102 protein-coding genes and 1 other RNA gene (2 of these 103 running past the window's edge) are annotated in these 114,021 nt (G+C 67.6%); 42 read left to right on the top strand and 61 right to left on the bottom strand.

Going from position 1 to position 114,021, the window contains the following annotated elements:
* From gmd to rfbB, 7 genes are all read right to left on the bottom strand, one after another.
* Positions 1–139, bottom strand: the start of a protein-coding gene (gene gmd / locus AC07UK_RS12100; RefSeq protein ID WP_494686744.1) for a GDP-mannose 4,6-dehydratase. 992 nt of this gene lie to the left of the window's left edge; 139 of the gene's 1,131 nt are visible here — the first part of the coding sequence; its start codon is at positions 137–139; the stop codon falls past the left edge of the window.
* A gap of 14 nt (positions 140–153) precedes the next feature.
* Positions 154–1,569 carry a mannose-1-phosphate guanylyltransferase/mannose-6-phosphate isomerase gene (locus AC07UK_RS12095; protein ID WP_494686780.1) on the bottom strand — a complete coding sequence of 472 codons (1,416 nt, stop codon included), beginning with the start codon at positions 1,567–1,569 and terminating at the stop codon, positions 154–156.
* Between the two features lie 119 nt (positions 1,570–1,688).
* The gene (locus AC07UK_RS12090) at positions 1,689–2,822 is read right to left on the bottom strand and encodes a glycosyltransferase family 4 protein (protein ID WP_211982319.1); all 1,134 of its coding nucleotides are present in this window, start codon (positions 2,820–2,822) and stop codon (positions 1,689–1,691) included.
* 69 nt (positions 2,823–2,891) lie between these two features.
* Complete coding sequence (rfbC, locus tag AC07UK_RS12085; RefSeq protein ID WP_494686745.1) at positions 2,892–3,455, bottom strand: dTDP-4-dehydrorhamnose 3,5-epimerase; 564 nt, start codon at positions 3,453–3,455, stop codon at positions 2,892–2,894.
* Entirely contained in the window at positions 3,455–4,333 is an 879-nt protein-coding gene (rfbA, locus tag AC07UK_RS12080) for a glucose-1-phosphate thymidylyltransferase RfbA (protein ID WP_436222448.1), read from the bottom strand. Before rfbA ends, rfbC begins: the two co-directional genes overlap by 1 nt.
* Positions 4,334–4,341: 8 nt before the next feature.
* Positions 4,342–5,259 (bottom strand): dTDP-4-dehydrorhamnose reductase, encoded by a 918-nt coding sequence (gene rfbD, locus AC07UK_RS12075; RefSeq protein ID WP_494686746.1) that lies wholly within the window; start codon positions 5,257–5,259, stop codon positions 4,342–4,344.
* Positions 5,249–6,313, bottom strand: a complete 1,065-nt coding sequence (rfbB, locus tag AC07UK_RS12070; protein WP_494686747.1) for a dTDP-glucose 4,6-dehydratase — start codon at positions 6,311–6,313, stop codon at positions 5,249–5,251. The genes rfbD and rfbB overlap by 11 nt, the downstream gene beginning before the upstream one ends.
* A gap of 256 nt (positions 6,314–6,569) precedes the next feature.
* Between rfbB and AC07UK_RS12065 the strand changes: the two genes are divergently transcribed.
* Positions 6,570–7,418 carry a symmetrical bis(5'-nucleosyl)-tetraphosphatase gene (locus AC07UK_RS12065; protein ID WP_494686748.1) on the top strand — a complete coding sequence of 283 codons (849 nt, stop codon included), beginning with the start codon at positions 6,570–6,572 and terminating at the stop codon, positions 7,416–7,418.
* A 35-nt stretch (positions 7,419–7,453) separates the two neighbouring features.
* On the opposite strand, the gene AC07UK_RS12060 is transcribed toward AC07UK_RS12065, so the two are convergent.
* From AC07UK_RS12060 to hemC, 10 genes are all read right to left on the bottom strand, one after another.
* On the bottom strand, positions 7,454–8,287 hold the full coding sequence (locus tag AC07UK_RS12060; RefSeq protein ID WP_494686749.1) for a lysophospholipid acyltransferase family protein: 834 nt from the start codon (positions 8,285–8,287) through the stop codon (positions 7,454–7,456).
* On the bottom strand, positions 8,284–9,567 hold the full coding sequence (locus tag AC07UK_RS12055) for a dihydroorotase (RefSeq protein ID WP_436222453.1): 1,284 nt from the start codon (positions 9,565–9,567) through the stop codon (positions 8,284–8,286). Before AC07UK_RS12055 ends, AC07UK_RS12060 begins: the two co-directional genes overlap by 4 nt.
* Before the next feature lie 62 nt (positions 9,568–9,629).
* Complete coding sequence (locus AC07UK_RS12050; RefSeq protein ID WP_114133464.1) at positions 9,630–10,604, bottom strand: aspartate carbamoyltransferase catalytic subunit; 975 nt, start codon at positions 10,602–10,604, stop codon at positions 9,630–9,632.
* A 91-nt stretch (positions 10,605–10,695) separates the two neighbouring features.
* Positions 10,696–11,232 (bottom strand): bifunctional pyr operon transcriptional regulator/uracil phosphoribosyltransferase PyrR, encoded by a 537-nt coding sequence (gene pyrR / locus AC07UK_RS12045; protein ID WP_010813826.1) that lies wholly within the window; start codon positions 11,230–11,232, stop codon positions 10,696–10,698.
* Positions 11,229–11,654 (bottom strand): Holliday junction resolvase RuvX, encoded by a 426-nt coding sequence (ruvX, locus tag AC07UK_RS12040; RefSeq protein ID WP_013957752.1) that lies wholly within the window; start codon positions 11,652–11,654, stop codon positions 11,229–11,231. Before ruvX ends, pyrR begins: the two co-directional genes overlap by 4 nt.
* Positions 11,647–12,219 carry a YqgE/AlgH family protein gene (locus AC07UK_RS12035; protein WP_035816620.1) on the bottom strand — a complete coding sequence of 191 codons (573 nt, stop codon included), beginning with the start codon at positions 12,217–12,219 and terminating at the stop codon, positions 11,647–11,649. Before AC07UK_RS12035 ends, ruvX begins: the two co-directional genes overlap by 8 nt.
* A gap of 102 nt (positions 12,220–12,321) precedes the next feature.
* Positions 12,322–13,029 (bottom strand): pseudouridine synthase, encoded by a 708-nt coding sequence (locus tag AC07UK_RS12030; RefSeq protein ID WP_494686750.1) that lies wholly within the window; start codon positions 13,027–13,029, stop codon positions 12,322–12,324.
* 151 nt (positions 13,030–13,180) lie between these two features.
* On the bottom strand, positions 13,181–14,371 hold the full coding sequence (locus AC07UK_RS12025; RefSeq protein ID WP_436222455.1) for a heme biosynthesis protein HemY: 1,191 nt from the start codon (positions 14,369–14,371) through the stop codon (positions 13,181–13,183).
* Positions 14,372–14,375: 4 nt separating this feature from the next.
* Complete coding sequence (hemDX, locus tag AC07UK_RS12020) at positions 14,376–16,496, bottom strand: fused uroporphyrinogen-III synthase HemD/membrane protein HemX (RefSeq protein ID WP_494686751.1); 2,121 nt, start codon at positions 16,494–16,496, stop codon at positions 14,376–14,378.
* A gap of 9 nt (positions 16,497–16,505) precedes the next feature.
* A complete protein-coding gene (hemC, locus tag AC07UK_RS12015; protein ID WP_494686752.1) occupies positions 16,506–17,519 on the bottom strand; it encodes a hydroxymethylbilane synthase in 1,014 nt (337 codons plus the stop codon).
* Between the two features lie 77 nt (positions 17,520–17,596).
* Here hemC and ppc point away from each other — a divergent pair, with 77 nt between their 5' ends.
* A complete protein-coding gene (gene ppc / locus AC07UK_RS12010; RefSeq protein ID WP_494686753.1) occupies positions 17,597–20,644 on the top strand; it encodes a phosphoenolpyruvate carboxylase in 3,048 nt (1,015 codons plus the stop codon).
* Positions 20,645–20,746: 102 nt separating this feature from the next.
* Here ppc and AC07UK_RS12005 read toward each other — a convergent pair whose 3' ends face one another.
* Positions 20,747–21,373 (bottom strand): ferritin-like domain-containing protein, encoded by a 627-nt coding sequence (locus AC07UK_RS12005; protein ID WP_013957759.1) that lies wholly within the window; start codon positions 21,371–21,373, stop codon positions 20,747–20,749.
* A gap of 160 nt (positions 21,374–21,533) precedes the next feature.
* Between AC07UK_RS12005 and AC07UK_RS12000 the strand changes: the two genes are divergently transcribed.
* The 7 genes from AC07UK_RS12000 (at position 21,534) to AC07UK_RS11970 (ending at position 27,816) form a co-directional block, all read left to right on the top strand.
* Positions 21,534–22,130 carry a sigma-70 family RNA polymerase sigma factor gene (locus tag AC07UK_RS12000; protein ID WP_010813835.1) on the top strand — a complete coding sequence of 199 codons (597 nt, stop codon included), beginning with the start codon at positions 21,534–21,536 and terminating at the stop codon, positions 22,128–22,130.
* The gene (locus AC07UK_RS11995; RefSeq protein ID WP_436222459.1) at positions 22,127–22,879 is read left to right on the top strand and encodes an anti-sigma factor; all 753 of its coding nucleotides are present in this window, start codon (positions 22,127–22,129) and stop codon (positions 22,877–22,879) included. Before AC07UK_RS12000 ends, AC07UK_RS11995 begins: the two co-directional genes overlap by 4 nt.
* A gap of 133 nt (positions 22,880–23,012) precedes the next feature.
* Positions 23,013–24,425, top strand: a complete 1,413-nt coding sequence (gene argH, locus AC07UK_RS11990) for an argininosuccinate lyase (protein ID WP_494686754.1) — start codon at positions 23,013–23,015, stop codon at positions 24,423–24,425.
* Between the two features lie 191 nt (positions 24,426–24,616).
* Positions 24,617–25,159, top strand: coding sequence for a TRAP transporter small permease subunit (locus AC07UK_RS11985; RefSeq protein ID WP_035816603.1), 543 nt, complete (start codon positions 24,617–24,619; stop codon positions 25,157–25,159).
* Positions 25,156–26,889, top strand: a complete 1,734-nt coding sequence (locus tag AC07UK_RS11980) for a TRAP transporter large permease (protein ID WP_494686755.1) — start codon at positions 25,156–25,158, stop codon at positions 26,887–26,889. The genes AC07UK_RS11985 and AC07UK_RS11980 overlap by 4 nt, the downstream gene beginning before the upstream one ends.
* A 287-nt stretch (positions 26,890–27,176) precedes the next feature.
* Positions 27,177–27,413, top strand: coding sequence for a FitA-like ribbon-helix-helix domain-containing protein (locus tag AC07UK_RS11975; protein ID WP_494686756.1), 237 nt, complete (start codon positions 27,177–27,179; stop codon positions 27,411–27,413).
* Positions 27,400–27,816, top strand: a complete 417-nt coding sequence (locus AC07UK_RS11970; protein ID WP_026200786.1) for a type II toxin-antitoxin system VapC family toxin — start codon at positions 27,400–27,402, stop codon at positions 27,814–27,816. Before AC07UK_RS11975 ends, AC07UK_RS11970 begins: the two co-directional genes overlap by 14 nt.
* A gap of 64 nt (positions 27,817–27,880) precedes the next feature.
* Here the strand turns inward: AC07UK_RS11970 and AC07UK_RS11965 are convergent, their stop codons facing one another.
* From AC07UK_RS11965 to apbC, 14 genes are all read right to left on the bottom strand, one after another.
* Positions 27,881–30,154 carry an Orn/Lys/Arg family decarboxylase gene (locus AC07UK_RS11965; RefSeq protein WP_436222464.1) on the bottom strand — a complete coding sequence of 758 codons (2,274 nt, stop codon included), beginning with the start codon at positions 30,152–30,154 and terminating at the stop codon, positions 27,881–27,883.
* 150 nt (positions 30,155–30,304) lie between these two features.
* Positions 30,305–30,871 carry a dCTP deaminase gene (gene dcd, locus AC07UK_RS11960; RefSeq protein ID WP_010813843.1) on the bottom strand — a complete coding sequence of 189 codons (567 nt, stop codon included), beginning with the start codon at positions 30,869–30,871 and terminating at the stop codon, positions 30,305–30,307.
* Between the two features lie 97 nt (positions 30,872–30,968).
* Positions 30,969–31,799, bottom strand: a complete 831-nt coding sequence (locus tag AC07UK_RS11955; protein WP_436222465.1) for a formate dehydrogenase accessory sulfurtransferase FdhD — start codon at positions 31,797–31,799, stop codon at positions 30,969–30,971.
* Between the two features lie 63 nt (positions 31,800–31,862).
* Positions 31,863–32,252, bottom strand: coding sequence for a hypothetical protein (locus AC07UK_RS11950; protein WP_436222466.1), 390 nt, complete (start codon positions 32,250–32,252; stop codon positions 31,863–31,865).
* A 33-nt stretch (positions 32,253–32,285) separates the two neighbouring features.
* Entirely contained in the window at positions 32,286–33,494 is a 1,209-nt protein-coding gene (locus AC07UK_RS11945) for a formate dehydrogenase subunit gamma (protein ID WP_436222467.1), read from the bottom strand.
* Positions 33,495–33,559: 65 nt separating this feature from the next.
* The gene (locus AC07UK_RS11940; protein WP_436222468.1) at positions 33,560–33,796 is read right to left on the bottom strand and encodes a hypothetical protein; all 237 of its coding nucleotides are present in this window, start codon (positions 33,794–33,796) and stop codon (positions 33,560–33,562) included.
* On the bottom strand, positions 33,793–34,470 hold the full coding sequence (gene fdh3B / locus AC07UK_RS11935) for a formate dehydrogenase FDH3 subunit beta (RefSeq protein WP_494686757.1): 678 nt from the start codon (positions 34,468–34,470) through the stop codon (positions 33,793–33,795). The genes AC07UK_RS11940 and fdh3B overlap by 4 nt, the downstream gene beginning before the upstream one ends.
* Before the next feature lie 15 nt (positions 34,471–34,485).
* A complete protein-coding gene (locus AC07UK_RS11930) occupies positions 34,486–37,518 on the bottom strand; it encodes a molybdopterin-dependent oxidoreductase (RefSeq protein WP_494686758.1) in 3,033 nt (1,010 codons plus the stop codon).
* A gap of 71 nt (positions 37,519–37,589) precedes the next feature.
* Complete coding sequence (locus tag AC07UK_RS11925; protein ID WP_013957773.1) at positions 37,590–37,805, bottom strand: hypothetical protein; 216 nt, start codon at positions 37,803–37,805, stop codon at positions 37,590–37,592.
* 199 nt (positions 37,806–38,004) lie between these two features.
* Positions 38,005–38,637, bottom strand: a complete 633-nt coding sequence (locus AC07UK_RS11920) for a TorD/DmsD family molecular chaperone (RefSeq protein WP_436222470.1) — start codon at positions 38,635–38,637, stop codon at positions 38,005–38,007.
* Between the two features lie 35 nt (positions 38,638–38,672).
* Positions 38,673–40,826, bottom strand: a complete 2,154-nt coding sequence (locus AC07UK_RS11915) for a 4Fe-4S binding protein (protein WP_494686759.1) — start codon at positions 40,824–40,826, stop codon at positions 38,673–38,675.
* 101 nt (positions 40,827–40,927) lie between these two features.
* Positions 40,928–41,521, bottom strand: a complete 594-nt coding sequence (locus tag AC07UK_RS11910) for a DUF3306 domain-containing protein (protein WP_494686760.1) — start codon at positions 41,519–41,521, stop codon at positions 40,928–40,930.
* Between the two features lie 27 nt (positions 41,522–41,548).
* Positions 41,549–42,082: a DUF3305 domain-containing protein gene (locus AC07UK_RS11905; RefSeq protein ID WP_494686761.1), complete on the bottom strand. Its 534-nt coding sequence runs from the start codon at positions 42,080–42,082 to the stop codon at positions 41,549–41,551.
* A gap of 27 nt (positions 42,083–42,109) precedes the next feature.
* Entirely contained in the window at positions 42,110–43,198 is a 1,089-nt protein-coding gene (gene apbC / locus AC07UK_RS11900) for an iron-sulfur cluster carrier protein ApbC (protein ID WP_013952601.1), read from the bottom strand.
* A 340-nt stretch (positions 43,199–43,538) separates the two neighbouring features.
* Between apbC and AC07UK_RS11895 the strand changes: the two genes are divergently transcribed.
* The 10 genes from AC07UK_RS11895 to AC07UK_RS11850 all read left to right on the top strand — a co-directional run bounded on the left by AC07UK_RS11895 (position 43,539) and on the right by AC07UK_RS11850 (position 58,464).
* Positions 43,539–44,177: a YiaD family glycine zipper/OmpA-like lipoprotein gene (locus AC07UK_RS11895; protein ID WP_494686762.1), complete on the top strand. Its 639-nt coding sequence runs from the start codon at positions 43,539–43,541 to the stop codon at positions 44,175–44,177.
* Between the two features lie 289 nt (positions 44,178–44,466).
* A complete protein-coding gene (gene metG, locus AC07UK_RS11890; protein ID WP_494686763.1) occupies positions 44,467–46,527 on the top strand; it encodes a methionine--tRNA ligase in 2,061 nt (686 codons plus the stop codon).
* 354 nt (positions 46,528–46,881) lie between these two features.
* Positions 46,882–50,217 (top strand): acetyl-CoA carboxylase family protein, encoded by a 3,336-nt coding sequence (locus tag AC07UK_RS11885; protein WP_494686764.1) that lies wholly within the window; start codon positions 46,882–46,884, stop codon positions 50,215–50,217.
* 46 nt (positions 50,218–50,263) lie between these two features.
* Complete coding sequence (locus tag AC07UK_RS11880) at positions 50,264–51,997, top strand: AMP-binding protein (protein ID WP_494686765.1); 1,734 nt, start codon at positions 50,264–50,266, stop codon at positions 51,995–51,997.
* Positions 51,998–52,118: 121 nt separating this feature from the next.
* The gene (locus tag AC07UK_RS11875) at positions 52,119–52,907 is read left to right on the top strand and encodes an IclR family transcriptional regulator (protein WP_494686766.1); all 789 of its coding nucleotides are present in this window, start codon (positions 52,119–52,121) and stop codon (positions 52,905–52,907) included.
* Between the two features lie 59 nt (positions 52,908–52,966).
* Positions 52,967–54,565, top strand: a complete 1,599-nt coding sequence (locus tag AC07UK_RS11870) for an ABC transporter substrate-binding protein (protein WP_494686767.1) — start codon at positions 52,967–52,969, stop codon at positions 54,563–54,565.
* A gap of 69 nt (positions 54,566–54,634) precedes the next feature.
* Entirely contained in the window at positions 54,635–55,546 is a 912-nt protein-coding gene (locus AC07UK_RS11865; RefSeq protein ID WP_494686768.1) for an ABC transporter permease, read from the top strand.
* Positions 55,539–56,432, top strand: coding sequence for an ABC transporter permease (locus tag AC07UK_RS11860; protein ID WP_494686769.1), 894 nt, complete (start codon positions 55,539–55,541; stop codon positions 56,430–56,432). The genes AC07UK_RS11865 and AC07UK_RS11860 overlap by 8 nt, the downstream gene beginning before the upstream one ends.
* Complete coding sequence (locus AC07UK_RS11855) at positions 56,429–57,475, top strand: ABC transporter ATP-binding protein (RefSeq protein ID WP_494686770.1); 1,047 nt, start codon at positions 56,429–56,431, stop codon at positions 57,473–57,475. Before AC07UK_RS11860 ends, AC07UK_RS11855 begins: the two co-directional genes overlap by 4 nt.
* 23 nt (positions 57,476–57,498) lie before the next feature.
* Positions 57,499–58,464 carry an ABC transporter ATP-binding protein gene (locus AC07UK_RS11850; protein ID WP_436222481.1) on the top strand — a complete coding sequence of 322 codons (966 nt, stop codon included), beginning with the start codon at positions 57,499–57,501 and terminating at the stop codon, positions 58,462–58,464.
* Positions 58,465–58,496: 32 nt separating this feature from the next.
* On the opposite strand, the gene bamE is transcribed toward AC07UK_RS11850, so the two are convergent.
* Genes bamE through AC07UK_RS11835 form a run of 3 tightly spaced genes read right to left on the bottom strand, consistent with a single transcriptional unit; the run spans position 58,497 to position 65,080 of the window.
* Positions 58,497–59,045, bottom strand: a complete 549-nt coding sequence (gene bamE / locus AC07UK_RS11845; protein ID WP_436222482.1) for an outer membrane protein assembly factor BamE domain-containing protein — start codon at positions 59,043–59,045, stop codon at positions 58,497–58,499.
* A gap of 43 nt (positions 59,046–59,088) precedes the next feature.
* The gene (locus AC07UK_RS11840) at positions 59,089–63,237 is read right to left on the bottom strand and encodes a translocation/assembly module TamB domain-containing protein (protein ID WP_494686771.1); all 4,149 of its coding nucleotides are present in this window, start codon (positions 63,235–63,237) and stop codon (positions 59,089–59,091) included.
* 40 nt (positions 63,238–63,277) lie between these two features.
* A complete protein-coding gene (locus AC07UK_RS11835) occupies positions 63,278–65,080 on the bottom strand; it encodes an autotransporter assembly complex protein TamA (protein WP_494686772.1) in 1,803 nt (600 codons plus the stop codon).
* Positions 65,081–65,246: 166 nt separating this feature from the next.
* On the opposite strand from AC07UK_RS11835, the gene AC07UK_RS11830 reads away from it, so the two are divergent.
* The 3 genes from AC07UK_RS11830 (at position 65,247) to panC (ending at position 67,414) form a co-directional block, all read left to right on the top strand.
* Entirely contained in the window at positions 65,247–65,438 is a 192-nt protein-coding gene (locus tag AC07UK_RS11830) for a DUF3460 family protein (protein ID WP_013957793.1), read from the top strand.
* A gap of 31 nt (positions 65,439–65,469) precedes the next feature.
* Entirely contained in the window at positions 65,470–66,363 is an 894-nt protein-coding gene (locus AC07UK_RS11825) for a segregation and condensation protein A (protein WP_436222485.1), read from the top strand.
* 202 nt (positions 66,364–66,565) lie between these two features.
* A complete protein-coding gene (panC, locus tag AC07UK_RS11820; protein WP_436222486.1) occupies positions 66,566–67,414 on the top strand; it encodes a pantoate--beta-alanine ligase in 849 nt (282 codons plus the stop codon).
* A 62-nt stretch (positions 67,415–67,476) separates the two neighbouring features.
* Here panC and AC07UK_RS11815 read toward each other — a convergent pair whose 3' ends face one another.
* Both AC07UK_RS11815 and AC07UK_RS11810 read right to left on the bottom strand, forming a co-directional pair.
* Entirely contained in the window at positions 67,477–68,670 is a 1,194-nt protein-coding gene (locus AC07UK_RS11815) for a PepSY-associated TM helix domain-containing protein (protein ID WP_436222487.1), read from the bottom strand.
* A 132-nt stretch (positions 68,671–68,802) separates the two neighbouring features.
* Complete coding sequence (locus AC07UK_RS11810; RefSeq protein WP_494686773.1) at positions 68,803–70,323, bottom strand: cobyric acid synthase; 1,521 nt, start codon at positions 70,321–70,323, stop codon at positions 68,803–68,805.
* Between the two features lie 41 nt (positions 70,324–70,364).
* Here AC07UK_RS11810 and cobU point away from each other — a divergent pair, with 41 nt between their 5' ends.
* The 4 genes from cobU to AC07UK_RS11790 are packed head-to-tail and all read left to right on the top strand — an operon-like array spanning position 70,365 to position 73,968.
* On the top strand, positions 70,365–71,060 hold the full coding sequence (cobU, locus tag AC07UK_RS11805; RefSeq protein ID WP_436223103.1) for a bifunctional adenosylcobinamide kinase/adenosylcobinamide-phosphate guanylyltransferase: 696 nt from the start codon (positions 70,365–70,367) through the stop codon (positions 71,058–71,060).
* Positions 71,054–72,028: an adenosylcobinamide-phosphate synthase CbiB gene (cbiB, locus tag AC07UK_RS11800; RefSeq protein ID WP_494686774.1), complete on the top strand. Its 975-nt coding sequence runs from the start codon at positions 71,054–71,056 to the stop codon at positions 72,026–72,028. The genes cobU and cbiB overlap by 7 nt, the downstream gene beginning before the upstream one ends.
* Positions 72,025–73,044 carry a threonine-phosphate decarboxylase CobD gene (cobD, locus tag AC07UK_RS11795; RefSeq protein WP_494686775.1) on the top strand — a complete coding sequence of 340 codons (1,020 nt, stop codon included), beginning with the start codon at positions 72,025–72,027 and terminating at the stop codon, positions 73,042–73,044. Before cbiB ends, cobD begins: the two co-directional genes overlap by 4 nt.
* An 18-nt stretch (positions 73,045–73,062) precedes the next feature.
* Entirely contained in the window at positions 73,063–73,968 is a 906-nt protein-coding gene (locus AC07UK_RS11790; RefSeq protein WP_494686776.1) for a cobalamin-binding protein, read from the top strand.
* Here AC07UK_RS11790 and AC07UK_RS11785 read toward each other — a convergent pair whose 3' ends face one another.
* From AC07UK_RS11785 to AC07UK_RS11755, 7 genes are read right to left on the bottom strand one after another with little or no spacing between them, the layout of a single operon-like run.
* On the bottom strand, positions 73,969–74,550 hold the full coding sequence (locus AC07UK_RS11785) for a histidine phosphatase family protein (RefSeq protein ID WP_114132891.1): 582 nt from the start codon (positions 74,548–74,550) through the stop codon (positions 73,969–73,971).
* Positions 74,535–75,359 carry an adenosylcobinamide-GDP ribazoletransferase gene (locus AC07UK_RS11780; protein WP_114132890.1) on the bottom strand — a complete coding sequence of 275 codons (825 nt, stop codon included), beginning with the start codon at positions 75,357–75,359 and terminating at the stop codon, positions 74,535–74,537. Before AC07UK_RS11780 ends, AC07UK_RS11785 begins: the two co-directional genes overlap by 16 nt.
* Positions 75,356–76,396, bottom strand: coding sequence for a nicotinate-nucleotide--dimethylbenzimidazole phosphoribosyltransferase (gene cobT, locus AC07UK_RS11775; RefSeq protein WP_114132889.1), 1,041 nt, complete (start codon positions 76,394–76,396; stop codon positions 75,356–75,358). The genes AC07UK_RS11780 and cobT overlap by 4 nt, the downstream gene beginning before the upstream one ends.
* 33 nt (positions 76,397–76,429) lie before the next feature.
* Positions 76,430–77,062, bottom strand: a complete 633-nt coding sequence (gene cobO / locus AC07UK_RS11770; protein ID WP_035823511.1) for a cob(I)yrinic acid a,c-diamide adenosyltransferase — start codon at positions 77,060–77,062, stop codon at positions 76,430–76,432.
* Complete coding sequence (locus AC07UK_RS11765) at positions 77,055–77,897, bottom strand: ABC transporter ATP-binding protein (protein WP_114132888.1); 843 nt, start codon at positions 77,895–77,897, stop codon at positions 77,055–77,057. The genes cobO and AC07UK_RS11765 overlap by 8 nt, the downstream gene beginning before the upstream one ends.
* Positions 77,894–78,901, bottom strand: a complete 1,008-nt coding sequence (locus tag AC07UK_RS11760; protein WP_114132887.1) for a FecCD family ABC transporter permease — start codon at positions 78,899–78,901, stop codon at positions 77,894–77,896. Before AC07UK_RS11760 ends, AC07UK_RS11765 begins: the two co-directional genes overlap by 4 nt.
* A gap of 15 nt (positions 78,902–78,916) precedes the next feature.
* Complete coding sequence (locus tag AC07UK_RS11755) at positions 78,917–80,821, bottom strand: TonB-dependent receptor domain-containing protein (protein ID WP_494686777.1); 1,905 nt, start codon at positions 80,819–80,821, stop codon at positions 78,917–78,919.
* A 582-nt stretch (positions 80,822–81,403) separates the two neighbouring features.
* Here AC07UK_RS11755 and AC07UK_RS11750 point away from each other — a divergent pair.
* The 6 genes from AC07UK_RS11750 to AC07UK_RS11725 all read left to right on the top strand — a co-directional run bounded on the left by AC07UK_RS11750 (position 81,404) and on the right by AC07UK_RS11725 (position 84,820).
* Entirely contained in the window at positions 81,404–81,724 is a 321-nt protein-coding gene (locus AC07UK_RS11750; protein WP_018311317.1) for a hypothetical protein, read from the top strand.
* Positions 81,721–82,053, top strand: coding sequence for a cell division protein ZapA (locus AC07UK_RS11745; protein WP_114132885.1), 333 nt, complete (start codon positions 81,721–81,723; stop codon positions 82,051–82,053). Before AC07UK_RS11750 ends, AC07UK_RS11745 begins: the two co-directional genes overlap by 4 nt.
* Before the next feature lie 266 nt (positions 82,054–82,319).
* A non-coding RNA gene (gene ssrS / locus AC07UK_RS11740) (6S RNA) lies at positions 82,320–82,537 on the top strand.
* Positions 82,538–82,647: 110 nt separating this feature from the next.
* On the top strand, positions 82,648–83,130 hold the full coding sequence (locus AC07UK_RS11735; protein WP_013957809.1) for an EVE domain-containing protein: 483 nt from the start codon (positions 82,648–82,650) through the stop codon (positions 83,128–83,130).
* A gap of 52 nt (positions 83,131–83,182) precedes the next feature.
* Positions 83,183–84,007 carry a sulfite exporter TauE/SafE family protein gene (locus AC07UK_RS11730; RefSeq protein WP_114132884.1) on the top strand — a complete coding sequence of 275 codons (825 nt, stop codon included), beginning with the start codon at positions 83,183–83,185 and terminating at the stop codon, positions 84,005–84,007.
* A 114-nt stretch (positions 84,008–84,121) separates the two neighbouring features.
* Complete coding sequence (locus AC07UK_RS11725) at positions 84,122–84,820, top strand: SIMPL domain-containing protein (RefSeq protein WP_494686778.1); 699 nt, start codon at positions 84,122–84,124, stop codon at positions 84,818–84,820.
* A 48-nt stretch (positions 84,821–84,868) separates the two neighbouring features.
* Here AC07UK_RS11725 and AC07UK_RS11720 read toward each other — a convergent pair whose 3' ends face one another.
* The 5 genes from AC07UK_RS11720 to AC07UK_RS11700 all read right to left on the bottom strand — a co-directional run bounded on the left by AC07UK_RS11720 (position 84,869) and on the right by AC07UK_RS11700 (position 90,750).
* Entirely contained in the window at positions 84,869–86,422 is a 1,554-nt protein-coding gene (locus tag AC07UK_RS11720) for a malonate--CoA ligase (protein WP_494686535.1), read from the bottom strand.
* Positions 86,423–86,495: 73 nt separating this feature from the next.
* On the bottom strand, positions 86,496–87,278 hold the full coding sequence (locus AC07UK_RS11715; RefSeq protein ID WP_494686534.1) for an enoyl-CoA hydratase/isomerase family protein: 783 nt from the start codon (positions 87,276–87,278) through the stop codon (positions 86,496–86,498).
* 44 nt (positions 87,279–87,322) lie between these two features.
* Entirely contained in the window at positions 87,323–88,336 is a 1,014-nt protein-coding gene (locus AC07UK_RS11710; RefSeq protein ID WP_494686533.1) for a Bug family tripartite tricarboxylate transporter substrate binding protein, read from the bottom strand.
* 147 nt (positions 88,337–88,483) lie between these two features.
* Complete coding sequence (locus AC07UK_RS11705; protein WP_494686532.1) at positions 88,484–89,962, bottom strand: malonyl-CoA decarboxylase domain-containing protein; 1,479 nt, start codon at positions 89,960–89,962, stop codon at positions 88,484–88,486.
* Between the two features lie 68 nt (positions 89,963–90,030).
* Positions 90,031–90,750, bottom strand: a complete 720-nt coding sequence (locus tag AC07UK_RS11700) for a GntR family transcriptional regulator (protein WP_494686531.1) — start codon at positions 90,748–90,750, stop codon at positions 90,031–90,033.
* 816 nt (positions 90,751–91,566) lie between these two features.
* On the opposite strand from AC07UK_RS11700, the gene AC07UK_RS11695 reads away from it, so the two are divergent.
* Complete coding sequence (locus AC07UK_RS11695; protein ID WP_494686530.1) at positions 91,567–92,661, top strand: YjgN family protein; 1,095 nt, start codon at positions 91,567–91,569, stop codon at positions 92,659–92,661.
* A gap of 29 nt (positions 92,662–92,690) precedes the next feature.
* Complete coding sequence (locus tag AC07UK_RS11690; protein ID WP_494686529.1) at positions 92,691–93,710, top strand: M48 family metallopeptidase; 1,020 nt, start codon at positions 92,691–92,693, stop codon at positions 93,708–93,710.
* Between the two features lie 16 nt (positions 93,711–93,726).
* Here the strand turns inward: AC07UK_RS11690 and lgt are convergent, their stop codons facing one another.
* The gene (gene lgt, locus AC07UK_RS11685) at positions 93,727–94,545 is read right to left on the bottom strand and encodes a prolipoprotein diacylglyceryl transferase (RefSeq protein WP_494686528.1); all 819 of its coding nucleotides are present in this window, start codon (positions 94,543–94,545) and stop codon (positions 93,727–93,729) included.
* Positions 94,546–94,617: 72 nt separating this feature from the next.
* On the bottom strand, positions 94,618–95,562 hold the full coding sequence (locus AC07UK_RS11680) for a LysR family transcriptional regulator (protein WP_436222507.1): 945 nt from the start codon (positions 95,560–95,562) through the stop codon (positions 94,618–94,620).
* 159 nt (positions 95,563–95,721) lie between these two features.
* On the opposite strand from AC07UK_RS11680, the gene ilvD reads away from it, so the two are divergent.
* Positions 95,722–97,395 (top strand): dihydroxy-acid dehydratase, encoded by a 1,674-nt coding sequence (gene ilvD, locus AC07UK_RS11675; RefSeq protein ID WP_494686527.1) that lies wholly within the window; start codon positions 95,722–95,724, stop codon positions 97,393–97,395.
* A gap of 104 nt (positions 97,396–97,499) precedes the next feature.
* Here ilvD and AC07UK_RS11670 read toward each other — a convergent pair whose 3' ends face one another.
* From AC07UK_RS11670 to AC07UK_RS11660, 3 genes are read right to left on the bottom strand one after another with little or no spacing between them, the layout of a single operon-like run.
* Positions 97,500–97,985 (bottom strand): hypothetical protein, encoded by a 486-nt coding sequence (locus AC07UK_RS11670; RefSeq protein ID WP_494686526.1) that lies wholly within the window; start codon positions 97,983–97,985, stop codon positions 97,500–97,502.
* The gene (locus AC07UK_RS11665) at positions 97,982–98,416 is read right to left on the bottom strand and encodes a DNA polymerase III subunit chi (RefSeq protein ID WP_010814936.1); all 435 of its coding nucleotides are present in this window, start codon (positions 98,414–98,416) and stop codon (positions 97,982–97,984) included. Before AC07UK_RS11665 ends, AC07UK_RS11670 begins: the two co-directional genes overlap by 4 nt.
* A gap of 37 nt (positions 98,417–98,453) precedes the next feature.
* Positions 98,454–99,992, bottom strand: coding sequence for a leucyl aminopeptidase (locus AC07UK_RS11660; RefSeq protein ID WP_494686525.1), 1,539 nt, complete (start codon positions 99,990–99,992; stop codon positions 98,454–98,456).
* A 187-nt stretch (positions 99,993–100,179) separates the two neighbouring features.
* On the opposite strand from AC07UK_RS11660, the gene lptF reads away from it, so the two are divergent.
* The 3 genes from lptF to AC07UK_RS11645 are packed head-to-tail and all read left to right on the top strand — an operon-like array spanning position 100,180 to position 102,876.
* The gene (lptF, locus tag AC07UK_RS11655) at positions 100,180–101,307 is read left to right on the top strand and encodes an LPS export ABC transporter permease LptF (RefSeq protein WP_013957824.1); all 1,128 of its coding nucleotides are present in this window, start codon (positions 100,180–100,182) and stop codon (positions 101,305–101,307) included.
* Complete coding sequence (lptG, locus tag AC07UK_RS11650; protein WP_436222510.1) at positions 101,304–102,470, top strand: LPS export ABC transporter permease LptG; 1,167 nt, start codon at positions 101,304–101,306, stop codon at positions 102,468–102,470. The genes lptF and lptG overlap by 4 nt, the downstream gene beginning before the upstream one ends.
* 13 nt (positions 102,471–102,483) lie before the next feature.
* Positions 102,484–102,876 carry a sirohydrochlorin chelatase gene (locus tag AC07UK_RS11645; RefSeq protein ID WP_494686524.1) on the top strand — a complete coding sequence of 131 codons (393 nt, stop codon included), beginning with the start codon at positions 102,484–102,486 and terminating at the stop codon, positions 102,874–102,876.
* Between the two features lie 81 nt (positions 102,877–102,957).
* Here AC07UK_RS11645 and cobA read toward each other — a convergent pair whose 3' ends face one another.
* From cobA to AC07UK_RS11610, 7 genes are read right to left on the bottom strand one after another with little or no spacing between them, the layout of a single operon-like run.
* On the bottom strand, positions 102,958–103,758 hold the full coding sequence (gene cobA / locus AC07UK_RS11640; RefSeq protein ID WP_494686523.1) for a uroporphyrinogen-III C-methyltransferase: 801 nt from the start codon (positions 103,756–103,758) through the stop codon (positions 102,958–102,960).
* A gap of 27 nt (positions 103,759–103,785) precedes the next feature.
* A complete protein-coding gene (locus AC07UK_RS11635; RefSeq protein ID WP_494686522.1) occupies positions 103,786–105,090 on the bottom strand; it encodes a sulfate adenylyltransferase subunit 1 in 1,305 nt (434 codons plus the stop codon).
* A gap of 26 nt (positions 105,091–105,116) precedes the next feature.
* Positions 105,117–106,082, bottom strand: coding sequence for a sulfate adenylyltransferase subunit CysD (gene cysD / locus AC07UK_RS11630; protein ID WP_010814943.1), 966 nt, complete (start codon positions 106,080–106,082; stop codon positions 105,117–105,119).
* A gap of 11 nt (positions 106,083–106,093) precedes the next feature.
* The gene (locus AC07UK_RS11625) at positions 106,094–106,897 is read right to left on the bottom strand and encodes a phosphoadenylyl-sulfate reductase (protein ID WP_494686521.1); all 804 of its coding nucleotides are present in this window, start codon (positions 106,895–106,897) and stop codon (positions 106,094–106,096) included.
* Positions 106,894–107,478 (bottom strand): DUF934 domain-containing protein, encoded by a 585-nt coding sequence (locus tag AC07UK_RS11620; protein ID WP_494686520.1) that lies wholly within the window; start codon positions 107,476–107,478, stop codon positions 106,894–106,896. Before AC07UK_RS11620 ends, AC07UK_RS11625 begins: the two co-directional genes overlap by 4 nt.
* A 16-nt stretch (positions 107,479–107,494) precedes the next feature.
* Positions 107,495–109,177 carry a nitrite/sulfite reductase gene (locus AC07UK_RS11615; RefSeq protein WP_494686519.1) on the bottom strand — a complete coding sequence of 561 codons (1,683 nt, stop codon included), beginning with the start codon at positions 109,175–109,177 and terminating at the stop codon, positions 107,495–107,497.
* 28 nt (positions 109,178–109,205) lie between these two features.
* Positions 109,206–109,979, bottom strand: coding sequence for a sulfite exporter TauE/SafE family protein (locus AC07UK_RS11610; RefSeq protein WP_013957833.1), 774 nt, complete (start codon positions 109,977–109,979; stop codon positions 109,206–109,208).
* A 165-nt stretch (positions 109,980–110,144) separates the two neighbouring features.
* Between AC07UK_RS11610 and AC07UK_RS11605 the strand changes: the two genes are divergently transcribed.
* The 4 genes from AC07UK_RS11605 to AC07UK_RS11590 all read left to right on the top strand — a co-directional run.
* The gene (locus AC07UK_RS11605; RefSeq protein WP_010814948.1) at positions 110,145–111,086 is read left to right on the top strand and encodes a CysB family HTH-type transcriptional regulator; all 942 of its coding nucleotides are present in this window, start codon (positions 110,145–110,147) and stop codon (positions 111,084–111,086) included.
* A gap of 86 nt (positions 111,087–111,172) precedes the next feature.
* A complete protein-coding gene (locus AC07UK_RS11600; protein WP_494686518.1) occupies positions 111,173–112,336 on the top strand; it encodes a methyltransferase in 1,164 nt (387 codons plus the stop codon).
* Between the two features lie 85 nt (positions 112,337–112,421).
* A complete protein-coding gene (locus AC07UK_RS11595) occupies positions 112,422–113,588 on the top strand; it encodes an ABC transporter substrate-binding protein (RefSeq protein WP_494686517.1) in 1,167 nt (388 codons plus the stop codon).
* A protein-coding gene (locus AC07UK_RS11590; RefSeq protein WP_494686516.1) for an NAD(P)-dependent oxidoreductase crosses the window boundary here: on the top strand, positions 113,572–114,021 show its 5' portion. The gene runs 477 nt beyond the window's last position; the window shows 450 of its 927 coding nt (coding positions 1–450); the start codon lies at positions 113,572–113,574; the stop codon falls past the right edge of the window. The genes AC07UK_RS11595 and AC07UK_RS11590 overlap by 17 nt, the downstream gene beginning before the upstream one ends.

Raw genomic sequence — 114,021 nt, 5'->3', positions numbered from 1 at the left:
GATGGTCAATACGATCCGTATTGAACAGCGATGCGCGGCGCTTGATGCCATGCACCTCATAGCCCTTGTTCAGCAGAAACTCTGCGAGGTAGGCACCATCCTGACCGGTAATCCCTGTAATAAGCGCGACCTTCTTCATTGCGTATCCTGTTCTTAAGTTCTGCCATAGGAGTCTTCGAAGCGGACGATGTCGTCCTCCTCGAGATAATCCCCACACTGGACTTCGATCATGACCAGCGGCAACTTGCCCGGGTTTTCAAGCCGGTGGCGGTTTCCTGCCGGAATGTAGGTGGACTCGTTCGTATGGATGAGCATTTCCTTCTCACCATTGACGACCTTTGCCATGCCACTCACTACGATCCAGTGCTCGCTACGGTGGTAGTGCATCTGGAGCGACAGCGATGCGCCCGGCTTGACTTCAATGCGCTTGATCTTGAATCGCATGCCGCCTTCGAGCACGGTATAGGTGCCCCACGGGCGATGTACCTTGCGGTGAATCTTGCTGGCCGAATGACCCTGGGAATTCAGCTGGCGAACGATCTCCTTCACTTCCTGCGCGCGCGACTTGTCGGCGATCAGCAGGGCATCGGCCGTGTCCACCACGATCAGGTCGTTGGTACCGACCAGGCTGACCAGTCGGTCTTCACTGCGCACATAACAATTCGCGGAATCATGCAGCAGTGCTTCGCCTTCCACCTTGTTGCCGCAGGCGTCTGCGTCGGTCATGTCGCTGATCGCGCTCCATGAGCCGACATCGCTCCAGCCGATTTCGCAGGGAACGACGGCGACATCAGAAGACTTTTCCATCAACGCATAGTCGATGGAAATATTCGGCGCCTGCTCGAAGGTCTGCGCATCCAGCGTACGCTGGGTGAGCTTCTCGCCGCGCAGTTGTTTCGACGCCGCCATGCACGCGCGTACTGCTGCCAGCACGTCAGGCGCATGCGTTTCGAGCTGGCTCAGTACCGTGCCGGCGCGGAAGCAGAATATGCCCGCATTCCAGAAATGCTGGCCGCTGGCGCAATATTCGGTGGCCTTCTCCAGCGACGGCTTTTCAACGAACCGCTGTACCTTCGAACCATCGGCCTCGATATAGCCATAGCCGGTTTCCGGACCTTCCGGACGAATGCCGAGCGTCACGAGCTGTCCCTGCGCCGCCAGGACGCGCGCCTGCGCGATGGCATCCGCAAACGCGGCCTGATCTTTGATGACATGATCGGCGGCAAGGATCAGCAGCGTGGCATCGTCGCCATGGCGTTCGGCCACATCGATGGCCGCTGCAGCGATGGCTCCCGACGTGTTCCGTCCGAACGGCTCCAGCAGATACGAAGTCGCCAGGCCAGCGTCGTTCACTTCGCGATACTCATCCTCGGTCTTGAAGAACAGTTCGCGATTCGTCACCGTCAGGACTTCGGTGACGTCGGGCAGTGCAGCGGCCCGCAGAAACGTCTTCTGCAACAGGCTGTGTGCGCCTGCCAGCCGGATAAACGGCTTTGGATGAAGCTCGCGGGACACCGGCCACAGTCTGGTACCCGCTCCACCCGAGAGAATCACAGGAACAAAAGTCATAGAAATCGCAAGCTCCAGCGTCCGGCTATTCCAAAATCCATTCATGATCCATGCCACCTTGCCGTCCGGCCGGGCATATTTGCGTGGATCGCTGCCAATTCATACGTTATCTGCCCCGATTAGACCAGGGCATGAATCACATTCCGATAATGCTCAATAATAAATTTCTCGTCGAAACTGGACTGCATCTTGGCACGACCGGCAACACCCATACGACGCCATCCTTCACGGTCGCGCTCCATCATCGCTTCCATCTTGGCGGCCAGGTCTCGCGGGTCCCGCTCCCGGCATAGCAGCCCTGTCTCTTCGTGATCCACCACATCCACGCACCCGGGTACCGCAGTGGCTACTATCGGCCGTTCCATGGCGGCGGCTTCGAGTAGCGCGCGGGGAATGCCTTCGCGATAGGAAGGCAACACCACGCAACTGGCCGCACCGATCACGGGGCGAATGTCCCGGACCGTGCCCAGGTATTCGACGACGCCTTCCTTCACCCAGGCATCGACCTGGCTTTGCGGTATCGCACTGGGACTCTCGCCACCCGCCGGGCCCACCATCTGAAAGCGCACGTGCCGGTATTTGGCCTTCAACGCACGCGCGGCGGCCACATATTCGCCAACGCCCTTGTCCCACAGCATCCGCGCAATCAGCAGGAAGCAGAATTGATCGGGTGCCGGCTCATTCACGTCCGCAACAGGGGCGAAGAAATCGAGATCGATGCCCTCACCCGGCAATACCGTGCACTTCTTTCCGTCCACAAGGCGTGCCGATACGAAGGCCAGCCGGTCTTCCTGATTGAGAAACCAGACCTGTCCTGAAAACCGGAGTGCAATGCGATACAGCATTTTGCTAAGGATCGACACCAGCCCCTTGTTGATGAATACGTATCCCAGCCCGGTCGTCACCGCGATCGAACGGATGCCAGCCAACCGCGCCGCAATCGAGCCATAGATGTTTGGCTTGATGGTGTAGTGAAAAATCAGCGCCGGCCTCACACGCAGGTAGAGGGCAAGAAGCGTGGCCACCAGCCGGATGTCCTGAAAAGGATTGCGGCCCTGTGCGGACATCGTCAGCGGATGGACGATACACCCCATTGCCCTCAGCGCGGCGACCTCCGGATCCTCTGGCGCCACCACATGAACTTCGTAGCCATCGCGGATCAGCGAGGCAAGCAACCCCCGACGGAACTGGTACATCGACCACGCAGTGTTTGCACAGAACAGGATGGCCCGGCGCGCCTGTACGTCACGGATTGCTCCGTGTGTGAGCGTACGATGTCCATCACCGGATTGTCGCAAGCAATCTTGTGTCACGACGTCACCCTAGAACGGGCTCGCGACGTCGCGCAGCAGCGGCGCTGCAGCATCGCGGGCATGCAGGATCAGGCCTTCGGTAGCCGGCCAGGCTATGCCGACGTCGGCATCATTCCAAGCGATTGCAAATTCGAACTGCGGATCATAGTAGTCCGTCATCTTGTACAGCACGTCTGCATAGTCGGATGTCACCATGAAGCCGTGCGCGAAACCCTCCGGAATCCAGAGTTGCCGGAAATTCTGCGCCGACAATGTCACACCCACCCACCTTCCAAAAGTCGGCGAAGCCTTGCGAAGGTCCACTGCAACATCAAATATCTCGCCGGCCATCACATGCACCAGCTTGCCTTGCGGTTTGCGCGTCTGGTAGTGGAGCCCCCTGAGCACGTTACGCACGGACCTCGACTCATTGTCCTGGACGAACTTGCGGCGAATGCCGGTTGCGCGCTCGAAGACGCGCTCGTTGAAGCTCTCCAGAAAATGACCGCGTTCATCCTGAAACACTCGAGGCTCAAGAATTAGAACATCGGGGATCGAGGTCGGCGTAGCCGTCAGGCCAGGCTGCTGATCCATTACCTGTATCCCTCCGCAAGCAGGCTGTGCAGATACTGCCCGTACGAGTTCTTTGCCAAGCCATTGGCCATCTGCTCGACTGCCTCCGCACCGATCCACTTGTTTCGAAAGGCGATTTCCTCCGGACACGCAACCATCAGTCCCTGCCGCTTCTGCACGGTGGCAATGAAACTTGCCGCCTCCAGCAGCGAGTCATAGGTGCCCGTATCCAGCCAGGCGTAACCGCGCCCGAGGACCTCGACCTCGAGTTGCGCCATCTCGAGATAGCATTTATTCACGTCAGTGATCTCGAGCTCGCCACGCGCAGATGGACGAATATCGGCCGCGATATCGCAAACTTGATTGTCGTAGAAGTACAGCCCGGTCACCGCGTAGTTGGAGCGGGGCTCCATGGGCTTTTCCTCGAGCGACAGCGCACGGAACTCCTTGTCAAACTCGACCACGCCATAGCGCTCGGGGTCATGCACGTGGTACGCAAACACAGTGGCGCCAGCTTGCCGGGAGGACACTTCCTTCAATTGCCGAATCAGGGCATGGCCATGGAAAATATTGTCGCCCAGGATCAGCGTCGACGGATCATTTCCCACGAAATCACGGCCAATGATGAAGGCCTGCGCCAAGCCGTCCGGTGATGGCTGTACCGCGTACTGCAGGTTAAGACCCCATCTGGAGCCGTCTCCAAGCATCTCGGTAAAGCGCGGCGTGTCTTCCGGTGTCGAGATGATGAGGATGTCGCGAATACCCGCCAGCATCAAGGTCGACAGCGGGTAGTAGATCATTGGCTTATCGTAGACAGGCAGCAGTTGCTTCGAGACCGATCGTGTGATCGGGTAGAGGCGCGTGCCGGAGCCTCCGGCCAGAATAATTCCTTTGCGCATGGGTAGTATCAGGAAAGGATCTGATCGATCAGGTAATGCACGCCCGATCGCCACTCCGGAAGGTGAATGTCAAACGTCTCGCGCAGCTTGCGTGTATTCAGACGCGAATTGGCCGGCCGCGGCGCAGCACGCGGGAAGGCCGTCGCGGGGATCGCCTCGATTCCATCCGGATCAACTTTCAGCACCACGCCCTTGCCGGCCGCGTAGCGCAATACTTCGGTGGCATAGCCATGCCACGATGTCTCGCCTGCGGCTGCTAGGTGGTAAATGCCCGACGGAAACGCAGCACGGTTTCCGTGCAGCCACGCCCGGTCGATGATGCGAGCAGTCACATCGGCGACCAACGACGCCGTCGTGGGGGCACCGAACTGGTCGTTGACCACACGCAGCGTATCGCGCTCGCGGCCCCGCTGAAGCATGGTCCGCGCAAAATTTTCGCCGTGCGCGCCCGCTAGCCAGCTAGTGCGCAGCACGATTGCCGGAGCACCCGCCCCGGCAACCGCCAGCTCACCTGCGAGCTTGCTCTTGCCATAGACAGACAGCGGTCCGACATCATCGGTTTCCTCGTAAGGCTTGTCACCAGTGCCGGAAAAAACGTAGTCCGTGGAATAGTGCACCAACAGACTGCCCAGCGAGCGCGCCTCCTCAGCCAGCACCCCTGGTGCCACGCCGTTTACAGCGAATGTGAGCTCGGCCTCGGATTCGGCCTTGTCCACCGCCGTATAGGCAGCGGCATTGACAATCACGGCAGGACGCATCCGACGCACCAGAGCCCGTACGGCATCTGGTTCCCCGAGATCGCATGCACCATGATCCAGAGCTATAACATGACCAAGTGTGGCCAGACTGCGACGCAGTTCGAAACCGACTTGCCCGTTGCTTCCTGTTACAAGAATAGTAGGCGCCAGAGGTTGCTTATGCAGCATATTGCTTGGCTACCCAGTTTCGGTACCCGCCCGAGATCACGTCTTGCACCCATGCCTGGTTATCCAGATACCACAGCACGGTCTTGCGCAGGCCGGTCTCAAATGTCTCGGCAGGTCGCCAGTTCAGTTCGCGCTCGAGCTTGCTGGCATCGATTGCGTATCGGCGATCATGGCCCGGCCGATCCTTCACGAACGTGATCTGATCGCGATAGGAACCCGCGGCCTTGGGCTTCAGTTCGTCGAGAAGGTCGCACAATATGTGCACCACTTCAAGGTTGGTTTTCTCGTTCCAACCGCCCACGTTGTACGTCTCACCCAGGCGGCCCCGTGCAAGCACTTCCCGGATGGCGCCGCAGTGATCCTCCACATACAGCCAGTCGCGCACATTCTGGCCATCGCCATACACGGGCAGGGCATTACCCGACAGTGCGTTGGTGATCATGAGCGGAATCAGCTTTTCCGGGAAATGATATGGGCCGTAGTTGTTCGAGCAGTTCGTTGTCAGCACCGGCAGACCGTAGGTATGGTGGTAGGCGCGGACCAGGTGGTCGGAGGCGGCCTTCGACGCGGAGTACGGGCTGTTCGGAGCGTAGGGGGTTGCTTCGGAAAATTGAGGATCCTGCGGCCCCAGGGAGCCGAAAACCTCGTCGGTGGAGACGTGCAGAAAGCGGAAACCGGCCTGCGCGGCCCCGTCCAGCCCCCCCCAGTAGGCGCGCACGGCCTCGAGCAGCGTGAAGGTTCCCACGATGTTGGTCTGAATGAATTCAGCCGGACCGTGGATGGACCGGTCGACATGGCTTTCCGCAGCAAAATGCACAACCGCGCGCGGCTTGTACTCTGTCAGCAGGCGATCCAGGGCGGCACGGTCACAGATATCCGTTTGGACAAAGACGTGGCGTGCATCGCCGTCCAGCGATGCCAGCGTCTTGAGATTGCCGGCATACGTCAGCTTATCGGCGTTGACAATGCTGTCCGCCCCTGGCTGTGCCAGCCAGTTGAGGACAAAATTGGCGCCTATAAACCCCGCCCCGCCCGTGACCAAAATGTGCGACAAAATGCTTGCTCCCCTGCCTTCGATATGTTTCGAGTTGCCGACAAAACCCGGCCGTCCGCCCGTTCCTATGATGGCTGGCGGAATCCTTAAGTCCTTGTGGAAGTGGCGGTATTCTATCTGACCCCGACGCTCTCCCCCGACCCATTACCTAACTTTTTGTAGCGTCTTGTAACGATTCGCCAAATCGATTAAGTGATCTCTGGAGAATGCGCGTTCTGGCACTTCCCCGCCCATCCACATATATCTGGCAATACCAATGCCCGTTAATCGCCCCTTGAAAGATGTCCCCTTCGCCATCGGCGACCTTCAGGGCTGCGCCCCCTCCCTTGGCTCTCTTTTTAGGGCACTGCCGCCGGATGTCCCTCTCCGCTTAGTCGGCGACCTGGTGAACCGCGGGCCAGCCTCACTTGCAACGTTGCGCACCGTCCATGCCATGGCCCCCCATGCCGAAACCGTCCTCGGCAACCACGACATCCACCTCCTCGCCGTCGCCGCAGGCGTGCGCAAGAAGGGCAAATCCGACACCCTGGACGACATCCTCACCGCCCCCGATTGTGAGGACCTACTCACCTGGCTCCGCCACCGCCCCCTGGCCCTGCTGGAAAACAACTTCCTCCTCGTCCACGCCGGCGTCCTCCCCCAATGGACCGCCACCCAGGTCATCGACCTCGCCCACGAAGTCGAAGACCAACTCCAAGGCCCCAACTGGCAAGGCTTCCTCGCCGACATCTTCGGCAACGCCGCCAACCGCTGGCACGACGGCCTGCGAGGCGTCGAACGCCACCGCGTGGTGATCAATGCCCTCACCCGGCTGCGCTACTGCACTGTCGATGGCGTGATGGACTTCAAGACCAAGGAGGGCCTGGGCAAGGCGCCGGACGGGTTCATGCCGTGGTTCGACGTGCCGGGGCGGCGTACCGGGGATGTGACAGTGGTATGCGGCCATTGGTCGACGCTGGGCCTGGTCATGCGGCCGAACTTGATGGCGCTGGATACGGGCTGCGTCTGGGGTGGCAAGCTGACGGCGGCCCGGTTGGCACAGGATCCTGCCGAACGGACCGTCGTTCAGGTTGATTGCCCGCAATATTGTGACCCGCTGGCCTGACTGGCAATCCCGCGTTGGCGGGGACGACAGGACGGCTAGCCGATGGCAGCGGGGGTCGGCTGGGGCACGCCGCCGGGCTCGACGGGGTGATTCAACCGTCGGGCCGCAGCGGCTGCGTGTTCCGGCGCGCCCTGGCTGAGGTGGGCGACCACCTCCCTGGCGGAGTTTGCAAGCTCGCGGCGGTCACCCGAGGCCGACACTAGCGCGGGCCCGATTACCAATCTGGCCTTGATCCTGGGTGCGCGCAAGACCGCTTCCAGCGACTGCAGCAGTGTGGTTTCGCCGATGTAGGCGGCGGCAAGCGTCGGTTGACCCGTCGCTGCATCGAGGTAGTTAAGCCCCAGCGGTTGCACTGGCAACCCGCCAGAAATCGGCGCCTGCATCAGGTTGGCGTGGAATGGCAGCACCTCGGTGCCGTCGGTCGTGGTGCCTTCGGGGAACACGCCGACGAGGTCGCCTTGCAGCATCACGTCGGTGATGTCGTGCAGCACGCGGTGGGCATCGCGTTTACGCGCCCGTTCGATGAAGATCGTTCCCGTCTTGTCGCACAGCCAGCCAATCAGCGGCCAGCCGCGTATCTCCGACTTGGCAACGAAGCGCACCGGCTGCCAGCTGTGGATGACGTAGATATCCAGCCACGAAATGTGGTTGGAAACCACCATTGCGCCCTGGCGGCCGGCGCCGTGCGACGCAGCGCCGGTGGCGTCCACCACCTCGACCTCCACCCCGCAAATCCGCAGCAACCGCCGCGACCAGCGGCGGATATGCCACTCGCGCGTGCGCACGCCCAGCCACGGGAACAGCAAGGCACAGGTCACCAGCCCGCGCAGCAGGTGCAGCACCAGCGCGGTCTTGCGCAGCCAGATCATGCGTGGGCGTGGTTTCCGTAGACGACTTGCCCGCCGACCAGGGTCATGCGGACCTTGCCTTCCATCTCGTAGCCGAGCCACGGCGAGTTCTTGCCCTGGCTCTTGATGGAGCGGCGGTCGACCTTCCAGACCTGCTTGGGATCGAACACGCACACGTCGGCGGCGCTGCCGACGGCGAGGGTGCCGGCCTTCAGGCCGATCACGCGGGCGGGTTCGGCGGTGATGCGGGCCAGTGCCTGGGCCAGCGGGACCTTGTGCTCGGCGGCCCAGCGCAGGGTCAGCGGCAGCAGCAGTTCCAGGCCGGTTGCGCCCGGCGATGCCTCGGCGAACGGCAGCAGCTTCTCGTCGTCGTCGACCGGGGTGTGGTCGGAGCACAGGGCGTCGATGGTGCCGTCGGCCAGCGCGGCGACGATGGCGTCGCGGTCGCGCGGGCTGCGCAGCGGCGGCGAGAAGCGCATCTGCGAATTGAAGTAGCCGATATCCATGTCGGTCAGCGAGACGTGGTGGATATTGACGTCGCAGGTCACGGCCAGGCCTTCGCGCTTGGCCTGGCGCACCAGTTCCAGCCCTGCGGCGGACGACAGGCGGCACAGGTGCACGCGCGCGCCGGTGCTGCGCATCAGTTCGAAGATGGTGTGCAGGCGCACGGTTTCGGCGATCACTGACACGCCGGACAGGCCCAGGCGCGACGCCACCGCGCCGCTGGCGGCGACGCCGCCGCCCAGGAACGGGTCTTCCGGGCGCAGCCAGACGGTGAAGCCGAAGGTCTTGGCGTATTGCAGCGCGCGCAGCAGCACCTGGGTGTTGTGCACCGGAGCCTCGGCCTGGCTGAAGCCGACGCAGCCGGCCTCGGTCAGCTGGCTCATCTCGGTCAGGGTCTCGCCCTTCAGGCCCAGCGTCAGCGCGCCCAGCGGGTACACGTGAGTCTGGTTCAGGGTGCGGGCGCGGAATTTCAGCATTTCCACCAGGCCGGGCTCATCGAGCACCGGATCGGTATCGGGCGGGCAGACCAGGCTGGTCACGCCGCCGGCGGTGGCGGCGGCCACTTCGGATTCGAGCGTGGCCTTGTATTCATAGCCGGGCTCGCGCAGGCGCGCGGAGAGGTCGACCAGGCCGGGGCACACGATCAGGCCGCTGGCGTCGATGGTCTTGTTGGCGGTGAAGTCCGCCGGGGCGCTGCCCACGCCGACGATCTTGCCGGCGGCGATGTAGAGGTCCTGCGCGGCGTCGGTGTTGCTGGCCGGATCGATCAGGCGGCCGCCCTTGATGTGAATCTTCATAGCTTGGCTTGTCGTGTCGCTTGGCTGTTTCGGTGTGTTCTGGCTCGTGTCGCTCGACTGCGTCATTCGTCGCTATTTCCCGCCACGATGCCCATTACGGCCATGCGCACGGCGATGCCGAAGGTCACCTGGTTCAGGATCACGGACTGCGGGCCGTCGGCCACGGCGGAGTCGATCTCGACGCCGCGGTTCATGGGGCCCGGGTGCATCACGATGGCGTCGCGATTGGCCAGTGCCAGGCGCTCCGGCGTGAGGCCGTAGGCCTTGAAGTATTCCTGCGCCGACGGCAGCAGCGCGCCGCTCATGCGCTCGTTCTGCAGCCGCAGCATGATGACCACGTCCACGCCCTTCAGGCCCTCTTCCATGTTGTGGAAGACGCGCACGCCCATCTGCTCCAGCCCGGACGGCAGCAGCGTGCGCGGGCCGATGGCGCGCACTTCGGGCACGCCCAGCGTGGTCAGCGCATGGATGTCGGACCGTGCCACGCGCGAGTGCAGGATGTCGCCGACGATGGCCACCGTCAGGTTGGTGAAGTCTTTCTTGAAGTGCCGGATCGTGTACATATCCAGCAGGCCTTGCGTCGGGTGCGCGTGGCGGCCGTCGCCGGCGTTGATCACGTGCACGTGCGGCGCGACGTGCTCGGCGATCAGGTAAGGTGCGCCCGAGCTGGCATGGCGCACCACGAACATGTCGGCGGACATCGCCGACAGGTTGTTGATGGTGTCCAGCAGCGACTCGCCCTTGCTGGTCGACGAGGCGTTGATGTTCAGGTTCAGCACGTCCGCCGACAGCCGCTTGGCGGCGATCTCGAAGGTGGTGCGGGTGCGGGTGGAGTTCTCGAAGAACAGGTTGAACACGCTCTTGCCGCGCAGCAGCGGCACCTTCTTGACATCGCGGTCTGAGTCGGACAGCGATACGAACTGGCTGGCGGTGTCGAGGATGTGCGTGATCATGTCACGCGACAATCCCTCGATCGACAGCAGGTGCTTCAGTTCGCCGTTCTTGGTGAGCTGCGGGTTGCGAAACGTCTTGATCATGGCTGGTCGGGCGCGGGCAAAAAACGGGGGTGGTCTGGTCTTGGAGCTGGGGGTCAGGCGCGCACGGCGCGCCTGGGGCATTCGGGCGGGTTTAGCCGGTGGCGGAATCGGTAGGTTCGGTCGCAAAGGCGAATTGTGCGCCGGCGCCCTCGCCCTGGCGCGACAGCACCAGCGTGGTGCCAGGCGGCAGCGCCATCTCGGCGGCAGTCAGGTCGGCGGCAATCGGCAGCTGGCGCCCGCCGCGGTCGACCAGCACGCCCAGCGCCACGCGCGCGGGACGGCCGTAGTCGAACAGCTCGTTGACGGCGGCACGGATGGTGCGGCCCGTGGCCAGCACATCATCGATCAGCAGGATATTGCGGTCATCCACCGAAAACGGCAGCGTGGTCGGCTGGGCCTGGCTGTGCAGGCCCTTCTTGGCATAGTCGTCGCGATGGAAGGCAACGTTGATCACGCCATGCTCGGGCAGCTTCAGGTCCGCGGCCAGCCGCGCGGCGATCCACGCACCGCCTGAATAGATGCCGGCCACCGACCAGCGCGCGCGCTCGGCCTCGGGGATCAACGCCTGGGCCTGGTCCAGCAGCTTGCGGTACAGCGACTCGGCGTCGGGAACGGAAATCTGCGTCATAGCGGGAATTGGTCGAAATACTGTTGCAGGATGATGCGGGCGGCCTCGGCATCAAGCTCGCCGCGGCGGGCGCCGGCCATCGACGCGGCGCGCGAGGTATAGCGCTCGTCGACCCACTCCACCGGCAGGTCGAAGCGGCCATTGAGCTGGTTGCCGAAACGCCGCGCCAGCTTCATCGAGGGCTGCTCGCCGCCTTCGGGGTTGACCGGCATGCCGACGATCAGCTGCACCGGGTTCCATTCCTGGATGAGTGCCGCCACGGCCTCAAAGCGGCCTTCCACGGTGATATTGGGGAGGATGGTCAACGCACGCGCCTCGCGCGTGATGAAGTTGCCCAGCGCGACGCCGATCTTTTTTTCGCCGTAGTCAAATGCCAGGACCGTGCCGTCGCGGGGCAGTTCACGCCCCACGGCATCAGGCATGCCCGGCCTCGCCGGACAGCATGGTGAAGTCGATGCCCAGCAGCCGGATGGCGGCGGCGAAGCGCTCGTCGGGCGGCACGCTGAAGATGATTTCGGGATCGGCCTGGACCGTCAGCCAGCCGTTGCGGCTGAGCTCTTCCTCCAGTTGGCCGGCACCCCAGCCGGAGTAACCCAGCGTCAGCAGGAAGCGGTGCGGGCCGCTGCCGTTGGCCACGGCCTCCAGCACGTCCTTGGAGGTGGTCATTTCCAGCCCGCCGGGCACGGCCAGCGACGACACATAGACGCCCACCGGGTCATGCAGCACGAAGCCGCGCTCGGTCTGCACCGGGCCGCCGAAGTAGACCGGCTGGTGCGCGACTGGCTGGATTTCAAGCTTGAGGTCGATCTTGTCGAACAGCGTGGCCATGTCGATGTCGATGGGCCGGTTGATCACCAGCCCGAGCGCGCCACGATCATTGTGTTCGCAGATATAGACGACGGAACCCGAAAAAGTCGGATCAGCCATGCCAGGCATGGCAATCAGGAACTGATTGGTCAGATTGATAGGTGCTTCGGGCTTCGCCATGCCTTGCATTTTATCAAATCGCCGGGGGTCTTCCGGAAAAGATTGGCGGGCGCTGCAGTGCAGCAATGAGCGCCCGGCCACGGTCTGGGGTTGCAGTTTGGCTCAATCCTTGCGGGTCAGCGCGGCCAGCTCTTGCGCCGTCAGCCAGCGCCACTCGCCTTCGGCCAGGGCCGGATCGAGCTGCAGGCCGCCAATTGCGCTGCGATGCAGCGCGCTGACATGGTTGCCGGCCGCCGCCACCATGCGCTTGACCTGATGGTACTTGCCTTGCACCAGGGTCAGCCGCAGACTGCGTTCGCCGGTGATCTCACACGCTTCTGCAGCGATCGGCGCCGGTTCGTCGAGCAGCTGCACGCCACTGCACAGCGCTTCGGCCTGCTCCGGCGTGACCGGCTCGGCAGTCGTCACTTCATAGATCTTGGGCACCTTGCGCTTGGGCGAGGTCTGGGCGTGGATGAACTGGCCATCGTCGGTCAGCAGCAGCAACCCGGTGGTGTCGTGGTCCAGCCGCCCCACGGCCTGCACCTCGCGCTGGCGCAGCGGCACCGGCAGCAGGTTGTAGACGCTGGGATGATGGCGCGGGCGCTGCGAGCATTCGTAGCCGGTGGGCTTGTTCAGCATCAGGTAGGCCTTGGTGCAGGCCAGCCATTCCTCGCCGTCTACAGTGAGCCGCAGGCCGTCGACTTCAAACTGCGCGCGCGGGTTTTCGCACAGTTCGCCGTTGACCTCGACCAGCCCGGCGGCGATCAGGTCGCCGCAGTACCGGCGCGTGCCAAAGCCCTGGGATTGGAGGATGCGGTCGAGAGTCATGGAATGGATGATGGTAGGGATGGATGGTGACGCGGCTGCTGTGTGACAGGCCAGATTGCTGCCGCAGTTTGCCTGCGGTCGGTGCGCCCCACTCCCGCTTGCGGGAGAGAGGGAGCACACAATCGGTTAGTTTACGCGCAGCCTGAAATCCTCAGGCCGCCAGCATCGCGCTCTCGCGATAATGCCGTTGCGCGTCGTCGAAGCGCTCGGTTTCCTCGAAGAGCCGCGCCAGCGCCAGGTGCGTGCGCACGCGCAGGCGGCGCTGCTGGTCGGGCTCGGCATATTTCAGCGCGCGCTCGAAGCTGGACTGGGCCTTGCCCCACAGCTTCTCGCCCAGGCACAGCACGCCCAGCGTGTAGTAGAGGTCGGCGTCGGCGGGATGCGCCGCCAGCCATTTCTCCGCCTGCTGGATCTGCGGCAGCGCGTGGCCGGGAACGGCGCAATCGGCATAGCGCAGCACCAGGCGGCTGTCCCAGTTGACCTTGAGCGCGTCTTCGATAATGCGGCGGGCCTCGTTCTGCCGGCCCAGCGCCGCGAAGTAACGCGCCGCGGGTTCGGCGATGCGGGTGGCGCGGCGCTCGTCGGTGGACAGCGAGCGCCAGAACTCAGACAGCGCATCGGCGTCGTGGCGGCGCTCGTCCAGCATGGCTTCGACGGCCATCTGCTTGAGCCGCAGCGCCAGCACCGGATGCAGGGCGTTGCGCTTTTCCAGCGAGCGCGCCAGGCGCAGCACCTCGGTCCAGTTCTTCAGGTGCTGGTGCGCGCGCAACGCGATGCGCTGCACATGGATCTGGCGCGCACCCTGCGACTGCAGCTGGGCGATGGTTTCCAGCGCGCCGTCGGCGTCGCGGGCATCGACCAGCAACTCGGCCATCGACACCAGCCGCGCCTGTTCGCGCTCGGGGTCGGTGACCTGCGACATCCAGGCGTCGCGCCGCTCGGTTTCCTGCATCCGGTGCGCGGCGCGGGCGCCGATCAGCGCGGCGGTCTGGGCCTGGTCGTCCCAGGACTGCGCCTCGCGCGCGGCGCGCTCGGCGCGGGCGAAGCGGCCGGCAAACAGGTTTTCGATCGACTCGCGCAGCGCCGCCTGTGCCTTGCTCATGCGGCTGCGCTCGCGGTAGGCGGCGGCGCGGCGCGGCATGTCGGCCAGATGGCGGACGGTGGACATCACCGTCCACACCACGAAGAACAGCAACAGCAGCAAGGCCAGCGCCAGGTTCAGCGACAGCTCGACGCGATACGGCGGATAGAACAGCACCACATTGCTGTGGTTGAACTGCGTGAACAGGGCCAGCCCGACGGCGCCGCCAAACAGGACCGCAACCCAGAACAGAAGGCGCATGGGCTTACTCCTTCTTCAGGGCATGCAGCGCGCCCAGGCTTTCGGACATGGTCGGCAGCTGCACCGTGACCGCGCCGGCCTGCGCCTGCCGCAGCAGCGTCAGCACCCCCTGCACCCGGCGCGACTTGGTATCGAAATAGCGGCCGATCATCGCCTGCGCGGCGGCCAGGTCATTGCGGAACACGGGTTCGTTGCGCGACAGCAATGCCAGGCGCGCATTGAGCAGGCGCAGCTTGACGTTCTCGCGCAGGAACCAGCCCTGATCGCCCGACAGCAGCAGCGCCTCGGCATCGTCGACCTTGCGGATACGGACCACCTGCGCCAGTTCCTCGCGCAGGTAGTCCCACAGGCGCGTGAACCAGCCCGGACCCGTGCCGTTGGCGGCGGCCGGCGCGCTGGCACCATTGCCGGCGGCACCCTTGCGGGCGTCGGCCTCGCTGCGCTCCAGCATGCGTTCGCTGGACAGCAGCGGCAGTGCGTCGATCTGGTTGATGGCCTCGTCCAGCTTGATTGCGGCACCGGTCAGGTCGGTGTCGGGCACCGCCTTCATGCGCGCGACGTCGCGCGCGATCGCGCGGCGCAGCAGGTTGTATTGCGGCTTGTCGGCGCGCGCCAGGCGGGCGTCGGCGCTTTGCAGCGCGGCCAGCGCCACCTGGACGTTGCCGGTCAGCTGCAATTGCTGGCCGGCACTGGTCAGCAGCTGCTGGATCTCGGCGATTTCCCAGTCGTCGCGGTTGCGCATCAGGTCCTGGTAGACCTGTTCCAGCGCCACCTGCTTGTCGCGGGTCTCGCTGACCTGGTTCTCCAGCGCACCGACCTTGGCCTGCAGTTCCTTGACCGTGTCCTGCGCGTTGCGGGTCAGCACGCGCGACTCCTGCACCAGCGCATCGTTGCTTTGCTGGCGGCGCGCCAGCTCGCCGGTCAGGTGGTCAACGCGCTGCTGCAGCCACCAGAAGCCGCCAGCCGTTGCCACCACCAGCACGGCGACCAGCGCCCACAACGCAGCGGACCGCCGTGAGGCTGCACTGGGAGCAGCGGGGGTAGCGGGGCCCGGCGCGGGCGCGGCTTGCGCCGATGCTGCGGAGGCCGCCGTGGGCGGCGGCGTAGCGGAGGAGGACGTGGTTTCTTGCGTCACGCGTTCGACCTTCGTTGACGTTGCGGGAACTGCTGCGTCCGGCACGGGGGCCGGTGGCGCTTCGGCTTTGGCGCTGGGCGGGCTGGCTTCGGTTGCCGCGCTGGCCATGCTTGCCGGCGCCGGACCGGCATGGGCATCGGCCCACTGCAGGCACGCCGCCAGCAAGCCGGCATCGCCCGGGGCGGCGCGCTGGACATGGGGGAAACCCAGCGCCAGCGCCTGTTCGGCGATTCTCGCATGCGGCGCGATGCACTGCACCTGCCGCAGGGCAGCGTCTTCCTCAGGCGACAGATGCTGGCGTGCCAGCGCGTCAAGGTTGCGCACCGCTTCAGAACTGGTTAGGAGCCACGCATGCGGCGCCGCGCCGGGACGCAGGTTGTCGCGCACGGCCTGCCACTGCATGGCGCTGGGTTCGGGCAGCGTGCGCCGGTAGGCCTCGACGGCCTCGACCTGGGCACCGGCCTCGCGCAGGCGCTTGCCCAGCCAGTCGCGCCCGCCGTTGCCGCGGATGATCAGGACCGGCTTGCCTGCCAGCGCGGCGGGATCGAGCCGGGCCCACAGGGCCTCGGAGTCAAAGCGCAGCGCTTCGGCCTCCGGCGCGATGTCATCGGCGCCCTGCCCGTTCGCGGCAGCGCCCGCGGGCGCGATCACCCTGCACGCGGGCGGAGCGATGCCGCGCTCGGCCAGGGCCGCGACGCTGGCCGGCCCGACCACCGCCACCGGCACCTGCGCCGGCCATTGGGCCACGGCCGCGCCCTGCACGCCGGCCAGCGCGTCGAGCGCGAAGGTAATGGCATTGGGACTGACAAAGACCACCAGCGCAAAGGTGTCCAGCCGCGCCAGTGCCACGCGCAGCGGCGCGTCGTCAGCGGCCGGGCCGATGGCCAGCAAGGGAAAGCTGAGTACGTCCAGGCCCGCGGCCTGCAACGCCTCGGTCAGTTGCCGGGACTGCCCGGCGGGTCGTGTGACAACGACGGTCGGGCTGGGCATGGGGCAGCCTCAGGCAGGAGCTTGGGAGCCGGCGGGATCGCCAGAATCGGCCAGTGCCGCGAGGATGGCTTCGGCACCCTGCGCCAGCAGGTCGCGCGCGCAGGCCTGGCCCAGCGCTTCGGCGGCGGCCAGGTCAGCAGCCGGTCCGGACGCGGCAGCGCGGATGGCGCGCGTGCCATCGGGCAAGGCGACAAAGGCGTCCAACTTCAGCTGATCGCCTTCCCAGCGCGCATGGGCGGCCAGCGGCACCTGGCACGAGCCGCCCAGCATGCGCGACACGGCGCGCTCGGCGGTCACGGCCAGCGCCGTCGGCTGGTGGTTCAGGGTTGCCAGCCATTGCGCCAGTTCAGGGCGGTTGGCCGGGATCTCGATGCCGAGGGCGCCCTGGCCTGCGGCCGGCAGCGACACGTCGATCGGGATCAGCGCGCGGATGCGCTCGCCCAGGCCCAGGCGCTTGAGGCCGGCGGCGGCCAGGATGATGGCGCCGTATTCGCCGCGATCCAGCTTGCCCAGCCGCGTGTCCAGGTTGCCGCGCAGCGGCTTGATCACGAGTTGCGGGTAGCGGCTGCGCAGCGCGGCTTCACGGCGCAGGCTGGAGGTGCCGACCACGGTGCCGGCCGGCATGTCGTCCAGCGAGGCGTAGGCGGAAGACACCAGCGCGTCGCGCGGATCCTCGCGTTCCATCACCGCGGTCAGGGCGAAGCCTTCGGGCAACTCCATCGGCACATCCTTGAGCGAATGCACCGCCAGGTCCGCCCGGCCTTCGTCCATCGCGAACTCCAGTTCTTTGACAAACAAACCCTTGCCGCCGACTTTGGACAGCGTACGGTCTAGAATCTGGTCTCCGCGCGTCGTCATGCCAAGAATGGACACGTCGCACGCGGGATAGTATTGTTGCAACGCAGCACGCACATGTTCTGCCTGCCACAGGGCCAGACGGCTCTCTCGGGAGGCAATGACGAGCTTTTGCGGAAGATTGCGAGACACGACAGCGGTAGAGGAAGACAGGGTGGCAGACGACATGCGTCAATGGTAGCACGCGACCCAATAGCCCCTCCGCACCAATAGATAAGCTTAGAGAAGCAGAACGAGGAGATTGCATGACGCAGCATGCTGCGCGCCCCAACGGCCGGCGGACCGCCCCGGCTGCGAAAGACCAAAGCCCTGCCCTCGGCGCCGGCCAAGGTGACGCAAACGGCGCATCCACCACCGAATCGAAACGCCCCGCCACCCGCAGCGGGACCAAACGCTCCCCCAAGCCCAAGCTTTCCATCGTGTCGAGCAACGGAACCGCCATCGCCCCCACCGCCCGCCGCACTGCTGACAAGGACGTGCCGCTGCGCGAGGACATCCGCTTCCTGGGCCGCCTGCTGGGCGAATGCCTGCGCGAACAGGAAGGCGACGCCGCCTTCGAGGTGGTCGAGACCATCCGCCAGACCGCGGTGCGCTTCCGCCGCGAAAACGACCGCGCCGCCGGCGCGGAGCTGGACCGCCTGCTCAAGCGCCTGTCGCGCGACCAGACCAACCAGGTCGTGCGCGCGTTCAGCTATTTCTCGCACCTGGCCAATATCGCCGAGGACCAGCACCACAACCGCCGCCGCCGCGTGCACGCGCTGGCCGGCTCGCCGCCGCAGGCGGGCAGCCTGGCCCACGCGCTGGAGGCGATCGACGCCGCCGGCGTGACCGGCAAGCAGCTGCGCAAGTTCCTGGACGAGGCGCTGATCGTGCCGGTGCTGACCGCGCACCCGACCGAAGTCCAGCGCAAGAGTATTCTCGACGCCGAACGTGAGATCGCCCGCCTGCTGGCCGAGCGCGACCTGCCGATGACCGCGCGCGAGCGCGAGCACAACACCGCGCAGCTGCGCGCCAAGGTCACCACGCTGTGGCAGACCCGCATGCTGCGCGATTCGCGCCTGACGGTGGCCGACGAGATCGAAAACGCCCTGTCGTACTACCGCACCTGCTTCCTGCGCGGCATCCCGCAGCTGATGAGCGAGCTGGAAGAAGACATCGCCGCGGTGTTCCCCGCCACGCGCAAGCGCAAGGGCACCCCGGGAGCCCCGGGCACGAAGGCGGCGCCGCTGGCCCCGTTCCTGCAGATGGGCTCCTGGATCGGCGGCGACCGCGACGGCAACCCCAACGTCACTGCCGAGACGCTGGAGCACGCCGCCAGCCAGCAGGGGCAGATGATCATCGACTGGTACCTGGATGAAGTCCATGCGCTGGGCGCGGAGCTGTCGATGTCGACGCTGATGGTCGACGCCAGCGCGGAACTGCTGGCGCTGGCCGAGCGCTCGCCCGACCACTCCGAGCATCGCGCCGACGAGCCCTACCGCCGCGCGCTGATCGGCATCTACGCGCGCCTGGCCGCAACCAGCAAGGCGCTGACCGGCCATGCCGTGCCGCGCCGCCCGGTGGCGCCGGCCGAGCCCTATGACAGCGCCGAGGTCTTTGCCGCCGATGTGCAGGTGGTGGTCGACTCGCTGCGCGCCAACCATGGCCAGGCGCTGGCCAATGGCCGCATCGACGCGCTGGCGCGCGCCATCGGCGTGTTCGGCTTCCACCTGGCATCGGTCGACATGCGCCAGGTCTCGGACGTGCACGAGGCGGTCATCGCCGAGCTGTTCGCCGCCGCCGGCATCGCCCCCGACTACGCCGCCCTGCCCGAGGCGCGCAAGCTGGAACTGCTGCTGGCCGAACTGCGCCAGCCGCGCCTGCTGACGCTGCCGTGGCATGAGTACTCCGAGCAGACCCGCAAGGAACTGGCGATCTTCGCCGCCGCGCGCGAGCTTCGCGCGCGCTATGGCAAGCGCATTGCGCGCAACTACATCATCTCGCACACCGAGACGCTGTCGGACCTGGTCGAAGTGATGCTGCTGCAGAAGGAATCCGGCATGCTGCAGGGCACGCTGGGCAGCAAGACCGACCCGGCGCGCATGGAGCTGATGGTGATCCCGCTGTTCGAGACCATCGAGGACTTGCGCAACGCCGCCGGCATCATGGAGTCGCTGCTGGACCTGCCGGGCTTTGACTCGGTGATCGCGCACCATGGCGTCGAGCAGGAAGTGATGCTGGGCTACTCGGACTCGAACAAGGACGGCGGCTTCCTGACTTCCACCTGGGAGCTGTACAAGGCCGAGCTGGCGCTGGTGCAGCTGTTCGAGCAGCGCCAGGTCAAGCTGCGCCTGTTCCACGGCCGCGGCGGCACCGTCGGCCGCGGTGGCGGCCCGACCTACGATGCCATCCTGTCGCAGCCGCCGGGCACCGTGAACGGCCAGATCCGCCTCACCGAACAGGGCGAGATCATCAACAGCAAGTTCGCCAACGCCGAGATCGGCCGGCGCAACCTGGAAACGGTGGTCGCGGCCACGCTGGAAGCGTCGCTGCTGCCGCAGCAGAACGCGCCCAGGGACCTCGACATGTTCGAGGCGGTGATGCAGCAGCTGTCGGACCGCGCCTTCACGGCCTACCGCGACCTGGTGTATGAGACCCCGGGTTTCAAGGACTACTTCTTCGCCACCACGCCGATCACCGAGATCGCCGACCTGAACCTGGGTTCGCGCCCGGCCTCGCGCAAGCTGATGGACAAGAAGCACCGCCGCATCGAAGACCTGCGGGCAATCCCGTGGGGCTTCTCGTGGGGCCAGTGCCGGCTGCTGCTGCCGGGCTGGTACGGCTTCGGCAGCGCGGTCAAGTCGCTGCTGGACACTGCGCCGGACGACAAGGCGCGCAAGCTGGCCGTGACCACGCTGCGCCGCATGGTCAAGACCTGGCCGTTCTTCTCGACGCTGCTGTCCAACATGGACATGGTGCTGGCCAAGACCGACCTGGCCGTGGCCTCGCGCTACGCCCAGCTGTGCGACGACGCGGCCCTGCGCCGCACCGTGTTCAACCGCATCAGCAAGGAATGGCACCTGACCTGCGAGATGCTGACACTGGTCACCGGCCACCAGGAACGGCTGGCGGACAACCCGCTGCTGGCGCGCTCGATCAAGAACCGCTTTGCGTATCTCGATCCGCTGAACCACTTGCAGGTCGAGCTGCTCAAGCGTTTCCGCTCGGGCAAGGATGGCGATGACATCCGGGTGCGGCGCGGCATCCACCTGACCATCAACGGGGTCGCGGCGGGCCTGCGCAATACGGGCTGATTGGCGTCAGAGTGCTGCCGGTTCGCGCCCCTCTCCCGCGTGCGGCAGAGGGGCGCGTCCACATCGGGCGGCAGCTTTTTCAAATGGCGCCAGTCTACCCCCTCACCCCACAAACGCCCCCGGCACCGGATCTTCACCCAGCGCGTGCAGCAGCACCGCCCAGTGCATCGCCTCGTCCCCGAGGATGCTGCCGGCGGCGCGGGTCAGTTCGCGGTTGTGGAAGTTCGGCAGCACGCCCAGGTAGGCGGCGGTGGCGCCCTTCTCCAGCCCCGCGGCAAAACGCAGCACATCGGCCTGGGTCTTCAGCTTTTCAGTCGGGAATGTGTATTCCGACGCCTTCTTCGCCACCACCGGCGTGCCGCCCAGCTTCGACACTGTCCCGGCCAGCACCTGCGCGTGCGCCTTGTGGTGGTCCTGGAACTTGACCGCGGTGGCAAGCACCGGCTTTTGCAGCAGGCCGCTTTCCGCGCCGACCTGATAGGCGGCGATCGCCTGGTATTCCAGCCCCAGCGCGGTGTTCAGGATATTGATGTCGTCCCTGGTGCTGCCCGACTGGGTCTGCGCCCAGGCTGGCATGGACTCGCCAAGGCTGATGACGGCCAGCGAGCCCAGCGCGAACAGCCCCGGCGCCTTGAGCAGCCCGCGGCGGCGCGCATCGGGCGCGGTCACAATGCGGTCACGGGAATCGGTCGGATCTGCCGTGGCGGCAGTCGTGCGCATGCGTTCCATGGTGTTCTCCTGTGTGGGATCAAGGGCGCCGCGGCCCGCAGCCTGGGGCCGCCATCGTGCGCCTGCCACCTGATACGCACGCCGGGGCCAATCGGATGCAAGGTCGTGCCTATAATCCGGCAACACCCTTTCGAGAGACGCCCCGGTGCCCCCTTCTCCGGTGTCCCCTTCCGCCGAAACCTACGCCGCGCCGCCCGGCGCCGAGCGTCTTGCGGCCCTGCTCCAGGCCGTGGCCATCGGCGAGCGGCAGGCGCTGCGCGGCCTCTATGACCTCACCGCGACGAAACTGTTTGGCCTTGCGCTGCGTATCACTGGCAGGCGTGATTGGGCGGAGGATGTCGTGCAGGAAAGCTTTGTCAGCATCTGGCACCACGCCGGCGACTACCGGCCGCACCTGGCCGCGCCGATGACCTGGATGACCGCGATCGTGCGCAACCGCGCGCTGGACTGCCTGCGCCGGGCAAGCGCGGCACGCGTCGGGCAGACGGTCGAGCTGGACGAAGACCTGGGCGAATGGCTGGCCGACGACACGGCCGGGCCCGCGGAACTGGCCGATGCCAGCCAGCAGGCACGCGCGCTCAACCGCTGCCTGCAGCGCCTGGAGCAGCCGCAGCGCCAGGCCATCATGCTGGCCTACCTGCAGGACCTGAGCCACGCCGAGCTGGCCGCCCGGCTGCGCGCGCCGCTGGGGACGGTCAAGTCGTGGATCCGGCGCGGCCTGGAGCGGCTGCGCAGCTGCATGGAGGGCGCGGCATGAAGCTGGCCAGCCATCCCGACCTGCTCGACCGCATCGCCGCGCAGTACGCGCTGGGGGTGCTGCGCGGCGGCGCACGGCGCCGCCTGGAACAACTCGCGCGCGAAGAGCCCGCGGTGCGCGCCGCGATCCACCGCTGGCAGGCACGGCTGGCGGGCGTGGCCGAGCTGCAGGCGGCCGCCGAGCCGGTCGACAAGGTGTGGTGCGGGATCGAGGATCGCCTCGGCTGGAAGGTGGCAGATTCGGCCAGTCAGCCGGCCCGCCCGGCCCGTGACACCCGTCCCGCGGACGGCTGGTGGCAGCGCCTGTGGTCGGCCCCGGTGTTCTGGCGTGGCGCCGCGGCGGCAATGGCCATGGTGGCGGTGCTGGCCGTCGGCATCGGCATCCAGCTGGCCCGGCAGGATCAGGCGGCGCCGGCCGAGGTCGTCGCCGTGCTGAACGACGACCGTGCCCAGCCTGCGATGCTGGTGTCGTGGGATGCCGGCGCACGCAGCCTGATCGTGCGCCGCCTGGATCACCTGGCCCTGAGCGACCAGCAGGTATTGCAGCTGTGGGCGCTGCCTGCGGGTGGCAAGCCGCAGTCACTGGGCGTGATCGGCCGGGCACCCGAAGCCCGGCTGGCGCTGGCGCGGTTGCCCGCGGCGGCGCCCGCGCTGGCGGTCAGCATCGAGCCGCCGGGCGGCTCGCCCAATGCCGATGGGCCAAGCGGCCCGGTGGTGTTCAAGGGGCCTGTGATCCACAGCCGGCTCTGAGGATCGGCGCTGCCGTGCCGGCCGGCGCCGCCAGCGGGCCGGCGGGCGATATAATCGCCGTTTCCCAATTTCTCGCGCCCGCCGCCGTCCACACGCCGGCGCCTGCCCGCGCGAGCCACTGCAGCCGACGTCCATGTCCACCTCCCAACTTGCCAAGAAAGGCGAAGCCTGGTCCGCCCGCTTCTCCGAACCGATGTCCGACCTGGTGAAGCGCTACACCGCCTCGGTGTTCTTCGACAAGCGCCTGGCCCTGTTCGACATCCAGGGCTCGCTGGCCCACGCGGCCATGCTGGCAAAGCAGGGCATCATCGCCGAGGCCGACCGCGCCGAGATCGAGCGCGGCATGGCGCAGATCAAGGCCGAGATCGAGGCCGGCGGCTTCGAGTGGAAGCTGGACCTGGAAGACGTCCACCTGAACATCGAGGCGCGCCTGACAGCGCTGGTGGGTGATGCCGGCAAGCGCCTGCACACCGGCCGCTCGCGCAATGACCAGGTCGCCACCGACATCCGCCTGTGGCTGCGCAGCGAGATCGACAACATCATCGTGCTGCTGGGCGCGCTGCGCGCCTCGCTGCTGGACCTGGCCGAACAGAACGCCGACACCATCCTGCCCGGCTTCACCCACCTGCAGGTGGCGCAGCCGGTGACTTTCGGTCACCACCTGCTGGCCTACAACGAGATGTTCACGCGCGATGCCGAGCGCATGGCCGACTGCCGCAAGCGCGTCAATCGCCTGCCGCTGGGCGCGGCCGCGCTGGCCGGCACCAGCTATCCGATCGACCGCGAGTTCGTGGCGCAGCAGCTGGGCTTCGACGGCGTGTGCCGCAACTCGCTCGATGCCGTGTCGGACCGCGATTTCGCCATTGAATTCTGCGCCGCCGCCGCGCTGGTGATGACGCACGTGTCGCGCTTCTCGGAAGAACTGGTGCTGTGGATGAGCCCGCGCGTGGGCTTTATCGACATCGCCGACCGCTTCTGCACCGGCAGCTCGATCATGCCGCAGAAGAAGAACCCGGACGTGCCCGAACTGGCGCGCGGCAAGACCGGCCGCGTCAACGGCCACCTGATCGGCCTGCTGACCCTGATGAAGGGCCAGCCGCTGGCGTACAACAAGGACAACCAGGAAGACAAGGAGCCGCTGTTCGATACGGTCGATACCGTGGTGGACACGCTGCGCATCTTCGCCGACATGGTGCCGGGCATCACCGTCAAGCCGGAAGCGATGCGCGCCGCCGCGCTGCAGGGCTACGCCACTGCCACCGACCTGGCCGACTACCTGGTCAAGAAGGGCCTGCCCTTCCGCGACGCCCACGAAGCCGTGGCCCACGCGGTGCGCGCCTGCGACAGCCGCCAGTGCGACCTGGCCGACCTGAGCGTGGCCGAGCTGCGTGAGGTCTCGGGCCTGGGCGACAAGGCCGCGCTGATCGGCGACGACGTGCACACGGTGCTGACGCTGGAAGGCTCGGTCGCCGCGCGCGACCATATCGGCGGCACGGCGCCGGCGCAGGTGCGCGCCGCTATCGCGGCCGCACGCGCGGCGCTGTAACAGCGGGCCACCCTGTAAGTTTCGCGTAAGTTTTACGCAAGAAGAAGCCACCGCGGCGCGAGCCCGGTGGCTTTTTCTATTGATATTCCCCATTCTGGCGCAATCTCGTCGCCCCCGTAGGTAGTAGCCCCTAGCGCCTGTAGATTTTGTTACAGATAAACTAATCGCCGCAAAAACCGGGGAGACAACCCATGTATTACTTGCTTGGTCTGTCACGACAGATCGACAGGTTGAATCAGCACACTGGCAGGCTTGCAAACATCATGATCCTGCTGTCGTGCCTGATCAGCGCAGGCAACGCCCTTCTGCGCTATGGCTTCAACTTGAGCGACAACTGGCCACTCGAACTGCAGTGGTACATGTTTGCCATTGCCGTGATGTTCGGCACCTCCTACACCTTCCAGCGCAATGAGCACGTGCGCGTAGACCTGATCTACGGCAACGTCTCGGAACGCGCGCAGCACTGGATCGACATCTTCGGCATCGTCGTGTTCCTGCTGCCGTCGTGCGTGCTGTTCACCTGGCTGTCGTGGGATTCGTTGTTTCTGCCCTCGTGGCGCATCCTCGAGCAATCGGGCAATTCCGGCGGCCTGCCGCGTTACCCGATCAAGCTGGTGGTGCCCGTCGGCTTCGCCTTGCTGACGCTGCAGGGCGTGTCCGAACTGATCAAGCGCTTCGCCGCCCTCAAGGGCCTGGTGCGCATCGAATCCAAGTACGAGAGGCCGGTTCAATGATTCCGTTGGAATATATGCCGCCGCTGATGTTCGGCGGCCTGGTGGTATTCATGCTGATCGGCTTCCCGGTCGCGTTCTCGCTGTCGGCGGTGGGCCTGGCCTTCGGCTTCCTGGCGATTGAATGGGGTTACTTCCCGATCAGCTTCCTGCAGGCCGTGCCGAGCCGCGTGTTCGGCAGCGTGCTGGCCAACGAGCTGCTGCTGGCGATCCCGTTCTTCACCTTCATGGGCGCCATCCTGGAGAAGTGCGGGCTGGCCGAGGACATGCTGGACTCCATGGGCCAGCTGTTCGGCCCGGTGCGCGGCGGCCTGGGTTATTCGGTGATCATCGTCGGCTTCATCCTGGGCGCGATCACGGGCACGGTGGCCGCACAGGTGATCGCCATGGCGATGATCTCGCTGCCGGTGATGATGCGCTACCGCTACAACATGAAGTACGCCACCGGCGTGCTGGCCGCGTCGGGCACCATCACGCAGCTGGTGCCGCCGTCGCTGGTGCTGGTGGTGCTGGCCGACCAGCTCAAGACCCCGATGGGCAGCGCCGACGTGGGCAGCATGTACCTGGGCGCGTGGGGCCCGTCGGTGGTGCAGATCGCGCTGTTCGCGCTCTATACCTTCATGCTGGCCCGCTTCAAGCCTGACTGGCTGCCGCCGGTGCCGCCGGAGGCGCGCACGCTGCGCGGCTGGGCGCTGTGGCGCAAATGCCTGCGCGGCATCATCCCGTGCGCGGTGCTGATCTTCCTGGTGCTGGGCACGATCATGATGGGCATTGCCACGCCGACCGAATCCGGCGCCATGGGCGCAGTCGGCGCCCTGGTGCTGGCCGTGATCCGCGACAAGGCCTTCAGCCGCATCGACCGCCAGATCTATCGCGTCGGCATCGCCGCCGCGCTGGTGGCCGCCGCCGTCGGCATCTTCGCCTTTGGCTCGCACGTGTTCCGTATCCCGCTGGCGGTGGTGTACCTGGTCATCCTCTGGCTGCTGCTGCGCGCCGGCCAGATGACCGAACTGCGCCTGCTGATCGTCGATGCCTACCAGTCCACCGCGCGCCTCACCGCGATGGTGGTGTTCATCCTGATCGGCTCCACCTGCTTCTCGGTGGTGTTCCAGGGCGTGGATGGCGGCGCATGGGTGGAACACCTGTTCACCTCGCTGCCGGGCGGCTGGATCGGCTTCCTGATCGTGGTGAACCTGTTCATCTTCTTCCTGGCATTCTTCCTCGACTTCTTCGAGATCGCCTTTATCGTGGTGCCGATGCTGGCGCCGGTGGCGGTCAAGGTGCTGGCGCCGGTGGTGGCCGACTCCATGGGCGGCAATCCGGAAGCCGCGGCTACGGCGGCGCTGGTGTGGTTCGGCGTGATGCTGTGCGTGAACATGCAGACCTCGTTCATGCACCCGCCGTTCGGCTTCGCGCTGTTCTACCTGCGCGGCATCGCGCCGAAGGAAGTGAAGAGCTCGGACATCTACTGGGGCGCCCTGCCCTGGGTTGGCCTGCAGATGGTGATGGTGGTCATGGTGATGTTCCTGCCGGGCATGGTGACGGGGCTGCTGGACAAGGGATCGCTCAAGCACAGCAACGCGGCAGAGGTCAGTATCCCGCTTGGCGGAGAGCCGGAGAAACCGGCGTCGGCACCAGGACCAGCCGCCCCGCCGGGTTCGCTGGAACTGCCAGGCGCGGCACCGGCACCTGAGCCCGCGGCACCACAGTTCGAGTTCGAAAAGAAGAACTGACCGGATAGTCGATCCAAGGCCCCGCAGCAATGCGGGGCCTTTTTTTCATTGGCGCGGGGCCGCGCCGGCGCCGGCGTGCGATTGCGAATCGGCTCATCGACCGGCGCGCTTGCGTGGCCCAGACTGGCCCTGTGTTCTGCGAACCGACCCCAGGAGAGCCGCCATGCAAACCCACCACACCCTTCGACCGACCGGGCACGGCAACGATGCACCGCCTGCCATCAATACGTGACCGCCGTATTGATAACAATGCTATCATCCCTTCATCCGATGGTGAGGAGGTCAAGATGGCAACACTACTCGTTCGTGGCATCGATGAATCCCTGGTCCAGCGCCTGCGCGAGCGGGCCGTCGCCAACGGCCGCAGCGCCGAGGCCGAGCACCGCGCCATCCTGGCGCAGGCGCTGGGCGGCACGCGCCGGCGCAGCTTTGCCGATGTGCTGGCCAGCATGCCTGACGTCGGCCACGACGCCGACTTCGAGCGGATCCAGGATCCGGGCGAGGCGCCGCGTGTATTTGATTGATACCAACGTCATCAGCGAGACGCGCAAGCGCGAGCGCGCCAACCCCGGCGTGCGCGCGTTCTTCCGGCAGGCGGCGCGGGAAGGTGCCGCGCTCTACCTGTCGGCGCTGACCGTGGGCGAGCTCCAGCGCGGCGTTGCGCTGATCCGCCATCGCGGCGATACGGCGCAGGCCGCGGTGCTGGAGCAATGGCTGGCAACCGTGCTGGAGGACTTTGGCCGGCAGGTGTTGCCGGTCGATGCCGACGTCGCCCAGGTCTGGGGCCAGCTGCGCGCGCCGCGGCCTGAGCATGCGCTGGACAAGTTCATTGCCGCCACCGCGCTGATCCACGACCTGACCATTGTCACGCGCAATGTGGAGGACTTCCGCGGCACGGGCGCGATGCTGCTGAATCCGTTCACCTAGCCCAAAAGAGAAAGGGCCCCGCATCGCGGGGCCCTGCTCACGTCAGCGGGACGCAGACTGGCGCTCAGCCGTCCTGCTTCACGCAGTCGACAAAGTACGCCTTCTTGCCGTCGACCTCGTCCTCGACCAGGCCGTGGATGTCGGTCTCGAAGCCCGGGAACAGCTTGTTGAACTCACGCGCGAACTTCAGGTACTGCACGATGGTGCGGTTGAAGCGCTCGCCCGGAATCAGCAGCGGAATGCCCGGCGGGTACGGCGTCAGCAGGATGGCGGTGACGCGGCCTTCCAGGTCGTCGACCGGCACGCGCTCGATCTCGCGGTGCGCCATCATGGCCCAGGCGTCCGACGGCTTCATCGCCGGCTCCATGTCCGACAGGTACATCTCCGTCGTCACACGGGCCACGTCGTTGGCCTTGTACACGCTGTGGATCGCATCGCACAGGTCACGCAGGCCCATGCGCTCGTACTGCGGATGCTTGCCGACGAATTCCGGCAGCACGCGCCACAGCGGCTGGTTCTGGTCGTAGTCGTCCTTGAACTGCTGCAGCTCGGTCACCAGCGAGTTCCAGCGGCCCTTGGTGATGCCGATGGTGAACATGATGAAGAACGAGTACAGCCCGGTCTTCTCGATGATGATGCCGTGCTCGGCCAGGTACTTGGTGACGATGGCCGCCGGGATGCCGCGTTCGCTGAACTCGCCGTCCACGTCCAGGCCCGGGGTGATGATGGTGGCCTTGATCGGGTCGAGCAGGTTGAAGCCGTCGGCCAGGTCGCCGAAGCCGTGCCAGCGCTCATTGGCCTTGAGCATCCATTCCTCGCGGTCGCCGATGCCGTCTTCGATCAGCGCGTCCGGGCCCCACACCTTGAACCACCAGTCGCCGTTCTTGCCATCGTCATAATCGCCCTCGACCTTGCGCATGGCGCGGCGGAAATCCATCGCCTCCTGGATGCTCTCTTCCACCAGCGCGGTGCCGCCCGGCGCTTCCATCATCGCCGCGGCCACGTCGCACGAGGCAATGATCGAGTACTGCGGGCTGGTCGAGGTGTGCATCAGGTACGCCTCGTTGAAGCGGTAGCGGTCCAGCTTGCGCGTCTCGGAATCCTGCACCAGGATTTGCGAGGCCTGCGACAGGCCCGCCAGCAGCTTGTGCGTGGACTGCGTGGCGAACACCAGCGCGTCCTTGCTGCGCGGGCGGTCCTTGCCGATCGCGTGCATGTTGCGATAGAAGTCGTGGAAGGCCGCATGCGGCAGCCAGGCTTCATCGAAGTGCAGCGTGTCGATCTCGGCCGCCAGCATTTCCTTGATCTGCTCGGCGTTGTACAGCACGCCATCGTACGTACCCTGGGTGATGGTCAGGATGCGCGGCTTCTGGTTCTTGGCCTTGCTGGCGAACGGGTGGTTGGCGATCTTCTTCCTGATCGTTTCCGGGTCGAACTCGCTCTTCGGGATCGGGCCGATGATGCCGTAGTGGTTGCGCGTAGGCATCAGGAAGACCGGGATCGCGCCCGTCATCATGATCGCGTGCAGGATCGACTTGTGGCAGTTGCGGTCCACCACCACGATGTCACCCGGCGCCACGTTGGCATGCCACACCATCTTGTTCGAGGTGGAGGTGCCGTTGGTGACGAAGTACATGTGGTCGGAGTTGAAGATGCGCGCGGCATTGCGCTCCGACGCGGCCACCGGGCCGGTGTGATCCAGCAGCTGGCCCAGCTCGTCGACCGCGTTGCAGACGTCGGCGCGCAGCATGTTCTCGCCGAAGAACTGGTGGAACACCTGGCCCACCGGGCTCTTCAGGAACGCCACGCCGCCCGAGTGCCCCGGGCAGTGCCACGAGTACGAGCTGTCCTGCGCGTAGTCGATCAGCGCCTTGAAGAACGGCGGCGCCAGCGTGTCGAGGTAGACCTTGGCTTCGCGGATGATGTGGCGTGCCACGAATTCCGGCGTGTCCTCGAACATGTGGATGAAGCCGTGCAGCTCGCGCAGGATATCGTTGGGGATATGCCGCGAAGTGCGGGTCTCGCCGTACAGGAAGATCGGCAGGTCCGAGTTGCGGCGGCGCACTTCGGCGACGAAGGCGCGCAGCTTTTCGATGGCGGCGGCCTCGAGCTGGTCCTCGCCGTCGCGCGTGAACTCGTCGTCGTCGATCGACACGATAAAGCTCGATGCCCGGCTGGACTGCTGGGCAAACGACGTCAGGTCGCCGTAGCTGGTCAGGCCCATGACCTCCATGCCCTCTTTCTCGATCGCCTCGGCCAGCGCGCGAATGCCCGAGCCGGAGATGTTCTCGGAGCGAAAGTCTTCGTCAATGATGATGACGGGGAAACGGAATTTCATCAGGCATCCTTGATGGAAAGCAGGACATGAAGGACTTGAGCCACATGGCCGGCGGGAGGTTCCCCGCTGCGGCGACATGTGGCTCTGACGTCAGGTGTGGCGGCCATTCTCGGGGCCAGCCATCCGGCAAACGCCGGCATTGTAATGCGCTCAGGTCTTCGGCAGTGTGACACCGTGCTGACCCTGGTACTTGCCGCCCCGGTCACGGTACGAGGTCTCGCAGACTTCGTCGCTCTCGAAGAACAGCACCTGGGCGCAACCCTCGCCGGCGTAGATCTTGGCGGGCAGCGGCGTGGTGTTGGAGAACTCCAGCGTCACATAGCCTTCCCATTCAGGCTCGAACGGCGTCACGTTGACGATGATGCCGCAACGGGCATAGGTGCTCTTGCCCAGGCAGATAGTCAGCACGCTGCGCGGGATCCGGAAGTACTCCATCGTGCGCGCCAGCGCGAACGAGTTGGGCGGGATGATGCAGACATCGCCCTTGAAATCCACGAACGACTTCTCGTCAAAATTCTTCGGATCGACGATGGTGCTGTTGATATTGGTGAAGATCTTGAATTCGTCGGCGCAGCGGATGTCGTAGCCGTAGCTCGAAGTGCCGTACGAGACGATCTTGCGCCCGTCCTGCTCCCGGACCTGGCCTGGCGCGAACGGCTCGATCATGCCGTGCTGCTCCGCCATGCGGCGGATCCACTTGTCGGATTTGATGCTCATAAGGTTGGGAGGGTAAACACACTGGCTCGGAGTGCGCCGCATTGTACAACCAATCGGCGCCCGCCCTTGCAAGCAAACGCAAGCAGCCAGGTGCCGCTTACGCCACCGCGTCTTCCGGCAGGCGGTGGCGGAAGCGCTCGCGCCCGGTGTAGAGCAGGAAGTGCTTGCCGGTGCAGCGCGCGAACAGCGTCAGGTTGACGCGCCGGGCCATCTGGTAGCCCATCTGGGTCACGCCCGAGCGCGACAGCAGGAACGGGATGCCCATCTGCGCGCCCTTGATCACCATCTCGGAGGTCAGGCGCCCGGTGGTGTAGAAGATCTTGTCGCTGCCCGTCATGCCTTCCAGCCACATGCGGCCGGCGATGGCGTCCACGGCGTTGTGGCGGCCGACGTCCTCGATGAACATCAGCAGCTCGGTGCCCTGGAACAGCGCGCAGCCGTGCACCGAGCCAGCCTGCTTGTAGACCGACTGCTGCAGCCGGATGGTGTCGATGATGCCGTACAGGGTGTCCTGGTCCAGCATGGCGCCCACCGGCAGGCGGATGTTGTCGACCTCATCGAGCAACGAGCCGAACACGGTGCCTTGCCCGCAGCCGGTGGTCACCACGCGGCGCGCGGTGCGTTCCTCGATGCGGTCCACGCCATTGCGCGTGGTCACGGCGGCCGACTCGGTTTCCCAGTCGACCTGCACCGCGGCGATGTCTTCGATCGACTCCACCAGCCGCTGGTTGCGCAGGTAGCCCAGCACCAGGTGCTCGGGCGCGCCGCCCAGGGTCATCAGCGTGACCAGCTCGCGCTTGTCGAGGTAGACCGTCAGCGGACGCTCGCCCGGCAGGTAGGCCGCGCGCACGCGGCCCTGCTCGTCGACGACTTCAACCTCTTCGATCAGGGGAACGGCTGCCTGGGTAAGCTCGGGACGCAGGGTCATGACGAGGGGCTCGGGACTGCTGGTGAGGGCCCCGCGCCGCGCGCGGCGTGCGTGGGGCTGTGGTTACGGCGCCTTTGCAGGGGATTGTACCGCGCCGGCCGCGGCCGGTCTGGCCTCGGCCGCGGTGCTTGCCACGGCTGGCGCCGGAGCCGCAGGCGCAGCGGCGGTCGGCGCCACAAACGGGCCCGGATCGGCACATGCGGCGGTCTGCGACGGCGCGTGGGTTTCCTGGCCGTGGGCCTTGCGCTCGGCAAAGTAACGCGCCGCGGTCTTGTCCTGCGCGCGGCACAACTGGTAGGCGGCGACCTTGTCGGCCCAGGCGGCGCGCGCCTTGGTCTCGGCGGCCTTGGCCTGCTGGGCCTCGGTCGGCGGCGGCAGCTTGGCCAGCGCGCCGGTGGCAAAGGTGGCGCCCGCACACAGGGCAAGCAGCGTCAGGGTGCGTGTCATCGTCATGGTGAATTCCGCATGGTCTGGTTGGCGCCGGCCTCAGGCTTCGCCCGGGGTATGCCGGGTGTTGCGCCCCGCGGCGGCTTCCGGGCTGGCCGAACGCTGGGCCGGGATCTTGCCCGACTTGATGTCGTCGTACCAGTGCTCGTGGTGCTCCTTGGCCCAGGCCTCGTCCACCCAGCCGTCGCGCATGGCGCGGTAGGCGCCTTCCATGCCGACCGTGCCCATGTAGATATGGCCGCACGCCATCGCGATCATCAGCACGGCCGAGATCCCGTGGATCACGTTGGCGATCTGCATGGTCGCGCGGTAGTAGTCCATGCCCGGGACGATCATGTCCAGCACCCAGCCCGAGGCCGACAGCACCAGCCCGAACACGAACACGCCGATCCAGAACCACATCTTCTCGCCGGCATTGAAGCGCCCGCTCGGCACATGCTTGCCGGATGCCAGGCCGCCAAGGCTGGTCACCCAGCGCATGTCGTCGCGGCTGGGCAGGTTGTCGCGCACGAACACCACGAAGCCCACGATCACCGACAGCGTAAAGATCGGGCCGATCACGTTGTGCAGGTTCTTCAGCACGTAAGTCAGCCAGCCGAACAGCATGTGGCCCATCAGCGGCAGCAGGAAATGCTTGCCCAGCAGCAGCACGATGCCCGACACCGCCAGCACCACGAACGAGATCGCCATGGTCCAGTGGACAATGCGCTCAAGCGGCGTGAAGCGCTCGATCATGCGGCCGGTGCGCGGCGTGCGCAGCGGGATGGTTCCGCGCCAGAGGAAGAAGCCCAGGATGGCAAGCGGCACCACCAGCAGCAGCCAGCCGCCCCATACGGTGATGACGCCGTTGCGGAACAGGCGCCATTGCTGCCCGGTGCGCTGGATCAGCACGCCGGCTTCCTTGTCGGGCAGGCTGCTGTAGTGGCGCTGGTCGGAATTGACCTCGCGCCAGACCGGCGCATTGTTGCCGGGCTGCTCGACGGTGCGGCCCTTCTGCGACTGCGCCTCGGCGGCGATGTCGCGGCGTGGCACGTTGAAGATGTTTTCCGACGCGATGCCGGCCAGCGGCTGGACCGGGTGCGTGGCCGGGTTGTTGGTGTCGGCGCTGGCCTGTGCGGCGGCCGGTGCCGGTGGTGCCGAGGCCGGCGCCTGTGCGGCGGCGGTGCCGGCAAAGGCCGCCAGTGCCAGGGCGCCGGCGCTGAGCCAGCGCCGCCAGCCTGTGCGGCATGCATTCTGCGACGGCGTCATGTGCGCTCCTTCGGATCGTCGAGGACCAGCGCCCGGCTTGCCGGGGCGGCCCAACTGCAGCGCCTTCATTGCGTGCGGTTGTACTCGTTCTGCAACTGGTTGCGCTGGCGGATCTGGTTGCCCCAGCTGGTCTTGTCGCCCTGCGTCCAGCCCTTGGCCACGAACGGATCGTCCGGGGCGCCCTGGTAGGCCTGGGCGTCTGCCTTGCGGTGCGACGGGCCGATGGTCTGCGGCTTCTCGCCGCATGCTGCCAGCAGCACGCCGCACAGCGACAGCAATGCAACAACGCGGACGCGGTTCATGACGCTTGCCCTCCCGAGGCCGCGGGTGCGGCCGGTGCAGCGGGCGCCGGCTGTGCCGGTTGGGCCGGCTGGGCCGCGCCGCCCTTGGCGGTGCCGTAGGCCGTACCCCAGCCGAACACGTCGCCGCCGGTGCCGCGCTTGATCACGCGGTTGCGCAGGATGTCGGCGATCACATCGCCGTCGCCGCCCAGCAGCGCCTTGGTCGAGCACATCTCGGCGCACAGCGGCAGCTTGCCTTCGGCCAGGCGGTTGCGGCCGTACTTCTCGAACTCGGCATCCGAGCCATTCTTTTCCGGGCCGCCCGCGCAGAAGGTGCACTTGTCCATCTTGCCGCGCACGCCGAAGGTGCCGGTCGACGGGAACTGCGGCGCGCCGAACGGGCAGGCGTAGGAACAGTAGCCGCAGCCGATGCAGACATCCTTGTCGTGCAGCACCACGCCGTCCTCGGTGCGGTAGAAGCAGTCGACCGGGCAGACCGCCATGCAGGGCGCGTCCGAACAGTGCATGCAGGCCACCGAGATCGATTTCTCGGCGCCGACCATGCCGTCGTTGACGGTGACCACGCGGCGCCGGTTCACGCCCCAGGGCACCTCGTGCTCGTTCTTGCAGGCAGTGACGCAGCTGTTGCACTCGATGCAGCGCTCGGCGTCACAGATAAATTTCATGCGTGCCATGATGTTCCCCTGCCCTTAGGCAAACCGCTCGATCTGGCAAACGGTGGTCTTGGTTTCCTGCATCATCGTCACCGCGTCATAGCCGTAGGTGGTTGCCGTGTTGACCGCCTCGCCCCGCACCACCGGCATCGCGCCCTCGGGGTAGTAGTCCCTCAGGTCCTTGCCCTGCCACCAGCCCGAGAAGTGGAACGGGATGAAGGCGGTATCGGGCCCGACGCGCTCGGTCAGCAGCGCGCGCACCTTGATGCGGGCCCCGGTGGGCGTCTTCACCCAGCAGAAGTCACCGTTGCGGATGCCGCGGTCGGACGCCGCGCGCGGGTTGATCTCGACGAAGTTCTCCTGCTGCAGTTCGGCCAGCCACGGGTTGGAGCGGGTTTCCTCGCCGCCGCCCTCGTACTCGACCAGCCGCCCGGAGGTCAGGATGATCGGGAACTTCTCATAGACCTTGTTCTCGATATTGCGCTGCTGCACCGACTTGTACAGCGTCGGCAGCCGCCAGAACGCCATCTTGTCGTCGTGGGTCGGGTACTTGGCGACCATGTCGGGGCGCGTGGAGTACAGCGGCTCACGGTGCTGCGGGATCGCGTCGGGGAAGTTCCATACCACCGCGCGCGCCTTGGCATTGCCAAACGGGTGGCAGCCATGGTTCTTCAGCACCACGCGCTGGATGCCGCCCGACAGGTCGGTCTTCCAGTTCTTGCCTTCGGCCTTGGCCTTCTCGGCATCGGTCAGGTCGTCCCACCAGCCCAGCTTCTTCAGCAGCACATGGTCGAACTCCGGATAGCCGGTGGTGATCTCCGCGCCCAGCGAGCAAGAGCCGTCCTCGGCCAGCAGATTGACGCCGTCGCGCTCCACGCCGAAGTTGGCGCGGAAGTTGCCGCCGCCGTCCATCACATGCTTGCTGGTGTCGTACAGGTTGGGCGAGCCCGGGTGCTTCAGTTCCGGCGTGCCGTAGCACGGCCACGGCAGCCCGAAGTAGTCGCCGGTCAGGTCGTAGCCGGTCACCGGGTCCTTGCCCGCCTTGCAGCGCAGCGTCTTGACGTCGAACATCTGCATATTGCGCATATGCGACTTCAACCGCTCCGGCGACTGGCCGGTGTAGCCGATGGTCCAGTTGCTGGCGTTGATCTCGCGCAGGATCGATTCCGGCTCAGGCTCCATCCAGGTGCGGCCGGCGCGCTTGACCTCGATCAGCTTCATGTTCTTCGACAGCTCCTTGCCAAAGCCAAGCTTGTCGGCGAACGCCTGCATCAGCGTCTGGTCGGGCATTGATTCGAACAGCGGCTCGATCACCTTCTCGCGCCATTGCAGCGAGCGGTTCGACGCGGTGCACGTACCCGAGGTCTCGAACTGTGTGCACGCCGGCAGCAGGTACACGGCGCGGTTCGGGTTGACCTTGTCGCCCTCGGCAGGCGGCATGTTGGCCATGGCCGCGGTCGCCGACGGATAGGGGTCGACCACCACCAGCAGATCGAGCTTGTCCAGCGCCTTCTTCATCTCCAGGCCGCGCGTCTGCGAGTTCGGGGCATGGCCCCAGAAGAACACGCCGCGCACGTTGTTGTCCTGGTCGATCAGCTCGTTCTTCTCGGTGACGATATCGATCCAGCGCGACACCGTGGTGCCGGACTTCTCCATCATTGCCTGCGAGGCGAACTGCTTCTTGATCCATTCGTAGTCCACGCCCCACACCGCGGCGTAGTGCTTCCACGCGCCGGTGGCCAGGCCGTAGTAGCCCGGCAGCGAGTCCGGGTTGGGGCCCACGTCGGTGGCGCCCTGCACGTTGTCATGGCCGCGGAAGATGTTGGCGCCGCCGCCCGACACGCCGATATTGCCCAGCGCCAGCTGCACGATGCACGAGGCGCGCACGATCGCGTTGCCGATGGTGTGCTGGGTCTGGCCCATGCACCACACCAGCGTGCTGGGGCGGTTCTTGGCCATGATCTCGGCAACCATCTTCACCTGCGCCTCGGGCACGCCGCAGACTTCCTCGACCTTGTCGGGGGTCCACTTGGCCAGCACCTCTTCCTTGACCTTGTCCATGCCATAGACCCGGTCGTTCAGGTACTTCTGGTCTTCCCAGCCGTTCTGGAAGATGTGGTACAGCATGCCGAACAGGAACGCGATGTCGGTACCCGAGCGGATGCGCACGTAGTGCTGGGCCTTGGCCGCGGTGCGCGTGTAGCGCGGATCGACCACGATCACCTTGCAGCCATTCTCCTTGGCGTGCAGCAGGTGCAGCATCGACACCGGGTGCGCCTCGGCCGCGTTGGAGCCGATATACAGCGCTGCCTTCGCGTTCTGCATATCGTTGTACGAGTTGGTCATCGCCCCGTAGCCCCAGGTATTCGCCACGCCCGCCACGGTGGTGGAGTGGCAGATGCGCGCCTGGTGGTCGGTGTTGTTGGTGCCGAAGAACGACACCCACTTGCGCAGCAGGTAGGCCTGCTCGTTGCTGTGCTTGGACGAACCGACAAAGAACATCGAGTCCGGACCGGTCTGCTGGCGGATCTCCTTCATCTTGGCGGTGATCTCGTCCAGCGCCTGGTCCCAGCTGATGCGCTGGTACTTGCCGTTGACCAGCTTCATCGGGTACTTGAGGCGGTACTCGCCGTGGCCGTGCTCGCGCAGCGCCGCGCCCTTGGCGCAGTGCGCGCCCAGGTTGATGGGCGAATCGAACACCGGCTCCTGGCGGATCCACACACCGTTCTGCACCACCGCGTCGACCGCGCAGCCGACCGAGCAATGGCCGCACACGGTGCGCCTGACCACGATGCCGGTCTTGCCGTCGGCGGCCGCCTTCTTGTCGTCGGCGGCGTCCGCCTTGCGGATCAGCGTCAGCTGCGAGGCCGCCAGCCCGGCACCGACGCCGATGCCAGAGCGCTTGAGGAAGCTGCGGCGGTCCATGGTCGGCATCGCGCCGGCCAGGCTGGCCGCGAGCCGCTGCGAGAGTCGGCCGGAGGCTGCGCCGGCAGGTTCAGGCCGGTTGGCCAGGCCGTCAGCGAGGCGGGCGGATGCGCCCTGCGCCGCGCGTTTGCGGGTCAAGATCATGTCTCACCTCAGATGCGGACGCTGGTCGCGTCCGGTTGCAGGCGGCGCGGCAGACCACACCGCCCTGGCAGTTACACCAGCGTGGTCCGGTAGTACTTGCGGATGTGGTCAGAGACCCGGTAACCCTTGCTGTCCGACGGAGGATCGGTGGGTTCCGGCAGAGCTGCGGCCTGGCCCGGCATGGCCGGACCGCGCGCGGTCAGCGCTGCCGCACCCGTTGCGGCAGCCACAACTCCAGCGCCCGCGAGAAACGTGCGGCGCGCGACCCTGGTTTGCTTCTCTGTCATGTGGGGGCTCCTCGGCTGTCCAAGCCCGATGGTTTTAGCCGTTATGCGTTGTTATGCATATTCTAGATTCAACTAGCAGGAAAGACCATGATATGCACGGGTTTTTCCTTACTTTCCAACCCATTTTCGAGTAAGTGGCTGCCTCGGGCCCGCGGCGCTAAAGAAGCCTCGAAGCGCGCCGATATTCAATGCCGCCCACTCAATGCATCTCGAGCGCCACGGCCTCCACGCCGGCAAACGCGCCCAGCAAGCCGGCCACGCCGCGATAGAAACGCGCCTGCGGGTGCGTCGTCACTGCATCGCACAATCGCTCCACCCAGGGTTGCAGGTGCTGCGCATAGAAACGCTGCTGCTCGCCCAGGTTGGACACCGACAGGTCGTCGCCCGCCACCAGGAAGCGCATTACCTCGCACAGCGTGGCGATATGGTCCTCGGTCTCGCTGACATCTTCATGGCGCTCCAGGCCATAGCGGGCCAGGTCTTCGCGCAGCGCCACCAGCGGGCGCTCGTTCAGGAAGCCGGTCATGTAGAAGGAGCCGTACAGGAACACATCCTGGCGGCCCACGCCCACGAACAGCTGCCGGTACTCCTCCTCGGCCTCGGCCGCGGTGGTTTCCGATGCTGCATCGCACAACGCATTCCACGCCTTGCCCAGCACGGTGTTTGCGTCCTCGCCCACGGCGCGGTTGGCGGCGATGTGGTGCAGCAGCGCGGCGTCGGGCGCGTGGTAGAACAGCGTGGCGAGCAGGCCGTAGAGGTCGGCGCGGGCGGTGTCCTCGGCATCGTCGGCCGGCGGCGCGGCGGTGAGCTGGATCGGCTGGAAATCTGTCATGTCGTGATGATTTGTCCTGGGTGGCCTGGCCGCCGTCAGCGCAGCGTGGCGCCGGTGGCGGTTCCCGTGTCGCGCTCGATCATGTCGATGACGCGGCAGTCAGGGCACATCTTCAGGCGCTCAGCCGCGGCGCCGGCAAAGGCCGGATGGCCGGCCAGGCGCACCAGCATCGACTCCACCATCTGTGCCGTGCCGAACGGCTTGGCGCAGCGGATGCAATGGAACGGCTGGGTCTCGTTGAGGGTCACCGGGCGGCGCGCCGCGTCGCCGGCCAGCAGGCGCGGCACCAGGCTGATGGCGTCTTCCGGGCAGGTCTTCTCGCACAGCCCGCACTGCACGCAGTTGCGCTCGATAAAGCTGAGCACCGGGCGCTCTGGGTTGTCGCGCAGCGCCTGTGACGGGCACGCGCCGACGCAGGCCATGCACATGGTGCACTTGCCCGTATCCACCGCGATCGCGCCGATCGGCGCGCCGGCCGGCAGCGGCACGCTTTGCGCTGGCACCGGCGCGTGCCGCGCCAGGTGGTCCAGCACAAAGTCCAGCATCTCGCGCTTGGCCGCGACGGGGCCGAACGGCGCCGGCGGCAGCGCGTTGCGGCCTGGGCGCAGCGCCGCCAGGCCGGCGTCCAGGGCCGGCGTATCGGCCGCCTCGACCAGCGATAGCACCTCGCCGTCATAGCCCAGCCCTGCCAGCATGGCGCGCGCGACCGCTATCTGCTCCAGCAGCGCGGTGCGGTACTGCGGTGCCTCGTCGCCGGTCAGCAGCACCGCTACGCGGCTGGCGCCCCAGCACAGCGCGGCGAGCCACAACTCCAGCCCTGCCGAGGCCGGGTGGAACAGCGACAACGGCATCACATTGGCGGGCACGCCCTTGGCCTTGCCGCCGCGGGCGGAACGGCCCAGTGCCAGCAGCGCGGGCGTGCCGTATTCCTCGCCATGCAGCAACACCACCGGATCGCGCGCGCCGGCCTGGCGGTACGCTGACAGCAGCGTCCTCAGGCGCGCGCCCGTCACCTCTGGCCCCGGGTAGCCATAGCTGATGGCCCCGCTCGGGCACACGGTGGTGCAGGCGCCGCAGCCCATGCACAGGTTGGGCGTGACCTCGATGCGCCCCTTGCCGTCATGCCAGCGCGAGCCGATGGCCTCGGTCGAGCAGATGTCGATGCAGGCGGTGCAGCCGGTGGTCTGGTTGCGGCCATGCGCGCACAGGTTTTCCTTGTAGCGGAAGAATTTCGGCTTCTCGAACTCGCCCACCAGCCCCGCCAGCATCAGCGCCTGGGCCTGCTGGCGCGCGGCATCGGCGCCGGCGTGCAGGTAGCCCTGCGGCGGCTGGTGCATGGTGAAGGCGGGCGTGTCGCACAGGTCGAAGACCAGGTCGAAGCGCGCCTGCACAGTGCCCTGCGGGCGGTCGAAGTCGATCGCCGCGGCGGCGCCGCAGGCGCGCACGCAAGCGCGGTGCGAGCGGCAGCGCGACAGGTCGATCTGGTAGCTGAAGTCGATCGCGTCTTCGGGACAGGCGTCGATGCAGGCGTTGCAGCGGGTGCACAGGTCCAGGTCGATCGGGTTGCTGCGGCCTGCGCCGGTCTCCCAGCTGGCCTCGAATGCGCCGAGCCAGCCCGTCAGCGAAGCGAGCCGGCCGCTGTGGACCGGATAAGCGCGCGCCGCCGGCTGCGCCGCGGCGCCTTCACGCCTGTCGCTGCCGGTCAGCAGCACCGTGACCTCCAGCTGCATCGCGGCCAGCCGCTCGGCCCACGGCAGCGCACGCTGGGCCGGGCCCAGCACCAGCACCGCGCCGTCGGAACGGTAATCCACCACCGGCACCGGGTCAGGCTCCGGCAGCGCCGCCACGGCCAGCAGCGCGGCAATCTTGGCATTGGCGGTCTTCGGGTCGCGCCGGGCGCCCTGTGACCAGCCGCCGGTCTCGCGGATATTGACGAAGCGCACCGGCGCGGTCACCACCGGGCGGCCATCGCTGCCCTGCGCGGCTTGCGCCGCGACTTCAGTAAATAGCTGGCGTTCCTGCGTGCAGGCGACGATGACGTCGTCGGTGCCGTCGAGCGCGGCGGTGAAGTCGCCGATCTCGCGCCGGCACAGCAGGTGGTGAACCTTGAGCGGGCCCTGGTTGGCTTCGGACAATGCCGCCCCGTCAAGCGGCATGGTGTCGTTGCAGTTGCAGATCAGCGTCGGCATGGCGAATGCGGCTGACCGATCCGGACGTCCTTCTTGGCGAGGGGTCTGCGGGCCGGCGGATTGTGGGGATGCCTATTGTAGGCTGCGCTGCACCTGTGGGGCTACGCGCATTTATGCGGGTCTTGCGGGCCCTGTTCTGCGCTTTGACTTACCGTTTGCTGCGGCGTTTCGACTGGTGCGGGTATGTCCGTAGTGTCAGCGGTCTCGCCGGATTCAGCGAACTCGGCGGGCGCCGCCGGCGGTACATCCACAGGCCCCGCAGCGGCGGCCGCGGCCTGTGCCGCCGCGCGTTCCTCGTCGGTCGGCTCGAACAGGCCCAGCGTCTCGGCCTGGCGCAACTGGCGCAGGATCTCCGGCGGGATCGGGTCGGGCTTGCTGTAGTCGTCGATATAGATGTCGAGCCCGTCCATCACATTGAAGTGCGGGTCGGCGAACAGTGTCTTCAGCGCCGCGCGCTTGACCGACTCATCCACGCCGCGGGCCACGAACCGGGCGATCTCGTCGCCGGGGCGCAGCGCCGCCACGTCCTCCAGCGTCGGAGCCGGTACCTGCGGCGCTTCGGGCGCGGCCCCGCTGGCCACGGGGACGGCGTCGGCAACAACTGCCGGTGGTGCCGGTTCGGCCGGCACGGGCACGCCCTCCCGCACCGCGGCCTTGCGGCGCGACCAGCGCGACAGGAAGGACGAATCGCTCATCGGCAGGGCAAGCTCAGGTCGTCAGGATCAGTAGCGGGCGCGGTCTTCCGGCGCCTTGAAGGATTCGGGCCGGCGCCGCTGCTTGGGCTCGGGCCGGTAGTGCTCGTCGACATAGGCCTGCAGCCACTCGCGCTGCTCGGGCGCCAGCGGCACGTTCTCGACGGTCTCGCCGGCATCGAGCCAGCGGCCGGCCTCGTTGTACGACAGCGTCACGGTCATCGGCACCGGATGGGCTTCTTCGCCATCGCCGTCATCTTCTGGCATGCGCCACAGCACAAACCAGCACGGCGTAGTCGAGGTCAGGTTCAGGTAGTAACCTTCGCCCTGGTCGCGGAACAGCGCCACCTCGAAGCCCGGGTACAGCCAATGCGCGCCATGGGCGTCATGCTCCAGGCACACGGGGTGCGTGCCGAACTCGCCAAGGTCCGGCAGCACCGCGTCCAGCTCCCACTTCCATGGCTGCCAGCGGTTGGCCAGCGCGACCTTGCGCATCACCACCGCCATGGTGACGGCGGGGCGGGCTCCGGGTGCCGGCAGGTCGGCGGTAGGCTGGCTTTCCATGGTTGCTGCGCGCGGCGCGCCGCGCCCTCAGGTGTTTTGCACCACGATGCTCGGGAACTTGCTGGTCATGTCGCGCGCCTTGTCGGCGACCTTGATCGCCACCTTGCGCGCGATGGCACGGTACATCTCGGCCACCGGGCTGTCGGGCTCGGCCACCACGGTCGGACGGCCGGAGTCGGCCTGCTCGCGGATCTGCAGGTTCAGCGGCAGGCTGCCGAGCAGGTCCACGCCGTAGTCGGCGCACATCTTCTCGCCGCCGCCGTGCCCGAAGATATGCTCGACATGGCCGCAGTTCGGGCAGCAGTAGACCGCCATGTTCTCGACGATGCCGAGGATGGGGATGCCCACCTTCTCGAACATCTTCAGGCCCTTCTTGGCGTCCAGCAGCGCGATGTCCTGCGGCGTGGTGACGATCACCGCGCCGGTGACCGGCACCTTCTGCGACAGCGTCAGCTGGACGTCGCCGGTGCCCGGCGGCATGTCGACGATCAGGTAGTCCAGGTCGTGCCAGTTGGTCTGGCGCAGCAGCTGCTCCAGCGCCGACGTCACCATCGGGCCGCGCCATACCATCGGGTTGTCCTGCTCGATCAGGAAGCCGATCGAGTTGGCCTGCAGGCCGTGGCCTTCCAGCGGCTCCATGGTCTGGCCGTCAGCGGATTCCGGGCGGCCGTCGATGCCGAGCATCATCGGCAGGCTCGGGCCATAGATGTCTGCGTCGAGCATGCCGACGCGCGCGCCTTCTGCCGCCAGCGCCAGCGCCAAGTTCACGGCCGTGGTGGACTTGCCCACCCCGCCCTTGCCCGACGCCACCGCGATCACGTTCTTCACGCCCGGCAGCAGCTTGACCCCGCGCTGCACTGCGTGCGCGACGATCTTCATGGTCACGGCCACGCTGACATTGCTCACGCCCGGCACTTGCCGCACTGCAGCAACCACCAGCTTGCGGATCGGATCAAACTGGCTCTTCGCGGGGTAGCCGAGTTCGACTTCCAGCGATACATCGCCGCCGTCGACGCGGATGTTCCTGGCCGAGCGGGTGGACACCAGGTCCTTGCCCGTATTGGGGTCGATGACGGTGCGCAGGGCTTCGGTGACCTGCTCAGTGCTGACGCTCAAGACAAACTCCGCTTCGATGATTGGGGGACTGGCGCATGATGGCCTACGCCTAATGTATCAAAGTATGCAGCACCGGCCATGAACGCCGGAAATCCACGCGCAATACCCTGCATCGGGTGTGGGATTACAGACATTTACAAATCTCACAAGCTTGCACTTGTGCGCGCGCCGCCATATCCATATTGTAGTGCGGTTGGACGGCCCGGTACGTCGGCGCACCGCAGGCGGTGCCAGGACCGGCCGGGCCCGACGCGTACAAAGGGTTACCTGCCGCTAGCCTTGGCGTTACCATCGCGATGCGGTACCAAGAACATTTACGGGAACATCAGAAGGAGAAAGCATGAAGATCAAGCTCGTTACCGTCTCGCTCGCCGCTGCCACGTTGCTGGCCGCGGGTTGCGCCACTGAACAGCAGACCCATACGGCAGTCGGCACCGGCGTGGGCGCCGCGGTCGGCGCCGGGCTTGGCAACCTGATCGGCGGCAATACCACCGGCACGCTGGTGGGCGCGGCGGTGGGCGGTGCCATCGGCGGCGCAACCGGCTACAACTGGAACGCCATCCGCGGCAAGCTGAGCAAGGACACCGCGGGCACGGGCACCCAGATCACCGAGCAGCCGGATGGCACGCTGAAGGTCAACATTCCCAGCCAGGTGACGTTCGATACCGACAGCGCCACCATCAAGCCGTCGTTCCGCTCGGTGCTCGACCAGGTCGCGCAGACCCTGGGCCAGCACCAGGACGTGAGCGCCAACGTGGTGGGCCATACCGACAGCACCGGCAACCCCAACTACAACATGCAGCTGTCGCAGCGCCGCGCCCAGAGCGTGGCCGGCTACCTGGGTGATCGCGGCGTCGCACGCAACCGTCTGACCGCCGAAGGGCGCGGGCAATCCCAGCCGGTTGCGGACAACGGCAGTGAGGTCGGACGGGCACAAAATCGCCGCGTCGAAATTTTTTTGAAACCAATTCAAGGATGACCTAGTCATAGAAACAGGTGCCGCTTGCCACCGTTGCTGGCTCGCGATGGGTGGCTGACCTCCCGGGCGGTACCTGATTTCTCCTCCTTTTCCGTTGTGGAAAGCTGCGCCGGCTCTGACCGGCGCTTTTTTTTTGGCCGAACGGATCCGTGGGTTTCGCCATTCCGCCATGCGGAACCGGCGCGCAGGCGCTGGCCAGTTGCTAAAATAGCCCCTTCCCGGCACGCGCCCTCCCCTCCTGGCTGGCGCCGTCCCCTGATATTTCCCCGCTCCTGACCGGCTCCTGTTTATGACCGCACGTCGCATCCTCGTCACATCCGCCCTGCCTTATGCCAACGGCCAGATCCATATCGGCCACCTGGTGGAATACATCCAGACCGATATCTGGGTGCGTTTCCAGCGCATGATGGGCAACGAGGTCTACTACGTCGGCGCCGACGACACCCACGGCACGCCGGTCATGCTGCGTGCCGAGAAGGAAGGCATCACGCCCAAGGCACTGATCGACCGCGTCTGGACCGAGCACAAGCGCGACTTCGACAGCTTCCTGGTGTCGTTCGACAACTACTACAGCACCGACGCGGAAGAAAACCGCGAGCTGTGCGAGAAGATCTACCTGGCCCTGAAGGCCGAGGACCTGATCGCCGAGCGCGAGGTCGAGCAGTTCTTCGACCCGGTCAAGAACATGTTCCTGCCGGACCGCTTCATCAAGGGCGAGTGCCCGAAGTGCGGCGCCAAGGACCAGTACGGCGACTCCTGCGAGGTCTGCGGCACCACCTACGTGCCGACCGACCTGAAGAACCCGTATTCGGTGGTGTCCGGCGCCACGCCGGTGCGCAAGTCGTCGGCCCATTACTTCTTCAAGCTGTCCGATCCGCGCTGCGAGACCTTCCTGCGCGAATGGGTGGCCGACCTGGCCCAGCCCGAAGCCGCCAACAAGATGCAGGAATGGCTGGGCGCCGAGGGCGAGGCCTCGACCCTGTCCGACTGGGACATCTCGCGCGATGCGCCCTACTTCGGCTTCGAGATCCCCGGCGCGCCCGGCAAGTATTTCTATGTGTGGCTGGACGCCCCGATCGGCTACTACGCCAGCTTCCAGAACCTGGCCGCGAAGCAGGGCATCGACTTCGACGCCTGGGTCGGCCCGCATTCCACCGCCGAGCAGTACCACTTCATCGGCAAGGACATCCTGTACTTCCACACGCTGTTCTGGCCCGCGATGCTGCGCTTCTCGGGCTACCGCACCCCGACCAATGTGTTCGCCCACGGCTTCCTGACCGTGGACGGCGCCAAGATGAGCAAGTCGCGCGGCACCTTCATCACCGCGCAGAGCTATGTCGAGACCGGCATGAACCCGGAATGGCTGCGCTACTACTTCGCCGCCAAGCTCAACGCGAGCATGGAAGATCTCGACCTGAACCTCGACGACTTCATCGCGCGCGTGAACAGCGACCTGATCGGCAAGTACGTCAATATCGCCAGCCGCGCCGCGGGCTTCCTGGTCAAGCGCTTCGAAGGCAAGGTCGATGAAGCCGCACTGGCCCACCCGCTGCTGGAGCAGCTGCGCCAGGCCGCGCCACAGGTGGCGCATCTCTATGAGGCGCGCGAGTACAGCAAGGCGTTGCGCCTGGTGATGGAGCTGACCGACACGGTCAACGCCTTCGTCGACACCGAGAAGCCGTGGGAGCTGGCCAAGGACGAAAACAAGCGCGCGGCGCTGCATGCGGCGTGCTCGGTCTCGCTGGAAGCCTTCCGCCTGCTGACGGTCTACCTGAAGCCGGTGGTGCCGAATGTGGCTGCCGGCGTGGAGCGCTTCCTGAACGTCGAGCCGCTGGACTGGCGTGCCATCGACAAGCAACTGTCGGCTGCCAGCCCGGTGCAGGCCTATCAGCACCTGATGACGCGCGTCGATGCCAAGCAGGTCGATGCGCTGCTGGCAGCCAACCGCGAATCGTTGCAGGCGACCGCGGCGCCGGCCGCCGCGGGCTCGGCAATCGAGCCGATCGCCGACACCATCACCATCGACGACTTCGCCAAGGTGGACCTGCGCGTCGCGAAGATTGTCGAATGCCAGAAGGTGGAAGGTTCGAACAAGCTGCTGCAGCTGACGCTGGACCTGGGCGAAGGCCGCACCCGCAACGTGTTCTCGGGCATCCAGTCGGCCTACACGCCGGAGCAGCTGGTCGGCAAGCTGACCGTGGTGGTGGCCAACCTGGCCCCGCGCAAGATGAAGTTCGGCGTGTCCGAAGGCATGGTGCTGGCGGCATCGGCCGCGGATGAGAAGGCCGCGCCGGGCCTGTATATCCTGGAACCGCACGAGGGCGCGGTGCCCGGCATGCGCATCGGCTGAAGCAGAGCACGCATCGCCGTTCCCCTCTCCCGCTCGCGGGAGAGGGCGGCAAATCCGCGGCAACACCATGTTCCGCGCGTCCCATCGGTAGCGATCCAAGGCCAGCCAGGCCTCTGGATCGACCCGCCACACCGCCCGAGATTCTGCAATGCAGAACAGAACGGGCAGCACTTCCCCCTCCCCCTCGCTCGCGCGCTATGCACGCGCGGCATGTCATACATGGTTCCGGCGCATCGCGCTTGTGACCCCTGGACGAGCCGCGTAGATTCCACCTCGCAGAATCACAAACCAAAAAACAGAAGCCGGCCACGCAACGCTGCTTGCGCGATGCCGCTTCGCATGAAGGGGACATTTGTGAAGAAGCTCCTGATCGCCAATCGTGGCGAGATCGCGTTGCGCGTGCAGCGCGCCGCACGAGACCTTGGCATCGCCACCGTGGCGGTCTATGCCACCGACGACGATGCCAGCCGGCACCGCCTGCTGGCCGACGAAGCTGTCGCGCTGCAGGGCCAGGGGGCCGCCGCCTATCTCGACATTCCCGCCATCATCGCCGCAGCGCGCGCCACCGGCTGCGACGCCATCCACCCTGGCTATGGTTTTCTCAGCGAGCGCGCCGACTTTGCCAGCGCTTGCGCAGCCGCGCAGATCGTCTTTGTCGGCCCCGAGCCCGAGCAGCTGGCCCTGTTCGGCGACAAGGGCCGCGCGCTGGCGCTGGCCGCACGCTGCGGCATACCGGTGATGCCCGCCACTGCGGGCGGCGCCACGCTCGATGCAGTGACCGCCTTCTTCGACGAGCAGGACGGCGCCGGCGTGGTGCTCAAGGCGGTGGGCGGCGGCGGCGGGCGCGGCATGCGCGTGGTGCGCGAGCGCGACGCCCTGCCCGAAGCGTATGCGCGCTGCCGCTCCGAGGCGCGCTCGGCCTTCGGCATCGATGCCATCTACGCCGAGCGGCTGGTGGCCCGCGCGCGCCATATCGAAGTGCAGATCGCCGGCGACGGCCACCACGTGATCGCACTGGGCGAGCGTGACTGCACGCTGCAACGCCGTTTCCAGAAAGTGGTCGAGATCGCGCCCAGCCCGGCGCTGGATCCGGCGCTGCGCCAGCGCATTGTCGATGCCGCCTGCACGCTCGCGCGCGAAGCGCGCTACCGCAGCCTGGGCACGTTTGAATTCCTGGTCGAAGAAGCGGAGGACGGCGAGGACCGCGCGCGCCGCGATGGCGCGGCCCTGCCCTTTGTCTTTATCGAAGCCAACCCGCGCCTGCAGGTCGAACACACCGTCACCGAGCAGGTCACCGGCGTGGACCTGGTGGCCGTGCAGCTGGGGCTGGCCGAAGGCCGGCGCCTGGCAGAGCTGGGGCTGGACCCGCAACACCCGCCGCGCGTGCGCGGCTTTGCCATCCAGGTGCGCGTGAATGCCGAGGCCACCAACGCGCAAGGGCTGGCACGGCCGGCACAGGGGCGGCTGGAGCGTTTCGATCCGCCCACCGGGCCGGACGTGCGCGTCGACACCCACGGCTATACCGGCTATGCACCGTCCGCGCACTATGACACGCTGCTGGCCAAGCTGATCGTCACCTCCGCCAGCGACAACTTCGCTGACGCCGTGCGGCGCCTGCAGCGCGCGCTGGGGGAATTCAATATCGGCGGCATCGCCACCAACCTCGACCTGCTGCGGGCGCTGGCCGAGCGCGAGGACTTTGCCAGCCAGCACGTGCATACGCGCTATATGGAAGCCGCGCTGCCCGCCCTGCTGGAACGCGCCGCGCAGATTGCCGCGCAGGACGCGGCGCGGCAGGCCCTGGCGGGAGGCAGCGCCCCCAGGGTGGCGGCACCTTCCAGCACGGCAAGCTTCGAGGAGCAACTGGGCGAGGGCCTGTGCGCGGTGCGCGCGCCGATGAACGGACGCGTGATCGAACTGGCGCGCGAGAACGACCTGGTCAAGGCCGGCCAGACCGTGGCCGTGCTCGATGCGATGAAGATGGAACATGCCATCGTGGCCGAGCACGCGGGCCGCGTGATCGACCTGCGCACCGCTTCCGGCGAGCAAGTCGCCGAGGGCCAGGTCATGCTGGTGCTGGAGCCGGCCGACGCCGGCGCCCATGCCGACGGCGAAGCCGAGCACGCCGACCCGGCCGCGATCCGCGCCGACCTGCAGCGCGTGCTCGACCGCCATGCCTTCCTGTACGACGCGGCCCGCCCCGAGGCGGTGGCACGCCGCCATGCGCGCGGCCAGCGCACCGCGCGCGAGAACGTCGACGACCTGTGCGATGCCGGCAGCTTCCGCGAATACGGCGGCCTGGCGCTGGCGGCACAGGCGAGCCGGCGCAGCGAGGCCGACCTGATCGCCAACACCCCTGCCGACGGCCTGATCACCGGCACCGGCGCCGTCAACGGCAGCCTGTTCGCACCGGAGCGCGCGCGCTGCGCGGTGCTGGCCTATGACGCCACCGTGCTGGCCGGCACCCAGGGCAAGCGCAACCATATCAAGACCGACCGCATCCTGGAGGTGGCGCTGCGGAACCGCCTGCCCACGGTGATCTTTGCCGAAGGCGGCGGCGGCCGCCCGGGCGACATCGACTTCCCCACCGTGGCCGGCCTGTACCAGCCGTCGTTCGCCGCCTTCGCCGAGCTGAGCGGCGAAGTGCCGGTGGTGGGCATCGCCTCCGGGCGCTGCTTTGCCGGCAATGCCGCGCTGCTGGGCTGTTGCGACCTGATCATCGCCACGCGCAACGCCAATATCGGCATGGCCGGCCCCGCCATGATCGAGGGCGGCGGCCTGGGCGTGTTCCGCCCCGAGGATATCGGCCCGGCCACGGTGCAGTACCACAACGGCGTGGTTGACCTGCTGGTCGACGATGAGGCCGACGCCGTGGCTGCGGCCAGGCATTACCTGTCGATGTTCCAGGGCCGCGTCGACGACTGGCAGGCGCCTGACGCGCTGGCGCTGCGCCAGGTGGTGCCGGAGAACCGCCTGCGCGTCTACGACACGCGCGCCGCCATCGCCGGCCTGGCCGACGCGGGCAGCGTGCTGGAACTGCGCGCAGGCTTCGGCACTGGCATCCACACCGCGCTGGCGCGCATCGAAGGCCGGCCCGTGGGCATTCTCGCCAACAACCCGCGCCACCTCGGCGGCGCCATCGATGCCGATGCCGCCGACAAGGCCGCGCGCTTCATGCAGGTGTGCAATGCGCACGGGCTGCCGATCGTATCGCTGATCGACACCCCGGGCTTCATGGTGGGCCCGGAGGTCGAGGCGCGCGCCCAGGTGCGCCATGTGTCGCGCATGTTCGTCGCCGGCGCCAAGCTGCGCGTGCCGTTCCTGGCGGTGGTGCTGCGCAAGGGCTACGGCCTGGGCGCGATGGCGATGGCCGCGGGCGGCTTCCGCGCGCCGACCTTCACGGTCTCGTGGCCCACCGGCGAATTCGGCGGCATGGGCCTGGAGGGCGCGGTGCGGCTGGGCTTCCGCAAGGAGCTGGAAGCGCTGCCGGCCGGTCCGCAGCGCGATGCGCTGTACCAGCAGCTGGTGGCGCAGATGTACGAGCGCGGCCATGCCATCAACGCCGCTGCGGCATTGGAGCTGGACGCCGTGATCGACCCCGCCGCCACCCGCCAGTGGGTGGTCAGCGGGCTCGAGGCGGGTGCCGCCAATCCCCACCGTCCGATGCGCACCTTCGTCGACGCCTGGTAGGCGCGGCGGCAAACAGAACCAGAGCGAAAGCAACAGGAGACAGCAGATGAACGAACAGGCGTTCTTCGTGGACCTGGAAGCCCGGCATCGCAAGATCTGGCCTGCCGGCCTGCCCAACGCACCGGTCTACCCCCATGGCGAGGCCCCGCTGGGCGATTACCTGCGCGCGTGGGCGCGCAAGCGCCCGGACCACGCCGCGCTGGTCTGGTACGGCACCACCGTGACCTACGCCGAACTCGACGACCTGTCCGAGCGCTGCGCCGCGCTGCTCAAGAGCCGCGGCGTGGGCGCGGGCGACCGGGTGGCGGTGATGATGGGCAACTGCCCGCAGTTCCACGTGGTCTTCTACGGCATCCTCAAGCTGGGCGCGGTGTATGTGCCGGTCAACCCGCTCTTCAAGGAACAGGAGCTGGTCTATGAGCTGAACGATGCCGGCGCCACCACCGTCATCGTGCAGGACCAGCTTGCGCCGCTGCTGATGTCGGTACGCGCTCAGACGCGGCTGCTCACCGTCTACACCACCAGTGCCGGCGCGATGCTGCCGGCGCAGCCCGAGCTGCCGCTGCCAGCCGGCCTCGACGCGCCCCCGCTGGCCGTGGCAGGCACCATCGACCTGCTGCAGGCGCTGCGCGACACCGAGCCGGCCGCGCTGCCCCCGGTCGACATGGACGCGCTCGCCGCACTGAACTACACCGGCGGCACCACCGGCCTGCCCAAGGGTTGCATGCACACGCAGCGCGACATGGTCTACACCGCAGCGGCTTCGTACGCGCTCACCGGCGGTGTCGATGCGCAACGGCTGGCGGAAGGCTCCGACGACGTGATGCTGAATTTCCTGCCGATGTTCTGGATCGCGGGCGAGAACCTCGGGCTGATCTATCCGATCTTCAGCGGGGCGACCGTGGTGGTGCTGGCGCGCTGGGATCCGGTGGCGATGATGGCCGCGATCGAGCGCTATCGTGTCAACCGCACCTTCGTGGTGGTGGACAACGCGGTCGAGCTGATGAACCACCCCGAATGCGGCCGCTACGACCTGCGTTCGCTGCAGCACACGCGCGCCGCCTCGTTCATCCGCAAGATCACCCCCGACATCCGCCAGCGCTGGCACGCGCTGACCGGCAGCATCATTGCCGAAGGCGCCTGGGGCATGACCGAGACCCATACCAGCGACACCTTCACGACCGGCATGCAGGCAGACGATATGGACCTGCGCGGCCGCCCGGTGTTTGTCGGCCTGCCGGTGCCGGGCACGCGCATCAAGATCTGCGACTTCGACACCGGCGCGGTGCTGCCGGTCGGTGCGGAAGGCGAGATCGTAGTCAGCACGCCGTCGCTGTTCAAGGGCTACTGGGGCCGCCCCGACGTGGATGCCGAGGTGTTCCGCGACGGCTGGTTCCGCACCGGCGATATCGGCGCCTATGACGAGGCGGGCTACCTGCATTTCCTGGGGCGGCGCAAGGAGATGCTCAAGGTGCGCGGCATGAGCGTGTTCCCGTCCGAGCTGGAGGTGCTGCTGTCGCGCCACCCGGCGGTGCTGGGCTCGGCCGTGGTGGGCCGCCCCGACCCGGACAAGGGCCAGGTCCCGGTGGCCTTTATCCGCCTGCGCCCCGAGCACGCCGACGGCATCACTGCCGACACGCTGCATGCATGGTGCCGCGAGCAGATGGCGGTCTACAAGGTGCCCGAGATCCGCATCCTGCCCGAGTTCCCGCTGACCGCCACCGGCAAGGTGCGCAAGGTCGAGCTGCAGGCCTTGCTGGACACCGAGGCCGGCGGCTGAACGGAACCGCTGTCGGGTAGTACCGCCGTACCGGACGAGGACGCCGCGCGCGCGCCCCGCACGCCTGCGCGTCGAGCAAGCGCGGCTGGCGTCCAACGGCACAACGAGGGAGCCAACGGTTATGCAGGACCGATCCACCGGCACCATCAAGGAAGACCGCCACTTCGTCACCGCGCTGGCGCGCGGGCTGGAAGTGCTGGCCTGCTTCCGCACCAGCGACCGCGTGCTGGGCAACCAGGAAAACGCCCGGCGCTGCGGGCTGCCCAAGTCGACGGTATCGCGCCTGACCTCCACCCTGACGCGGCTGGGCTACCTGGCGCAGGCCGAAGGCAGCCACAAGTACAGCCTGGGCACGGCCTGCCTGCGGCTGGGCAGCGCCATGCTGTCGCGGCTGGACATCCGCAAGGTGGCGCGGCCGCTGATGCAGGAGCTGGCGGACTTTTCCGGCGGCACGGTGTCGCTGGGCACGCGCGACCGGTTCTCGATGATCTATGTCGAGCACTGCCGCAGCTGCGCCGCGATTGCGCTGACGCTCGATACCGGCTCGCGCATTCCGGTCGCCACCTCGGCCATCGGCCGCGCCTGGCTGGCGGTGGTGCCGGACCAGGAGCGCCAGGCCTTTATGGAACAGGTGCGCGACGTCGACGACATGGCGTGGCCGCGCCTGCGCCAGGGCATCGAGCAGGGCCTGGCGGACCACCTCACGCTGGGCGTGACCTGCTCGATGGGCGAGTGGCAGCCAGACGTCAACGGCATTGCGCGCGGCTTCGAGCCCGGGCATGGAATGCCGCCCATGGCGATCAACGTGGGCGGACCGTCGTTCCGGCTGTCCCCGTCATTCCTGCTCGACGAGGTGCGCCCGCGCCTGCTGGAGGTGGTACGCCAGCTGGAAGGCAGCTTCCCGCGCTGAGCGCATCCGTTGTTCACACCAACAGCGCCGCCACGAGACGGCGCAACAGGAGGAGCACCATGCAAGTGAAGTTGACCAACGCCGCCCGGCGCCGCCTGCTGGCCGGCATGCTGGCCGCCGCCACCATCCCCGCGGCCCACGCCGCGCCGGTCGGCCCGGCCACCGGCAGCCTCACTGTCGCTTTTGGCGCGGAGTCGACCACGCTCGACCCGGTCAAGATCTCGGCCGGCGTCGACCACTACTTTGTCGGCCAGATCTTCGAGATGCTGGTGCGCCGCAATGCCGCGCTCAAGGATGAGAACTGGCTGGCGGAGAACTGGAAGCTGGAAACCGGCAAGGACGGCAAGCCCGTGCTCGACGTGCAGCTGCGCAAGGGCGTGCGCTTCCACAACGGCGACCCGCTGACGTCCGAGGACCTCGAGTTCTCCTGGCAACGCCAGCGCGACCCCAAGAGCAGCTTCTTCTCGCACTATGTCTCGTCGGTCGAGCGTTTCGAGATCGTGGATGCGCACCGCTTCAAGCTGCATTTCAAGGAGCCGGATGCGCAGTTCATCGTAGGCAACATGCAGCTGTGGGCCATGCCCAAGAAGTACATCCAGAAGGTCGGCGAAGAAGAGTTCGCCCGCAAGCCGGTCGGCACCGGGCCATGGAAGTTTGTCTCGCGCACGGTCAAGGACGAGCTGAAGCTGGAAGCCTTTGACGGCTACTGGAACAAGGAAAAGCGCCCGGGCATCAAGGACCTGACCATCAAGGTGATCCCGGAGGACCTGACCCGGGTGGCGGCCTTCAAGACCGGCAAGGTCGATTTCATCGACAACGTGCCGCCTTCGATGATCGAGGAATTCAAGAAGATGCCCGGCGTGAAGACCGTCACGCTGGTGAGCGGCAACAACCTCTTCCTCAATTTCAACACCCAGATGCCGAAGTCGCCGTTCAACGATGTGCGCGTGCGGCAGGCGGCCGCGCACGCCATCGATGTCGACGCCATCATCAAGCGCGTGCTGTTCGGCCAGGGCGAGCGCTATGCGCAGGTGGGCAAGGAGTCGAATGGCTACGACCCCGAGCTCAAGCCCTACGCCTTCGACCAGAAGCGTGCGCGCGAGCTGCTCAGGCAGGCGGGCTACCCCAATGGCTTCGAGACCCCCTGCTACAACCTCACCACGCCGCGCGAACCGGGCGTGAAGGAAGTGGGCGAAGCCATGTATGCCTACCTGAGTTCCGTGGGCATCCGCTGCCAGGTGCGCAACCTGGAGTACGGGGCCTGGATCAGCCTGGGCAAGCGCGGCCGCTCGGGCCCGCCGGAGATGGACGGCGTGCTGAGCTGGATGTGGTCGCAGGGGCTGCCCGGCGACCCGGGCCTGGCCTGGTCCGGCCATTTGCACAGCTACCAGGGCGGCGGCGGCTGGGGCACCTATTCCTACACCAACGACCCCGAGGTCGACGCGCTGCTGGAGAAGCAGCGCCAGACCATGGACCCCGCGGCGCGCACCGCGCTGCTGCGCCAGATCGCGCGGCTCAAGCAGGAACGCGTGCTGGGCGGCCTGCCGACCTACCGGCCGCTGGTGACCTTTGCCTGGCGCGACAACAAGATCAACTACGTGCCCTGGCCCATCCGCGACTACTGGCGCTCATTCCAGGAAGTCAGCTGGAAGCAGTGATCCGCCGCCGCGCCCGGCGCCCGAACCGGGCGCGGCATTCCCGCTGACGATTCTCCGACGGAGCCTGTCATGCCTATTGCAAAACGCCTGCTGCACGGCCTGATCAGCATCCTTGGCGCGAGCGTGATCATCTTCCTGATCTCGCGCCTGTCCGGCGACCCGCTTGCCCTGTTGCTGCCGGCCGACGCGCCGCCGCAGGTGATCGAGGCAACGCGCCGCCATCTCGGCCTGGACCAGCCCCTGGTGGCGCAGTACCTGGTTTTCCTCGGCCATGCCGTCACCGGCGACTTCGGCAACTCCTACCGCTGGCAGGAACCGGCACTGGGGCTGATCCTGGAGCGGCTGCCGGCCACGGTGGAACTGGCGCTGGCCGCGCTGGGCTTCTCGATTGCGATGGCGGTGCCGTTCGGCGTGCTGTCGGCGGTCTACCGCGGCTCCTGGTTCGACCGCTTTGCCAAGGTCTTCGCCATGCTTGGCCAGGCCATGCCCAACTTCTGGGTCGGGCTGCTGCTGATCCTGTTCTTCGCGGTGCAGCTGAACTGGCTGCCGGCATTCGGGCGCGATTCGTGGAACAGCCTGGTGCTGCCCGGAATTGCGCTGGGCTGGTATCCGGTGGCGGCGCAGACGCGCGTGGTGCGCTCGGCCATGCTGGATGTGCTCGACAGCGACTACATCCGCATGGGCCGCGCCATGGGCCTGCCCGAGCGCGTGCTGATCTGGAAGTACGCGCTGCGCAACGCGGCCATTCCGCTGGTGACCATCCTCGGCGTGTACTTCGCGGCGATGCTGGGCGGCGCCTTCGTGGTCGAAGTCATCTTCGCCTGGCCAGGTGTCGGCCGCACCGTGGTCGAGGCCGTGTTCGCGCGCGATTTTCCCGTGGTGCAGGCGGGCGTGATGCTCACCTCCGTGCTGTTCGTTCTGTCCAACCTGCTGGTCGACCTGAGCTACGGCCTGATCGACCCGAGGATCCGCCATGCCTGAAATCGCCGTTCCTCCCGCCAGCGCCCCGGCGGCGCCGGCCCGCAAGCGCCAGCGGCATGACCTGAGTGGCCTGCCCTGGTTTGCGCTGGCAATCTTTCCGGTGCTGCTGGTCTGCGCCATCGGCGGCGAGGCGCTGCTGCCGCACGACCCCAACGGCCTCGACCTCGGCCTGGCCTTCCAGCCGCCGGCCTGGCTGGCGGGCGGCAGCTGGGCCTATCCGCTGGGCACCGACAACATGGGGCGCGACCTGCTCTCGCGCATCATGGCCGGCACGCGCATCTCGCTGGTGGTCGCGCTGTACGCCATCCTGATCTCGGGCGGCATCGGCACCGCCGCCGGCATGCTGGCCGGCTACTTCGGCGGGCGCCTGGACGCGCTCATCATGCGGCTGGTCGATATCCAGATGTCGATTCCCGCGCTGGCGCTGGCGCTGGTGCTGGCCGCGGTGCTGGGCCCGGGCTTCAACACCGTGGTGCTGGTGATCGTGGTGACCTACTGGACCTGGTACGCGCGCATCGTGCGCGGCGAGGTGATGTCGCTCAAGCAGCGCGACTACGTGGCGCTGGCGCGCGTGGCCGGCTGCGGCACGCTCACCATCTTCCGCCGCCACCTGCTGCCCAACCTGCTCAACACCCTGCTGGTGCTGGCCACGCTGCAGGTGGGCCAGGTGATCATCTTCGAGGCCTCGCTGAGCTTTCTCGGGCTGGGCATCCAGCAACCCGATGTGTCATGGGGGCTGATGCTGGCCGATGCGCGCAACTACATCACCAACGCATGGTGGGCCATCACCATGCCCGGACTGGCCATCATGGCCACCTGCCTGGCGTCCAACCTGCTGGGCGACTGGCTGCGCGACCACTTCGACCCGAAAAGGAGGCAGCTATGACCGGCCCCGACCCGCACGTGACGCAACGCCCGTCGCCAACGCCCGCTGCCCAGAATTCCCCACGCGGCGCGCCCATGCTGTCGGTACAGGGCCTGACCACGCACCTCGAACTGCGCCGCGGCACGGTGCGCGCCGTGGACGGCGTCGACCTCCATGTGCATGAGGGCGAGACCCTGGGCGTGGTGGGCGAATCCGGCTCCGGCAAGTCCATGACCGTCCTGTCCATCCTGCGCCTGCTGCCGCGCCAGGGCGGCGTGCACCTGGGCGGCAAGGTGCTGCTCGATGGCGTGGACCTGCTGCAGCTGCCCGAAAAGACCATGAGCACGCAGTACCGCGGCCGCAAGATCGCGATGATCTCGCAGGATCCGCTGACCTCGCTGAACCCGGTCTTCACGGTGGGCGATCAGGTGGGCGCGCCGCTGCGCTACCACGGCCGCGCCAACAGCCGCGAGGCGCGACGCCGCCAGGTGGTGCAGGTGCTGGACAGCGTGCGCATCCCCTCGCCCGAGACGCGGCTGGACGACTATCCGCACCAGTTCAGCGGCGGCATGCGCCAGCGCGTGGTGACCGGCATGGCCATTGCCAGCGCGCCGCGCCTGCTGGTGGCGGACGAGCCCACCTCGGCACTGGACGTGACCATCCAGGTGCAGATCATGGCGCTGTTCCGCAAGATCCAGGCGCAGACCGGTGTCGGCATCATCCTGATCACGCACGACCTGGGCGTGGCGGCCAGCATCTGCCACCGGGTGGCGGTGATGTACGCCGGGCGCATTGTCGAGACCGGCGATGTGCGCACGCTGTACCAGCGCCCCGCGCATCCCTACACGCAGGCCCTGCTCCAGGCCATTCCCCACTTCGGCGAAAAGCGCGAGCGGCTCTACGCGATCCAGGGCAGCCCGCCCAGCCTGATCGACCCGCCGCACGGCTGCCGCTTCGCGGCGCGCTGCCCGCACCGCAAGCCGCTGTGCGATGACGCCTATCCCCCCGAGATCGAACTTGAATCCGGCCACAAGGTCAGCTGCTGGCTGGCGTCGGCCGGCTGAGCCACGGCAACACAGGAGGCGCCATGCTGCTCGAAGTCGAAAACCTGAAGAAGCATTTCCCCGCGCGCGGCGGCGGCACGGTGCGCGCCGTAGACGGCGTCAGCTTTGCCGTGGATGCCGGCCAGACCTATGCGCTGGTGGGCGAGTCCGGCTGCGGCAAGACCACCATCGCCAGGCAGCTGCTGCTGCTTGAGCGCCCCAGCGCCGGCACCATCCGCTTCGACGGCCAGGACGTGCTGGCGCTGGACCGCAAGGGCGTGCTGGCTTACCGGCGCCAGGTGCAGGCGGTGTTCCAGGATCCGTCCTCGTCGCTCAATCCGCGCCTGAAAGTCGGCATGCTGCTGGCCGAGCCGCTGCTTGCGCACGGCCAGGGCGGCGACCGCGCCGCGCTGCGCCGGCGGCTGCTGGAGCTGCTGGAGATCGTCGGCCTGCCGCCCGGCGCGCTCGACCTGTATCCGCACGAGTTCAGCGGCGGCCAGCGCCAGCGCATTGCCGTGGCGCGCGCGCTGGCGCTGCGGCCGCGGCTGATCGTGCTGGACGAGCCCACCTCGGCACTGGATGTCTCGATCCGGGCGCAGATCGTCAACCTGCTGTCCGACATCCAGCGCAGCTTCGGCCTGGCCTATGTGGTGATCGCCCATGACCTGGCGCTGGTGGAGCACTTCAGCTCGGCCGTGGGCGTGATGTACCTGGGCAATATGGCCGAAAGCGGGCCCAGCGCCGCGGTATTCAGCGCCCCGCGCCACCCCTACACGCAGGCACTGCTGGGCTCGGCGCCTCGGCCCGACCCCGACCACCAGCCGGCCGAGGGGCTGATCCTGGGCGATATCGGCTCGGCGCTGAACCCGCCGGCGGGCTGCAAGTTCCATCCGCGCTGCCCGCGGGCGGTGCCGGCCTGCGCCACCGAGATCCCCCGCATGCTGCGGCTGGACCCGGCCGCCGGCTCAGCCGCGCCGGCGCACGTGGCCGCCTGCCACCTGCTTCACTAAGAACCCGTTTCAGAATGAAAAAGGGGCGCGCGTCAGCCGCCCTGCATCTTCGACGGATCGTCGCTGCGCGAGGTCGTGGTGACGGTGCCGTCGTTGTTGAAATGCACGTTGAAGAAGGCCTTGTCGGTGGAGGTTTCCATCCAGCGGTAGCCCCACACCTCTTCCTTCTTCAGCGCAAACGCCTCCACCTTGGTGGGCTTGCCCAGCAGGCGGCGGATGTCGTCCTTGCTCATGCCGGCGCGCACGCGGGCGAAGTTCTCGGCTGACAGCACCTGCTCGATCTTCGCGACCTTGCCATCGGCGCTGATGGTGACCATCCAGGTGGTGGTGCCCTCGGGGCCGCGCGGGTATTCCAGCCGGCGCCCGCCGTCGGCCTCTTCCCAGACGATCTCCGGCTTGCCGGCCTGGCGCCGCAGGTCTTCCTCGGTGGACTGGCCGGGGACGATGCCCTTGAACAGCTCGCTGTCGGGCTTGATCGCGTTCCAGGTGTTGCGGGCGGTGTCGCCCGCCTTCTTCATGGCTTCATCGACCTTCTGCTGGTCGCAGCCGAACAGCGCAAGCAAAGCGGCAAAGAGTCCCATGGCGGCAAGGCGTCGCGGCGACGCGAAATTGGAGGGGCGCCCGTCAGCGGCGCACGGGTTCGGCGACGGCTGCCGAGGCTGCCTGTGCCGCGCTGTCGGGACTGGTTGGCTGGCTCTCATCCTGCTGGCTCCTTCTGGTGTCGCTGCGACCCGAGGTCCCGCTGAACAGGTTCGCCCAGCTGTCGAAGCGGCGGTTGAACAAGACCGACAAACCGTTGATGGACCCGCCCTTGGCAATCAGCGACCAGCGCCGCGAGAACTGCCAGGTCAGCTTCACCACGTTCGAGGCCGATGTCAGGCTCTGCTCATAGCCGACCGACATACGGTCGGTAATGGCCTTGCCCATGCTGACCACCTGCTGGTCATTGAGACCCGCGGTACTGGGCCCGATCGAGAATTCGTCGATGCCGAAATGCTGCACGATCCCCTTGCCGGCCTTGCCGCCGATCATGCCCAGCGCCGCGCCGCCCAGCGCGGCGCCACCCAGCGCGCGCTGCTGGCCGGCACCGGCGCTTTCCGCGCCGTAGCCGAACATCAGCCACGAGAGCTTATCCTCTTCCGGCACGTTGGGCTCCGACACCAGCCGCACGCGCGGCAGCCGCACCGTGCCGGTCACCTCCACGCCCGCCTCCACTTCCTGGTTGCGGCGCATGGCGCGGATGTTCATGTTCGGGTTGTCGATCGGGCCGTTGAAGTTGATGATGCCACGTTCGATATTGAGCTTGCGCCCGAACGCCTCGTAGGTGCCGTCGGTCACGCGCACCGTGCCGGTGGCCTTCATCGGTGCCAGGGGTTCGCTCTTGACCTCCATCTGGCCGGCCAGCAACAGGTCCGCGCCCGCGCCGCGGAAGCGGAAGTTGTTGCCCAGGTCCACGGTCAGGTCGATCACCGGGCTGAACTTGCTGGCCGGCTTGGTCTCCGGCGCCGGTGTGGCGGCAGTCTTCACGGCGCGCTGGTCCTTGCGCCGGATCACCACCACATCGTCGCCCAGCACCGGCGCGCCCGCCTTGGGCAGGTCGAACAGGCCGCGGTCGACGTGGATCTTGCCGCGGATCACGACCTGCTTGTTCTCGTTGGCGATGGTGGCATCGCCCGAGACCACCAGCGTGCGCTCGGGGCTGGCGAACAGCTGCAGCTTGTCGGCGACGATCTTGCCGGTCAGGTTGGGATCGGCCTCGCCCAGCTTGACGTTGCCGGTGGCCGTGATCTTGCCGTCGCCACCGTGGAATTCCACATGCTTGAGCTCGACCGTGTTCTGGTCCAGCACCACGCGCACGGTGCCGTCGGTCAGGCGCAGGCCCAGGTCGTACAGCGTGACGGCGAGGTTGTCGCCGTCGACGGTGCCGGTCAGCAGCGGCGCGCCGACCGTGCCGGCCAGGCGCATCGCCGCGGCCAGTTTGCCGTCGAAGGCGTACTGCGGGCCGGTCAGCGCTTCCAGCGATTTCAGGCGCGGCACGTCGACGGTGACCGTGCCGCCCAGGGTCGAGGCCGGGCCCAGGGTCTGCAGCCCCTGCTCCTGCACCAGTCCGGCGGAGGCGTCCACCACCACCTTGCCGATGCGGCCCGACACCATGCCGCCGCGCAGCGCGATGCGGTTGCCGCCGGCCTCGGCGCGCAGGCTGGTCTCGCCCAGGCCGAGCGTGGTGAAGCCCCGGCCGGCGTTGACCGACAGGTCGCCGCTGCGCCGGCGCAGTTCGGCGAACCCGGTCGCGGTCTCGGCCAGCGCCAGGTTCCAGCGGCCGTCGATGACCAGGTCGGAGCGCACCGGCGGCTTCTCGCCGGTGATGGTTTCCATCAGCTCCAGCACATGCCCCACCTGCAGGCCGTCCAGGCTGCCCGCGCTGCGGATGCGGCCGTGGTTCCAGTCCAGGCTGTCGATCACCAGCGTGGCGCGGTCCAGCAGCAGGCGCGCGGCGCCCAGGCGCACGCGCTGGTCGGCCACCTGCAGTTGCGTCGGCGCGGCCAGGCGCAGGTTGACGGTGCTGCGCTCTTCCAGCGTGCGAATGGTGCCGTTCCAGCCGTCCTTGCCCTTCCACGCGCCCTGCCCCGCCAGCGCCAGTTGCAAGGGCCGCTTGTGCAGGCTGCCAGCCGCCTTGACGTCGAAAGTGTGATTGGCCTGGGTGCCATTAAGCGTGGCATCGAGCGTGCTCAGGCTGGCCTGCGGGCCGCGGTAGTCGCGCGCGGCCAGCTGCACCGAGAGCGGGCCGTCCAGCCCGCCGCGCACCTCGGCGCGGCCGCTGGCAGTGGCCACCTTGTGCGGGCCCACTTCCAGCGCCTGCGCGTTGTAGTCGGCCACCACTTCGGGTTTCTTCAACGTGCCGGTGATGGTGGCGTCGAGCTTGAGCTTGCCGGCCACGCCAAACTTGAGCCGCTCCAGCTGCGGCGCATCGACCACCAGCTTGAGCGCATCGCCGCGCGCGCCGAAGCTGCCGCGCAGGTTGGCCTGGTTGCCGGCCATGCTCAGCGAGGCCTCGCTCGGCAAGAGCCGCTCGCCCGCCAGGCGCACCTTGCCGCCGCCGGTCATCGGCAGGCCCGCGTATTCGCTCTCATGCACGGCAAAATCCAGCGCCACGCCAAGCTCGGGCGCGATCTCGCCGGTCGCGGTGAAATCCGCATTGATGCGGCCGGCGGCAACCTTGGCCAGGCGCGAGGGATCGAACGAGGCCAGCTTGCCCTTGAAGCTGTACGGCTGCTTGTCCTTCAGGCCGAGCTTGCCTTCCGCGGTCAGCAAACCCGGCCCCACCGCGGCGCGCAGCGTGGCCAGCGTGACCGCCTCGGCATCGATGCTGGCATCGGCGAAAAGCTTGAGCGGCCCGCCCGACAGGTCCAGCGCCACGCTTTGCCGGCCCGGCTCCATCCGCACCACCACCGGGCCGGACAGGCTGGCGCTGGTCAGCGAGCCATGCAGCGCGGCCGGGTCCAGCCTGCGCACATCCAGGTCGAAACCGCCGCGGCCGCCGCGCAGCGAACCGCCGCCTGCGATCTCGGCCTTGCCGGCCAGCGCCACGCGCAGCTCCGAGACGGCCTGTGCCATCTCGCTCAGCTCGACATGGGCGCGCACCGACTGGACCGGCAGCCGCTCCTTGTCCAGCGGACCGGCTTCCAGGTTGTGGATCGCGATGTCGCCGGCGACCGCCAGCGGTGCGGGCGCCGGCGCGGCCGCAGGAGCGGATGCGGAGACCCCCGATGCCGCCGGGGGCGCCGACGCCGCCACGGCGCTGGCCGCCTGCGCGCCGGCACCAGCCGCCACGCCGCCCACCGGCCGCAGCTCGGCATGCACGGTCAGGTTGGCCTGTGGCGCCGACGGGCTGAACAGGCGCGGGTTGATGCGATCGCCATCGACCAGCAGGTGCGTGAACGGCACCTTGCCGAACGGCGTCAGGTCGACGCCGGCGCGCAGGTGGATGCGGTCGCCGCTGGCCTGCAGCTCGGCACGCAGCGCGTCCAGGTTGCCCTTGGCGGTGGCATTGACGGCAAAGACCTCATCCTGCCAGCTGCTTTCCAGCAAGGCTTCGGCGCTGAGCGCGAACGGGGCGCGTGCGCCCAGCTGGGCGTTGGCCGCCAGCTTGCCGTATGGTGTTTCCAGCTTGTCCACGCTGACGCGGTGGCGCTGGCCGTCGCTGTGCAGCGCGCCGGCCAGGTTGCTGAACACCATCGGCTCGGCCGTGGGCGCCGTGCCTTGCAGCAGCGACAGCCGCTCAAGCGTCAGGGAATCGACATCGATGGCCAGCGGCAGTTCGAGCGACGTGGGCTTCTGCATCGGCTCGATGCTCGGCTCCGACGGGCCGAGCTTCACTTCGGCCTTGCCGATGCGCAGCCACTGCACGTGCAGGCGCCGCGCCTGCCAGTTGAGCGCCCAGTTGCCATCCACGCGGTCCACCGCCACGCGCGTCTGGCCGCTGGCGAACACCACGTCGCGCAGGCGCAGGCCGTGCGTCACGGTGCCGCCTTCCAGCCGGCCGCTGAGCATGCCGGCCGACAGCCGCGTGGCCAGCGTCCACAGGTGGCGGGTGCCGGGTTCGGTGTGCAGCGCCGCCACGCCCGCCGCCACCAGCGCCACCATCAGCAGCAGCAGGATGCCGACCAGCCAGGCCAGCACGCGCCACAGCCGCCGGCGCTTGCGCGGCGCGGGCGGGGTCGGCGTCCGGGCCGAATCGCCGCCGGGCACCGAAGGCAGATCGTGGGCGCTCATGCCGGCATCCGGGTCAGGCGGGAAAGACAAGGGTGCCGCATCAGAACGCCACCCCCAGCGAGATATGCGGCCGGAACTGCTGCTGTTGGATGCCGTAGCCCAGGTCCAGCTGCAGCGGGCCCACCGGCGTGCGCCAGCGCACGCCGACGCCCACGCCGTTGTAGATGGTCACACCGTGCAGGTTGTCGGCGGCAGTGCCGAGATCCCAGAACACCGCCACGCCCCAGTCCGGCTTGAACCAGTACTGGTACTCCAGGCTGCCGGTGCCCAGGTACTTGGCCGGCAAGATGCTGGAGCCGCTGGGCGTGCCGATCGACTGGTAGCTGTAGCCGCGGATCGAATCGGTGCCGCCGGCGCGAAAGCGCAGCGTGGCCGGGATCTGGCTGGAGCTGTCGCCGGTCAGGTCGGCACCGAGTTCCAGCCGTGCCACCACCAGGTCGCGCTTGCCCACCGGTATGTACTGGCGGATACGGCCGTACAGCCGCAGGAAGGTGGCATCGCTGAGGAAACCCTTGGCGGCCACCCCGACCTGGGTGCTGATCACGTTGCCGCGGCGCGGGAACACGGGATTGTCGACGTCGCGCCGCGTCCACGCAAAGGCCGGCACCAGCGCCTTGCTGATCTGGGCGGCCTGGCCCTCCGGCAGCAGCTTGTCGTAGTAGAAATCCAGCGACGTCGTCACGTCGTACTTCTCGCGCGAGCGCGAGCGCTTCAGGCCCGCGCGCAGGCTGGTGGTGTCGGTGTTCTCGATGTCGATGGTGCGCTCGTAGCTGCTGTACACGCTGTTGCGGTAGTTGCCCGTGGACGGCGGCATCGCGGTCTCGGCGAACAGATAGGAGCGCTTCTGCTCCAGCCGCGCCTGCGAGTCGAAGGTCCAGGCGCGGTTGAACAGGTTGTAGTACGAATAGCGGCCTTCGATCTGCGCGCCGGTGTCGGTGGTAAAGCCCACGCCGCTGTTGAGCCGGTGCGCCGGATATTCGCGCACGCGCACCAGCACTGGCGAGCTCACCACGCCGTCAGCCGCCTTGTCGGCGTCCGGCGGCGGTTCCAGGTCGACCTGCACGTTGGAGAAGTACGGCTGGTTCTGGATCGCGCGCTGCAGTTCCAGCAGCCGCTCCACGCGGTACGGCTCGCCCTCGCTTAGCGGGTTGACGTTGTAGATGATCTGTTCCGGATAGCGGCGCGTGCCGGTCACCTTCAGCGGCCCCAGCAGGTAGGCCGGGCCGCTGGCGTAATGCGCGGACAAGTCCGCGCGCTGGTCGTCCGGCTCCACGCGCGCCTGCGACGCGGCCAGGCGCGCGCCGTAGTAGTTGTGGCTCTGCAGCGTGACCAGCGCGTCTTCCTTGGCCTTGTCCCAGTCGCCCTGCCGGAACGGCTCACCCACCGGCAGTCCCCACTTGGCCTGCATCTCGGACACCTGTTCGGGCGAGCGCGTGGCTGCCGGGCCCGTCACCTGGACGTCGACATTGCGGATCAGCGTGCGCGCGCCGGGGTCGACCATCACGTGGACCACGCGCTTGTCGCCCTCGCCTTCCACGCGGGTGGTGGTGGTCGGGTCGAAGTAGCCCTCGGTGGAGGTGAGCGCCCGCACCTGCTCGCCGGCGGTCTCGACCATATAGTCGAGCTGGTCCGGCGAGAGGTCGGCGCGGTCCTGGTAGCGTGCCAGGTCGAGATGCTCTTCCAGCATTTCGCGGATCGGCTTGGGTGCTTCGACTTCGACCTTGTAGGCGGCGCTGGCCGGGGCGGCCGCCAGCGCCAGCACCACGCCCAGCGCGGCCAGCACGCGAACGGCCACGCGCGCGCGGCCAGCGGAGTCAGCGGTAATAGCGGTGTCTTGCGGCATCGCCGATTGTCCACACATACAAAGTCGGTATTTGACCACACCCGGCCTTATGCCCGGAACTTTCCGGCCCCTGCACCCGGCCTGGATGCATTCCGGGGGGCCGATACTGTAAAATCGTGGCCCACTGCACCCATCTGGCGCCCGCGCGGGCGCATCACGGTTGAACATGGCCATCTACGAATCCGAAATCACCCAGTTCCTGAAGCAGCTCAAGCAAGAGCGCCCGACGCTGGAGGCCGAGCAGCGCGACGGCCGTGCCCTGCTGTGGGACAAGTCGCCGATCGACCTGGAAGAGCGCGCCCGCGCCGAAGCTTCGCGCGTGGCGCAGAAGCCATACGTCTACTCGCAGGACAACTGATTCCCGCCGCCCCCGCGAGCGCACGCCGCCCATGAGCGCAGGCGACCAGGACAAGCTGCCGCTGCCCGTCGAGCTGCCGGCCGTGGCCCCGGCCGTTGCCGCCGCCCCTGCCGGCCCCGCCGACATGGTCGACGGGATGGCCTTCGCGCGCCTGTATGGCGAGCCGCTGTTCAAGCTGCCGCAGGACCTGTACATCCCGCCGGACGCGCTCGAGATCTTCCTGGAAGCCTTCGAGGGCCCGCTGGATCTGCTGCTGTACCTGATCCGCAAGCAGAACTTCAATGTCCTCGACATCCCGATGTCGCAGGTCACCCGGCAGTACCTGTCCTACATCGAGCAGATCCGCAAGACCAACCTTGAGCTGGCGGCGGAATACCTGCTGATGGCGGCCATGCTGATCGAGATCAAGTCGCGCATGCTGCTGCCGGTCAAGAAGGCCGACAGCGACGATGAGGCCGAGGACCCGCGTGCCGAGCTGGTGCGCCGACTGCTGGAATACGAGCAGATGAAGCTGGCCGCGCAGCGCCTGGATACGGTGCCGCAGCTGGGCCGCGACTTCCTGCGCTCGCAGGTCTATATCGAGCAGAGCCTGGCGCCGCGCTTCCCCGAAGTGGAAACCGTGGACCTGCAGTCCGCCTGGGCCGATGTGCTCAAGCGCGCCAAGCTCAACCAGCACCACAAGATCTCGCGTGAGGAACTGTCGGTGCGCGAGCACATGAGCCAGATCCTGCGCCGGCTGCAGCACTCGCGCTTCATGGAATTCTCCGAACTGTTCGAGGACGCGGTGCGCTCCGGCAAGGGCGTGCCGGTGGTGGTGGTGAATTTTATCGCCATGCTGGAGCTGTCGCGCGAAGCACTGGTGGAGATCACCCAGGCCGAACCGTTCGCACCAATTTATGTGCGATTGGCGTACAGCCCGACCTGACCCACCCGCGGTGCGGGGTCCGGCCCCGTCCCACTTGTTCTACAATCCGCCGACAGCCGGCCCAACGGCCCACGGCGCAGGCCCGACGGCATGTGCCCGAAGGCCCCGCGCCCGACAGAAGGCCGAGACCGGTAGTCCATGTGCCGCCCCTCGATGGACCGGCGCCCGGGTCACACCTATCACGACCAGCACACCAAGGCAGATGAAAGTCATTTCCTCCATCCAAGAGCTGCGCGACCAACTGCGCGGCCAGAACCGCGCTGCCTTCGTCCCCACCATGGGCAACCTGCACGAAGGCCACCTGTCGCTGATGCGCCTGGCGCGCCAGCACGGCGACCCGGTGGTGGCATCGATCTTCGTGAACCGCCTGCAGTTCGGCCCGAATGAGGATTTCGACAAGTACCCGCGCACGCTGCAGGACGATATCGAGAAGCTGCAGCGGGAAGGCGTCTACGTGCTGTTCGCGCCGTCCGAGCGCGACATGTACCCCGAGCCGCAGGAATACCGCGTCGAGCCGCCGCATGACCTGGGCGACATCCTGGAAGGCGAGTTCCGCCCCGGCTTCTTCAAGGGCGTGTGCACAGTGGTGATGAAGCTGTTCTCGTGCGCGCAGCCGCGCGTGGCGGTGTTCGGCAAGAAGGACTACCAGCAGCTGATGATCGTGCGCCGCATGGTGCAGCAGTTTGCCCTGCCGATCGACATCATCCCCGCCGAGACCATACGTGCCGAAGACGGCCTGGCGCTGTCGTCGCGCAACCGCTACCTGGCCCCCGACGAGCGCGCCGAGGCGCCGGTGCTGTACCGCACGCTGCATGACGTGCGCGACACCGTGCTGGGCAGCGACCGCGCCGCGGCCGACCTGCTTGCGGTCGAGGCGAATGCGAAGGAATCGCTGGCCAGGCGCGGCTGGAAGCCTGACTACGTGTCGATCCGCAAGCGCGTCGACCTGCAGGCGCCGACGCGCGAGGAATTCCTCGCGGGCGAGCCGCTGGTGATCCTGACGGCTGCCAAGCTGGGCGCGACCCGGTTGATCGACAACCTGGAAATCTGAGCGGCGCCGCCGCGCCAGACAAAAAAAGCAGGCCGGCGGCCTTGGCCGGCGGCCTGCTTTTTTCATGCCCGGCGCATGCCGGAGCGTTGTGCGGCCTTCACCATATGCCGCTGATGGCCCCGCCGCCGCTTCCACCAGATCAGCACGCCGGTCACGGCAAACGCCAGCGGCGTCAGTCCGAACAGCGTGATGAAGACGCGCCCCGGCAGCCCGAAGGCCTCGCCGGTATGCAGCGGGAACAGCCAGTTCAGCAGCGTGTCGCCCGCCGGCGCCTCCTGCGGATCACGCACGCCCAGCGGCTTGCCGCTCCAGGCATCGAGCCATAGCCGCGTGGCACCGGTGTCCTTGCGCACCTCGCCGGGCTGGCGCAGCCGTACCTCGAACGCGTCGCCCGGCTTGCGCGGGAAGCTGATGCGGGTCACCTGCGCTTGCGGGTACTGGGCCTGCGCCGCCGCCATGATCTCGCCCACGCCCAGCTGCCGGGCCCCGGCAGGCGCCGGTGCCGAGACGTGCTTCACCGGCGGCGTCACGGTCATCACGCCCGCCACCATCGGTGTCACCCACTTCGGCAGGTTCAGGTACCAGCCGGAAAAGGCAATGATGGCCAGCACCGGCGCGGCCAGGATGCCGCCCGCGCGATGCAGCGAATAGTTGAAGCGCGACCATGAACCGCCGTGCGTGATGCGGAACGCCTGCACCACCGAGCGCAGCTTCATCTTGGGCCACCACACCGCCACGCCCACCAGCGTGGTCAGCAGCAGCAGCATGCCGGCCACGCCGGTGATGGTCTTGCCGGTATCGCCGCTAAGCAGGTAGCGATGCAGGTGGAACAGCGTGGGCAGCAGCAGCCGGCGCGACAGGCCCGCCTCGCCCCAGACCCGCTCGCCCTTCACTGCAAGCGTGACCGGATCGACCATCACCTGGCGTGAGCGGCCCGGCACCACGCCGTCGGGCCCCTTGACCGGGTACCAGGCGATAAAGACGCCGTCGGCATGGGCCGGCAGCATCAGCAGGTTGGGCTTGCCGTAGGGGGGCGCAGCCAGCCGCTCGGTCACTGCCTGGACCGTGGCCGGCGACACCGGCTCCGTCATCGGCGCGGACGCCACCAGCAGGTCAGGGTTGAGCCAGGCATCCAGTTCGTCGCGCCAGGCGATGGTCATGCCGGTCAGCCCCAACAGGACGAACAGCAGGCCAAGGCTCAGGCCGATATACAGGTGCAGTTTGACGAGGACGACGCGCAGGCGGCCGGTGACCATGAGGGGGCTGAAGTACGTTGAGCGGACGCTGCCATGCGTGGAATATGGCGCAAAAGCCACTTCCACGCAGAATGCAAATGCGAAAGATTCGCGATTCTAACAGGGCCCCGCCAGGCGGCCGTGCCGCATGCGTCAGCGCCGCAGCGGCGCCAGCATCGCATCCAGGTCCAGGTGTGCGGTCATGGTGTCGGCAAGCCGCTCGATCGATGCTTCGCGCAGTGCATCGAGGTCCACTGCCTGGGCGCCGTCCAGCCCCGCCCAGTGCAGCAGCGCCTGGCAGCCCGCGGGCTCGTCGAACAGGCCGTGGACATAGGTGGCCAGCACCTGGCCGTCGGCCGAGCGCGCGCCGTCGGGCCGCACCGTGCCGTCGCCGCGGTCGAGCCACAGGGCCGGCTGCTCAAGCCCCGCGCCCGTGGTGACGCCAAGGTGGATCTCATAGCCGCGCACCGGCGCACCGGCCTCATCCAGCGCCAGCCGGCCGCCGACCTGGCGCAGTTGCTTCTCTGCCGCCAGCGTGGTCTCGAAATCCAGCCAGCCCAGCCCCGCGCTGCTGCCGGCCGGGCCTTCGCGGCCATCGGGATCGTGCACCTGCCGCCCCAGCATCTGCATGCCGCCGCAGATCCCAATCAGCTTGCCGCCGTAGCGCAGGTGCCGGGCCAGCGCCGCGTCCCAGCCATTGGCCCGGATGAAGTCCAGGTCGCCGCGCACGTTCTTGCTGCCGGGCAGCACCACCAGGTCCGCGGGCGGGATCGGCATGCCGGGCCCGACAAACTGCAGGTCCACCTGCGGGTGCGCGCGCAGCGCGTCGAAGTCGGTATGGTTGGCGATGCGCGGCAGCACCGGCACGATCACGCGCAGGCGCTGCGCCGGCGTGCCTTCCTTGTCCGCTTGCGTGCCGATGATGGCGTCCTCGGCATCCAGATGCAGGCCGTGCAGGTAGGGCAGCACGCCGAACACCGGCTTGCCGGTGCGCGCGACCAGCCAGTCCAGTCCCGGCTCCAGCAGGCCGATATCGCCGCGGAAGCGGTTGATGATGAAGCCGGTCACGCGCGCGCGTTCGCTGTCGGACAGGCAATCGAGCGTGCCGACCAGGTGCGCAAACACGCCGCCGCGGTCGATGTCCGCCACCAGCACCACCGGGCAGTCGACGCGCTCGGCAAAGCCCATGTTGGCGATGTCGCGCTCGCGCAGGTTGATCTCGGCGGGGCTGCCGGCGCCCTCCACCAGCACCACCTCATAGGCCTGCGCCAGGCGCGTGTGCGACGCCAGCACGGCCTTCATCGCCTCGGGCTTGTAGGCATGGTAGGCGCGCGCATCCAGGTCCAGCCGCGCGCGGCCGTGGATGATCACCTGCGCGCCGGTGTCGCTGCTGGGCTTGAGCAGCACCGGGTTCATGTCGGTATGCGGTGCCAGCCGCGCGGCCTGTGCCTGCAGCGCCTGCGCGCGGCCGATCTCGCCGCCGTCGGCGGTGACCGCGCTGTTCAGCGCCATGTTCTGCGGCTTGAATGGCACCACGTGCGTGCCGGCACGCGCCAGCACCCGGCACAGGCCGGCAACGATGGTGCTCTTGCCGGCATCGGAAGTCGTGCCCTGGACCATCAGCGTGCCGCGCAGGGCACCCGGCGGCAGGGATTGCGAGGAGTCGGTCTGCATTGGCGGATTATCGCACCGGTGCCTGCAACACCCCCCGTGCGATGCCCGGATGCGGCGGCTACAATACGCGGATGGAAACCCCGGCCATCGCACCCGCCTCCGCCCCCGACACCGCCACCCAGCCGCGTGCCGCCGGCGGACACGGTAACCGCCAGCTCACCCTGGTGCTGGGCGGCGCGCGTTCCGGCAAGAGCCATTACGCCGAACAGCTCGCCACCGACCATGCCACCATCACCGGCGGCCCGGTCACCTACATTGCCACCGCGCACCAGGACCCGGCGCACGCCGACCAGGAACTCGAGGTCCGCATCGCCCTGCACCGCGCCCGCCGCCCCGCCGACTGGCGCCTGGTGGAAGAACCGGTGCACCTGGCCGATGCGCTCTACGCCAACGCGCGCCACGACGGCTGCATCCTGGTGGATTGCATGACGCTGTGGATGAACAACCTGATCTTCCCCGACGGCCGCACCTATCCTGAGCATGGCGTGATCACGCCGCCGGATGCCTTCACCGAGGAAATCGAAGCGCTGCTCACCGCGCTGCCCACGCTGCCGGGCCATGTGATCCTGGTCACGAACGAGATCGGCTTCGGCGTGATCCCGATGGGCGCCATCACCCGCTTCTATGTCGATGAACTGGGCCGCCTGAACCAGAAGCTGGCCGCCGCCGCCGACTGCGTGCGGCTGATGGTGGCAGGCATTCCGGTTGCGGTGAAGGGTGCCGATCCCACATGCTGATGCTGGCCTGGCCGGCATGCGTGGCAGCGGCACTGACGGGCGTTCTGCTGGACCGCTGGCTGGGCGAGCCGCGCCGCTGGCATCCGCTGGTGGGCTTCGGCCGCATCGCTGCCGCACTTGAGCGGCGGCTCAACCCTGCGCCGCAGCGCGGCGCGCCCTGGCGCCAGCGCCTTGCCGGTCTCGCCGGCTGGTGTGTGCTGGTGCTGGTGCCGGCAGCGCTCGCATGGTGGCTGGTCGACGCCGCGGCCAGCCTGCACCCGGTTGCCGCCCTGGCGCTGCATGCGGTGGCGCTGTACGCCGCACTCGGTGCGCGCAGCCTGCACCAGCATATCGCCCCGATCGCCGCCGCCCTTGCCGCGGCAGACCTGCCCGCCGCGCGCGCGCTGACCGCGCGCATCGTCTCGCGCGACACCACCGATGTCGATGCTGAAGCATTGGCCCGTGCCGCCTGCGAGTCCGCACTGGAAAACGGCAACGACGCGATCTTCGGGGCGCTGTTCTGGTTCCTGGTCGGCGGCGCGCCCGCCGTGATCGTGTTCCGGCTGGCCAATACGCTCGATGCGATGTGGGGCTACCGCACGCCGCGGCTGCTGTATTTCGGCTGGGCCGCGGCGCGCATCGACGACGGGCTCAACCTCGTGCCCGCGCGCCTGACCGCACTGTCCTATGCGCTGCTCGGCGCCACCGCGCAGGCGCTGCATTGCTGGCGCACGCAGGCCCCGGCATGGTCGAGTCCCAATGCCGGTCCCGTGATGGCCGCGGGCGCCGGTGCGGTAGGCGTGCAACTCGGCGGCCCGGCGCGCTATCACGGCGAGATCGAGCAACGCCCGCCGCTGGGCGCCGGCCCCGCGCCGCAAGCCGCGCACGTGATGGCCTGCCTGCGGCTGGTCGAGCGCGCCTTGTGGCTGTGGCTGGCGCTGGCAGGCGCCAGCGCGCTGGCCGTCCTGGCTGTTGCCACGCCGACATGAGCACCGCCCTGCCCCCGATCCGACATGGCGGCGACCTGCTTGCCGCGGTGCGCCGCTACGGCCGCCCCGCCGGCGACTGGCTCGACCTGTCCACTGGCATCAATCCCGACGGCTATCCGGTGCCGGCGCTGCCTGCGCAAGCGTGGCAACGGCTGCCGCAGGATGACGACGGACTGGCCGAGCTGGCCGCGCAGGCCTGCGGCGCGCCGCGGGCCTTGCCCGTCGCCGGCTCGCAGGCCGCCATCCGCACGCTGCCGGGTCTGCTGCGCCCGGGCCGCGTTGGCATCGCCGCGCTCGGCTACAGCGAATACGCGCCGGCCTTCGCTGCCGCGGGCCATGCGGTGGCGCCGCTGGATGAAGCGGATTTCACGCAGGCGGCGCTGGCCGACGAGCTTGACCATCTCGTCGTCGTGAACCCGAACAACCCGACTGGCCGCGTGCTGCCCGCCGCCACGCTGCTGCGCTGGCATGCCACGCTGGCGGCGCGCGGCGGCACGCTGCTGGTCGATGAAGCCTTTATCGACTGCCTGCCCGATGGCTCGGTGGCCGCGCACAGCGGCAAGGCCGGCCTGGTGGTGCTGCGCTCGATCGGCAAGTTCTATGGCCTGGCCGGGATCCGCTGCGGCTTCGTGCTGGCGCAGCCGGCACTGCTGGACGCGCTGCGCGAGCGCCTGGGCCACTGGACCGTATCGGGCCCGGCACGCGAAGTCGCGCGGCATGCGCTGGCCGACCACGGCTGGCAGGATGCCACCCGCGCGCGGCTGCAAGCAGGCGGCGCGAAGCTGGCCGCGCTGCTGGACCGCCATGGCCTGGCGCCGGTGATGCATGCGCTGTTCTGCTGGGTGCCGCATGACGACGCCGCGCGGTTGCACCACGCGCTCGCGCAACAAGGCGTCTGGACCCGCTACTTCGACGCTGCCGGCGGCTGCCCGCCGAGCCTGCGCCTGGGCCTGCCGCCGGACCAGCCACACGCCTGGCAGCGGCTGGACGCGGCACTGGCCGCGGCCACTGCCTGAACCACTTTCCCCGATCCCATGCTGAACCGCCTGACGCCCGTTATTGCTTCTACGCTGCTGCTGGCAGCCCTGCCCGCCGTCGCCGCGGTGTCTGCCGTCGACGACTCGGGCCAGACCGTGACGCTGGCGCAGCCCGCGCGCCGCGTGATCTCGCTGGCGCCGCACGTCACGGAAATGATCTTCGCGGCCGGCGGCGGCGAGCGCATCGTCGGCACGGTCAGCTACAGCGACTACCCGCCGCAGGCGCGCGAGATCGCGCGCGTGGGCGACAACAAGGCGCTGGACCTTGAGCGCATCGCCGCGCTCAAGCCGGACCTGATCGTGGTCTGGCGCCACGGCAATGCGCAGAAGCAGACCGACCGCCTGCGCGCGCTCGGCATCCCGCTGTTCTACAGCGAGCCGCGCCGGCTGGCAGCGATTCCTGAGAACATGGAGAAGCTCGGCACGCTGCTGGGCACCGAAGCCACCGCGCGGCGCGCTGCCGACGGCTTCCGCCAGCAGGTGGAGACGCTGCGCAAGACCTACGCGGCACGCCCGCCGGTGACGGTGTTCTACCAGGTCTGGCAGCAGCCGCTGATGACGCTCAACGGCCAGCACCTGGTCAGCGACATGCTGGCGCTGTGCGGCGGGCGCAACCTGTTCGCGGCCGAGACGCCGCTGGTGCCGACCGTGTCGGTCGAAGCGGTGATCGCGGGCAACCCGGAAGCGATGCTGACGGCGGGCATCGGCGCCACGCGCTCGGACCAGCCGCTGCCGGATTTCGAGATGTGGCGGCGCTGGAAGCAGGTCACGGCGGTGGCGCGCAACAACCTGTTCGTGATCGATGGCGACCTCGTCAACCGCGCCGGTCCACGCGTGGTGCAAGGCGCCGAGCTGATCTGCAAGGACCTCGACACGGCGCGCAAGCGCCGGCCCGCACGCTGATCAGGCGGCGCGGTTCCACCAGCCGAGCCGGACACCGCCCGGCCCCAGCGTGAAGCCGCAACTGGCACCGAAGCCCAGCTCCCACTTGACCGTCGCCGCCAGCGGCACGCCCAGCCAGTGCGCGGCCAGCATGCGCATCGGGCCGGCATGGCCGACCACCCACAGGCATTGCGCGCGGTCTTCCGCCAGCGTTGCGGCCCAGCCAGCAACCCGCGCCATCGCCTGCGCCGGCGCTTCGCCGCCATGCGGGCGCGCGTGCAGCAGGTCGGCCGCCCACTGGTCGAGCGCGGCGCGGTCGATCGCATCCCAGGCCACGCCCTCCCAGCTGCCGAAGTCGATTTCGCGCAGCCGGGGTTCGGTGTCGATGGCCGGCGCGCCGGCCGATAACGTCTGCACCAGCGCCTGCGCGGTGCCGAGCGCGCGCGCCAGCGGGCTGGCGACAATGCGATCTGGCGTGGGCAGGCCCGCGGCAATCCGTGCCGCCGCAGGCGTCAGCGGCGCCACCAGCGGCAGGTCGAGGCAGCCATAGCAGGTGCCCGCCGGCACCTGCGGCTGTGCATGGCGGATCAGGACCACATCCATGCCGCGGCCACCAGGTAGAGCAGGATCTCGGCGCACTGCTGGGCCATGCCCAGGCAGTCGCCGGTATAGCCGCCGATGCGGCGCACGAAGTAGCGGCCAAGCAGCAGGCGCAGACCCAGCAGCGCGGCCACTGCCGTCGCGCAGAACCACGGCGACACCAGCCACAGCGGCACCAGCCCGCACAGCAGCGCGAACGCCAGCCCCGCGCCGGCCAGCTTCTGCGCCACCGGCTTGGCCTTGCCTTCCGGGCGCACGTAGGTCAGCGTGGCCAGATAGCTGGCCGCCATCGCGCGGCTGGCGGCGTGCGCGGCGACGATCACCGCCAGCAGCACCATCAACCCGCCGCGCCCCGCAATCGCCACCAGCAACTGCCACTTGAGCAGCAGCGCCACCACCAGCGCGATCGCACCGAACGCGCCGATGCGCGAGTCATGCATGATGCGCAGCACGTCCTCGCGCTGCCACGCGCCGCCAAAGGCATCGACGCAATCGGCCAGGCCGTCTTCATGGAAGGCGCCGGTCAGCAGCAGCGTGGCGGCCATGCCCAGCAGCACTGCCACGCCGGGCGGCCACCACAGCATTGCGCCCCAGGTGACCAGCGCGCCCACGCCGCCCACCAGCAGCCCGACCAGCGGGAAGTAGCGCGCGGCGGCGTGCAGGTAATGCGGTTCGAATCCGGCCCAGCGCGCCAGCCAGCCTGGCAGCGGCACGCGCGTGAAGTAGCCCAGCGCCGTCAGGAAATAGCGCAGCTCGCCGGCCACGCCGGCGGAGCCGCCTTGTGCAGGCACCGGGTCGGACGGCACGCTCATGGCGAGGCGGTGCTGACGCCGGCGCCGCTGAAGGTCGCCATCTCGTTCAGGAACGCCGCCGCCGAGGCCAGCAACGGCCACGCCAGCGCGGCGCCGGTGCCCTCGCCCAGGCGCAGGTCCAGCGCCAGCAGCGGCGCGGCGCCGAACTGGTCCAGCAGCGCACGGTGGCCGCGCTCATGCGAGCAGTGCGTGAACACGCAGTACTGCAGCACGTTGGGGTCCAGGCGCTGCGCCACCAGCAGCGCGGCCGTGGCGATAAAGCCATCGACCAGGATCACCATGCGGCTCGCGGCGGCGGCCAGGAAGGCGCCTGCCATCATCGCGATCTCGAAGCCGCCGAAGGTGGCCAGCACATCCTGAGGCGCCTGCACATCGGCATGCAGCGCCAGCGCGCGCTCCAGCACCTCGCGCTTGCGCGCGAGGCCGGCATCGTCCAGCCCGGTGCCGCGCCCGATGCAGTCTGCCAGCGGCAGGCCGGTCAGCCGCTGCATCAGGCAGGCGGCCGCCGAGGTATTGGCAATGCCCATCTCGCCGAAGCCGATCACGTTGCAGCCCTGCTGCGCATGGCGCAGCACGCGCGCCATGCCGGCCGTCATCGCCGCGGCGGCCTGCTCCGGCGTCATCGCGGGTTCGACCGCGAAGTTGCGGGTGCCGTCGGCAATGCGGCAGTTGACTAGGCCCGGTGCCGCCGGCAGCGGCACGCGCACGCCCGCGTCGACGATCTCCAGCGCAATGCCGTGCTGGCGCGAGAACACATTGATCGCCGCGCCGCCAGCCAGGAAGTTGTGCACCATCTGCGCGGTGACCTCGGCCGGATAGGCGCTGACGCCGGCGTCGGCCACGCCATGGTCGGCGGCAAACACGATCACCGTCGGGCGCTGCAGCACCGGCCGCGCCGTGCCGAGGATCAGGCCCAGCTGCAGGGCCAGCGATTCCAGCCGGCCCAGTGCGCCGAGCGGCTTGGTCTTGTCGTCGATGGCGGCCTGCAACACGGGGCGCAGGGCATCGTCCAGGGGAGTGATTTCCGGAAACTGCATGATGCTTTGACCTTGTATTCCAAAAGGATGCGGCTACATTTCAACGCCGCGCTGCGCCTTGATGCCCTGCTGGAAGGCATGCTTGACCGGCGTCATGTCGGTGACGGTGTCGGCCGCCTCCACCAGCGCCGGCGGCGCGCCGCGGCCGGTGATGACCACGTGCTGCATCGGCGGGCGCGCGCGCAGGTCGGCAATGACCTGCTCCACATCAAGATAGTGCAGCTTGAGCGCGATGTTCAGTTCGTCGAACAGGACCAGGCCGATGCCGGGGTCGCGCAGCATGCCGCGCGCCACTTCCCAGGCAGCCTCGGCCTTGGCCACGTCGCGGGCGCGGTCCTGCGTTTCCCAGGTATAGCCCTCGCCCATCACGTGGAAGGCGCACTCGTCCGGGAAGCGGCGCAGGAACATCTCCTCGCCGGTGGGCTGCGCGCCCTTGATGAACTGGACCACGCCGGTGCGCATGCCGTGGCCGAGCGCGCGCACCACCATGCCGAAGCCCGAGCTGGACTTGCCCTTGCCATTGCCGGTGGTGATGACGATCACGCCGCGCTCGTCCTGCGCGGCGGCAATTTTGGCGTCGACGATTTCTTTCTTGCGCTCCATGCGCGCCTTGTGGCGGGCATCGCGGTCCGGGTCTTCTGCAGGCGGGTTCTGGGTATCAGTCATGATATGTGTCGGGTATGGGTGGGGCGGCGCCGTCGGGAATCAGCGCAGTATGCGCGCCGTCGGTGACGCTGACGATGGCGGTGCGCAGCGCGCGTGAGCAGTGTTCAGGGGTCAGCACCTGGGCGGCAGTGCCATGCAGCGTAGTGCCGTCTTCTGCCATCAGCAGGGCATGGGTGGCGTAGCGCAGCGCCAGCGTCAGGTCATGCAGGATCACCACGATGGCGTGGCGCCCGGCCCGGGCCAGCGCGGCCAGCTGTTCCAGCACCAGGATCTGGTGGCGCAGGTCCAGGTGCGAGACCGGTTCGTCCAGCAGCAGCAGCGGCGCCTGCTGCGCCAGCGCCGCGGCCAGCGAGGCGCGCTGGCGCTCGCCGCCGGACAGGGTCAGCACATCGCGCGCGGCCAGCGCCTCAATATCCATCGCTCGGATCACTTCGTGCACGATGCGGTCATCCTCGCGCCCGGTCCAGCCCCAGCCGGACAGGTGCGGATGCCGCCCCACGCGCACGGCATCCTGCACCGACATCGAGAAGGTGTCATGCACGGCCTGCGGCAGGTAGGCGCGCTGGCGCGCCAGCACCGCCGGCGCGATCTGCGCCGCCGCGGTGCCGTCGATCTCCGCGCTGCCGCCATCGGCGTGGCGCAGGCCGGCCAGCACCGTCATCAGCGTGGACTTGCCGGCACCGTTGGGCCCGGCAATGCACCATAGCTGCCCCGCGCCGATGGTCATCGTCAGGCGATCCACCAGCACGCGCTGTCCAGTACGCAGCCGCACATCGCGCAGCGCAAGCTGCGGACAGGCGGTGAGCGGATGGGACCAGTGCGGGCCTTGGCTCATCGCGGCCTCCGCAGCAGCAGGTAGAGGAAGGTCGGCACGCCCAGCAGCCCGGTGATCACACCCACCGGCAGCTGCGCGGGCGCAATCACAGTGCGTGCGATCAGGTCGGCGGCCATCAAGAGCGCGCCGCCCAGCAGCGTGGCGGCCGGCAGCAGCAGGCGCTGGTCGTTGCCCCAGGCGAGGCGCACCAGGTGCGGCACCACCAGCCCGACAAAGCCGATCGAGCCGGCCGTGGTGATGGCCGCGGCAATGCACAGCGACGCCAGCAGGAAGGTCGCCAGCCGCACGCGGCCCACGCGCACGCCCAGCGACTGCGCCACGGTTTCGCCCAGCAGCATCACGTTGAGCGCGCGCGCCATCGGCATGGCCAGCAGCAGCGCCACCACCAGCATGGCCAGCGCGCCGCCGTAGGCGGCGGTGCCGCTCAGGTCGCCGGTCAGCCAGAACAGCATGCCGCGCAGGCGCGATTCCGGCGCGATGGAAAGGATCAGGGTAATGACCGCGCCCCAGCCCGCGGCCAGGATCACGCCGGTCAGCAACAGCCGGGCGCCCGCCTCGCGGTGGCCGCCCTGCACCTGCGGATGCAGCAGGTCGCGCCGCGCCAGCGACGCCACCAGCACCATCGCCCCCAGTGCACCGGCGGCGGCGGCGGCTTGCACGCCCCACCACGGCGCCAGCAGCAGCATGGCCAGCAGCGCGGCGGTGGAGGCGCCGCCCGATACGCCCAGCACATAGGGCTCGGCCAGCGGGTTGCGCAGCAGCACCTGCATCAGCGCGCCGGACAGGGCCAGCAGCCCGCCGCAGGCAAACGCCGCCGCCGCGCGCGGCAGCCGCAGTTCGCGCACGATCGCTGCGGCGGTGCCGGTGTCGGTTCCGCTGAGCGCTAGCCAGAGCTCGCGCGCATCGAGTGACACGCTGCCCAGCGCCAGCGACAACGCGAACGCCAGCAGCGCCGCGAGCGCCAGCACCAGCCAGATCGCCAGGGCGCGCCGGAACTCAGACATGGCGCGCCCGTGCGCTCATCGCTGGCGCCAGCCCAGCGTGATGAAGCCCGCGCGCCCCTGCGTGTTGTAGGGGTAGGCGAGCTGGTAATCCTTGTCGAACAGGTTTTCGACGCGGGCGGCGATGAACCATTGCTTGTCGATGTTGTAGCGGGCGTTTAGGTTGACGATACCGTATCCGCCCAGCCGGCGCGAGCCGGCATCCATGCGCGACGACGACACCAGCCATTCGCCGCCGAAGCGCCAGTTGCCGAAATCACGGCCAACGTCGAGCGCGGCATGGCGGCGCGCGCGGCGCAGCAGCTGGGTGTTGGTCTGCTCGTCGACCGGGTTCTGGAAGGTCACGCTGGCGCCGAAGTCGGTGCCATACACGCTGGCGCGCCACGAAGCCTCGATGCCCTGCACCTTGGCCTTGTTGACGTTCTGCGCCAGGAACATGCCGTTGGGCTGCTGCGCCGACACGATCAGGTCGTCGTAGCGCGTCTCGAAGGCGGTCACGCGCAGCAAACCGGCGCTGGCGGTGGCGTACTGCACGCCGGCCTCGACCGACTTGGCACGTTCCGGCTGCAGGTTTGGCTGGCCGAAGTTGGGGAAGTACAGTTCGTTGAAGGTCGGCGCGCGGAAGGCATTGCTGACGCTGGCGATCAGCTTGAGCGCATCGGTCACGTAGTAGCCGTAGCCGGCGCGGAAGCTGCCCTGGTTGCCGAAGTCGGAATAGTGGTCGTTGCGCGCGTTGAGCTGCAGCTGGTGCTTGCCGATACGCCCGTCATAGCCGCCGAACACCGAGAACACATTGCGCGTGGGCGCGCCGTAGGCGCTGGAGTCCAGCTCCTGCTGCAGGTAGTCGGTGCCGAACAGCAGCGTGTGGTTGGCGGCCAGCGCATACTCGTTCTGCCAGTTGAACTGGCGGTTGCGGGTATTGAAGGTGCCGTTGGGCCTGCCGTTGAGGAAGGTGTCGCTGCGGTCCTCGCTCTGCGACAGCTTGAAATGGGTGGACCAGTCCGCCCCCACCTTGCCGTTGACGAAGGCCGACAGCGTGTACAGCTCGCTGTTGGTCCGGTTGTCGTCGGTCGGGCGGCCGAAGGCGCTGTCGAACGACAGCTTGCTCTTCGAGTAATAGCCGGTGAAGCCCGCGTCCCAGTCCGGCGCGAAGCGGTGCTTGACCTGGCCCGACACGCTCTGGTTCTCGTACGGGTTGTCGTTGGGATTGGCGCGCGGCGCCTGCTTCGTGTTGATCGACGAGAAGCCGTCGGTCTTGAACGCCGAGCCGGTCAGGTTGAACGAGGTATCGCCGACCTGGCCGCCATAGCCGACCGTGCCCTGGCGCGTGTTGTTGCTGCCGTACTCCACCTGCGCATTGGCCGCCGGCGCCTGGCCCGCGCCGCTCTTGGTGAAGATCTGCACCACGCCGCCGATGGCGTCCGAGCCGTACAGCGCCGACACATTGCCGCGCACCACCTCGATGCGCTCGATCTGGTCGGGCAGGATATTGGCCAGCTGCGCGGTGCCGCTGCTCACGGACGATACCCGCACGCCGTCGATCAGGATCAGCGTCTGGTTGGAGTTGGCGCCGCGCATGAACAGCGTGGTGTTGGTGCCCATGCCGCCATTGGCCGAGAACTCCACGCCGGCCTGGTTGCGCAGCAGCGTGCGCAGGTCGGGCGCCTGCGAGTTGACGATGTCCTGCTGCGTCACAACCGTGGTGTGAGGCAGCGCCTCGGTAATGGCTTGCGCGGTACGGGTGGAGGTGACCACCACCGGCGCAAGCTGCGTGGTGTGGCTATCGGGGCCGCTGTCGGCCGCTTGCGCGAACGAAGTGGCCGGAACCAGGGTGAACGAGGCGATGGCCGCCAGGATGGCGGGCACGGACGGACGCACCGCCGGGATTGCCGGGCGGGTCGACCTGTGGAGCGATGAACGCATGATGCAGGACTGGATAGGAACGGCCGGGCCCGTTCCCCCGCGGACCATATGGCGATGAGGCGTGCCGCGCACGGGCGGCAGCCCGCGTTCAGGCCGGTATCCGGGCTGGCGACACTGGGCCGGCGCCTTCCCGAACCTGCGGTTCAGTGGCGTGTGGCCGGTCCTGCGGTGCGTGTGGCCGGGAATGGGATCCGGCCTTGCCAGCGTCGTTGCCGGCAGGCTGGCTGTCGGCGATGTCGGGGTCTGGCAGATGCGCACCGCGGTCGCTTACCGTTGCGGGGGCAGCACAGGTTGGCCTGTCCGGCGCGCAGCCGGCCCGGCTCCCTGTTTCCCGTTGAACTGCCCTTTCGCCAGGGACGAAAAGGGCGAGCACCTGGAACGTGCGCGAGTCTAGGGCGTTTCGCCCCCCGCGTCAACGCGGCTGCCAGTAGTGCTTTGTCACAACTCTGGTGGCGTTTTAGGTGCAGAAGCCTGCAACTTCCACGCGGGTCGCCGGTCACAAACCCTTTCCTCCGCATTGTGCAAGCCGGCGCATCGGCTAGAATCGCGATACCTGACACCACTCCCATCATGACAGGCCCTATGCTCACCGAACTCGAACAACTGGCCGCCAAGATCGGGCGCGTGCTGCACCATGCGGACACCCTGGCGGCGGAGAACCAGCGGCTGCGCGACGAGATCGCCCGGCTGGAGGGCGAAGCCGCGCAGTTGCGCGGCGAGCGCGAGGCCATGGCCGCCGACCGCGAACTGCTCAATATCAAGATCGAGGAAGCGCAGCTGCGCATCCAGTCCATCCTTGACAAGCTGCCGACCGCCAGCGACACGCGCCAGCTCGACCTGCTCGGCGAAGAGGCTGCGGCGCAGGGCGCCGAGCCGCACAAGGCCCCCGGAGAACACGCATGAGCAACAAGCAAGTCGAAGTCAATATCGCCGGCCAGCCCTACCGCTTCGCCATCGCGCCCGAGAACGAGGCCGCGCTGCTCGAAGCCGTGGCCCTGGTCGACACGCAAATGAACAAGCTGCGCAACGGCATCGCGGCCAAGGGCGTGGAGCGCGTGGCGGTCATGGCCGCCATCAGCATCGCCTCGGACCTGCTGTCGATGCAGCGCAAGCAGCAGGCCGACGGCGCGATCCCGGTCGATGCCATCCGCGCGCGCATCCGCGAACTCAACGACCGCGCCGACGAGGCCCTGCGGCAATATGCGCACGTGGGCACCGGTACGCGCGGCTGAGCGATGACGGGGGGATGTGCTGCGGATGCCGCGCTGCCGCGCAAAATGTAACGATACGCGCGAGTGGACTTGGTATGCCCTGCAACGCGGTGTATAGTGTAGCCAGACTGCACGAGGCACCACAGATGTGCAGCGACAGGCCAGGTTATCGCGCCCGGCCGCCGTTCTCATCCCATCCTAGTCAGAAACGGCAAACGTCTGACATCCCGCACGCGGATCCGGTTTTCCGGGCACGATGATGCGCCTGGAGAGTCAGACGTTTGACAGTTTCCCTGCCTGGTTCGTGAGGGTCATAAACTCCTTGAACCGATATGCATTGCATGGTGCGGGATCATGTCGCGTGGGCGAGCGCGTCATCGCATTCATAGTCTGGGCCTGGCTTGGACTCCCTGAGTGGATGATGTACCCGAAATGCGACTTCCGCAGCCACTCTGAACCTCACTTGGGTTCAGGATGCCGACCCAGCGGCCAAGGCGGGGACCCCTTAAAAAGGCGGTGGTTTTCTGAACCATCGCCTTTTTTCTTGCCTGCGCGTCCGCGTGCACACCCTGTGCACGCGGCGCCCTGATCTGCCTTCCATTCCTGAGCTGCGCCGTGAGCCCGAACCAGAACCAACGCGCCCGCCAGTACTGGCTGATGAAATCAGAACCGGATGAAGCCAGCATCGACGACCTGGCCCGTGAAGGCACGCTGCCCTGGACCGGCGTGCGCAACTACCAGGCGCGCAACTTCATGCGCGACACCATGCAGATCGGCGACGGCGTGCTGTTCTACCACTCGTCGTGCCCGGAGCCCGGCATTGCCGGCCTGGCCGAGGTCTGCTCAGTACCCTACCCCGACCCCACCCAGTTCGACCGCAAGAGCCCGTACTACGATGCCGCGTCCAAAGCCGACGCCCCGCGCTGGCTGCTGGTCGACGTGCGCTTCGAGCGCAAGAGCGCGCTGATCCCGCTGGCCGCATTGCGCGAGCATGAGGAACTGGCCGACATGGTGGTGCTACGTCGCGGCAACCGGCTGTCGATCACGCCGGTGACGCCGGCCGAATGGCGCTTCATCACCGGCAAGCTGATGCGCTGAACCCTGCCCGGCCGGCCCGGGCAAGGCTGATCACAACAACCCTGAAGACACGATGCAGTTCGACAACCTGCCGGTGCTGGTTCCTGCCCTGCTTGCCCTGGGCGCTTTCACCGGCTTCTGTGCCGGGCTGCTCGGCGTCGGCGGAGGCATGATGATGGTGCCCTTCCTGACGCTGCTGTTCACCAGCCTGGGCTTTGCCGACGAGGCCATCGTCCATATGGCGATCGCCACCTCGATGGGCACCATCCTGTTCACCTCATTGTCGTCCGTGCGCGCGCACCACCAGCGCGGCGCGGTGCGCTGGCCGATCGTGCTGGCGCTGGCGCCGGGCATCGTGCTCGGCGGCATGATCGGCGGCGGCAAGGTGTTCGCGGCGCTCAAGACCAGCTGGCTGTCGCTGGCCTTTGCCGGCTTCGTCGGGTTTTCCGCGCTGCAGATGCTGCGCAACCGCCGCCCCAAGCCCGGCCGGCAGCTGCCCGGCTTTGCCGGCATGGCGGGCGCGGGCGGCGTGATCGGCTTCCTGTCCAGCCTGGTGGGCGCGGGCGGCGCCTTTGTCTCGGTGCCGTTCATGACCTGGTGCAACGTGCCGATCCACAACGCGGTGGCCACCTCGGCCGCGCTCGGCTTCCCGATCGCCGCGGCCAGCGTGGCCGGCTATGTCTGGAGCGGCTGGCAGATGCCGGGGCTGCCGGCGGGATCGCTCGGCTATCTCTACCTGCCGGCCCTGCTGGTGATCGCAGCGGCCAGCGTGATGACCGCGCCGCTGGGCGCGCGCACCGCGCACCGCATGGATGTGGGCCAGCTGCGCAAGGTCTTTGCCGTGCTGCTGCTGTGCCTGGCAAGCTATATGTTGTGGAAGGCCTGGCGGGCATTCTGACCCGGACGGGGGAGGCGCGCCCGCGCCGGCTTCGCAACAATCGTTTGCAATGTCGCGGAACGATCGGGCACCCGGGCACGTCTGATACCCATCACGTTTGAATGGGAGAACAAAATGAAACAATGGCTTGCCGCCACCCTGCTGGGCACCACCGCCATCGTCGCCTCGGCGCACGGTGGCCCCACTGAAACGCCGTCGGGCGTACTGTCGCTGAGCGCGCAGGCCGTCACCGAAGTGCCGACCGATATCGTGCACCTGACGCTTGCCGCGGAGCAGGAAGGCGCTGAACCGGCCGCGATTTCCTCGGGCCTGTCGACCAGGACGCAGGCCGTCATCACGCAGGCGCGCCGCGTCCAGGGCGTGACCGCCGAGTCGGGCGGCTTCACCATCCACCCCAACACCGACCGCAACGGCCGCATCAGCACCTGGCGCGGGCGTTCCGAAGTCATCCTGAAGTCGCGCGATTTCTCGGCCGTGTCCAAGCTTGCCGGCGAGCTGGCCAGCCAGATGCAGGTGCAGAACATCGCCTTCTCGCTGTCGCGCGAAGCGCGCGAGGCGGCCGAGGCCAAGCTGGCCGAGCAGGCCATCGCCTCGTTCCGCGGCAAGGCGCAGTCGACCACCAAGCTGTTCGGCTACAACAGCTACACCATCCGCGAAGTCAGCCTGAATGAAACCGGCGTGGTGCCGCCGATGCCGCGCATGTACGGTGCTGCCAAGGCCATGATGGCCGACGCTGCGGTGCCGGTGCCGGTTGAGGGTGGCAAGACGCAGGTGACGGTGTCGGTCAACGGCTCCGTGCAGATGCTGAAGTAAGACTTCCGCGCCCTGCGCGATCGCGCAGGGCGCGGGCCATCACGGCGCTCAGAGCGTCGCGAACTGCTCGCGCAGCACGTTCTTCTGCACCTTGCCCATGGTATTGCGCGGCAGCTCGTCCACCACGTGCACGCGCTTGGGCACCTTGAAGTTGGCGATGCGGCCCTTGAGCGTGCCGATCAGCGCCGCTTCGTCGATTTCCGAACCCGGCTTGCGCACCACCACCGCCACCACCGCCTCGCCGAAATCCGCGTGCGGCACGCCGATCACGGCGCTCTCGGCCACGCCTGGCATCTCGTCGATAAAGCTCTCGATTTCCTTCGGGTAGACGTTGTAGCCGCCCGAGATGATCAGGTCCTTGCTGCGTCCGACGATGCTCAGGTAGTTGTCCGGCACCGCGCGCGCGCCGGCCTGGCTGACAATGGCGCCGCCGAAGCGGCCGACGTCGCCGGTCTTGAACCAGCCGTCCTCCGTGAATTCTTCCCTGGTCTTCTCCGGCATGCGCCAGTAGCCCTTGAACACGTTCGGGCCCTGGACCTCGACATTGCCGATCTCGCCCGGCGCGCACGGCTGGCCTTCGCCATCGACCACGCGCACCGACACGCCCGGCAGCGGCATGCCGACGGTGCCGCCGGTGCGCTCGCCCAGCGCGGCATCGTACGGGTTGGACACCAGCATCACAGTCTCGCTCATGCCGTAGCGTTCCAGGATGGTATGGCCGGTGCGCTCACGGAAGGCATCAAAGGTCTCCAGCAGCAGCGGCGCCGAGCCGGACACGAACAGCCGCATGCGGCGGCAGGTGTCGTCGTCGAAGCGCGGCTCCTGCAGCATGCGCACGTAGTAGGTCGGCACGCCCATCATCACCGTGCAGCGCGGCAGGAATTTCAGCACCTGCGCCATGTCCAGCCTGGGCGCCCAGATCATCTTGGCACCGGCCAGCAGCGCGCCGTGCGAAGCCACAAACAGGCCGTGCACGTGGAAGATCGGCAGCATGTGCAGCAGCACGTCGTCGCTGCGCCAGCCCCAGAATTCATGCAGCGTCTGCGCATTGGAGGCCAGGTTGCGGTGCGTCAGCATCGCGCCCTTGCTGCGGCCGGTGGTGCCGGAGGTGTAGAGAATGGCGGCAAGGTCGTCATCCTGGCGTGCGACCGTCTCGAAGGCATCCGGCTTGCCCGCCGCGCGCGACAGCAGCGAGCCGCTGCGGTCGTCGTCCAGCGTAAAGACGTGGTTGACGCCGTGGCGGAACGCCACCTTGGACACCCAGCCGAAATTCTTGCTGCTGCACACCACCACCGACGGCTCGGCATTGCCGACGAAGTAGTCGATCTCTGCCTCCTGGTAGGCGGTGTTCAGCGGCAGGTAGACGTAGCCGGCGCGCAGCGTCGCCAGGTACAGGAACAGCGCTTCGGGGGACTTCTCCACCTGCACCGCCACGCGAGCGCCTTCGGGCAGCTGCAGCGAGGCCAGCAGGTTGGCCAGCTTGGCGGTGGCGCGGTCAAGGTCGTCCCAGCTGTAGTACAGCCCGTCATGGGTCTCGATGCAGCAGGCGGAGCGGTCGGCGGGGAAGCGGGATTCGAACAGGGCGAACAGATTGGCGTTCATGTCGGGGATCGAACGAAAGGCTAAGGAAAACGAAGAAAACGATCGCGTGGGGAAGCAGTCATTGCAGCGTGCCCTACTCCCCACGGAACTGCGGTGGCCGGCGCGCGAGGAAGGCGGCCACCCCTTCCGTGTGGTCCGCGCCTGCGGCGTAGGCAAAATGCGCGTCCAGCTCGGCGGGCGACAGCGGTGCCGGCAGCGGCGCCAGCCGGCGGATGGTGGCCTTGTTGATGCGGGCGGCGACGGGCGCGCCGGCGGCAATGCGGCGCACCGTAGCATCGACCTCCGCGGCCAGCGCGCCGGGCTCGACCACGCGCGTCAGCAGCCCTTTGTCGCGCGCCTCGGCGGCGTCGAAGACCCGGCCTTCCAGCAGGATTTCCAGCGCGGCGGCGCGGCCCGCCAGCGCCAGCAGGCCCTGCAGCTCACCGGGCGCCATCGGGAAGCCCAGGCGGTTGATCGGCACGCCGAAGCGGCTGTCCGAGGCGGCGATGCGCAGGTCGCAGTGGCTGGCGATTTCCAGTCCGCCGCCCACGCAGACGCCTTCGATCATCGCCACGGTGGGGTGCGTGCATTGCGCCACCGCCGCCAGTGCCGGCGCGATGGTGGCCATGTGGTAGTGGCGCACCGCGGCCTCGTCGGCGCGCTCTGCCGGGAACTCGGCGATGTCGGCGCCGGCGGCAAAGTGGCCGTCGGCACCGCGCACCACCACGCAGCGCAGCGAAGTATCGGCGGACAGGCGCGCAAAGCCCGCGGCCAGCTCGCGCCACATCTGCGCGGAAATGGCGTTGAGCTTGCCCGCGTGCGACAGTGTCACGGTGGCGGTGGTGCCCTGCGTGGCAAACAATACGGTGCCGCTCATCGCCGCACCCCCTTGCATCGGATCAGCGTTGACATGGCGCCCCGTCAGTCGATCTTGGCGCCGGACTGCTGCACCACCTGCGCCCAGCGGCGAATCTCGGCGTGCAGGAACTGCGCGAACTGCTCCTGCGTAAATGCCGGCGTCTCGGAGCCGTTGTTAAGCCAGACCTGCTTGAGCTCCGGCGTGTTCAGCGCCTTCTCGGTCTCTGCGTACAGGCGGTCGACGATCTCCTTGGGCGTGCCCTTGGGCACCCACAACGCATACCAGGTCGACACGTCATAGTTGGGCACGCCCGCCTCGGCCGCGGTCGGCACGTTGGGGAACGCCGCCGAGCGCTTGCTCGAAGCCACCGCCAGCGCCTTGATGCGGCCCGCGCGGATATGCTGCGCCGACGAGCCCAGGCCGTCGAACATCAGGTCGACCTGGCCCGCGATCAGGTCGGACAGCGCCGGGCCCGCGCCCTTGTAGGGGATGTGGGTGATGAAGGTCTTGGTCTGGAGCTTGAACAGCTCGCCCGCCAGGTGGTGCGACGAGCCGTTGCCGGCCGAACCGTAGTTCAGCTTGCCGGGGTTGGCCTTGGCGTAGGCAATCAGCTCCTGCAGCGTGTTGGCCTTGACGCGGTTGGTATTGATCACCACCACTTGCGGCGGCTGCGCGATCACCGTGACCGGGATGAAGTCCTTCTCGATGTCGTAGTCCAGCTTCTTGTAGAACGACGGCGCAATCGCGTGGTGCGCGCCGCCGATGAACACCGTATAGCCGTCCGGCGCGGCCTTGGCCGCAATACTGGCGCCGACCGTGCCGCCGGCGCCGCCGCGGTTGTCGATCACGAACTGCTTGCCGAGCTGCTTGGACAACTGCGCGGTCAGCGGCCGCGCAAAGGCGTCGGTGCCGCCGCCGGCGGGAAATGGCACGATCACGGTGACGGGCTTGGACGGCCAGGTGTCGGCATGCGCTGCTGGCGCGGCGAGCATTGCGCCGGCGCCGAGGCCGGCCAGGCCCAGGGCCATGCCCGTTGCGCGCGCGCACGCGGCCAGGCTGAACTGACGACGATTCATGGGTTGTCTCCTCTCTCTTCTGCGGAAAGTCAATCTGATGGCCGCGCGACACCGCCGCGGCGCGAAGTTACTGCATGGGTCCCGACCAAGAAATGCGGCGCGTCGGGCGCCGCGGGTACCAGGGCCTGTGCCGTGACCGGACCAGGATCACAGCAGCTTCCCGACGCTACGGCTGATGCGCGGGTTGCCGGCGCCCAGGCGTGCCAGATTGTCATCCAGCGCCTCGGGCACGTAAAGATAGTTGACCATCATGCCGCAGCTCTGGCTGCGGCCTTTGCGCGACAGGTCGGCGCCCCAGTTCAGCCGCTCCACGCAGGCCCCGTTGCCCAGGTGGAAGCGCGCCACCGGATCGGCCGGCATCGACTGGTTGCGTTCGCGCACCAGGAAATGCGCGGCCAGGGTCATGGCGGTATCGCGGATCATGGTATCGGCGGCGTCCGGCACCAGCGCCTCCAGCCACCCGGCGCCGTCCGCGGGCGCCTTGCCGTGGCGCTCGCTCCAGCGCGCCAGGCGCTTGTCGCCCAGCACGCGCGCAACGGCATCGCCATCCTGCTTGCGCAGCCAGTCGGCAAACCCGGGGATCGGCGAAAGCGTGGCGAATTGATTCACTTTTGGAAATTCACGCTGGACTTCCTCGATCACGCGCTTGAGCAGGAAGTTGCCGAAGCTCACGCCGCGCAGGCCCGCCTGCGTATTGCTGATCGAATAGAAGATGGCCCACTTGACGCGGCGCAGGTCTTCCAGCGGCGCGGCCTCATCCAGCAATGTATGGACATTGGCCGCCATCTCCGGCGCGAATGCCACCTCGACAAAGATCAGCGGCTCGCGCGGGATGCGCGGGTGGAAGAACGCATAGCAGCGGCGGTCGGAATCAAGGCGGTTGCGCAGGTCGGTCCATGAGGCGATCTCATGCACGGCCTCGTAGCGGATCAGCTTTTCCAGCAGCGATGCCGGCGAATCCCAGGTGATCGGCTGCAGCTCCAGCAGGCCCACGTCGAACCAGTTGGAGAACAGCGCCTCGAGGTCTTCGTCAAGCGGGCGCAGGCCCGGCATGCGGCGCTGCCAGCGCAGCATGTCGGCGCGCAGCTGGATCAGGAAGTGCAGGCCGCAGGCGCTGTTGCCGCGCTGGCCATGCAGCGCGGCCAGCCGCTTGAAGAAGCGGATGCGCGCATTGGACAGGGCCTGGGCCAGGCCCGAAGGCCCGGCCTGCGCGCGGGCGGCGCGCGCGCCCTTGTCGCCGTCGGCCCCGGCGTCTTCACTGCCCTTGCCGCCGCCGCTGCTGGCGACTTCGGCCAGCACCGCCAGCATGCCGCGCCGGGTGGCCTCGCCGGCGGCTTCATACTCGGCCTGCCACGCCTGCGCGGCAGCATTGGCGGCGCCATCGGTCAGGCGCGCGTCGAAGCAAAGCCGCAACTGCTCGCGCTGGCGGCGCACCGCGCGCGGCGGCAGCGGCGCCTCGCCGTCGGCCGGCGTGGCGGCGGCGGCCGCCTTGGGGCTGGCCTTGGCGTCGCCCTCGCCCTTGCGTCCCCACCAGCGGCCCAGCCGCGACAGGAACTTGGAACCTGCCGGCTCGCTTTCGCCCAGCGGCGCACTGATCTTCTGGTCACCCGTGTCGAAGGAATTCATGCGGTACCTGCCTTGATGCATCGATCGGAACGTAGGAAAAACATCGGACTGGGGTTGCGGCGCCGCGGCTACTCTTCGCCGCCGGCCACGCGCAGCACCGGCGGCGCGCGCACGGCCTGGGCCGCGGCCGCCCCGGCGGTGGCACCGGCATCCAGCGTCTTGAGCGCCGCGCGCTGGCGCAGCAGGTGGGTCTTCATCATCGCCTCGGCGCCTTCGGGGTCGCGGGCCTTGAGCGCGGCGAACACGGACATGTGCTCGGCGCAGGATTCCTGGATCCGGCCCGGCAGCTTCAGGCTTTTGTGGCGCGACAGCCGCAGCACCTTGCGCAGGTCGCTGATCAGGCCCGACAGCCAGCGGTTGCCGGCCAGCCGCTGGATCGATTCGTGGATCTGGAAGTTGGTTTCGTAATAGGCATCGATGTCACCTGACTGAGCGTAGCGCGCCAGGTCGGCATGCAGGCCGTCCAGCGCGTCCAGGTCGGCGCGCGTGGCGTTGCGCGCCGCCTCATAGGCGCAGCGCCCTTCCAGCAGTGCCATCAGCGGGAAGATCTCATCCAGGTCCTGCTCGGATAGTTCATTGACGAAGCAGCCGCGGCGCGGCTCCAGCCGCACCAGGCCTTCGGCGGCCAGCACCTTGAGCGCCTCGCGCAACGGCGTGCGCGAGATGCCGAGTGTTTCGGCCATCGCGCTCTCGTCGATCCATGCGCCGGGCACCAGCGTATGCGCGTCGATCATGGCGCGCAGCCGGTCTGCCACTTCCAGGTACAACGCCTGCTGGACGATGCGCATGCTTCCCCCGGGGTCGGATGGCGTGACCGATGCGTCCCGGCCACGATCTGGCATCGGTCAGGGCAGATGCGCCCCTAGCCATAATTCATAATTATGGATTAGGACGCAAACGGTACAAGGGATTTCGATGCTGCGCTGCAAACAAGCCGGAGCGATTGGTGTCTGGTGGTTGACCGGCGAGGTGCGGTCTGTGGTGTGCGGCGTGGAGTACGGTATGAGGTGCGGCGGGCGTTTCCATGCCTCCCTGCAAGGAAACGCCCGCGCCTGAAAATACTGCAGCACTGCTTTTCATCGTCGGCGGGTACTTTCAAAAGTATCCACCGCGTGGGTCCATGGATTGCCGACGCTGGCCCTGCGCCCCCCTTTTTGAAACGCGCTTGACGCGCGGATTTTCCCGTCGCCCTGGCTGTACGTGAAGTGCCGGCAAGTGTGGCCTCTCAGCCGTCACTCCCTCCCTGGCACCTCCGTTGGCGGCTGTGGCTTGCCGCTCATCTTTGTAACAATCAAGATAGCGATTTACGTGCCAGCGTGACTAAGTCACTGATTTTATTGGCAACACGCATTCTGAAGTTGTTACAGGATACGTCTAGTGTAACAGGATGTTTCTGGAGTGTTACGAGGGTTTTCCCACATTTTCTTATGCGCCTGCCCGCCTGGCGGCAATGGCATATGCAGATTGTGCCGTGGTCGCTATTTATCAGTGCGAGAATGTGAGCGCATCGCCGCAAATGCCCGATCTAAAGTGGTTGCATTCCTGAAACTGCGGCCAAGGCCGCAATCCTGACTGTCGCTTTCCACACACACTGGAGCTCCGCCATGCAAGCTGGCAGCGATTTCACCCTGGCCGGCACCCCGGCAAACGAAGCGCCGGCGCCTGCCGAGCCGCGCTACGCCGTGCCGCGGCCGCTGGGCCTGTCCTTTACCGGATCGGGTTCGGAGTACTTCCGTATCTGGATCGTCAATGCCCTGCTGACCATCGTCACCTTCGGCATCTATTCGGCCTGGGCCAAGGTGCGCACGCTGCAGTATTTCTATCGCAACACGCGGCTCGACGGCGCGAGTTTTGACTACCACGGCAAGCCGTCCGCGATCCTGAAGGGCCGTGCCATCGTGTTCGCGCTGGTGTTTGCCTTCCAGCTCGCCTCGACGGTCTCGCCCTTCCTTGCGCTGGCGATGCTGGTGGCGCTGCTGGCGGTGTTCCCCCTGTTGCTGGTGCGCTCGTTGCGTTTCCGCATGGCCAACTCCAGCTACCGCGGCCTGCGCTTCGCCTTCACCGGCGGCGATGCCGAGGCCTACAAGGTGTTCGTGCTGTGGCCGCTGGCCGCAGTGGCCACGCTGGGCCTGCTGGGGCCGCTGGCGCACCAGCGCTTCAAGCGCTACCAGCACAACCACACCCGCTTCGGCACCGCACCGTTTGCCTTCCACGCCGACGCGGGCGATTTCTACGGCGTCTACCTGCGTGCCTTCGGCGTGATGGTCGCGCTGGTGGCGGCCGCGGCGCTGGCCGGCTTCGTGCTGGGCGCGACCGCGTCGGGCAAGGCGGGCATGGTGCTGTCGTTCAGCATCGGCGTGGGCGGTTTCTACCTGGCGCTGCTGGCCGTCAGCCCTTACGTGATGGCGCGCTTGCAGAATGTCGTGTGGAGCCACACCACGCTGGCGCCGCATGCGTTCCGCAGCGAGGTGGGGGCCGGCCGCATGGTCTTTATCTTCGTCACCAACCTGATCGCCATCGCGCTGACGCTGGGCCTGTACCTGCCGTTCGCGCGGGTGCGTTCGGCGCGCTACCGGCTCGAATGCGTAACCATGCTGGCGGCGGGCCCGCTCGACACCTTCGTGGCCGGCGAGGCGCAGCAAGTGGGTGCGCTGGGCGATGCGGCAGTAGACTGGTACGACATCGACATCGCGCTCTGAGCACGCCGTGCGCTGACCCGGCCCGCACCATGATCCCAGTCACCTTCTTCGATGGCCGCTCGTCGCGCGCGCATCCGGCCACGCTGGCCGTTGAAGCGCAGCAGGCCGTGCTGCGCGACGACTCCGGCGCCGAGCTGCGGCGCGCGCCGCTGTCGGACGTGCGCGTGTCCGAGCGCGTGCGCCGCGCGCCGCGGCTGGTCACCTTTGCCGACGGCGCCTTCTGCGAGATCACCGACCACGCCGCCTTCGACCACATGCTGGCCGCGACCGGCCATCGCGACAGCCTGGTGGCGCGCGCGCAGAACAGCTGGCGCCTGGCCGGCCTGGCCGTGGCGGCGCTGGTGGCGGTGCTGGTGCTGGGCTATTACGTGCTGCTGCCGTGGGGCGCCGGCATGATGGCGCGCGCGGTGCCGCCCGAGGTGGAGGCCCATCTCGGCAAGCTGACGCTGGCGAGCCTGGACAATGGCATGGTCAAGCCGACGCAGCTCCCGCCCGCGGAGCAGCAACGCATCCGCTCGGGCTTCGCGGCGCTGAAGCGCCCGCGCGATACCGTCCACGATTACCAGATCCTGTTCCGCCAGGGCGGCGAGATCGGCGCCAATGCGCTGGCGCTGCCGGGCGGCACCATCGTGGTCACCGACGAGCTGGTCGGCCTGGCCGGCACCGGCGCCGGCATGATGGGCGTGCTGGCCCATGAAGCCGGCCATGTCGCCAACCGGCACGGCTTGCAGCAGGTGATCCAGGGGTCGGCGCTGGCCGCGCTGTCGGCCTATCTGTTCGGGGATATCTCGACGGTGCTGGCCGGTGTGCCGGCCGCGATCCTGACGCTGCGCTATTCACGCGACCACGAGCGCGAGGCCGATGCCTTCGCGATCGAGGTGATGCAGCGCAACGGCCTGCCGCCCGCGGCGCTGGCCGATGTGCTGGTCAGGCTGGACCACCGGCGCGGTGCGGCGTCGGACGCCGAGCCGGAACGCGGCCAGGACTTCATGTCGACCCACCCGCAAACGCAGGCGCGCATCGACGCCTTGCGCCGCGCCGGCAGATAGCGCGGGCCGGAGGAACTCAGGCCGCCGGCTGCGATGCGCCGGCGCCGGGCTGGCGCCGGTAGGCCCAGACCACCATGGCGATGCCGGCCAGGATCATCGGCAGGCTCAGCCACTGGCCCATCGACAGCTTCAGCGCCAGCAGGCCCAGGAAGTTGTCGGGCTCGCGCGCGAATTCCGCGGCAAAGCGGAAGGCACCATAGCCGATCAGGAATACCCCCGACACCGCGCCCATCGGCCGCGGCTTGCGCGCGAATAGCCACAGGATGATGAACAGCGCCACCCCCTCGCCGGCAAACTGGTACAGCTGCGACGGATGGCGCGGGATGTTGTCGCCCGCCTGCGGGAAGATCATGCCCCACGGCAGATCGGTGGCGCGGCCCCACAGCTCGCCGTTGATGAAGTTGCCGATGCGTCCGGCGGCCAGCCCGCAGGGGATCATCGGCGCGATGAAGTCGGTCACCTCCATCCAGTGGCGCCGGCGCAGCTTGCCGAACAGCCACATCGCCACGATCACGCCCAGGAAGCCGCCATGGAAGGCCATGCCGCCTTCCCACACCTTGAGGATCTCGAACGGATGGGCCAGGTAGTACGACGGCTTGTAGAACAGCACATAGCCCAGCCGCCCGCCCAGGATCACTCCCAGCACGCCGAAGAACAGCATGTCGTCCAGGTCGCGCGTGGTCCAGCCCTTGGCCGCGATATGCGGCTGGCGGATGCGCAGGCGCCCGAAGCCCAGGAACATGATGAACCCGGCCAGGTACATCAGCCCGTACCAGCGGATGGCAAGCGGGCCCAGGTGGATGGCAACCGGGTCGAACTGGGGATGAATCAGCATGTTGGCGTGAATGGAGGTTGTAAAGGCCGCGGCCTGCGTATTGTCAGTGGCCTCGGTGACATTGGTGACGTGTCAGCGAGGGGCGGGCCCGGCTGCGCCCGCTTCTTGCGCGAGCGCGGTCGCAATATCGATGAACGAGCGCAGCACCGGCGCCACGCCGGCGGACGCGCCGTCGCGCCAGACCAGCCCGGTCTCGATCTGCGGGCCGGTCTCGCGCAGCGCCAGGTACGACACCCCGGTGCGGCGAAGGTTGCACAGCGACGCCGGCACCAGCGCCACGCCCATGCCCGCCGACACTAGGCTGACGATGGTCTGCATCTGGATGGCTTCCTGCGCGATCACAGGCACCAGGCCCTCGCGCGCATAGTAGCCCGTAATGATGTCATAAAACGCCGGCGCGCTTCGGCGCGGGAAGATGATCAGCGGTTCATGGGCCGCCTCGCGCAGCGAGACCGTATTGTCGCCCGCCAGCCCCCCGCCCGCCGGCCGCCAGCCGTCGGGCACGGCCAGCACCAGCGGCTCGCTCACCAGCGGCAGGTAGGCCAGCCCGTGCGGCATGGCCGGCAGCTGCGGGCGGATCACCAGGCCGGCATCGATCGCGCCCTCCATCAACGCCTCGAGTTGCACGTCGCTGGTGGCCTCCCGCAGCTGCAGCTGCACCTCCGGGTGGCGGGCGCGAAAGCGCCGCAGCAGGTCGGGCAGGATGCCGTAGTCGGCCGTGCTGACAAAGGCCAGCGACAGCGACCCCACCTCGCCGCGCGCCAGCCGCTGCGCCAGCCCGGGCAGCGCCGCGGCGTCGGCCAGCACGCGCCGCACCTCGGGCAGCCACTGCTGGCCGGCCGGCGTCAGCGCCACCGAGCGCCGCGTACGCGCGAACAGCTGCACGCCGATTTCCTCTTCCAGCGCCTGGATCTGCTGCGACAAGGGCGGCTGCGTCATCGACAGGCGCCCTGCCGCGCGGCCGAAATGCAACTCTTCCGCCACTGTGACGAAGTAACGCAACTGACGCAGGTCCAAACGCGCTCCTGATATGTTTTTCGACTCAATAAAGGTCAAATAATATATTTGACACTCCAAAACGCAAGCGTCATTCTTTGGCCCACAACATCGCCGCCGTGCGTTCGTGCAGCCTTCGGGCGCGGCGCGGCACCGAAGATCCCCCGGAGATTCCCCACCATGGCATTCAACAAACGCTCGCAGAACATCACGCAAGGCGTGGCGCGTTCGCCCAACCGTTCGATGTACTACGCACTCGGCTACCAGAAGGAAGACTTCGACAAGCCGATGGTGGGCATCGCCAACGGCCACTCGACCATCACTCCCTGCAACGCCGGCCTGCAGCGCCTGGCCGATGCCGCCATCGACGCCATCAAGGCGTCCGGCGCCAACCCGCAGGTGTTCGGCACGCCGACCATCTCGGACGGCATGTCGATGGGCACCGAGGGCATGAAGTACTCGCTGATCTCGCGCGAAGTCATCGCCGACTGCATCGAGACCGCCGCGCAGGGCCAGTGGATGGACGGCGTGGTCGTGATCGGCGGCTGCGACAAGAACATGCCGGGCGGCATGATCGCGCTGGCGCGCACCAACGTGCCGGGCATCTACGTCTACGGCGGCACCATCAAGCCGGGCAACTGGAAGGGCAAGGACCTGACCATCGTGTCGTCGTTCGAAGCCGTGGGCGAATTCACCGCCGGGCGCATGAGCCAGGAAGACTTCGAAGGCGTGGAAAAGAACGCCTGCCCCTCCACCGGGTCGTGCGGCGGCATGTACACCGCCAACACCATGAGCTCGTCGTTCGAGGCGCTGGGCATGTCGCTCTTGTATTCGTCGACCATGGCCAACCCCGACCAGGAAAAGGTCGACAGCGCCGCCGAATCGGCGCGCGTGCTGGTGGAAGCCGTCAAGCAGGACATCAAGCCGCGCGACATCATCACGCGCAAGTCGATCGAGAACGCGGTGGCGCTGATCATGGCCACCGGCGGCTCGACCAACGCCGTGCTGCACTACCTGGCCATCGCCCACGCCGCCGAAGTGGAATGGACCATCGACGACTTCGAGCGCATCCGCCGCAAGGTGCCGGTGATCTGCAACCTGAAGCCGTCGGGCCAGTACGTGGCGACCGACCTGCACAAGGCCGGCGGCATTCCGCAGGTCATGAAGATCCTGCTCAAGGCCGGCATGCTGCATGGCGACTGCCTGACCATCACCGGCCGCACGCTGGCTGAAGAACTGGAAAACGTGCCCGACACCCCGCGCGCCGACCAGGACGTGATCCTGCCGATCGAGAAGGCGCTGTACAAGGAGGGCCACCTGGCCATCCTGAAGGGCAACCTGGCCGAAGAAGGCGCGGTCGCCAAGATCACCGGCCTGAAGAACCCGGTCATCACCGGCCCGGCACGCGTGTTCGAAGACGAGCAAAGCGCGATGGAAGCCATCCTGGCCGACAAGATCAACGCCGGCGACATCCTGGTGCTGCGCTACCTCGGCCCCAAGGGCGGCCCAGGCATGCCGGAAATGCTGGCCCCGACCTCGGCCATCATCGGCAAGGGACTGGGCGAGTCGGTCGGCTTTATCACCGACGGGCGCTTCTCGGGCGGCACCTGGGGCATGGTGGTCGGCCACGTGGCGCCGGAAGCGTACGTGGGCGGCACCATCGCGCTGGTGCAGGAAGGGGATTCGATCACCATCGACGCGCACAAGCTGCTGCTGCAGCTGAACGTGGCGGATGAAGAGCTGGCCAGCCGCCGGGCCAACTGGAAGCAGCCGGCGCCGCGTTATACGCGTGGGGTGCTGGCGAAGTTCTCCAAGCTGGCGTCAACGGCGAGCAAGGGTGCGGTGACGGACTGATTTTCAGCCGCGCTGATGCAAAAAAGCCTGCGAGCAATCGCAGGCTTTTTTGTTTGCCGACGTCTGTCGAGCCCCGCCGGTTCGCTCCAGCCCTTCAGCCGCCGTTAATCCGCCCCCGGCGTCTTCTCGATCTCCTCCAGCGTCGCATCCAGCCATTCCACCAGCCGCGCCTCCAGCGACTGCGTCAACTCGCTGGCCAGTTGCGCCGTCAGCGGCGCCAGCCGCGACTGCAGCGTGGCTTCGGTATGGGCCGCCACGACCTGCGGCCATTCGGTGCGAAAGCGCATCATCACGCGCGTCAGCAACTCGGTGCGCACAGCGCGCAGGTCGTCTTCGCCCGGGGCGCCGGTATCTGCCGGCATCGTCGATGCCGGCGCGGCGCCCTCGTCCGCCACGGCGTCGCCGGTATCGCCGACATGCATGACCAGGCCCGAATCGGCCATGCCGAAGGTATCGATCACGCCCTCTGGCGAAGCGGCAGCCGGCGCTGCTGCCCCTGCGTCCGGCAGTTCGAACACCTCGGTCAGCAGCGGGATGCTGTCGTTCGGATCGAGCCGCGGGATCACCCGCGAGGTGGTGCGTTCGCTCATGCGGCGTCTCCCTTGGGCTGGCCGATGTCGTGGTGCGTCAGCGGATAGCCGCGTTCGCGGTAGAAACGGTAGCGCTGGCGGCCGGCCTCGCGCGCGGCATCGCCCGCGCCCACCACCTCGATCAGGCGTTCAAAGCTGGCGAACTGCGCCGGGGCCTGGTCGGCCAGGTTGATCAGCAGCTGGTGGTGCGGCACGCCTTCGGTGGTGGCGGCCAGCAGGATCGGCGTGACCGCCGCATTGGGGCTTTCCAGCCCGCAATGCGGCAGGAAGTCCAGCGCGGAGAAGGTCCACAGGCGCGCATCCAGGTCCGCCAGCTGCGCCGGCGCCCCGTGGATCACCACCTTCTGCCCGGCGCCGTAGGCCTTGCGGACCAGCCGGCAGACATAGCCGAGCACGTCCGGCACGTTGCTGTGGAAATCGATGCGCGTCATGGACCCTTGCTGCCTCTGTTGCCTGCCGCCGCTGCCATCAGGCCGCGCGGTCCATCAGGAACTGCGCCAGCAGCGGCACCGGGCGGCCGGTGGCCCCCTTGGCCGCGCCGCTCTTCCAGGCGGTGCCGGCGATGTCCAGGTGGGCCCAGTCGTACTTCTCGGCAAAGCGCGACAGGAAGCACGCCGCCGTCACGCTGCCGGCCGGGCGGCCGCCGATATTGCCCATGTCGGCAAAGTTGGACTTGAGCTGGTCCTGGTATTCGTCGTCCAGCGGCATGCGCCAGGCGGTGTCCATGGCGCGGCGGCCGGCCTGCAGCAGGCCATCGGCAAGCGCGTCGGAGCGCGCGTACAGGCCGCTGTTGACATGGCCGAGCGCGATGATGCAGGCACCCGTCAGCGTGGCCACGTCGATCACCGCGGCCGGCTTGAAGCGCTCTACGTAGGTTAGCGCGTCGCACAGGATCAGGCGGCCTTCGGCGTCGGTGTTCAGGATCTCGATGGTCTGGCCGGACATGCTGGTGACCACGTCGCCCGGCTTGGTGGCGATGCCGCTGGGCATGTTCTCGCAGGTCGGCACCACGGCGATGACGTTGAGCTTCAGGCCCATCTCGGCCACGGCCTGGATCGTGCCCAGCACCGAGGCGGCGCCGCACATGTCGTACTTCATCTCGTCCATGCCCTCGCCCGGCTTGAGCGAGATGCCGCCGGTATCGAAGGTGATGCCCTTGCCCACCAGCACCACCGGGGCCTGCTTGGCACCGGCGCCGTCGTAGCGCAGCACGATGAACTGCGGCGGCTCTTCGCTGCCCTTGGTCACGGCCAGGAAGGCCCCCATGTTCAGGGCCTCGATCTGCTTGCGGCCCAGCACCTCGGCCTTGAGCTTGTGGCGCTTGGCAATGCCGCGCGCGGTATTGGCCAGGTAGGTCGGCGTGCAGATATTGGACGGCAGGTTGCCCAGGTCGCGCGTCAGCTCCATGCCGTTGGCGATGGCGGTGCCGCGCACCACGGCCTGGGTGGCGGCGCGGGCATCCCCGCTGTCGACCGCGATCACGACCTTGCGCAGCGACGACTTGTCGTTGCCGTTGGGCTTGCCGTTGGCATTGGCGCGCTTCAGGCCCGGATGGCGCTCCAGCAGGCGATAGCCGGCTTCGCGCACCAGCGTGATGGTGGTGATCACGCCCCAGGCGACATCGCGCTGCTGCGGCGCCTGTTGCGCCAGGCACCACAGGGCCGAGGCGGCACGCGTGGACGACAAGGCACGCACGGCGGTGCGGACCGCGTCGGCAAAGGCCTTGTCGCTGAAATCGGCTTCCTTGCCCAGGCCCACCAGCAGCACGCGCGCGGCGCCCACGCCGGCCACCTCATGCAGCATCAGCTGGGTGCCGCGCTTGCCTTCGAAGTCGCCCTGCTTGACCAGCCGCCCCACCAAGCCCTTGGTGGCCACATCCAGTGCCTTGGCCACGCCGGCCAGGTTCTGGCCTTCGAACAGGCCGACCACCAGGCAGTCAGTCTTGGTCGCCAGGAAACCATTTTGGCCGGCTTTGCTCCAATCCAAGGCTTTTGTGCTAAATTCCATCGCGCTTCCTTCCAGGGGCTCGTTAGACACGAAAGCCTCCATTATCCGCGATTTTTATCCCGCGACCTGCCGCCGCTGATACGCCCCGGCCACGCTGACAGCTTGTTGTGCTGCCAGCCAGCTGTTCTGCCAGGCACCTCGCACGGCACATCGCCCGCTCCGGCCGGCAGCCCGGAACCGAACCCGCATGATCCTTCAACAAGCCCTGCGACGCGAGCTTGCCTACACCGCCGGGGCGGTGTTCCTGGTGATGCTGACCTTCATGCTCACGTCGCTCGTGATCCGCATCCTGGGGATGGCCGCCAACGGCAAGGCCAGCCCCAACGACGTGCTGATGCTGATCGGCCTGGCCACCATCGGCTACCTGTCGATCCTGCTGTCGGCCACGCTCTTCATTTCCACCCTGATCGTGCTGACGCGCTGGTACAAGGACTCGGAGATGGTGGTGTGGTTCTCGGCCGGCATCTCGCTGCGTGACCTGGTCAAGCCGGTGCTGCAGTTCGCCGCACCCTTCGTCGTGCTGGCGCTGCTGCTGGGCATGTTTGCCTGGCCCTGGGCCAACCAGCAGAGCGCGCTGTTCCGCGACCGCTTCGAGCAGCGCGGCGTGATGTCGATGATTGCCGCGGGGCGCTTTATCGAGCCGGCCAAGGCCAACTACGTGCTGTTCATCGAGGGCATGGATGCCGACATGAAGTATGCGCGCAATGTCTTCGTCGCCAACTCCGAGGCCGACAAGATCGGCGTGGCACTGGCGCACCAGGGCAAATTCGAGACCATGCCCAACGGCGACCGCCTGGTGGTGATGGAAAACGGCCGCCGCTACTCGGGCACGCCCGGCCAGATCGACTACCGCATCGTTGAATTTGGACGCTACGCGGTCAAGGTGGACAACAAGCCGCCCGAGTCCGAGGCCGACCAGCCGCCCAAGAGCCGCGACACCATCGACCTGATCCGCAACCCCACGCGCGAAAACCTGGGCGAGCTGGTGTGGCGCATCTCGCTGCCGATCCTGGCCTTCAACTTCGTCATGATCGCGATCCCGCTGGCCTACGTGAACCCGCGCCTGGGCCGCTACACGCCGCTGGTGTTCGCGGTGCTGATCTACCTGACCTACAGCAACCTGATCAACCTGTCGCAGTCCTGGGTGCGCTCGGGTGCGATCCCGTTCTGGCTGGCGTGGTGGCCGATCCACCTGGTGGTGTTCGTGGGGGCGCTGCTGCTGTTCCGCTACCGCCAGAACCGCAGCCTGGGCGGCTGGCGCGCCGTGTTCGGCCTGCGCAGGCGCGATGCCGCGGCCACCGGAGGCCGGGCATGAGGATCCTGCGTGTTTATGAACGCTACTTCGGCCGGCTGGTCTATGGCGTGTTCGCCTTTATCCTGTTCGCGGTGCTGTCGCTGTTTGTGTTCTTCGACATGCTCAACGAGCTGGAGAGCGTCACCAACCAGTACACCTCGCTGATCGCGCTGTTCCACGTCCTGCTGCAGGCGCCCACGCGGGTGTATGAGGTGCTGCCGATCGCGGTGCTGATCAGCGCGATCTACGTGTTCTCACAGCTGGCCAGCCAGTCCGAGTACACCATCTTCCGCGTGGCCGGCCTGAATACGCGCCAGGCGCTGTTCTCGCTGTTCAAGCTGGCGGTGCCGCTGGCCATCGTGACCTTTATCTTCGGCGAGTTCATCGGTCCCCGCGCCGAGCAGTACGCGCAGAAGATCAAGCTCGAGGCAATCGGCGCAACCGTGTCGTCGGGCTTCCGTTCGGGCGTCTGGGTCAAGGACCGCGACAAGGATGCCGCCACCGGCGGCGGCGAGATCACCCGCTTCGTCAACGTGGCGGGGTTGCGGCCGGACCAGACCATCACCGGCATCACCATGTACGAGTTCGACCCGCAATACCGCCTGCGCTTGATCCGCGTGGCGCAGGAGGGGCGCTACCAGGGTGGCCAGTCGTGGGAACTGCAGGGCGTCAACGAGACCCGCTTCATCGAGCTGGCGCCCGCGGCGCAGGGAGCGAAGCCGGCACGCGATGCGCTGGCCCCGGATTTCCGTGCCGAGCAGGTCAAGTTCCCGCGCGTGACCATGCATTCCGAGCTGACGCCGCAGATCCTGTCGGTGCTGCTGGTGACGCCTGAGCGCATGTCGACGCTGGACCTGTTCCGCTATATCCGCCACCTGCGTGACAACAAGCAGGACACGCAGCGCTATGAGATCGCCTTCTGGAAGAAGGTGATCTACCCGCTGACACTGTTCGTGATGGTGGCGCTGGCCCTGCCCTTCGCCTACCTGCACGCCCGTGCCGGCGCCGTCGGCGTCAAGGTGTTCGGGGGCATCATGCTGGGGCTGTCGTTCCACTTGTCGAACACGCTGTTCTCGCACGTCGGCCTGCTGCATACGTGGCCGCCGATCATCTCGGCGCTGGTGCCAGGCACGCTCTACCTGATGGTGGCGCTGCTGGCGCTGCGCTGGGTGGACCGGCACTGAGGGGCGGGCTGCCATGACCGCCTCCGCCCGGGCCCTGGTCTTGTTCGCGCATGGCGCGCGCGATGCGCGCTGGCGCGAGCCGTTCGACCGCCTGCAGCAGAAGGTGGCCGCTGCCCTGCCCGGGTGCGAGGTGCGGCTGGCGTTCCTGGAACTGATGACGCCCGCGCTGCCCGACGCGCTCGCCGACCTGGCAACGCGCGGCGTGTCCGACGCCACCGTGGTGCCGGTGTTCCTGGGCCAGGGCGGCCACCTGCGGCGCGACCTGCCGGCCTTGCTCGACCAATGCCGGCAAGCGCATCCCGGGCTGAGCATCCATTGCGCGACGGCAGCAGGCGAGGCCGATGCGGTGCTCGATGCGATGGCGGCGTACTGCGTTGCCTCAATGCCCGCAAGCGGCCAGCCCTGAGCAGAAACATGGCCCCCGATGACAAAAGCCCTGTACCGGCATGCCGGTACAGGGCTTTTTTTCTAGTGGTGCGTAGTGCGCTCAGGCAGCGCGCGGCGCCTGCACGACGGTTTCGTCCACGCCTTCGCGCGGTGTTTCGGTAGCCCGCGCAGCCAGCGCCGCCCCGATCATCAGCAGGCTCGGCTGCACCGGATCGATCCACGCCGCGGCCTCGCCCGCTGCCATCCGGCCCAGCGTGAATTCACGACTACGCTGCCGCGGCGTGCTGGCGGCTTCCACCACCCACGCCGGCGTGGACGCCGGCTTGCCATGCGCGATCAGCTGCGCGGCAATCGACGCCGCCTGGTCGCGGCCCATGTAGTAGACCAGCGTATCGGCCTTGACCGCGGCTTCGATATCGGCCGAGCCGTCACCATCCGCAGCCTTGGCCTGCGTGGCAAACGCCACGCTGCGCGACACACCCCGCTTGGTCAGCGGCTTGCCAATCGCCGAAGCGGCCGCCAGCGCCGCCGTGATGCCCGGCACCACTTCATACTCGATGCCGGCCGCTTCCAGCGCCTGCAGCTCCTCGTCGGCACGCCCGAACAGCATCGGATCGCCGCCCTTCAGGCGCACCACGCGTTCGTACTTGCTGGCCAGGTCGACGATCTGCCGGTTGATGAACAGCTGCGCGGTGGAACGCTGCCCGCAGCGCTTGCCCACCTCGACCAGCTCGGCCTGCGGACACCAGGCCAGCATCTCCGGCGACACCAGTGCATCATGCAGCACCACCTGGGCTTCGCCCAAAAGCCGTGCACCACGCACCGTAATGAGGTCTGCCGCACCGGGGCCTGCCCCGATCAGGAACACCTTGCCGTAAGTCTTCTGCGCCTGCTTGTTCATCTCCGGTCCCTTTCCTGTCGTTACCGATCAGGAGAACGCACGGATCATGCCCGCGGCCACCGTGTGGTTGGTCGCTTCGTCGATCAGCACGAAGGCGCCCGTTGCCGGGTTGTCGCCATAGGCATCGCACACGATCGGCTTCTGCAGCGAGATCTGCACCGAACCGATATCGTTCAGGCGGATATCGTGGCGGCCGGTCTCGTGCGACAGGGTGTGCACGTCCAGCACGCGGTCCACCGCCGACACGCGCGCAAACACGCTGGCCGTGGTGTGCTTGAGCACGTACTTGCGCGCCGGGTTCAGCGATTCGTCGTCGAACCAGCACAGGTCGGCCTGCAGCTTCTTGGCCGGCGCGGTGGCGGCATCGGCGGCGACGAACATGTCACCGCGTGATACATCCACGTCCTCGGACAGGCGCACGGTGACCGTGTCGCCGACATTGGCAGATTCGGCGGCGCCGTTGGGCGTCAACACTTCGGCCACCACGGCCTCGCGGTTGGCGGGCAGCACGCGCAGCTTCTGGCCCACGCGCACGGTGCCGGCTTCGATGCGGCCGGCATAGCCGCGGAAGTCGTCCGACTGCGAACCGTCCTGGCGGATCACCAGCTGCACCGGGAAACGCAGCGCGGCGTCATCCTCGGGCGCGGCCTCTTCCACCGGCAGTTCTTCCAGCAGCGGCAGCAGCGGCTCGCCCTGGTACCAGGCCATGGCATCGCTCTCGTGCACGATGTTGTCGCCGCGCAGCGCCGACACCGGCACGTAGCGCACATCCTTCAGGCCCAGTTGCTCGGCCAGTTCGGTGTAGGCGGTGCGGATCTCGTTGAAGCGCTGTTCGCTGTAGTCGACCAGGTCCATCTTGTTGATGGCGACGATCACGTGCCGGATCTCAAGCAGCTTCAGGATCGCCGAGTGGCGCTTGGTCTGCGCCAGCAGCTCGACACGGCCGTTGGTGACGGTGACGCGGGTGGCATCGACCAGCACGATGGCCGCGTCCGCGGTCGAAGCGCCGGTGACCATGTTGCGGGTGTACTGCTCATGCCCCGGCGTATCCGCGATGATGAACTTGCGGCGCGCCGTCGAGAAGTAGCGGTAGGCCACGTCGATGGTGATGCCCTGCTCGCGCTCGGCCTCCAGGCCGTCGGTCAGCAGCGAGAAGTCGATCTGCTCGCCGGCGGTGCGCTTGTTCTTGGCGTTGGCCAGCGCGGTCAGCTGATCGGACAGCACGGCCTTGCTGTCATATAGCAGGCGGCCGATCAGCGTGCTCTTGCCGTCGTCGACGGAGCCGGCGGTGATGAAGCGCAGCAGGCCTTGATGAGTTGCTTGGTGAGTCATGTTGAATTCCTTTGCTGCGTCCGGGATCAGAAGTAGCCTTCTTTCTTCCGGCGTTCCATCGAGGCTTCGCTGGTCTGGTCGTCCATGCGGGTGGCGCCGCGTTCGGTGATCTCGGTCACCGCGGTCTCGGCGATGATCGCTTCCGGCGAATCGGCAACGCTGGCCACCGGGCAGGTGCAGCTGATGTCGCCGACGGTACGGAAGCGCACCGACAGCACTTCGCTGACGTCACCGTCCTGCTTGGGCGTGATCGGCGTGACCGGCACCAGCAGGCCGTTCTTGCGCACCACTTCGCGCTGGTGCGAATAGTAGATAGGCGGCAGCGCCAGCTTTTCGCGGGCGATGTACTGCCACACGTCCAGCTCGGTCCAGTTCGAGATCGGGAACACGCGCATCTGCTCGCCCTGCGCCATGCGGGCGTTGTACAGGCTCCACAGCTCGGGGCGCTGGGCCTTGGGGTCCCACTGGCCGAACTCGTCGCGGAACGAGAAGATGCGCTCCTTGGCGCGGGCCTTCTCTTCGTCGCGGCGGGCACCGCCCATCAGCGCGTCGAACTGGTGCTCGCCGATGGTTTCCAGCAGCGTCACGGCCTGGGCCGCGTTGCGCGAATCGGTTTCCTTGCGCAGGCGCACGGTGCCGCGCTTGATCGAATCTTCCACATGGCCCACCACCAGGCGCGCGCCCAGCTCAGCCACGCGCTGGTCGCGGAAGGCGATCACTTCCGGATAGTTGTGGCCGGTGTCGATATGCACCAGCGGGAACGGCAGCTCGATCTTGCGCTCGCCCAGGCGGAAGGCCTTCAGCGCCAGGTGCAGCATCACGATCGAGTCCTTGCCGCCCGAGAACAGCAGCGCCGGGTTGCGGCACTCGGCCACCACCTCGCGGATGATGTAGATCGACTCCGCTTCGAGGCGGTCGAGGTGATCGTTCTGTACTTGCAACAGGTGCGCCACGCTGCTGGTGGCTTCTGCGATGTCGTTCATGATGCCCATTTTTTCCGGCCTCAATGCTTGATGTTCTGTTCGTGAAGCCCGCACTCTTTCGAGTCCTTGCTCTCCCACCACCAACGTCCCGCACGGACATCCTCGCCCGCGCGCACGGCACGCGTACACGGCTCGCAGCCGATGCTCGGGTAGCCCTTGGCGTGCAGGTCGTTGATGGGCACGTTGTGGCGCTTCAGGTAGGCCCACACTTCGGCCTCGCTCCAGTCCGCCAGCGGGTTGAATTTGGGGATGCCGCGGGCCTCGTCCAGTTCCTCGAACGGCAGCTCGGCGCGCGTCACGGCCTGCTCGCGGCGCTGGCCGGTCATCCAGGCGTCGGCGTGCGACAGCGCGCGGTTCAGCGGCTCGACCTTGCGGATGCCGCAGCATTCCTTGCGCAGGTCGATGCTGTCGTAGAAGCCGTTCAGGCCATTCTTCTTCAGGTAGTTCTCGACGGCCTCGGCGTCCGGCGTGAACTGCTCGATGCTGTAGCCGTAGTGCGACTGCACCTTGTCCAGCACCGCCAGCGTCTCGGCGTGCAGGCGCCCGGTCTGCAGCGTGAACACGCGGATGCCGGCGCGCACGGCTTCGGTGCCGCGCAGGATGGCGTCGGTCAGCACCATGTCCTCGGCCGCCAGGCTCGAGGCAAAGCGCGCGCGGAAGAAGCGCGCGGCGATGCCGGCAAGGCGCTCGCCCAGTTCACGTTCCTTCTGCGCCAGCGCTTCGATGCTGCCGGTGTATTCCGGCGCCACCCACAGCGCGGGCGGCCGCAGTCCCGACACCGCTCCGGCATCGACCACCGCGATTTCGCTCAGCACCGTGCTCATGCCGTTTCCTTCGACTGCACGGCACCACCTTCGGTGCGCGCACGGCGGAACAGCGGCAGCGGCTCATCCACCGAAGCCTGGTAGGTCACGGTGAACTCGGTGAAGCCCTTGATGGCGTCGTCGATGTTCTTGTCGGCGCGCACCGCGAAGGCATCGAAGCCGCAGCGCTTCATGAAGTTGAGCTGGTCGCGCAGCACGTCGCCGATGGCGCGCAGCTGGCCCTTCCAGTGGTAGCGGGTGCGCAGCAGGTAGGCCGTGGAAAAGCCGCGGCCATCGCGGAACACCGGGAAGTCCACCGCCACCAGCGCCACGCGCGCGAAATACGCCTCGGCATCGCCCGGCTCGTCTTCCGGGGCCAGCCACACGCCGGTGCGGGCCGCGTCGCGGCCGGCCAGCAGCGCTTCGTTGGCCTTGAACACCGACAGCGGAAACAGCACCGCGTCCTGGCTTTGCACGGCCGCGGCGATCTGCTCGTCGGTCAGCGGCTGCTCGGCGGTGCCGCGCAGCACGGTCCAGGCGTCATCGACGATGACGGGGGCGACGGTAGCGCCGTCCTGTTGCAGTTGAATGATCTTTGCCATGTTCAGTCTCCGGTCCTCAGGCTTCAGCGCGCTCGCGCGGCTGCTTGTCGGCATAAACGCGCTCCTTGAACGGGGCGATGCCGATGCGGGACAGGGTTTCGATAAAGCGTTCGTCTTCGATGCGGTTGGCCACGAAGGTGTCGATGATGCGGCTCACCACCTCGGGCATTTCCTCGGCGCTGAACGACGGGCCGATCACCTTGCCCAGCGCGGTCTGGTTGCCCTGGGCGCCGCCCAGCGTGACCTGGTACCACTCCGAACCATCCTTGTCGACGCCCAGCACGCCGATATTGCCGACGTGGTGGTGGCCGCAGGCGTTGATGCAGCCCGAGATGTTCAGCGAGATCTCGCCCAGGTCATAGACGTAGTCGAGGTCGTCGAAGCGGTCCTGGATCGCCTGCGCGATGGGGATCGACTTGGCGTTGGCCAGCGAGCAGAAATCGCCGCCCGGGCAGGCGATGATGTCGGTCAGCAGGCCGATATTCGGGGTGGCGAGGCCGGCCTTCTTGGCCAGTTGCCACAGCGCGTACAGGTCCTGCTTCTTCACGTCCGGCAGGATCAGGTTCTGCTCATGCGCGACGCGCAGCTCGCCGAAGCCGAACTGGTCAGCCAGGTCGGCCACGGCTTCGATCTGCGCGTCGGTGGCGTCCCCCGGGGGCGAGGCCACGCCCGGCTTGGTCGACAGCGTCACCGCGGCGTAGCCCGGCACCTTGTGGCCGTGCACGTTGCGGCTGACCCAGCGCGCAAAGGCCTTGTCTTCCAGCAGGTGGTTCTCGTACGAAGCGTCGGTGTCGGCCAGCTTTTCATAGGCCGGCAGCGTGAAGTATTGCGCCACGCGGTCGAACTCGGCCTGCGTCAGCGTGGCCGGGCCGTCCTTGCTGTGCTGCCACTCTTCCTCGACTTCCTGCGCGAACTTCTCTGCGCCGATGGCCTTCACCAGGATCTTGATGCGCGCCTTGTACTTGTTGTCGCGGCGGCCATAGCGGTTGTACACGCGGATGGCCGACTCGACATAGGACAGCATGTGCTGCCACGGCAGGTCGTCCTTGATGATCGTGCCCAGGATCGGCGTGCGGCCCAGGCCGCCGCCGGCCAGGATGCGCAGGCGCGTTTCGCCTTCGGCGTTCTTGTAGGCGTAGATGCCGATGTCGTGCATCTGCACCACGGCGCGGTCATTGGCCGAGGCCGAGATGGCGATCTTGAACTTGCGCGGCAGGAAGGCGAATTCCGGCTGGAAGGTGCTCCACTGGCGCAGCAGCTCGGCCAGCACGCGCGGGTCCACCGACTCGTCCGGCGCCACGCCGGCGAAGTGGTCGGTGGTGATGTTGCGCACGCAGTTGCCCGAGGTCTGGATGGCGTGCATCTCGACGCTGGCCAGCTCGGCCAGCACGTCAGGCACGCGCTCCAGTTCCATCCAGTTGTACTGGATGTTCTGGCGGGTCGAGAAGTGGCCATAGCCGCGGTCGTACTCGCGCGCGATATGGCCCAGCTTGCGCATCTGCTTGGACGACAGCAGGCCGTACGGAATCGCCACGCGCAGCATGTAGGCATGGCGCTGCATGTACAGGCCGTTCTGCAGGCGCAGCGGCAGGAATTCTTCCTCGGTCAGCTCGTCGGACAGGCGGCGGCGCACCTGGTCACGGAACTGGGCGACGCGCTCGGCGACGATGCGCTGGTCATATTGGTCGTACTGATACATGGCGGGGTCCGTTCAGTATTCGTTGAATTCAGGAAACGAGCTTGATGGCGACCAGCGTCAGCGTGGTCGCCAGTGCGGCACGCACCAGCCGTTCGGGCAGCGCCCGCGACAGTTGCGCGCCCAGCCAGATGCCGGGGATCGAACCCACCAGCAGCGCCAGCAGCAAATTCCAGTCGACCGTGCCGAGCCACACATGGCCCAGCCCGGCAAGCGCCGTCAGCGGGACGGCATAGGCAATGTCGGTGCCGGCCACTTCAGCCGGCTTCATATGGGGATACAGCAGCAGGATCAGCGTGGCGCCGACCGCGCCGGCGCCGATCGACGACACCGTCACCAGCACGCCGATCACGGCGCCGACGGCGATGGTGGCAATGACCTGGGCGCGGCCGTGCAGCTGGAAGCGCGGATTGCGTTCCAGCCAGGCCAGCATCTGCTTGCGGAACAGCAGCGACAATACGGTCAGCAGCACCGACACGCCGATGGTCAGGCGGATCGCATGCAGCCACTGGGCGTTGAGCTCGCCGGCGCTCTTCAGCACCAGGATGGCGGCCACTGCCGCCGGCAGGCTGCCGATGCACAGGCGCCGCACCACCTGCCACTGCACATGGCCGTGGGCGCGGTGCGCGATGGTGCCGAAGCCCTTGGTGATGGCCGCAAACGCCAGGTCAGTGCCGACCGCAGTGGCCGGCGAGAAGCCGAACAGCAGCGTCAGCAGCGGCGTCATCAACGAGCCCCCACCCACCCCGGTCAGACCGACGAGGACGCCTACAAACAGACCGGAAACGGTATAGGCAACAGACATGGGGGACTCGGTGGGGCCTGGCCCGTGGATCTCGCATCACAAAGTGGCTGCTGCGAGAAGACGCACGGAGGGCTGGCCATTAATTAACAAAGTTCGAGAATCGTAATAAACTGGCCTCATACCTCAAACTAATAAGAAGTTGTTTGTTTATACGATCCCAGATATATGAACCTGCACCAGTTTCGCTTCGTGCGTGAGGCCGTCCGGCAGAACTACAACCTGACCGAGGCCGCCAAAGCGCTCTACACATCACAACCTGGCGTGTCCAAGGCCATCATCGAGCTGGAAGAAGAGCTGGGCGTGGATATCTTTACCCGCCACGGCAAGCGCATCCGCAGCCTGACCGAGCCGGGCCGCCGCATCTTGAGCTCGGTCGAGAAGATCCTGCAGGAGGTGGAGAGCCTGAAGCGCGTCGGCATGGACTATGCGGCACAGGACCAGGGCAACTTCACCATCGCCACCACCCACACCCAGGCGCGCTACGCCCTGCCACGGGTGATCAGCGAGTTCACCAAGCGCTACCCCAAGGTGCGGCTGTCGATACAGCAGGGCAACCCGGCGCAGATCGCCGACATGCTGCTGCACGACCAGGCCGACATCGGCATCGCGACCGAAGGCATCTCCGCCGACAAGAACCTGGTGTCGCTGCCTGGCTACCAGTGGACCCATATGGTGATTACGCCACCCGAGCATCCGCTGCTGGACAAGAAGCACCTGGCGCTGGAAGACCTGATGGGTTACCCGCTGATCACCTACGATGCCAACTTTGCCGGCCGGACCAAGATCGACAAGGCCTTCGCGCTGCGCCACCTGGAGCCGGACATCGTGCTGGAGGCCATCGACGCGGACGTGATCAAGACGTATGTCGAGATCGGGCTGGGCGTGGGCATCGTCGCCGGCGTCGCCTATGATGCCGAGCGCGACCGCAACCTGCGCGGCATTTCGGCCGGCCACCTGTTCGGCAGCAACGTGACGCACCTGGCCGTCAAGCAGGGTGCCTACCTGCGCAGCTTTGTCTACACCTTCATCGAGCTGTTCTCGCCGACGCTCAACCGCAAGCTGGTTGAGCAGGCCATGTCCGGCGAACACGAAGCCTACGAACTCTGAGGACGGCCCCCGCCGCCTCTCTCTATATAAGAAGCAAACCCAACCATGCATCTGCTGCCCATCACGCCCTGCCGGCCGGAGGCCCTGTGAGCGACCTGCCCCGCATTCACTGGACCGAGGACGGCGTCGAGCGCAGCGCCGCCTGGCGCTCTGAAGCCGGCCTGCCGCCGCCGCGCCGCGTGGTCATCGCCGACGACACCACCAGCGCCGACACCGCCTACCGCCTCGCCTGCGAGGGCACCGCGCTGCTGTGGCGCGGCGACTTCCAGAACGCGCGCCAGCTGCTGCACGCGCTGGCCCGCCGTACCGAGCGCAAGCCCAAGAAGGCCAGCCGCCCCGGCCAGAAAGCCAAGGACAAGGCCAAGGGCGGGGCCGCGTCGCCAATCGAGGCCTTCAACCTGCACCGGCTGGCCCAATCCCAACGCGCCCGCACGCTGGGCATGCTGCTGCTGCCGTTCGAGGCCAGCCACGAAGTGCCGCTGCGCCGCGCGCCGGATGTGCGCGACGCCTGCGAACAGGTCTATGGCCCGGCCAGCGAGCCCTACGTGGCGTCGATGCGCGAGCTGCTGGGCATGATCGGCGCCTATGAATGGCGCAAGAAGGGCGTGGAGATCCCGGCGCTGGAAGACCGCATCCACCCCTGGTACGGCGTGTTCTCGCCGGTGCGCGGCGAGTATGTCGACCTGGTCGCGGCCGAGCCGCTGCCGGCCAAGACCCTCGCCTTCGATATCGGCACCGGCACCGGCGTGCTGGCCGCGGTGCTGGCCCGCCGCGGCGTGCAGCGCGTGGTCGCCACCGACCAGGACCCGCGCGCGCTGGCTTGCGCGCGAGAGAACATCGCCCAGCTTGGATACGCCCGGGAGGTCGAGATCGTTCAGGCCGACCTGTTCCCCGAAGGCCGGGCGCCGCTGGTGGTGTGCAACCCGCCCTGGGTGCCGGCCCGGCCCAGCTCGCCGGTCGAGCGCGCGGTCTACGACCCGGACAGCGCCATGCTGCGCGGCTTCCTGCAGGGGCTGGCCGAACACCTGGCGCCGGGCGGCGAAGGCTGGCTGCTGCTGTCGGACCTGGCCGAGCATCTCGGCCTGCGCCCGCGCGAGGAACTGATGGGCTGGATCGACGCCGCCGGGCTGAAGGTGCTGGGCCGCTCCGATATCCGCCCGCGCCACCCGCGCGCGACCGATGCCGCCGACCCGCTGCATGCGGCGCGTTCCGCCGAAGTGACCACGCTCTGGCGCCTGGGCGCGCGCTGACCAGCACGGCCGCGGCGGGGCGCAGGCGTGCCCCGCCGGCCGAGTTCGGCTATCCTTCCCGTCACATATAAGAACGGAGGAGACGATGCTGACACTGCCCCTGCGCCCCCTGCTGCTGGCCGGCGCCCTGCTCTTCACCAGCGCCGCCGCGCATGCCGACATCCGCGTCGGCATCGATGTGTCCACCACCGGGCCGGCGGCCTCGATCGGCATTCCCTCCAAGAACACCGTGCTGATGTGGCCGCAGACGCTGGGCGGCCAGAAGGCGCACTACGTGATCCTGGATGACTGCACCGATCCGGCCGCGGCGGTGCGCAATGTGCGCAAGCTGATCTCCGAGGAAAAGGTCGACGTGATCGTCGGCCCCAACATCACCCCCACCGCCATCGCCGCGCTCGACGCCGTGGCCGAGGGCGAGACCCCGATGGTGGCGCTGGCCGCCTCGGCCTCCATTGTCGAGCCGCAGACCGACGCCAAGCGCCGCTGGGCCTTCAAGATGCCGCAGAACGACTCGCACATGGCGACCGTGCTGACCGAGTACATGAGCAACCACGGCGTCAGGACCGTCGGCTTTATCGGCTTTGCCGACGCCTACGGCGAAAGCTGGTGGCGTGAATTCTCAAAGCTGGCCGAGGTGCGCAAGATCAGGGTGGTCGCCAACGAGCGCTTCTCGCGCAACGACACCTCGGTGACCGGGCAGGTGCTCAAGCTGCTGGCGGCCAACCCGGACGCGATCCTGATTGCCGGCGCCGGCACGCCGTCCGTACTGCCGCAGAAAACGCTGGGCGAGCGCGGCTACAAGGGCAAGGTCTACCAGACCCACGGCATCGCCACCTGGGACTTCCTGCGCATGGGCGGCAAGGATGTGGAAGGCACGCTCTTCCCGACCGGGCCGGTGGTGGTCGCGCGCCAGCTGCCCGAGAGCCACCCGGTGCGCAAGGTGGCGCTGGACTTCGTCAACCGCTACGAAAGCAAGTATGGCGCCGACAGCGTCACGCAGTTTGCCGGCGACGCCTGGGGCGCGTGGATGCTGCTGGACGACGCCGCCCGCCGCGCGCTGAAGACCGGCGCCCAGCCCGGCACGCGCGAATTCCGCGCCGCCATGCGCGACGCACTGGAAGCCACCACCAACCTCACCATCCCCAACGGCGTGATGAACCTGAACCCGAAGGACCACCAGGGCTTCGACCAGCGTTCGCGCGTGATGGGGGTGATCCGCAACGGCAAGTTCGCCTATGCGGGCGATAAGTAGCCCGCCGTATCAAGAAAGGAAGCATGGCATGAGCACCACTCTCACCCCCACCACCGTCGCCTTCATCGGCCTGGGCGCCATGGGCTCGCACATGGTCCGCCACCTGCTGGCCGCCGGCCACACCGTGCGCGCCTTCGTGCGCCGCCCGGAAGCGGCCGAGGCCGCGCGCGCGCTGGGGGCGGAACCCTTCTTCACCCCGGCTGAAGCGGCGCGCGGCGCCAGCGTCGTCTTCACCAACGTGACCTCGTCCGAAGACGTGCGCGAAGTGTTGCTGGGCGAGCAGGGCGTGGTCCACGGCGCGGCGCCGGGCACCATCTGCGTGGACCACAGCACCATCTCGCCGATCGTCACGCGCGAGATCGCCGCGGCGCTGGCCGCGCGCGGCATCGAGGCGCTGGACTGCCCGGTCTCGGGCGGCACCATGGGCGCCGAG

The sequence above is a fragment of the Cupriavidus sp. GW821-FHT07C08 genome, assembly GCF_059419025.1.
This window is presented reverse-complemented; position numbering and strand designations above follow the sequence as displayed.

Bases quoted from the DNA above. Each gene is read 5' to 3' on its own strand.
- AC07UK_RS12095 (WP_494686780.1), bottom strand. From the start codon at position 1,569: ATGACTTTTGTTCCTGTGATTCTCTCGGGTGGAGCGGGTACCAGACTG.
- rfbC (WP_494686745.1), bottom strand. From the start codon at position 3,455: ATGGATCAGCAGCCTGGCCTGACGGCTACGCCGACCTCGATCCCCGAT.
- rfbA (WP_436222448.1), bottom strand. From the start codon at position 4,333: ATGCGCAAAGGAATTATTCTGGCCGGAGGCTCCGGCACGCGCCTCTAC.
- rfbD (WP_494686746.1), bottom strand. From the start codon at position 5,259: ATGCTGCATAAGCAACCTCTGGCGCCTACTATTCTTGTAACAGGAAGC.
- AC07UK_RS12065 (WP_494686748.1), top strand. From the start codon at position 6,570: ATGCCCGTTAATCGCCCCTTGAAAGATGTCCCCTTCGCCATCGGCGAC.
- AC07UK_RS12060 (WP_494686749.1), bottom strand. From the start codon at position 8,287: ATGATCTGGCTGCGCAAGACCGCGCTGGTGCTGCACCTGCTGCGCGGG.
- AC07UK_RS12055 (WP_436222453.1), bottom strand. From the start codon at position 9,567: ATGAAGATTCACATCAAGGGCGGCCGCCTGATCGATCCGGCCAGCAAC.
- AC07UK_RS12050 (WP_114133464.1), bottom strand. From the start codon at position 10,604: ATGATCAAGACGTTTCGCAACCCGCAGCTCACCAAGAACGGCGAACTG.
- pyrR (WP_010813826.1), bottom strand. From the start codon at position 11,232: ATGACGCAGATTTCCGTTCCCGACGCCGAGTCGCTGTACCGCAAGCTG.
- ruvX (WP_013957752.1), bottom strand. From the start codon at position 11,654: ATGCCTGATGCCGTGGGGCGTGAACTGCCCCGCGACGGCACGGTCCTG.
- AC07UK_RS12035 (WP_035816620.1), bottom strand. From the start codon at position 12,219: ATGGCGAAGCCCGAAGCACCTATCAATCTGACCAATCAGTTCCTGATT.
- AC07UK_RS12030 (WP_494686750.1), bottom strand. From the start codon at position 13,029: ATGACTCTCGACCGCATCCTCCAATCCCAGGGCTTTGGCACGCGCCGG.
- AC07UK_RS12025 (WP_436222455.1), bottom strand. From the start codon at position 14,371: ATGCGCCTTCTGTTCTGGGTTGCGGTCCTGTTTGGCGGCGCCGTCGGG.
- hemDX (WP_494686751.1), bottom strand. From the start codon at position 16,496: ATGCCCAGCCCGACCGTCGTTGTCACACGACCCGCCGGGCAGTCCCGG.
- hemC (WP_494686752.1), bottom strand. From the start codon at position 17,519: ATGTCGTCTGCCACCCTGTCTTCCTCTACCGCTGTCGTGTCTCGCAAT.
- ppc (WP_494686753.1), top strand. From the start codon at position 17,597: ATGACGCAGCATGCTGCGCGCCCCAACGGCCGGCGGACCGCCCCGGCT.
- AC07UK_RS12005 (WP_013957759.1), bottom strand. From the start codon at position 21,373: ATGGAACGCATGCGCACGACTGCCGCCACGGCAGATCCGACCGATTCC.
- AC07UK_RS11995 (WP_436222459.1), top strand. From the start codon at position 22,127: ATGAAGCTGGCCAGCCATCCCGACCTGCTCGACCGCATCGCCGCGCAG.
- argH (WP_494686754.1), top strand. From the start codon at position 23,013: ATGTCCACCTCCCAACTTGCCAAGAAAGGCGAAGCCTGGTCCGCCCGC.
- AC07UK_RS11985 (WP_035816603.1), top strand. From the start codon at position 24,617: ATGTATTACTTGCTTGGTCTGTCACGACAGATCGACAGGTTGAATCAG.
- AC07UK_RS11980 (WP_494686755.1), top strand. From the start codon at position 25,156: ATGATTCCGTTGGAATATATGCCGCCGCTGATGTTCGGCGGCCTGGTG.
- AC07UK_RS11975 (WP_494686756.1), top strand. From the start codon at position 27,177: ATGGCAACACTACTCGTTCGTGGCATCGATGAATCCCTGGTCCAGCGC.
- AC07UK_RS11965 (WP_436222464.1), bottom strand. From the start codon at position 30,154: ATGAAATTCCGTTTCCCCGTCATCATCATTGACGAAGACTTTCGCTCC.
- dcd (WP_010813843.1), bottom strand. From the start codon at position 30,871: ATGAGCATCAAATCCGACAAGTGGATCCGCCGCATGGCGGAGCAGCAC.
- AC07UK_RS11955 (WP_436222465.1), bottom strand. From the start codon at position 31,799: ATGACCCTGCGTCCCGAGCTTACCCAGGCAGCCGTTCCCCTGATCGAA.
- AC07UK_RS11950 (WP_436222466.1), bottom strand. From the start codon at position 32,252: ATGACGATGACACGCACCCTGACGCTGCTTGCCCTGTGTGCGGGCGCC.
- AC07UK_RS11945 (WP_436222467.1), bottom strand. From the start codon at position 33,494: ATGACGCCGTCGCAGAATGCATGCCGCACAGGCTGGCGGCGCTGGCTC.
- AC07UK_RS11940 (WP_436222468.1), bottom strand. From the start codon at position 33,796: ATGAACCGCGTCCGCGTTGTTGCATTGCTGTCGCTGTGCGGCGTGCTG.
- fdh3B (WP_494686757.1), bottom strand. From the start codon at position 34,470: ATGGCACGCATGAAATTTATCTGTGACGCCGAGCGCTGCATCGAGTGC.
- AC07UK_RS11930 (WP_494686758.1), bottom strand. From the start codon at position 37,518: ATGATCTTGACCCGCAAACGCGCGGCGCAGGGCGCATCCGCCCGCCTC.
- AC07UK_RS11925 (WP_013957773.1), bottom strand. From the start codon at position 37,805: ATGACAGAGAAGCAAACCAGGGTCGCGCGCCGCACGTTTCTCGCGGGC.
- AC07UK_RS11920 (WP_436222470.1), bottom strand. From the start codon at position 38,637: ATGACAGATTTCCAGCCGATCCAGCTCACCGCCGCGCCGCCGGCCGAC.
- AC07UK_RS11915 (WP_494686759.1), bottom strand. From the start codon at position 40,826: ATGCCGACGCTGATCTGCAACTGCAACGACACCATGCCGCTTGACGGG.
- AC07UK_RS11910 (WP_494686760.1), bottom strand. From the start codon at position 41,521: ATGAGCGATTCGTCCTTCCTGTCGCGCTGGTCGCGCCGCAAGGCCGCG.
- AC07UK_RS11905 (WP_494686761.1), bottom strand. From the start codon at position 42,082: ATGGAAAGCCAGCCTACCGCCGACCTGCCGGCACCCGGAGCCCGCCCC.
- AC07UK_RS11895 (WP_494686762.1), top strand. From the start codon at position 43,539: ATGAAGATCAAGCTCGTTACCGTCTCGCTCGCCGCTGCCACGTTGCTG.
- metG (WP_494686763.1), top strand. From the start codon at position 44,467: ATGACCGCACGTCGCATCCTCGTCACATCCGCCCTGCCTTATGCCAAC.
- AC07UK_RS11880 (WP_494686765.1), top strand. From the start codon at position 50,264: ATGAACGAACAGGCGTTCTTCGTGGACCTGGAAGCCCGGCATCGCAAG.
- AC07UK_RS11875 (WP_494686766.1), top strand. From the start codon at position 52,119: ATGCAGGACCGATCCACCGGCACCATCAAGGAAGACCGCCACTTCGTC.
- AC07UK_RS11870 (WP_494686767.1), top strand. From the start codon at position 52,967: ATGCAAGTGAAGTTGACCAACGCCGCCCGGCGCCGCCTGCTGGCCGGC.
- AC07UK_RS11865 (WP_494686768.1), top strand. From the start codon at position 54,635: ATGCCTATTGCAAAACGCCTGCTGCACGGCCTGATCAGCATCCTTGGC.
- AC07UK_RS11860 (WP_494686769.1), top strand. From the start codon at position 55,539: ATGCCTGAAATCGCCGTTCCTCCCGCCAGCGCCCCGGCGGCGCCGGCC.
- AC07UK_RS11855 (WP_494686770.1), top strand. From the start codon at position 56,429: ATGACCGGCCCCGACCCGCACGTGACGCAACGCCCGTCGCCAACGCCC.
- AC07UK_RS11850 (WP_436222481.1), top strand. From the start codon at position 57,499: ATGCTGCTCGAAGTCGAAAACCTGAAGAAGCATTTCCCCGCGCGCGGC.
- bamE (WP_436222482.1), bottom strand. From the start codon at position 59,045: ATGGGACTCTTTGCCGCTTTGCTTGCGCTGTTCGGCTGCGACCAGCAG.
- AC07UK_RS11840 (WP_494686771.1), bottom strand. From the start codon at position 63,237: ATGAGCGCCCACGATCTGCCTTCGGTGCCCGGCGGCGATTCGGCCCGG.
- AC07UK_RS11835 (WP_494686772.1), bottom strand. From the start codon at position 65,080: ATGCCGCAAGACACCGCTATTACCGCTGACTCCGCTGGCCGCGCGCGC.
- AC07UK_RS11830 (WP_013957793.1), top strand. From the start codon at position 65,247: ATGGCCATCTACGAATCCGAAATCACCCAGTTCCTGAAGCAGCTCAAG.
- AC07UK_RS11825 (WP_436222485.1), top strand. From the start codon at position 65,470: ATGAGCGCAGGCGACCAGGACAAGCTGCCGCTGCCCGTCGAGCTGCCG.
- panC (WP_436222486.1), top strand. From the start codon at position 66,566: ATGAAAGTCATTTCCTCCATCCAAGAGCTGCGCGACCAACTGCGCGGC.
- AC07UK_RS11815 (WP_436222487.1), bottom strand. From the start codon at position 68,670: ATGGTCACCGGCCGCCTGCGCGTCGTCCTCGTCAAACTGCACCTGTAT.
- AC07UK_RS11810 (WP_494686773.1), bottom strand. From the start codon at position 70,323: ATGCAGACCGACTCCTCGCAATCCCTGCCGCCGGGTGCCCTGCGCGGC.
- cobU (WP_436223103.1), top strand. From the start codon at position 70,365: ATGCCCGGATGCGGCGGCTACAATACGCGGATGGAAACCCCGGCCATC.
- cbiB (WP_494686774.1), top strand. From the start codon at position 71,054: ATGCTGATGCTGGCCTGGCCGGCATGCGTGGCAGCGGCACTGACGGGC.
- cobD (WP_494686775.1), top strand. From the start codon at position 72,025: ATGAGCACCGCCCTGCCCCCGATCCGACATGGCGGCGACCTGCTTGCC.
- AC07UK_RS11790 (WP_494686776.1), top strand. From the start codon at position 73,063: ATGCTGAACCGCCTGACGCCCGTTATTGCTTCTACGCTGCTGCTGGCA.
- AC07UK_RS11785 (WP_114132891.1), bottom strand. From the start codon at position 74,550: ATGGATGTGGTCCTGATCCGCCATGCACAGCCGCAGGTGCCGGCGGGC.
- AC07UK_RS11780 (WP_114132890.1), bottom strand. From the start codon at position 75,359: ATGAGCGTGCCGTCCGACCCGGTGCCTGCACAAGGCGGCTCCGCCGGC.
- cobT (WP_114132889.1), bottom strand. From the start codon at position 76,396: ATGCAGTTTCCGGAAATCACTCCCCTGGACGATGCCCTGCGCCCCGTG.
- cobO (WP_035823511.1), bottom strand. From the start codon at position 77,062: ATGACTGATACCCAGAACCCGCCTGCAGAAGACCCGGACCGCGATGCC.
- AC07UK_RS11765 (WP_114132888.1), bottom strand. From the start codon at position 77,897: ATGAGCCAAGGCCCGCACTGGTCCCATCCGCTCACCGCCTGTCCGCAG.
- AC07UK_RS11760 (WP_114132887.1), bottom strand. From the start codon at position 78,901: ATGTCTGAGTTCCGGCGCGCCCTGGCGATCTGGCTGGTGCTGGCGCTC.
- AC07UK_RS11755 (WP_494686777.1), bottom strand. From the start codon at position 80,821: ATGCGTTCATCGCTCCACAGGTCGACCCGCCCGGCAATCCCGGCGGTG.
- AC07UK_RS11750 (WP_018311317.1), top strand. From the start codon at position 81,404: ATGCTCACCGAACTCGAACAACTGGCCGCCAAGATCGGGCGCGTGCTG.
- AC07UK_RS11745 (WP_114132885.1), top strand. From the start codon at position 81,721: ATGAGCAACAAGCAAGTCGAAGTCAATATCGCCGGCCAGCCCTACCGC.
- AC07UK_RS11730 (WP_114132884.1), top strand. From the start codon at position 83,183: ATGCAGTTCGACAACCTGCCGGTGCTGGTTCCTGCCCTGCTTGCCCTG.
- AC07UK_RS11725 (WP_494686778.1), top strand. From the start codon at position 84,122: ATGAAACAATGGCTTGCCGCCACCCTGCTGGGCACCACCGCCATCGTC.
- AC07UK_RS11720 (WP_494686535.1), bottom strand. From the start codon at position 86,422: ATGAACGCCAATCTGTTCGCCCTGTTCGAATCCCGCTTCCCCGCCGAC.
- AC07UK_RS11715 (WP_494686534.1), bottom strand. From the start codon at position 87,278: ATGAGCGGCACCGTATTGTTTGCCACGCAGGGCACCACCGCCACCGTG.
- AC07UK_RS11710 (WP_494686533.1), bottom strand. From the start codon at position 88,336: ATGAATCGTCGTCAGTTCAGCCTGGCCGCGTGCGCGCGCGCAACGGGC.
- AC07UK_RS11705 (WP_494686532.1), bottom strand. From the start codon at position 89,962: ATGAATTCCTTCGACACGGGTGACCAGAAGATCAGTGCGCCGCTGGGC.
- AC07UK_RS11700 (WP_494686531.1), bottom strand. From the start codon at position 90,750: ATGCGCATCGTCCAGCAGGCGTTGTACCTGGAAGTGGCAGACCGGCTG.
- AC07UK_RS11695 (WP_494686530.1), top strand. From the start codon at position 91,567: ATGCAAGCTGGCAGCGATTTCACCCTGGCCGGCACCCCGGCAAACGAA.
- AC07UK_RS11690 (WP_494686529.1), top strand. From the start codon at position 92,691: ATGATCCCAGTCACCTTCTTCGATGGCCGCTCGTCGCGCGCGCATCCG.
- lgt (WP_494686528.1), bottom strand. From the start codon at position 94,545: ATGCTGATTCATCCCCAGTTCGACCCGGTTGCCATCCACCTGGGCCCG.
- ilvD (WP_494686527.1), top strand. From the start codon at position 95,722: ATGGCATTCAACAAACGCTCGCAGAACATCACGCAAGGCGTGGCGCGT.
- AC07UK_RS11670 (WP_494686526.1), bottom strand. From the start codon at position 97,985: ATGAGCGAACGCACCACCTCGCGGGTGATCCCGCGGCTCGATCCGAAC.
- AC07UK_RS11665 (WP_010814936.1), bottom strand. From the start codon at position 98,416: ATGACGCGCATCGATTTCCACAGCAACGTGCCGGACGTGCTCGGCTAT.
- AC07UK_RS11660 (WP_494686525.1), bottom strand. From the start codon at position 99,992: ATGGAATTTAGCACAAAAGCCTTGGATTGGAGCAAAGCCGGCCAAAAT.
- lptF (WP_013957824.1), top strand. From the start codon at position 100,180: ATGATCCTTCAACAAGCCCTGCGACGCGAGCTTGCCTACACCGCCGGG.
- lptG (WP_436222510.1), top strand. From the start codon at position 101,304: ATGAGGATCCTGCGTGTTTATGAACGCTACTTCGGCCGGCTGGTCTAT.
- AC07UK_RS11645 (WP_494686524.1), top strand. From the start codon at position 102,484: ATGACCGCCTCCGCCCGGGCCCTGGTCTTGTTCGCGCATGGCGCGCGC.
- cobA (WP_494686523.1), bottom strand. From the start codon at position 103,758: ATGAACAAGCAGGCGCAGAAGACTTACGGCAAGGTGTTCCTGATCGGG.
- AC07UK_RS11635 (WP_494686522.1), bottom strand. From the start codon at position 105,090: ATGACTCACCAAGCAACTCATCAAGGCCTGCTGCGCTTCATCACCGCC.
- cysD (WP_010814943.1), bottom strand. From the start codon at position 106,082: ATGGGCATCATGAACGACATCGCAGAAGCCACCAGCAGCGTGGCGCAC.
- AC07UK_RS11625 (WP_494686521.1), bottom strand. From the start codon at position 106,897: ATGAGCACGGTGCTGAGCGAAATCGCGGTGGTCGATGCCGGAGCGGTG.
- AC07UK_RS11620 (WP_494686520.1), bottom strand. From the start codon at position 107,478: ATGGCAAAGATCATTCAACTGCAACAGGACGGCGCTACCGTCGCCCCC.
- AC07UK_RS11615 (WP_494686519.1), bottom strand. From the start codon at position 109,177: ATGTATCAGTACGACCAATATGACCAGCGCATCGTCGCCGAGCGCGTC.
- AC07UK_RS11610 (WP_013957833.1), bottom strand. From the start codon at position 109,979: ATGTCTGTTGCCTATACCGTTTCCGGTCTGTTTGTAGGCGTCCTCGTC.
- AC07UK_RS11605 (WP_010814948.1), top strand. From the start codon at position 110,145: ATGAACCTGCACCAGTTTCGCTTCGTGCGTGAGGCCGTCCGGCAGAAC.
- AC07UK_RS11595 (WP_494686517.1), top strand. From the start codon at position 112,422: ATGCTGACACTGCCCCTGCGCCCCCTGCTGCTGGCCGGCGCCCTGCTC.